Genomic DNA, 115,343 nt, shown 5'->3' with positions numbered 1-115,343 from the left:
TTTCTTTGATTACTGATAATGGCACGCCCACCTCTTGTTTTCATGCGTGTCAAAAAACCGGTTTTTTTGCGGTATTTGAGGCTTGATTTTCTAGTTTTTACTTTCATTGTTCGCCCTTTCTTGCATATAACGTAATATCAACTTTAGTTTTGATGTTGATAGGTCCTCTACGCCGTTTAACAGTGTGAGTGCTGGTGTAGCATATTGTTTAATTGTGTTTAGCGTATAATCAATAATTTTTCCATGATCAAAACTCAATGCTGGAAGTTTTTTGATTGAGAACCACTGTGCCTCTTTGGCATCTGTTCCTGCTTTTACATTGTTTTTTGATTTAACTATACTCCAGTATGCCATAGAAATGGTCCATCCTCTAGGATCGCGACCTGGCTCATCAAATAATGTCAATGGCACTAGTGAGGAGGCAACTAAGCTTGTCTCTTCCTGCAATTCGCGATAAGCTGCTTCTTCAGCTGTTTCGCCTTTCGCCACAAAACCACCTGGCAATGCCCAACAATCCTTGAACGGAGCCTGTTTTCTTTTGATCAGGAGAATTTCTACTTTAGAGCGATACCACCTAAATAGAACAAGGTCCACTGTTAACGATGGTTGGGGAAATTTTTTTTTACTCATGTTATATTTGTTACCCAATTTAAGATTATTTTGCTATACTAATTTCATCGAAATTATAATCTTAAAAATTGAGATTTGCATATGATTTCTTCAAATATAAAAATATTTTGTGCGTTATTTTGTACAACTATAATAATTGGTAGTTGGTTTTCCCCACAGCCCAATATAAGTAGTTATAAGATGTGGATAAATAAGTATGCTTGTGAATTTTCTATAGACGAAAATTTAGTTGCGGCGACGATTATGACAGAATCAGGTGGTGATGTCAAGGCTGTTTCTACAAAAGGCGCGCGAGGAGTGATGCAAATAACACCGGCAACAGCAAAAAGGTTATGCAAAAAACTACAACGGCCTTTTTCTGTGGCAATGCTGCTACAACCACAACACAATATTTTTCTCGGTTGCTATTATCTGCATAATTTATTAAATACCTTTGATGGCTGTGCTGTCCTGGCACTGGCAGCTTACAACTGTGGTCCTAATCGCGTCCAAAGTTGGCTGGAGAAAACACCGCATCTTACAACTTGGGAGATACTGGAAACCCACGCCTCTTTAGAAACAAAACATTTTGTGTGGAGTGTACTGTATCGCTATGGCAACAGAACTAGGTGAGAATTATGGAACGATTTTTACAAACAGTGGAGTTGGTAAAAGTATATAAAAAAAGACGTGTTGTGGATAAAGTTTCTTTGCGTATAGAGCCTGGGAAAGTCATTGGACTTCTCGGGGCAAATGGCGCAGGGAAATCGACAACTTTTCGCATGGTAGCAGGTCTAGTAAGACCAGACTACGGACGTATCGTGTTAGATGGTAAGGATATTTCGAATCTACCTATGTACATGCGGGCACGCATTGGTATTGGTTATCTTCCTCAAGAAGCAACGATTTTTCGACGTCTCACAGTACGGGATAATATAATGGTGGTACTGCAACACTTGAAGATGAGTGCCAAAGAGCGTAAGAAACTACTGGAGTCACTCCTTGATGAAATGAATCTAAAACATTTAGAAAAAACATATGCGGAGAGGCTTTCGGGAGGTGAGAGACGCCGATTAGAAGTAACAAGGTTGTTGTCCACATCTCCTTCTTTCATGATGTGGGACGAACCATTTGCCGCAGTGGACCCTATTATTGTCGAGTATCTGCAAAAAATTATTTTAGAGCTGAAGGAAAAAGGTATCGGAATTCTGATCACCGATCACAAACCAAAAGAAACTTTGGCAGTAAGTGATTATGTATATGTGATGCATCAGGGAAAAATTTTGGTAGAAGATGTTCCCAATGTTGTTGCCACAAATCGTACCGTACAAGAAGTATATCTTGGGGATTCTGTTGCGAGCGATTCCCCCAAAACCGACAAAGAAAAGATGGCGCACCACGCAAAAGTCTATTTTGAGCAGCAGGAGTACGAAAAGGCGGTAGAAGTTATCACCGAAACTTTTGCAAGTAATTTGGACTGTGACACTCGTATGTTACGTGGAAAGTGTTTTTTAGGTTTAGAAGAATACCCATCGGCGATATTTGACTTTCAAAAAGTATTGAAATCTTCTCCTGAAAACAAGGAGGCACAAGAGTGTTTACAACATGCGCAAAGTTTATTAAGTTCATCCTAGTACTACTCTGCGTTCAGATAGTGGCCGAGGAAGCTGTCAAAATTACTGTCGACGAAAAAGGGCCGTATGTAATTCACTATGATCAACTACCCTCTTTTATGCAAGGTTGTCTACATGACTATCTCGAACTACAGTACAATGGAAAAAAAGTACCTATTCATGTAAACGCACAAACAGAAAAATTGCGGCGCGGAGATTCCATTTTTTTCTACAATTATTATCGTGGCTCACATGCGTACATACTAAAGCGAAAATTCGTTGTTTCGCAGGCGCGTTGGCGAAAAAAATTTTTGCGCAACGCAAAACTACCGAAGATTTCCTCTTGCATAAACAAAAAAGAGTTGACGCAAAACAATATCAATGCTTCTTTACCAGGAGAGAAGTCAGGGATAACTCCCATTGCATTTGATTACAAAATGTGGAAAAGAGCTAGTCGTCGCGGTGTGTTAGAGATTCGTTTTTATTTGGAAAACATTCTTCCTGCCACAACTAGTACAGTATTTATCGATTTAGTACACAGTTATACGTGCGAAGCTGTCGGAACAACAAAGATATTTATCAACGGTGAACTAAATGGTTTGTATGCTCTTTCTTCCCTGAAGAAGTTACAAACAAAACGGCTGCGACGTGGGGGAAATCAACTGCGATTTGAACTGCAACCGGGAACATATTTACCTGTATATCTCAACAATATAACTGTGTTCTATCGCGGAGCAATTTTGGGTAGTGGACAGCTCACAGCGCAAAAACAAAAATATCACATAGCCATCGCCGAAAGAGAAACATACTGTTTTCTAAGTGAGGACTATGTTTATCAAGAGGTACGCAATGCCTTTTATTGCAATGAGCCACGTCGTATTTACTTTTGGCGTAAAACGAATTTCAAAACGGCGAAGGTTCGCAAAATTAAAATCTTTCGCAATAAGAACGCGGGGGCAAACTATATCGTCATTGCCCCAAAGAATTTACAAGGAATATTACAACGTCTTGTTCAATGGCGCAAAGGACAAGGTCATCGATTTTTATTTGCTACCCCACAAGAAATTTACGATACATTTGGTTATGGTATGGCCAATGCCGCAGCAATTAAACGTTTTATTAAGAGCATCGCAAAAAAACAACGTATTGAGTATTTACTTTTAGTTGGTGATGTGGGGAAAATAGAAATACCTACGAACTACGTGTACACTTATTTTGGTGGAGTTACAGCGAGCGACTTTCCGTATAGTTTAGATGGAAAAATTGCTGTGGGACGTATACCAACGCAAAACTACGAAAAACTAAATACAATTATTTCTAAAATAATCGCGTACGAAACACAAGGTGGTTTGTGGCAACATAAAGTACATTTTGTTGCTGGTCAAGGGGATTTTGGAGCGGCCATTGACAGTTTTTGCGAACTTGTTTTTAAAAAACTAGTGGCCAGTTACATGCCGACGTTGTATCAACTCAAAATGATGTATGCCAATCCCAATTCTCCTTTTTTTGAATTGCCAAAAAAGTTTATGCCTGGCGTTTTAAGACGTTTTGGCGAGGGAGGATTATTTTTTGTATACGTAGGTCATGGTAATTATGATCGCTTTGCAGATATCTCCCACAATAAACGCAGATACCCCATGTTGCGAAAACGCGATGTGCAAAAAATGTATCGTGGAAATACATTTCCTCCTGTGGTTTCCATTGCGTGTGACACCGCTTATTTTGATCATCACCGCGAATGTTTGGGGGAAAAAATGCTGTTTCATCCATTTGGTTGCTCATTGTTTATCGGTTCTTCACGTATATCGCATCCATATGCCAATGCTTTAGTGGGAAAAGCGTTGCTAAAAGGGCTGTTTGTTAAAAAGTCTGATACCGTAGGGAAATTGATGTGCAACGTGTATCACGAGTTAAAATTTCCTCCACGCTTTGATTTTCTACAAATTTTAATCGATGGTGGAGCAAAGATGTTTACTATTGGTACGCCTCTACGTGATTTAAATCGCATACGTCGAGAACATTGTTATTTGTACGGCATTTTAGGTGATCCAGCAACACGCATAAGATATCCTAAAAATGTACTTTCTATTAAAATGAAAAAAAAGTATGATGAGTTTTTAGTACTAGGTGTAACATCAAAAGTAAATATTCCGGTTAGTACAAAGATGCATGTTTCTGTAAGTTTCGACTTGTTGGGCGCTGAAACTAGTTCTCTTGCAGTGCATGATCAAGCTATTTTTGAAACGTCTAAATTTTACGAAAACGGGGAGTTACGAATTCCCATAAAAAATTTAAAACCAGGAAAGTATTACATAAGAGTGTGTATGGTAATACAAAACGATTGTTTGGTAGGAACGTATCTGTATTCAAAAGGAAAGACTAATGGCAATTAAATGTACTTGCTCTGGCTGTGGCCACGCATTTGAAGTTCCCGATGAATGTTTTGGTAAAAACGTGAATTGTCCGAGCTGTGGGAACGTTGTTTCCATCGAGTTGGGGTTTTCCGATGATGATTTTATGGACGATAACTCACAACAGGAAGAAGAGTATCATGACCCTACATTGGATGTCGGCGATGATATGGAGGTTGACTTAGATGCGGATATTACCATCCCTGACGATTTGGCAGAAGATAATTTAAAACCCGCTATTGAAGATTCTCCTCCCGCGCAAATGCGAAAAGTGGACAACGACACAGGCGTTTCTCTGGAACCGATCATTACGAGTACAGCTAAAAAAAGTAAATTACCGATGTTGTTAGGGGCTCTCGCCGTTTTAGCGGTGGTATACTGGTTTTTTATACGCGAATACGAAGCACCACCTATTACTGTTTCGCAAATAGTAGATCTCGCTCCGAATGACGTAAATGGCGCTTTTGTTGTCAACTATGAGGCGCTAGAAAAAATACTGACTCGTGACGATCAAAAAATGATTTCGGAGTTTACGCGCAATTTGCCGAAAGACTTTCCATTTCGTGAAAGCAACGTTCGCAAGTTATTTGTATACATGTCTGGTGACCCACAAAAGCCCGATGTCGAAGTTTTCGTGATGGGGCAATTTCATCCTGCTCGGTTCGAAAATATCGCGAATAGATATGGTAGTTACGGCATCGGTAGTGTTAAATTCGATGGGCCAAGTAAGCGAACGGGTTACTATTGTTTGCTGCAAAAAGATTTGCTGGTGCTCACAGACAGTGAGTTGCGTGTAAAGGGAATCGTGGATCGTTATTCCGACTCTAGTGTGACAACTGCCAATATGAACTTCCTGAAATTGGGAACAAACGATATTCCCTATATTTTCAAAATGCATGGCAAGGTATCACCAGAAGAGTTTCGCAAGATACCACAATTTAACGATATTCCCGAAGAGTACCGTTTATACACCTCGTTATACAAAATCTCATTGGAAATTGGTCACAACGGGGACGCTGGTTACATTTACTTCAATGGTGGATTTGAAGAATCGCGGGCAGCGAGCAAACTTTATACTTTATTGAAGAAACAAAAACAGAAGCTGCAAAACTATATTCTGTCTTTTGAGTCGAAAAGGGTAAAAGACTCTGCTGCTTTACTTAACAACATTGAATTCCATACCGAAGAGGATAGCCTAATTGTCAATTGGCAATTAAGTAAAAATTTCGTGGAACAAGTAAAGTGGTTGGGCGGAGAAGGACGTACAAAAATCACCGAAGAAGTGCAGTGGCAAGAATACAAAAACATGCCCTTTTCTACCCCGGAACAGGAGATAAGTTTCTTAAATAACTTTGTAAAACAGTTTCCAAGTGGGATCTATGGAGAAAGAGCACAAAAGCGCATTTTCGAAATTAGAGAAAAACTATTTGCCGACGAAACAAAAGAGCTCTACAAGCAGTATTTTGCACGTACTTCTCCAAAAACACCGCTGGAAAATTGGCGCATATGGAAAGAATTTCCTTTAGAAAAATACAAAGGCTTACCTATTGAAGAAAAAGTCAACAAGCACATCGCTGATGAGCGTATAGCGGTAGTAAAGACCCTAAAAGATTTACAAGTACGTATGAACCAAATGATGAAAAGCAAAGATTACAAAGACATGGGAGATTTTAAGAAAACATTCGGATCTTTCTTTTCTAAAGAAAACCAAAAAGACGTTACGGAAATTTTCTCCACAATAAAAGGACGTGATCGCAACATACCACGGACTTTAGAAGGGGTGTATCGACAATTGGAGAGAAACCATAGTGTTTACATGAGACAGCTCAAGAGTAAGAATGAACGCGAAGCAAAGCGTATTGCTGGATTGGCGGATAGTTTTTTAGAAAATGGTTACTACGAATATTTGTCAAAGGGTGCTTACAATAGTGCGAAAGAGAGAATTGCGGAATACCAAAAAAGCTTAACGAATTTAGGGGAAGATTCTCTCGACGAAAAGTTTGCAAAAGCACTGAATGACATAAAAGGTTTGGAAAAAATTTCTTATCTTCTATACAAAGAACTACGCTATCGGAAAAAAACTAAGAAGAAAGTGGTCCTGGCGTTAGTCTCTGGAAAACTACGCAGTGGGGTAGTCGTTTCTACAAAGAAAGATACCTTTCGACTAAAAACTTTTACTTCTGTTGAAAAATTTTCCTACACCGATATTAAAGCGCTTTATGTCTTTCAACTGTTGGAAAAAAGGCATCTGAATAATCCTCCGGTGGCCTATTCTTTAGGATTGCTACTTTTTAGTTCTTCCAAAGGTAACAATAGCCGTGCCGACTTGCGCTTAGCAAAACGCGCGTTATCGAAATCCGCAGAAAAAGGTTACGGCCCTGCAAAAGAGCTATTGGCTTTAATAACGAAAAAGTAGGGTTCTCTTGCCACACAACACCGTTTTTCTTTCCTTTGTAAATCCCGCATCCACTGCGGGATTTACAGTTTATCAGGCTACCACCAGCTGGTATACCCCAATCGACTAAAATTTTTTGACGAGAGAGCCATGAGTCTACCTAATATATTAGATAAACGTTTGACAATACCTGCTGTCGGCGCGCCGATGTTTATTATTTCAAACCCCGATTTAGTGATTGCCCAGTGTAAGGCAGGCATTGTAGGGTCGTTTCCCGCTTTAAATGCCAGAGAAGAAGGACAATTGGAAAAGTGGTTGATGAAAATCAGCGAAGAGCTAGATCGTTATAATCAAGAAAACGAAAAACCTGCGGCTCCGTTTGCGGTAAATCAAATTGTGCATCGTTCGAATAAAAGATTAGAGCAAGATTTAGAACTGTGCGTGAAATACAAAGTACCCATTATCATCACCTCCCTTGGGGCACGAGTAGAGCTAAATGAAATTGTGCACTCTTACGGTGGAATTACTTTACACGATGTCATCAATAATACTTTTGCAAAAAAAGCCATTGATAAAGGTGCAGATGGTCTGATTGCTGTAGCTGCTGGGGCGGGAGGACATGCGGGAACTACTTCACCATTTGCATTGATACAAGAAATTCGCGAATGGTTTGATGGTCCGCTGCTACTCTCTGGCTCGATTGCCACCGGACGGGCGATTTTGGCAGCGCAGGTCATGGGCGCTGATTTAGCATATATTGGATCTGCTTTTATTGCCACGAAAGAAGCAAACGCTGTAGAGGCATACAAAAAGATGATTGTCGATTGTAGTTCTCAAGATATTGTGTACAGTAACCTTTTCTCAGGGGTACATGGCAATTATCTCAAACCTTCTATTCGAAATACAGGGCTTGACCCGGAAAATCTGCAACAAAGTGATCCCTCCAAAATGAATTTTGGCACAGATCAAAGAGCATGGAAAGATATCTGGAGTGCTGGGCATGGTATTGGAGCCATTGACGATATCATTTCGGCGAAGGAACTTGTGGAGCGTTTAATCAACGAATATTCTACGGAAAAAGAGCGTATAGCTAATCAGTAATAATTATATCTTCATCCTGACCTTGTCCTCCTTTTTTACCATCGCGACCGTAGCATATGAGTTGGTATCCGGTAACAGTCGTTTTATACAAATATTTATTTCCCCATGGATCCATTAGTGGTATTTGTTCGTTATACAAAGGTTGATTTTTTTTTAGCAGTAGATCTAATCCCTGGTCTTCATTTGGATAGTTTCCATTTATGTGTTTGTAGTACTTTAAAGCGAAAGAAAATGTTTGTAACTGCGTTGTGACAAGACTGCGCTGAGCGGCTCTTCGCTGGTCATAAACACCTATGGCAACAAAAGCGAATAGGGTAACCACAAAAGCAATGAAAAAAATATACTTGCAAGCAATTCCTCCTCTAGAAGGACGGTCTTTCATTTTTTCTCCTTTGGAATATAGTTTTATGTGCAGTGGTTCGTTCATCGTAAGCGTTTTTTTTTACATTGGCAACAATTTTTTTGAAATCTTAGGTACTTTTAAAATTAAAAGTAAAATAGTCAATTTTATTGGCAAAACGAAAAAAATGACTATATAATTCTGTGTAACCCCATGGAAGACAATGACTTATACTTTCGGTGTATTTTCGGTTAACTAACGGTTTTTTCCTAGGAGCTAATGATGACCCACAAGACGATCTCAATAAAAGAAGCGGCTAAAATAAAGAAGACCTCTATTCCAACGATTATGAACTGGATTGGGAACAAAATTATTGCCGAGAAAAATCCGCGATGGATTGTATTAGTTGATGAGTGTTTCAAAGAAGCAAAAAAAGGTAAGTCATTGGGAAAAGATCTACAAAAAAAAGTCGCTTTTGTTTCTCAAAAAATTGCGGCAGGAACATCCATGAAGGAAGCCGTTGTCGCATATGAGGGAAAAGCAGACCAAGGTACAACGCAAATAGTTGTAAACACCGTTACAAAAAAAGACGAAAAAAACTGGGGCGTTGGACAAGATGTACTGTGGTGTGATACAAAAAACAAATCAAATCGCATGGGTGTCATTTGCAATATAAAAAAGCGTGTTCAAGTACAATTTCAAAATGGAGAGAAAAGCTGGGTAGCGAAATCAAATCTTCGTGTACTCAACGAACCCGCTAAATTTTACTCACCCCAAATCATGAAAAAAAGCACCACGGCGATTCCTAAACCTAATTTTTTAGAAAAAAAAGTATGCGAATTAGAACAACAAATACTCGCGCTTCAAGAGGAAGTACGACGTTCTATCGCTGAAAGAGATAAGGCGAGAGCCTACCGCATTGATTTAGAAAACGAAAAGAATGAAATGCGTACGCAAATTGTTGCTTTGCAAGAAGATGTGGAAGAGAAAAAGGAAGTTATTCAGACGCAAAAGTCGCAGATCGAAGAATTAAAAGAGCGTTTATATGAACAACACAGTCGTGCAAATCGCAGCGAGTTTGAAAACGAAAAATTAGCAAAAGCTCTGGCAGAATATCGCAATGATTTGAGTGACACCCGAGCCGAATTAGAACAAACAATGGCTCTCAAACACTACAATCAAGTCGAGAAATTATCTTTACAAGACCAAATTGCAGAAAGAGCAGAGCAAGTGGTGTATATTCCTTCCAATTCTAATATAGCAAAAAGACGTGAAGAGGATATTGCTGCAGGGAAGCCTGTATCGGACAATATACAGGTTATTGACGTGGAGGCTTTACAGCAACAACTATTTCGTCAGGCAAAGGAAAAATACAAGAACCATGCTTTTGTAAAAGTAATGAACGAAACTTTGCGTAAAAAGGCGGAAAATGAAAAAAAGGTAGAAAGTGAAATCTGATGTCTATTGTTTGCAAACATCATGATTGAGGTATCCTATTTACCCAAGCAATTGCATAAGCGGTCGATAGTATGCCGTTAAACTAAGAAGGCAAACCCACGTTGCTAAAACCACCGTCTACGCGTATATTTGCTCCGGTAACATACGAGGAGGCAGGCATGGCTAAAAACGCGATTACTCTGGCGACTTCCTGTGGCTCGGCGACTCTCCCCAAGGGAGTGTTGTGTAGTATTTTTTGCAATTTTTGTGGATCGTCAAGGACTGGTTTGGCCAGTGGCGTGTTTGTATACCACGGTAGAACTCCATTCACTCGAATTTTGTCTTGCGCCCATTCTACAGATAGATATCGCGTCAATTGATCTAAAGCGGCTTTGGTCATCGAATAGATTGCACCAGAACCGATGTACTTTAAACTAGCAACAGAACTCACATTTATTATGGATGCTGAAGAAGATTGTTGTAGAAGTGGATGTAGTAGGCGTAGCAAGTCCCAAGTAGAGGTAATATTTGTTGCGGTAATATGTTGGTATTCTTCGTCGGTGTAGTCTGTGGTATTTTTGCGTATATTGGTGGCAACATTATTCACCAATATATCGAGTTGCGACCACATCTCTTTAACATACTGATGAATTGCATCACGTCCAGATGTTGTGGAGACATCTGCGCAAATACCATGTACGCAGATACCTTTTTGTTTCCAAAAAGATATCTGTTGTTCAATACTGCTTTGATTTCGCGCGACAATACAAACATTTGCTTGAAGTTTTACAAATTCTTCGAGTGTTGCTAAACCAATTCCTTTGGTACCACCGGTAATCAACGCCGTTTTGTTTCGTAAATCCCAATGGCTATCCATTTTTTTTAACCTTCATCGAGAATTCTCAAACCTTCTAACAGTAATCGTTGTAGGTTTTCGCGCATTGTTTCTTGTGGGGGGACTTTTTGCTTATCAAATTGGAATTGTCCTTGTTCCCATTTCATGATGTCAAAAAAAGCTCTTTCCCCGGTGTTATCATCAGAAATTTGTGTGTATACAACACTACCATCTCTAAAATAAATATCACCCACTAAATCATTATTTTGTATAGTAAGACATCCGGTTTGGTTGTCTCCACTGAGCATTTGTAGAACGCTAAACAGTGGTATTGTTTCAATATTCCCCTGTAGACTTGAGCGTAAACTCTTAATCTCCTCTACCGATGGAACACGAAAAGCACCTTGTCCATCAGTTTTAAGCGTCTTATTATGTTGAAATTCACTCTTCTTTTCTGACTCTCGGTACGTGATTAATTGGTTACCAATTAATATCTTGTCACCTGTTTGTAATTTATGCTGCGCTTCAATAATTTCATCATTAACAAAGGTTCCATTACTACTTCCTAAATCTTCAATGATAAAACCACTATCTCCCCATTTTATCACTGCGTGATATCGCGAAACGTTATCTAATGAAAGAACCAAGCGATTATATACTCCACGACCAATTGTGAATTCTTCTTCTTTCTGCAATTGTGCTAGAGGATACGGCGGGCACTCAACATAGGCGACAATATTCTTGTTCTTATTTTCTTCAGTCATTTGTATTTCCAAATGAATAGGATCTTTATTACATATATGTTCACAGTTTTATTTTAATGCAAATCTCATCGCGAGTCAAGGTGCGAATTTAATTATCAGAAAGATATTCCAGAGCTTCCTGAACTTTGGCTTTAAGTTCCTCATCTTGAGAAGCCGCGATGACAGAAATTTCTGAAGTATAGTTGGCGCTGTTTCCTGCAGAGTTGATGATCAACGCATCTAAGGCTTCCAGGCGTAAAGCGGTACTATATTGCGAATCAATGGCTACACGTACGAAAAATTCACTTTGCGAATCTACACGCATGGTGCTAAGTGCATTGAGAATACGCCTCTTGATTTCATCGTTGTTGATCTCGTAAAATTTGGAAATCATCGCTTGCTGAACTTCGTAGTTCTTTGGAGCAATCTTTGCTAAAGAATACGCTGCTGCTTCTAAAATTTTCTTATCCTGTTCACGACTAAACGTGTCTAAAATAGAACTCTTCGCACGAGTATCGCCAATTTTTTCCAAAGCGTTTATCGATGCTTTGCGATTTTGTAAGTCTTGAGATGTCAGTAGTATATTTTCTAACCATTCTCGCGCCTCTGGTGCATGGATGCTTCCCATCGCCCAAATGCATAATTTTTGTACTTTTTTGTCCTGGAATTGATTGTAGAGTTCTTTTATGAAGCTAGCATCTTCTGCGGTTAGTGCACCTTTTTGCGACATTCTGCGCAATGCCCTCATCACTTTACTGGCATTACCCTCACTCCCCGACAAATACTCCCGTAAACTTTTGGTTTTTCTCTGCGTAGAGTTATTGTTTTTTGTTGTTTGCGGATTTTGTTGGTTCTGTTGTTTCGGTTTTTGCGTCTCTTGTTTTTTATTATCGTCTTGCGTAGGGTTTTTGGGATTTTCAATGAATTCGAAATCTTTTTCGGTAAATTCTTGGTCGATATTTGTCGTTTTGTTGTTGTTTTTCTTCGGTTTATTTACCGTTTCTTTATTTTGTGGCGTATCGTTGTCCTTGAAATATGGCTGCACAAACAGAAACACCAGTCCACCTGTAAAAATAATCAACAGCAAAGGAATGGCTATTTTGGAAACAAAAGAGCTTTCTTTTTCCTGGTAACCCTCAACATATTCTAACGCCGTTGGAATAGCACTGTGAAGTTTCGGCTGGCTAAGAGAAATAGTGCGTCGTAGTTGTGGATTACTCGGCTTTTTTTCTGGCGGTGTTATTTGTATTTTGTCAGACTTTTTTTCTTCATCGGGAATATTTTCTATTTCGAGTAGGGGATCATAATCATCATCCATATCACGACTGAATTTGTCATACAGTTTTTCAATATCTGTATTTTCGTCAATGTCGTCGAAAGATTGTAAAAAAGAGTCTACTTCGGTGCTAATGTCCATAATATCGGGTTCTAAGGGCTGGAATTCGCCTGAATCACCTATTTCATCGAGGTGATCGGGCATTTGCTCACCGCTATTGAAGTCGACATAGTATTCTTCAAAGTTCTGTTCTTTGAGTTCGTTTTTTATTTTCTCTTTTTGTTGAGCGCGTTTCTGTGCAAATTCTTGGTTTCCAGAACTTTGATCGGTTTCTATTTCTGTGAGAATTTCATCGTAAATATCCACCTGCGATTTTTTGGCTTTCGCTTCTTGAGGACGGTCTATGCGTTTGGCGATTTGTTCAAAAACGTTGGTTCTCTTTCCCACAATTTCGCGTTGTGTGGGCAAACCTTTTTCTTTGGCATCTATATTTGCCATAACATAACCATAAATGGTCTCTGAGTACTGTTGGTAATTGACAGGTGTGCGCGACGAAGGTACCGCTTGCTTTTGTTCTGTTTGCGGTTGCTCTTGTTGTGCTTGGGCTTTTCTCCGTGCGCGTTTCTGTAAACTCATGGTAATGGTTTTGCTAAATTTTTGCAGTATCGCTGTCGCCTTTTTGTTCCCGGAAATTTGTTGCTTATCCTTTTCCGAAATGGGAATCGCGGGTAAAGACATTGTTTGGCGTAAACGATTTTGCAGTGAATCTTTTGTATCCTGCGTTTTTCCCTGAATCGCTTCCATTTCGATGAGACTGTCGCCGATGAGAGGGACTGCGGAAACTACATTGCTTTGTTCACCAACGATATCGGCAACCGGAGTCAGTGTTTCGGAGGCACGTTGCGTTTGACTGTATTCTGCTTTTTGCGATATATTTTCTACGATATGCTGTGGTACCTCGGCGTTTAGATGTTTGTAGATACTGCTAATGGCTTCGGTCAGTTCTCGTTCTTGCAAATCAAAGGCCGGTGCGTAGTCGCCACGTTTTCTAAAAAACAAAAACGTATTGTGTTCCACTAACTCTTGAGGAATGGCTATCGGTTTAGCGGCGTCAATACGCAACGATTGCATGATCGTTTCGTATTTTAACTTTACTTGTTGCAGTGTGTCGCAATCCACTGTTTGTGGCGCACTGTTTGGCGATAACGTCACGAAGTGTTCTTGCTGATCACTTTGCAATACATAAATGCCTAAACCTTTGAGTATGTCGTAGACTTGTAGTTCGTTGAGCAAATACATGTGCAGCATAACTTCGGGAAGTTGTAGTTGCTTATTTTGTTGGAAAGCGCGGTGTTGAACCTTTAAGGCATCACTGATTTGTTGTGCGGTAATTTTATAGTATTTGCTTGCCAAGTCTTCAAACATTTTTTGTTGTAGAAGCCATAGTAACTCGCGCAGGTTTTTGTTGTAGCCAAGAAAAACTTGCTTAACCAACTCGAGATTTTTTTGTTTTTCTGCTTGCTGTTGCGATTTATCTAGAGTGCTTAGATAGGTTTCATTTGCCATAATTGGCGTGGCAATCCAATGCTTAAATGTCGCAATAACATTGTGAAACTCTGTGTCAAGCTCGCTTATTTTCATCAATGAATGTGTTTCCATGTTGAGAAAGACAAACAAGTCGTGACTTTCTTTGGTTTTTTCTGGAACACGTCGCGGCCACCAATAGTCAATGCGCAAGAAACGCAGTAGTTGTTCGCGTGTTATCTCCTCCGCTTTTTTTAGCTGGAGATTTTTGCCGTGACGTGTTCGTTCTTCTTCTGTGGAAAACAATGCTTTGTAATGAGTTTTTGTTTGTGAATCATACAACAACTCTTCTCCGAGAATACCGCAAATCGTGTATATCTTTTCCTCATCTAAGAGATACATCTGTAGTAAAATTTCTCCGATGTGGATTTGCTTTCCGGCGTTAAAAGCGCGTTTCTGAGTTGTTTTGGCTTGCTCTAATTGCACTTCTGTTAAGTATTCTAATTGCAGGCACATTTTGTAAAAAAGTTTTTGTTTGAGTAACCATATATATTCGTGGCAGTAGTGAGTATAACCAAAAAATAGTTGTGCCAGATTATTTTTTTCGTTTGATTTATCGTCAAAAAAATTATTTTTCATCAGTTTTTTTCCAAAGCATTCATCCAGATTTATACGTTTATCCCAATTATAAACACTTAACAGAAAGTTGCCCGTCAGTCGAAAACGGGCCCATATAAAATATACTACATATTACGTCGATACTGCCCACCAATGTTGTATAATGAGTTAGAAATTTGTCCTAATGAACAATGTTTCGCGGCTTCCATTAACGATGTAAATATATTTTGCTGTTGTAAGGCGCTACTACGTATTTGTTCTAGAGACTCTGTTGTTTGTTGTGGAGAACGTTTTTGTACGGCCGCAACGTTTTGTATTTGCATTTCTTTTTCCTCGGAGGTAGAACGAATAACTTCTTGAGGTATAATTGTGGGAGAGCCTTTGGCATCAAGAAAAGTGTTCACACCGATAATTGGATATTCCCCTGTGTGTTTTAGGTGCTCGTAATACATCGACTCTTCTTGTATTTTACTACGTTGGTACATTTTTTCCATAGCACCAAGAACACCACCACGCTCTGAAATTCTTCTAAACTCTGCGAGAACAGCCTCTTCGACTAGCTGTGTGAGCTCTTCAATGATAAAGGAACCTTGAAGGGGGTTTTCATTTTTTGCTAAACCCAATTCGCGATTTATAATAAGTTGTATGGCCATTGCACGACGCACAGATTCCTCTGTTGGTGTTGTGATCGCTTCGTCGTATGCATTTGTATGTAGTGAGTTACAGTTGTCGTAAATAGCATAGAGGGCTTGCAAGGTAGTTCTGATGTCATTGAAAGCTATTTCTTGTGCGTGCAAAGAACGTCCTGAAGTTTGAATATGATATTTGAGCATTTGTGATCTTTTATTACCATTATACTTCATTTTTATTGTTTTTGCCCAAATTCTTCGCGCAACGCGTCCAATCACAGAGTATTCTGGGTCAATTCCATTGCTGAAGAAGAAGGAAAAGTTAGGTGCAAAATCATCGATGTTCATTCCACGACTTAAATAGTATTCAACAAAAGTAAAACCATTGGCAAGTGTAAAAGCAAGTTGGGTAATCGGATTTGCTCCCGCTTCTGCGATGTGGTATCCCGAAATAGATACGGAATAAAAATTGCGTACCTTGTGGTCGATAAAGTATTGTTGAACGTCTCCCATAAGTCTTAGAGCAAACTCTGTGGAAAAAATACACGTGTTTTGTGCTTGGTCTTCTTTCAATATGTCGGCCTGTACTGTTCCGCGAACGCTGTTTAGCGCCTCTGCTTTGAGTTTTTGATATGTTTCTAAAGGCAGGACTTCATCTCCCGTGACCCCCAGTAGCATAAGACCCAGTCCGTCATTCCCTTCCGGCAATTCACCATGATATTTAGGTTGGGCAATACCTCTTTGCGCATAGATATCTTTGATTTTTTGTTGCACTTCTTCCTGTAGACCGTTTTGTAAAATGTACTTTTCACACATTTGATCAATCGCGGCATTTAAGAAGAATGATAGTAGAATAGGGGCTGGCCCATTGATGGTCATCGATACCGAAGTTTTTGGCGAACACAAATCAAAACCAGAGTATAGTTTTTTCGCATCGTCTAGTGTGGCGATACTAACACCGGAATTTCCAATCTTGCCATAAATATCTGGTCGGTGAGCTGGGTCTTCTCCATACAAAGTGACGGAGTCAAACGCGGTACTTAAACGTGCGGCAGGCATATCTTTACTTAAATAATGAAAACGGCGGTTGGTTCTCTCCGGTCCGCCTTCTCCGGCAAACATGCGTGTAGGGTCTTCTCCTTTACGCTTAAACGGAAAGACTCCCGCGGTAAATGGAAATTCGCCTGGGAAATTTTCTTGCGCTGTCCACTCGACAATGTCGTGCCAATCCTGAAAACGCGGTATGGCAATTTTGGGAATAGGTACGTTGCTGAGTGAGGTGGTGTAGTTTTCTACTTTGATTTCTTTATTGCGTACGGTGTAAGTAAAGTGTTGTTCACGGTATTTCTGTTTTGTGGTTTCCCAGTGATCGATTTTGTCTTTGACTTCTGGCAAGAGTTGCAATTCTTTTTTCTTGATTTCTTCGTCTAAAATAGTGGTGTCAACACCTTGGAGTATTTGCTTACTCCCCTTTAATTTATACAAATCTCCCGCGATTTGTGCTTGCTTACTCATGTCACCATTGTAACGATCGATTTCATCGCAGATTTCTGCGAGGTAGCGGGTTTTTTTGGGGGGTATGATGTATATTTTTTTGCTGGTGTCGGTGACGAGTTCTTGGGTGGACTTCCAGCGTACACCGGTGCTTTCGATGAGCAAATCGATAATGTTTTTGTATAGTTGATTCATTCCCGGATCATCGAATTGTGAGGCAATGGTACCAAAAACCGGCATGTTATCAGGAGATTCACTGAATAAGTTGTGTGCACGTTGGTATTGTTTTTTGACATCGCGTAGGGCATCTAAAGCACCGCGCTTATCGAATTTATTCAAGGCGATGATGTCGGCGTAGTCAATCATATCTATTTTTTCAAGTTGTGTCGCAGCACCGTATTCAGGGGTCATCACGTATAGAGACGTATCCACAAATTCGGTAATCGCTGAGTCACTTTGTCCAATACCTGCTGTTTCCAAAATGATAAGATCAAATTTGGCGGCTTTGTAGAGATCAATCACTGGTCCCACATTTTTATTCAAAGCAAGGTGGGCTTGGCGTGTGGCCATGGAACGCATGTATACCCGAGGGGTGTCGATCGCATTCATGCGGATTCTGTCCCCAAGTAGTGCTCCTCCTGTTTTGCGTTTGGAAGGGTCCACACATATGATGGCAATATTTTTATCCTGAAAATCATACAAAAAACGCCGCACAAATTCGTCAACCACCGACGATTTTCCCGCGCCACCGGTACCCGTAACTCCCAAGATAGGGACTTTGCTATGGCGGATACTTTCTTCTATTTCCTCAAATATTTTTTCAACCGTAGCGTTGTCGTTTTCCATAGCGCTTATGATATTTCCCAGAGCCAAATCTTCGCGCTTTAATAGACCACCTATTTCCCCTTGTAGTAAACGGCCAGCGGGGAAGTCACATTTTTCGAGCACATCGTTGATCATCCCTTGTAGACCCATGGCACGCCCATCATCTGGCGAGTATATACGTGTAATTCCGTAGTTGTGTAGCTCGTCTATTTCTGTTGGAAGAATAGTTCCACCGCCACCAGCAAATATTTTGATATGCTGTGCTTTATTCTTTTTTAAAAGGTCGTACATATACTTTAAGTATTCTACATGTCCACCTTGGTAGCTGGTGATGGCAATTCCTTGAACACCTTCTTGTATTGCACAATTGACAATTTCTCCTACACTACGGTTATGCCCTAGATGTATAATTTCTGCACCAGAAGCTTGTAGCATTCTGCGCATAATATTAATACTAACATCATGGCCGTCAAACAAAGATGCTGCCGTTACCATACGAATTTTGTTTTGCGGTTGGTATATTTTAGGCGTTTCAGGTATAACATTATCATGTGTTTTTTCGACCTGTGTTTGCATAATATACAGCCTTTCTATAAGATATAATTGAGTAATGGCAAAATATCATAATGGTTACATGACCACTTTGCATATTTGTCAGCCAACTGTAAGTTATGAATAGAAAAGGAATGCGGGGAGTTTACCGGCAATACTGTATCATTTTTAGTAAAAATTTTCTATTAAATTTTTAAAATGCTCGGAGCGAGATTTTGCCAAAAATAAATGAAATGATTTTTCCTATATTTGAAATATTTAGTTTCTTATTTTTAAGTGTGTTGCAGATCAGTATATTATTTTTGATTATGAAGCGTAAGAACCGCCAACACAACGAAACTATTTTTGCGTTTTTTACTTTTGCGGCATTTGTGTGGAATTTTAGTGTTTTTATTTCACATATATCTTTGTATTTGTACACTCAGGTCAATGTTGTGGAGCAAATCTTTAGTATAACGGCGACTGTGGGGTTTACCATGTTGCATCCACTCGCGGTGCATACATTGATAAACTTCATCGAAACGCGGTACTTGAAGTTGCGAATCTACACGCGCTATGCGGCTCTTAGCGCTTTATATATCCCCACGATATATTTCTTCCTCTATCCGTTGGTCCAAAAAATCATGATGTTAGAAAATAGCCCACGCGAAAATCTGCTCGCCCAATTTTCGGTGTGGTCGTCTATTCTTTTGGTCATTTCGTGGCTTATTGTGGTAAAACTATGCCGCTCACTAGAAGACGAAGAAGAAAAGAATTTTTTGAGCATTTTTGACTGGTTGGTAACATCCGTTCTCGTTATTTATTTGGCAACATTTATTTTGAATATTCGTTCAGTTCCACATGTCGGAGAGTATCTGAACTTATTGAGTCATATTCTCGTGTCGTTACTACCGACATTATTTTGTTACTATTTATACCGCTATAGTTATATCGAATATGTTTTTAAACGCGGTTTAATTTATACGGTCTTGGGGTCGTTTATTATCGTGTTTTATCTCTCGACAATTGCGCCGTTTGGGAAGGTGATGGAAAAGCATTTGAGTATTAACTTTCGCATTTTGCAAGGAATGCTGATTATGGTGATGGTTTTTTTCTTTGATACTTTGAAGAAAAAGCTACTCGAATTATTTAATCGAATATTTTTCCGCGAAAATTTGTATTTCCAAACAATTATCAGCAACTTGTCGAAAACAATAAATCAAGTACACATGGATATTGATGACTTACTGGATTATACAGCATTTAGCATTAGTCGTGCTCTAAAGATACGCGCGGTTTCGATCATTCTTTTTCATGAACAGCCGGATAAGAGTTTATCTATTACGGGGAGCACATTGGCGATTATGCCTGAGGACATCAAAGAAATTATCAACTACATCAAAGTGCACAAACCACGCGTTCTCAGCCGTTATCATTTGCGGGAAGAAGACGTCGAAATTTTTAGACAAATGAAAAACATAAAAGCTTTCAATGTCATTCCCATTTACCAAGAGAGCGAACTTGTTGGTTTGCTAAATATAGGAAAACGTCCGGTACGTAACCACTTAATTCCCGAAGAAGAAGAGATGTTTTTAATTTTGGTGAATCAAATTATCACCACCATAGAAAATACAAAACTCGCAAGGGAAAAATTTGCTCTGGGGCGTAAGATGTACGAATCGGAAAAATTATCTTCCCTAGGAAGATTGTCGGCGAGTATTGCTCACGAAGTAAAAAATCCGTTGTCTTCTATTAAACTCATCACCCAAGTGATGAAAGAAGACCTTGATTCTGATGATCCTAACCAAGAAGGACTGGGGATTATTATCCAGGAAATCGACCGTTTGTCGCGGGTAGTGAACCAACTTTTACACTTTGCAAGGCCGCGTTCGTACGCCGAAGAGCGCATCAATATTGCCGATGTGATTGCCAACGTAACCATGTTGATCAAACACAATGCCCGGCGTAATAATGTTGAAATTGTTGTTGAGGTAGATCCCATAGAACTGTACTGTGATCAAGATGCGTTGATGGAAATTTTTCTGAACCTGACAAGCAACGCGATTCAATCTATGCCCCAAGGTGGCAAATTAGAAATTTCGAGCTATAAGAAAAAAAGTAAACGCCATGTTCTGGAATATTGTGTTGTCGAAATTTGCGATAATGGTCCAGGAGTTCCCGTCGAAGAACGCGACAAAATTTTTGAACCTTTCTATACAACAAAGCAGACGGGAACAGGCCTCGGGTTGGCAATTGTAAAAAGACGTTTGGAGAGAATAAAAGGAGACATTCGTTTTGCCGATAATCATCCTGGGGCGAAATTCTCCGTGAGAATACCACTTATATCCCCAAATGAAGATGAGGTGAATGACTTGGGGGGCAATAAAAACGAAGAAGACAGCGCATAAGGCCGCTGGTGGTATTGTCAAGTTGCGAAAAATGCAGTATAGTAAAAAAATAATTCTGACGGATTTGGTGAACGATAAAAAATAACCACAGAGATTTCAGATACATAGAACAAGAATTTTTAAGGAACGCTTTGTGACTTTAGAACAATTTTCTTCGGATTTGCAGCAGCAAAAATATGGTAAAGCACTCGCATACTTTATTTATATCAAGAAAGAGCAAGAACTAGAGAAGGCCAGCGGTATTTTAGCAGAGGTAATCGCGGGAAGTGAACAGGTAACTTCAAGTTTATTGCAACAAGAACTTAGCGAAATTGAGTCGCAAATTTTGTGTGAGCGTTTACAAACTAAAGTGGACAAGTGCCTTGCCAGCTACGCCAATACAAAAGCAAGATGGAATGTTTTGTTGAAAACGCACTCTCTACTACAAGAGTTGTGCGAGAAGCGTCCTGAGTGTGTAGAGCGTATGAGAAATTTGGCGATGTCTCATGAAAAACAAGGAGATTTGCACCAGCATAGTGGAGACTTACAACAAGCAATGGATTGCTTTTTGGCGGCACTGAATGTTGGACAGTATCTCTATCAACAACATCCAGATATGGACATTATTTCTCGCGATCTTTCGGTAAATTTTGAACGTTTGGCGGGTATTTTTTTGTTAATGGGAGATGCGAAACGTGGACGTCGTTATTACCACAACTCTTTAGATATACGCGAAGAATTATGGGAAAATGATCCTCAACCACAATATGCACGAGATTTAGGGGTTGTGATGTATAAATTGGCAGACCTCTATAATAAAGATGGCCGTATGGAAGAAGCGCAACAATACTATTTAAATTCACTGTATATGAGTCAAAATTTACAATTACAATATCCCGATGACACAAAATGCACACGCGATGTGTCGGTAAATTACAATCGCTTGGGTGACTTTTATTTGCAAAACAATCAACTACAAGAAGCTAAGCATTTTTACGACGAAGCGCTTAAAATACGAAGATCGCTACAAGAGAGCCATCCAGATAACGACGATTGTTTACGCGATGTCTGTGTAAATCACAGCAAATTAGCGGTGGTTTATCAACGACAAAATGAGTGGGAGCAAGCACAAAAACTGTACATGGAAAATTTGGATATTGCACAACAACTACACAAAAAATATCCAGATAATGTGGAGTTCAAACGCGACACATTGGTTCTTTGTAAAAACTTAGGTGATTTACACAGTGCAAGAGACGCGTTCTCTGTCGCAGAAAAATACTTTTCTCAAGCGTTAGAAGTATGTGGTGATTTGATGGATATCGCGCCCAAAAATGCATATTACAAGGACGACTCTGCGAGATGTTATAGCAGCTTTGGCGATGTTTTACACAAACAAAATAAGATCGATAAAGCTAAAGAATACTATAAAAAATGTTTAGATTTACGAGTGGAATTGTGTGACAACAACGCTGACAATACGGGATTTTTAAAAGATTTAGCAGAAATTTATTGCAAACTAGCGACGTTGTACGAGAAAGAGGAACTCTATGCTCCGGCAATTGAGCATTACTTACAACAGTTACAATGTTACAAAGATTTGCGACGATTGTGTACGCATGACGATGAAATGGCGCGGAATGTTGTGTTGAGCCACTATATTGTGGGAAATTTATGTGAGATGGAACAACGCATTAATGAGTCTCTAGAGCACTGTCGTAGTTGTTACAAAGCTATTTTATACATGCAAGAACACGACATGCCGCTAGATGAGTTTTTGCAAGATTTGTTGCAGAAACTCACTTTGCTACACCAAACAACCTAGAACGATTTCTGTGACGGTGATTTTCAGGAGAGAGAGTCGTTTTGGAATTGGTGCCCTCACCATCGAATTTAAGGTTTTAGCTTCGCTAAAATCCTCAATTCTCATGCCTCTCCCACAGGAGAGGCGTAATGCTTCTCTTTTGTAAAAAACAAAATTCACTTGAGTTGCGAGACAGTAGTGTAGCGTTACTATCTTTATACAATTACGGTTGTGTATGCGTGGCACAAAACAACACAAATGGAAGAAATTAAGACGTGTTACGCCTCTCCCTGTGGGAGAGGCATGAGAATAGCAGGTTTTCAGCGAAGCTGTAACCTGCTAATTCGATGGTGAGGGCACCAATCTAAAAACGACGATCAACACTTAATGGTCATGGTCGTCATCGTGATCATGATCGTGGTCGTGATCATCATGATCGTGATCGTGGTCATGATCATCTTTGTGCTCAAATTTAAAGGTGATGTTTTCGAATTTTTGTCCTTTGATTGTGCAAGATGCTACGACAGCGGTAAACTCTTCCACGCCTTTGAGTTTCTCGTGTGTTGCGCTAAACTGAGAGGTATTTTTTGCCGTTTCACCGGTTAATTCATTCGCCACACCTTTTAAATCTAACTCTAGATTTTCTTCCTTTACTTTTACATTTACTCTAACACTTTCTTGTTCCAAGCGAACATTGTTTTCCGCTTCGCCGTCGAGAATATACAGAGTTAGTTTTCCGTCTTTCAAGGCCATTTCCGCATGAGCGAAATGGTCCCCTACTTCGATAAGCAAACCACCATATTGTGGATTGTGACTGTGATGATGGTGGTTGTCTCCTGTGTTAGAATCAGGTGTTTTTCCTTCATTGCAACCACAAAAACTGAGAACACAACATAAAGCAACGATAACGATTTTCATAATAACTTTCCTTTGTTGAATGTGAAACGAGGTAAAATTTTCTGAAGTTAATTTTATGTATAGCGCATCGAATTGCAAATATAAAATATCATTCTTGTAGTTGTGACCTAATATAGGCTAGACGTTCGCGGATTTTACCATCATTAGGAAACTGTGTGAGCGCTTGGCGATGAAAGTCAAATGCCTTGCGCCAAACTTTGCCGTTGATAAGTTGTGCCCCGCGGTTGTAACAAATTTTGCGCATGTAGTCGGTTATTTGAGGAGTTTGAGAAAATTCGCTGTATATTTTCCATAGGGCTTTGTCGTTTTTTTGGACATAGGAAAGTCGTAGTGATTCGTTGATAAGCGAGTCACTAATATTTTTTTGTGTGGGAAAATTACGTAGGCATTTTGCTATTTGGTACACGGCGTATGGTTCTTTGGTTTCTTGGGCGTTTTTAACCAACTGTGTGACGACGATTTGCATGATGCGTTCTTCTTGTGGTAATTTTTTACGTAGTATTGTGGTTAATTGATGGATGCTTGCGTATTTTTTTTGCGCGAGAAAGTGTTTTACTCCTTCTTGCAACAAATAATGAAAATTATTTTCAATCTGTTTGTCTTCCGGCAGATTTTGACGAAGGCCACTGTATATTGCCAAAGCATGAGAATATACATTTTTTTGGGCATAGTTCATGGCATATTCGTTGCTGACCGCCGTGTATATTCCGCGAATGCTGGTGTATTCTTGCGGAAATTTCGTGGTGACATCGCGAAAATTTTGGTGTGCATCGTTATATTTTTTATTTTTAATGAGATGTTTATGCCATTCTTGGTAAACATACCACAAATTGTTTTTTACCGCTTGTTCATTAGGAAACATCTCGTATAATCTCGTAATCCAGGCAAAAGCGCGCGCATGTTTTTGACGTTGAAGTTCTTTATTGTACATTTCTTGATAAAGGAGCATTACTCTGGATTGAAAGTGTGCTTTTTGTGGAGAACTCTCCAACGCTTTTTCGTATATGGCGATAGCTTGGAGCTTATCGCTATTTTGTATCGATTCGGCCCAGTCTATGTATGTCTTAATCCAGTTGTTGCGCAGCGTTTCTCCTTCTTTAAGGGCCAATCCCCATTCGTAAATAGCAATGGCCTTTTGCCACTGGTTTTTACGTGTTTGATATCGAGCATGCTCATCAATTACATACCAACGCGCTTGGCGAATTTCGCTCTGTATTTCTTTGTCTGCGCTGTCGATGGCTCGTTGTAAAATTTGCATCGCATGTAGGAAATTTTGTTTGTGTCCTAGAGCTTTCTGTAGTTGAGCACTACAAATTAAAAACGCCAAATCGCGATCGCGCGGAAAATACTTTTGCGCTTTTTGCAGAACTTGTGTTGCACGATCGAATTTTTTATTTTGAATTAAATCTATGGACCAATTACGCATCATTACATAGAGATCATTGCGCAAATTCTTGTCGTTCGGGGCTAATTCTAGACCTAACTTTAGTATTTGCAAAGCCTTATTGGTTTTCCCTTTTGCACTGAGTTGTCGCGCATAGTAAGCGAAATTGACAATGGTGTTTTGACAGGCCGTATGGAAGTCATTGTCGATGAGGAGTGCTTTAAAATATTCCACGGTAGAAGCAATGTACTGCTTTTTTTTACCAAGGTCCACACCGCGATTATAGTAAATCATAGCCACCTGACGATCCACACTCATTTCGCGGCGTAAACTTTTTTTCATAACATAGCCATCAGTGTGGACGGTGATTTTAGTGGTGTCTTTTGCATGTGCGGCGTCAAATCCGGCAGGTGATGTTGTTTCTATATCCCATGCATTGCCATTGTGATACACAATAGAAAAACAATGCTCTGGTGCTTCCACTCCGCGTACATCGAGACCGAGTTTTTGTGCTAGTATGTTATACAGAAGTGATGAAGACACACAGTTATAAATACCATCGTCTAATAGCTTAGGTAGACTGGAAGAACGAATGTCATAGTGTTGTAGATGGTTTTTATGTAAGTACAATAACAGGTAAAATGCTATTTTTTTTTGTGAGGTTTTCGCGGGCAAATCACGGCGAATGGTTTGAAAAATGCTATGTATTTTTTTTTGGTACACAGTGCGAAGATTTTTATCGGTAATACCTGAAGCAATTAGGGCCGCTTCGGAAATGGAAAAAGAGTCAAAGCGCCCATCCAGTGCATCTTTTAGAAGTGGTTTTTCTATCGTCGAGATCGTTAGAGGTACTTGAGTAGTTTTTTTCAGTTTACTAATAACTGTTTGTGCTGAAGTGGGAGAAAAACGAAAAGGGTATTTGGCAAGTGTTTCATTGTAATTTTCTGTATGTGGAGTTTGTAATAAGGCAGACTGTCCATGTGCAAAAAGAAAACTAATGACAATAATCAGTATGGTGGTGTATTTCACAGCAAGCCCTTTCCTGATGATCTAGATAATATTTTTATGTCGCTTGTAGTTCACGTGTGGTTTCACCGCTGCCAATAATAATTCTTGTGGCCATACCTATAAACATTCCATGCTCTACAACACCAGGTATCTGCGAAATGTCAGAGGCTAGTTTTTGTGGATTTGCAATGGTGTTAAAATTACAATCTAAAATATAATTTCCTTCATCTGTAACGAACGGCTTGTCGTTGTTGCGGCGCAACTTAGGTGTGGAGCCTAGCTGGCAAAGAGTTTGTTCGACAATAACATGGGCATAGGGAATAACTTCTACGGGTAAGTGGAAACTACTACCTAGCGGTCGCGCCGTTTTACGTGAATCGACAATGATAATTAGTTCACGGCTGGCACTTGCCACTATTTTTTCGTGAAGGAGGGCGCCACCGCCTCCTTTTATTAAATTTAGATTTTCATCAAATTCATCGGCTCCATCTATGGTGATGTCTATTTTTGCAGGAACGGCATCGGTGATGAGTGGGATGTCAAAAGTTTGTGCGAGTTTTTTTGTGGTGACAGAACTAGGAACACCTGTTATTTGCATACCATTTTTTACTTTTTCACCAAGTAACTGTACCGCAATTTCTGCCGTAGAGCCACTACCTAAACCCACAATCATGTTCGGTTTTATTCGTGAAACAGCGGCAGTCGCCGCCAACGTTTTTTCGCGGGTGATGTTGTCCATGATCGTTTTCCTAATTTATTTTTAGATCCCCATGAAAATGGGGACCTAAGTTTATTATCAAGTTCTAAAAACTAGTGAGTTGCGTTGACTTTTCTCCAAATTTGAGGGATGAGATAGTTTTCTAATGTCACCACATCTACTTTTCTTTCGGGAATTTGTCGCATCGTATCAATTGCTCCGTCTAAGGCACGACGCAGCGTTTGTTTTTCTTGCGATGTCAGGTTTTTCCAAACGCGGTTGTAAAGTGAGCCGTTATAACCGAAAGCTGCTTGGGGTTCGTATGTCTCTCCTGGTGTTTTTTGTGCAAATGATTCCGCGTCAATATTGATATCTGCAGAATATCCGAGAAACAAACCGACAATTTGTGCAACTTCAATGGCTTTTTCCATACGTACATCTTGCGCATAGTTCATATTATTTTTATTGAAGAGAGCTACAGCGCTGTGAGCGCGCACAAATTGTTGTTGTGTAAAAAGTTCTTGCGGGCTTACGGCACGATACATGGAGTTGGAATCGCACAAACTTGGAAAAAGCTCCAGTGCCAAAATTTGTTTGTCAATGAGCAATTGATCGTTTTCTAGAGCTGTATTTATTCTTTGCTTGGTAAACGTAGCGGGGTTACCATCGAAAAAATTAAAGTACTCTAGTAGTAAAATTTTGGCAGATTCAGTGTCATTTTCACGCAAAAAAGCATGTAAATCGTCCATAACACTACGATACCCTAGTGCTTGAGATTCATACTTGCCGTATGACGAAGCACGACGTGTGTTTCCATAGTAAATTTCACCCGTCAATGTATCTAACTCGTTAATGACGTCTATAATGGAGGTTCCGTAGAGAAGAGGATGAGAAAATGTATAGCATCCTTTATCTGTGTTGTTTTGGCTAAGAGCAAATCCTTCCCACTCTTTAACAGCAACAGCTAGCCTTTGTAATTCTTCGTTGGAAAAATTTGTTTTGAAATAAACTTTTTTTCCCGACTTTGTCAGAAAAACGAGCGAAGAATTTTCTATCGACATTTTTATAAGCTGTGGATGACGAATTTGCGTATCGAATACCACACCGCCAGGACGAAATGATTTTGCCGACCCAGGGCGAAACGACTTGGCTGATCCAGGGCGAAACGACTTTACCGATCCAGGACGAAATGACTTCGACGACCCAGGACGAAATGACTTCGACGATCCAGGACGAAATGACTTCGACGACCCAGGACGAAACTTTTGACTACCAGGGCGAAATGTTGACGAACTGCCCGGACGAAAAGAGCCGTTATGTTCTGTACGGCTTCCAGGGCGAAAATAGGAGGTTTCTTCGGTTCGACTACCTGGGCGAAACGATGTGTCATCAGTGTTACGACTGCCAGGGCGAAATGAGGAGTCATCAGCATTGCGACTGCCAGGACGAAAGGCATTTTCTGCAAGACGCTGTTGTTTTCGCTCTTGCAAGTACATTTTGAGTTTATCTTCTATGAACAACTGCGTTGAATTATCTGTGGTATAGTTTACCTCTGAGCTAACAGATTCCGCAGAAAAAAAGTCATCGTATTGTTCTTCAAAGTCTTCATAATCAAAGTCATTCTCATTGTCACTTTGCGAGTCGATTTCCGCTATTTGTTGTGGCTGATCATCGTCAATATTTGTCTCTTGGGGAGAGTGTTTCTCTTCTTCCACAAGTAGCAAGTCCCACTCAGGTATTTTTTCATCCATAGTTTCGGTGAAAACTTCTGTTTGGTTTATGTGGAGATCATCTGGTGAATTTGTTTTAACCACTACAAATAGCATTGCCGATGCAATTGTCAGAATATAAAATGCACGTACCATACTTATCCTCCTTAGAGTTGTTTGTGTACCTTGTTTAAATTTGTACATCTTTTAGACGTAACATAAGAATGAAGTGTTTGTACGTTTACAAAGCCTCAATTAGTTTGTGTCTGATGAGCTTGTCGCGTAAAGTAGTACGTGGTAGATTGAGTACCTTTGCCATTTTGGTTTGATGTCCATCGGCTTTGTCCGCGGCCCAAATGAGCAACTTCTTTTCAAAGCCATTTACCATTTCGTTAAAATCTACTTCTTCACTGTTACCAATGTCTAGAGTGATGGTGTCTGGCTTTGCTACTTTTTGAATTTCTTCAGGGAAGTGGATGATATTAAGCAGTCCCTGTTTACAGAATGCCACAGCATGTTCAACGGCATTTTCCAGTTCACGTACATTACCAGGCCATTGATAATTGCGCACTAACTTTGCGACTTCTGGGGACAAATCCGTTGAAATTTTCTTTTTTCGTTGATATTTCTTTATGAAAAAAGAAACCAATAATGGAATATCTTCCTTCCTCTCGGCAAGAGGGGGTAGCACAATTGGAATAACATTCAGGCGATAGTAAAGGTCTTCGCGAAACTTACCTTCGGCGACTAATAGTTTTAAATCTTTTTTTGTCGCGGCAATTACACGTACGTCGACTTTTAGTGTTTTTTCTCCACCAACTCTCTCAAACTCGCGTTCTTGCAAAACCCGCAAAAGTTTCACTTGGGTGGCGAGGGGGATGTCATCGACATCATCTAGAAAAATGGTTCCGTGGTTTGCTAGTTCAAATCGTCCAATTTTTTGACGCAACGCTCCCGTAAAAGCACCTTTTTCGTGACCAAATAGTTCGCTTTCAAGAATTTCGGTGTTGAAAATACCACAGCTGACTTTTATGAAAGCTTTGTCACGACGATCACTATTGTAATGAAGAGCATGGGCGATCAGCTCTTTTCCCGTGCCACTCGGTCCTTGGACAATAATCGTGCTGGCACTGTTTGCAACCATCTGTATTTTTTCAAATACGACTTGCATTGGTTTGCTTTTTCCAATGATGTTGCCAAAACGGTATTGCGATTCTAGTTGCAAACGCAGGGCATTTGTTTCTTGCGCTTGTTTTTTGAGCGTATACAAATATTCGATGCGCAATGTGAGTAACTCAGGAGAAATGGGCTTTAACAAATAATCGTAAGCGCCTTCTTCCATAGCTGTTAGTGAATGACCAACATCGTTGGATGCTGTCATGACAATGACATTTGTTTTTGACGACACTTGTTTTATTTCTTTGAGAATTTCCAAACCAGAAATTTGCGGCATGTATAAGTCAGTAATCACAACATCAAAAAAACTTTTTTTTACAAGTGACAGAGCTTCATGTTCGTCCGTAGTAACTTCTAAATCGTAACCTTGCTTGAGTAACTGTACTTGAATGTACTTTATAATAGCCTCATCATCATCGACGGCTAATATTTTGAAATTCTTTTTCGACATTCGCTTTCCGTTCCAGAAAAACTAATTTTTTAGTTTTTTGTGTATAAAATAATCATTTGACAGGATTAACAGGATGAACAGGAGAAAGAGGCAAATTTATCCTAGTAATCCTGTTAATCCTGTCAATTTTTGCGATCTCCACGAAAATGGAGAAAAGTAGTTTATCTTTTGTAGTCCATATTTTATGATATACAGAAATATTTGGCAAATTGATTTTTGTAGATATCCTCGCGTTCAAAATTAGAAAGAAGCTTTATGTTCGATGCTATTATCGAGAAATATATACCTGCTGAAAAGTATTTGTCGTTGCAGAAGCAACTGCAACAACTTGAAAATTCATACACGACGAACAAGTTTATTGAAATATTTTCAAAGGTATATATGTTCAATTGTGATATAAAAATTACCGGGGAAGATAGAGAAAAGTTAAAAAATGTTATGGCAAATATCGAGTTTGATTATTGGTCGCTCGAAGACATGATTCGTGCTGCAATTGTAAAAAGAATTCAATTTTTGCCAGAGAAAGACTATGTGGAAGCCATAGAAAAAAGTTATCGTATTGCTGATACCAAGGAGCAGTGTTCGCTTCTTAAAATACTCGCTATTTCTCAATATAGAGAAAAACTTGCGCACATTGCTCATTCGTGTGTCCGTACAAATATCCCCGATGTTCTTGCAGCACTATGTTGTGGGAATCCATATCCATACGATTATTTTTCCACACAAGAATTTAACAATATGGTTTTAAAAGCCGTGTTCATGAATATTTCTATTGCCAAAATATATGGCCTTGTGCAAAAAACGAATGAGGCACTGAGTCGTATGGCAAATCAATATATCGACGAACGTGAGGCGGCGAATAGAGATTTTCCTTGCGATTTGTGGTTGATCGCCTGTCCGTTTTCCCATGGAAAGGATAGGGAGCGTGTATACCGATATTTGCATCACAAATCTGTTCTTCATCGCTACTGGGTAGCGTGTTCGCTGCTACACGAAGAAGATGTACAAGATTCATTCGTTGAAAAACAAATTGAGATAGAAGACCATATACCCACAAAGGAAATTTTGCAGCAAATTATTGACCGAAGGAGAAATAAATGAAGTTTTTTGATCCACATATTCATATGACAGCACGTACTACCGACGATTACCAAAGAATGGTGGAGATGGGAATTCGTGCCGTATGTGAACCGGCTTTTTGGTTAGGACAGCCGCGTACTCACGCAGGTACATACGAAGATTATTTGAAAACAATTATTGGTTGGGAAAGATTTAGAGCTTCACAGTTTGGTATACATCACTTTTGCACCATCGCTCTCAATCCTAGAGAAGCCAATTCACACATCGCTCCAGAGGTTATGGAACTATTACCACTATACATACACAAAGAAAGCGTTCTTGGTATAGGTGAAATAGGTCTCGATGATATGACAAGCGTCGAAGAAAAGTATTTTCTTGCACAGTTGCAATTGGCAAAGGAGCATAATTTACCCGTGATTATTCATACGCCACACCGTAATAAAAAAGAAGGTACTCAACGTTCCATTGATATCGTTAAGGAAGTGGGAATAAATCAAAAGCAGGTAGTGATAGACCACAACATGGAGGAAACACTACCTCTCGTTTTAGAGCAGACAGATTGTTGGGCAGGGCACACTATTTATCCCCAAACGAAAATGAGCAAAGACCGCATGGTGAAGTTAGTGCAGCAATACGGTGTGGAAAGAATTTTAGTAAATAGTTCCGCGGATTGGGGGATGAGTGATCCACTAAATATACCGAAAACAGCTGGTTTGATGAAGGAGGCAAATTTCTCCGACGCCGATATCGAAAAACTATTCTGGAAAAACCCCATTGCGTTTTACGCAAGTAGCGGCAAAATTTCGGAAGAAATGATCGCAGAACCGATTAAAATAGACCAAACACAATTTTGGGAAGACAATAGCATCCTACGTGGACAATCTCCTGTCGTGGAGTAAAGATTTGACAGGTTAATTTTAACCTGTCAAATTTTTAAGCAGCTTTAAGCATGCGGTAAACTTGTCTCCAGATGCGCTTTCCCAAAGTGTAGCGTGCTTGCCTTTTATGGTGTTTTTTTATAGGTCGAAAGCGCGCAACAACGCCTGCGGCGTTGGTGACATGAATAAAACCGACGATGTACTTTGGCTCAATAGAACACATGAGTATTTGGCTATTGTGTTTGGCGGTGTCTTGCATTTTGTTCTTTAACCATTGAGGTGAAAACCAGTGGGCAAAATGTGTGTGTTCTTGGGGATAACGATGATAAAATCGCTGCCAAAAAAGTGCATTACATCGTGGAGAGTGTTGCGTAAATTTGTGGAAAGAAACGTCGTCTACGTTGGAAAAATGCAAATCTAAAAAATCGTAAAAAAATTTCCACCCTCCCATAAACTTAACAAGTTGGTATAGATGCTCCGTAAAATGAATATTCTCAAGTTGGTGAGATACGGGAAGATCGCGGTACGAAAGTTGTTTGTAGTATGTGTTTTGATCTTGGGAGCTAATGATAAGTTGTTGAGCTTTTTTTCGTGTTGGGATGTTTTCCAAAGAAGAATTTTTTGCTTTTATTTTGTGTAAAATTTTGTATAGTTCAAAACCCTTTTGCCGAAATTCTTCGCGTAGGAAAAAGTGATATTGAGCATAGTCATCTATGGTTTTATTATCAAAAATAGCAATGAGTTTTTCGTGGTAAACTTCTACTGGAAGAGAAACGACAACAAGATAACCGTTTTGATTGTTGCTCCGGGAGTGTCGCCCGGCGAAGTATATTGGACTTCCTCCTTCGCCTGAGGTGGGCTCACTGGCAACACAACAAACATTTTTGTTGGTAACTTCCATAATCCATTGATCCTGGGTTGATGCGAGTAAACCATTTCGTTTTATATTTTTTATATTATCTTCGGTAGTGCCATGAAATAATATCATATAAACCTTCACTTGTTAAAGTAAGGAAAATTTTAGCTCTAAAAGAATTGGGCATCCATTCATGATGACCCACAACGCATTCTATATCATATACAACCTACAAATTTGGATACGGTTGTTTTTATTTATTTTTTTCAGGGAAAAATATTGGAAAATTTTCAGATACATGCAACCACGTTGAGTGGTTTAGAAGAATTGTTAGCCGAAGAATTGCGCGGTCTCGGAGCGAAAAAAATTGTCTCGCAAAAACGTTTGGTAACTTTTGAAGGAAACAAGGAACTTTTGTATCGAGCAAATTTGTGGTGCCGTACAGCCATTCGCATATTAAAGCCCATTGATTCATTTTCTGCGTATAGCGAAAAGGAATTATATCAAGAGGTGCAAAAAACAAACTGGCTGCGATTCATCGAGGTGCATAATTCGATTGCTGTAGATGTTATTCTTACCAACTCTACTTTTCAACACTCGCTTTATATTGCACAACTCACAAAAGACGCGATTGTTGACCAATTCCGCAATCATACGGGAGAACGACCTTCTGTGGATTTAAAATCACCCGATTTACGCATAGTGCTCTATATAAACAAAAATAAAGTGAGTGTCTCTCTTGATGCATCAGGACAATCTCTACATAAGCGAGGGTATCGTGCACAAACACATACCGTACCGTTAAATGAAGTTTTAGCTGCCGGTATTGTTCTTCTGGGTAAATGGGATCGCAGTAGTGCTTTCATTGACGGGATGTGCGGCAGTGGAACCATTTTAATCGAGGCAGCAATGATCGCTTTGGATATTGCTCCGGGGTTTTTTCGCAAAAAGTTCGGGTTTATGAATTGGAAAGATTACGATAAGGAATTATTTGCCAAACTGTTGGGAGAGGCAAAGCGCAGGCGTCGATCGACAAAGTCGCTGTCATTGATGGGGTGTGAGGTAAACAAAAAAACGTGTGGGATTGCACGTGACAATATTGAAAATGCGGGCCTAAGCAAGTTTATTCGCGTTTTTAATAAGCCTTTTGAATTTTTCGAACCGCGCTGTTCGAGTGGAACATTGGTAATGAACCCACCATACAACGCCAGGCAAAAAACCTCTCAAGATCTTGGAGAAAAATACAAGATGATTGGGGACACGCTTAAAAAGAACTATGCTGGTTTTCACGCATACATTTTTACGGGAAATTTAGATGCGGCGAAAAAAATAGGTTTGCGAGCCTCACGGCGTATTCCCTTGCACAATGGATCTATTGATTGTCGCTTATTGTATTTTGAGATGTACTCAGGTAGTAAAGATAAATAAAGTCCGATAAAAAACCGTAGTTTAGTTGTATTTTATTGGTATATATTTTATAATGAGAGTAAAGGAAAAACGATGTTGAAAATATGGTTGTTATTGCCAATAATTGCAATATTTACACTTGAGCTACAAAAAGAGTGGCTGATTATATCTACAAAAGATGGTGTGGAGAAGTTCGATCCCTCTGGTCTTACATTGTGGAAAGATAAGTTGATCACTGTTAGTGATAAATCCGAGAACAGCGATAAAATTTATGAACTTGTCACCAAGAATGATGGTTATGCCGATGCGAAACCACTTATCTTTTTAAACAAAGAGCAGATTTCGCAATACAGTGGCGCTCAGAAATACCGCGTTGATTTTGAAGGTGTCACAAATAACAATCGTTTTTTTTACATTTGCGATGAGCGCAATCGCAATATTCTGCAAGTTTCCGAAAATGGTGATATGCAAAAAATGCCCATAGACTTTTATTCATACACCACTACACAACATTGGAATCCTTTCTCCGGGGTCACAAATGCGGGATTTGAAGGAATTGCGTATGACAAACACGCACAAAAAATGTATGTGCTTAACGAAAGAATGTATCGGCATATATACGAAGTCCACGACCACAAAATTACAAGTGACTTTGATGTTCCTTCGGGAAATGCTCTACCACGTTATGAAGGTAAGTATGCCATATATCCTGATTTTTCAGGAGCATACTTTGATAAATACCTGTACGTCATTTACCGCAATGAATATAAAATATTGTGTATCGATCCTCAAAAAAAGAGTATTGTTTCTAGCGCGTATTATGGGCATATTACAAAAAAACTCTATCATCGCGAAGATCCCTTTGGTTTGGTAGAAGGTATCGCAATGACCGCGGATAAAATTTTTCTTATTATAGACAATAATGGTATTGCCCTACACAAAAACGCGGCCAAGACAAACTCTATCCTTTTGCAATTTAAAAGACCAAAAGGTTTTTAGGCCAAATGAGATACTTTATTGTTGTTACTTTTTCGTGGATCGCTTTTTGTGGATATAGCATTTATTTTGCCAATGATTTGTCCACGCGCAGTACAATTGTGTTTATGCGTTCTTTTTCACTAAGTACTTTATTTGTCGTTATCACTACACCCATTCTCATCTTTGCAAAACTCAATGATAAAAAGACATATTTACTTGGTTTGGGATTTTCCTTGCTGTGGTGTACAGTGTTGTTGGTGACACTGTATGCTTTGAAGTGGGACCTTTCTCCGGCGCTACAAAAAAAATTTAGCCCAGATTATACATCGCTTTTTTTGGTTTACGCTAGTTTGTTTTTCATGGTGTTTTCCTTGGGATATCTACTACATAGAGCAGGGATTATTTGTAGTATTTTTTTATTCATGGCAACAACAAATGTACTGTGGACAAATTTTTTTGTAAAAAATTGGGCAATGGGCAAAGGTTTTATAATAAACTGTATTCTGTATAGTAATCCAATGATCGGTATAAGTAGGTGTTATGTCAATTCAGATATCCTTAGAACACAGAATTTATACGAGTTGTGTGTTATTGGAGCGAGTTACCCTTTTCGCTACCCTGAAGTTTACGAATACATTTGCCTGTATACTGGAATCGGATTGCTTTGTCTGGCGATAAAAATATACTTTTTTGTCGCAAGACAAGGTAAACTAAGGGGGGTGTCATTAAATAAAGTTTAATTGGTGACACCCCCTACATCATGAATCATAAAAGTTGGTTTTATTCAGTTATTTTGATTGGAAGAAAATATGGCTCATTTAAATGAAGTTCGTTTAATTGGTAGGCTAACGAGAGATCCTGAGATTCGACAAATACCCTCAGGGCAAAATGTAACAAATTTTTCGTTGGCCACAAGTCGTAAATACAAAGACAGCAGTGGTATGCTACGCGAAGAAACTGCATTTGTTGACATTAGCTGTTGGGCACGTTTGGCGGAGATTGTATATAACAATTTACGCAAAGGGCGTCAGGTTTTTGTCGGCGGGAGACTGCGTTTTGAAAGTTGGGATGATCGCGATACTGGTAAAAAACGTTCTAAGTTGACCGTTGTTGCCGACAACGTACAGTTTCTAGATCCCAAAGATCACCAAGGTGGCGGTAGTGGCGGTGGCGGCAACTACGGCGGGCAATCAAGCTACGGCGGTGGTAATGACTACCAAAGTGGTGGTGGAGGAGGAGAATGGAGTCCTCCGATGCCAGAAGATTCTGGAGGAGCGCCCGATTGGAACCAGCCTCCTATGGATGAACCGCCATTCTAAAGTTGTCATTTAAATAAAGCTCAGTTATACTGGGCTTTATTTATTTTAAGGATCCTTATATGAAAGCTCTTATTCTTGCCGCCGGACGTGGTAGTCGTTTAAAGGAATACACGGAAGATAAACCAAAAAGTTTGTTGGAAATCAACGGACGTACATTGATTGAGCGCAGTATTCTCAATTTACAAAAAGCAGGTTTTTCTGAAGTGATTATTGTGACAGGTTACTTGCATAAGCTTTTAGAAGACTTTATCGTAGAGAAGTATTCTTCCTTTTGCAAGGTGGTTTACAATACCGATTACACCCGCGGCAGTGGTTCTTCTTTTATTTGCTCAACTCCTTATCTTGAAGGAGAAATGGTGATTATTGAGTCGGATTTACTATACGACTACCGTATTTTAGAGCGCTTAGCAGCACAAATCGGAAAAAATAGTATGACATTGGGACACTTTAATCACGGTCGCGACGAAGTAAAAATTGTTTTGCAAGATGGCAAAATTCAAAAAGCTTTTTGGGGAAATCCTGACACCAAAGCCGATGGCGATTGGGTCGGATTTACTAAATTGAGTAGTGAAACGACAAAAGAGTTACGCAACAACTTGGAGAATACAGATCCCGATCAAGGAAAAGAAATTAATTACGAAGATTTTCTATTTGCTCTAATTGGCAAATACGATTTTGAGGCGATTGATGTTAGTGATTTACCGTGGTTGGAAATTGACAATGAGCAAGATTATTTAAATGCAAAACAAGTAGCGGAAAAAATAGATCAAAATTTTTCCTGAGGTAAATTGTGAACAAAGATAGTCTGACATCACTAAAAATGTTCCACCATTACTATATTGAAGAAGAACTAGGTCGTGGTGGAATGGGGATTGTGTATAAAGCGCGTGATACAAAGCTTAATCGTTATGTGGCGATCAAAGTAATTACTGACACTAAACACATTGAGAAAAAAACGCTGCTACGGTTTATACGCGAAATAAAAAGTATGGCACAAATTAACCACGAAAATGTGGTGCGACTTTTAGAGGTAGGTGAAGAGCCTTTTCCATACTTTACCATGGAATATATTCGCGGATGTTCTTTGTTAGACTATATAAAGCAGCATCGACCCAATGCGCGGCAAATTGCGAAAATTATGTGTCAAATTTCTGCGGCAATTGGTGTAGCACACCACCTGGATATATTACATCGCGACTTAAAACCCGACAACATTATGGTGGATGATAACAATATACCCAAGGTGATGGATTTTGGTCTAGCAAAAACGCAGGCGTCTGATGTTTCGATGACCAACGAGGTTGTGGGAACACCTTTTTATATGTCCCCCGAACAAGCCAATGGCGCTCTTGTTGACAAACAATCGGATATATATTCTTTGGGAGCCACTTTATATGAAATTTTATGTGGACGTCCCCCTTTCCAAGGAACAACGTTTTTAAATGTGGCACAGCAAATCTTTAACGACGATCCGATTCCCCCTTCAAAATTAACCCCAGATGTTTCTCGGTCGTTAGAGTCTATTTGCCTGAAGTGTTTGCAAAAAGATAAAAATAAAAGATACACCTCTGTAGAGTCTCTTGCGAAAGATTTTAGGAATTTCCTTGAGCATAAACCCCTTATAGCAAAGCCTCCTGGATTGCTAGAACGCACCTACAAATGGTCATATCGCAATCGTATAAAAACAGCTATGTTGTGTGCCGTAGTGTTGGTATTAACTACCATAGTGCTCTTTACTCATCAAAAGTGGGTGGCAAGTCTTGCCATTGAAAAAATGAATAGATCATTGCAGGAAGCCTACGAAAATTTGAACAAAGCCAAGTTGGAAAAAGAGCAGGCCTTGGTCATTTCACAAAAAAAACTTGCGCAATCTCATATCAACATGGCGCGCTACCAAGTGGCGATCAAAAATTTCATCTCCGCCAAAAAAGAATTTCATCTTGCCAACAAAATACTCGATTCTCTACCAGATCAAGATAGCAAGATGCTGCGAGAAAAAATATATCTTGATATGCTGTGGCTAAAAAGTAATGAAGTGCATCGTGTAAAAAATTATACTTTTGAAAGCGAAAAAAGCATCGCTTTAAATCGTTATGGAAGTATGTTTGTTGCCTACAACAATAACTTTGCGTGTCTTTATGAAGCTTTAGACTACTCCTTTCATGATAAAAACCTACGTTATGAAAGGGCGATCGTTGCTTCGCGACAGGCAGATAAATTTATCGTGTCTCCCACAAAAACACAAATGGTCTCCTATGATAAAAACAATATTTTCCTATACGAGGCGAAACGAAAAATTCCCATTCATTTCAAGCGTGGCACGCAGACAGTGATAGGTCTCGCGATGGATGATAACGGAGAGTGGTGTGCCATTAAACGCGATTTTGATATCGAACTTGTGCATATAAAATCGCAAAAAACACAATATCTAAAAGGCACACATCGCAATTCAAATAATTCACCGATGATATTTTCGCAAGATGGAAAGCTTTTGATTAGTATTTTGGGGGGAATGTTGACGATTTGGCAACGACAAGGGGATAAATTCGTTGAAAAAAGCTCCTTTCTCACCATGGGATATACAGCAATACATAGTCTGGCATGTAGTCCTGATAACAGATTCATCGTTTATGGAGACAAAGGTGGCAGTGTTTACTTAACAGATATAAATATCGGTAGTACGAAAATAGCTAAATTTCATACCCATAATGTTACGGATATCTATTTCCATCCGTCAGGACGTACATTTGCAACAACAAGCCGTGATGGCAAGATATGTTTATGGGACGCAAAAACTTTGGATGTTATTTTACAAATAGTTACGGAGAAACATAACTATCGCGTGCGTTTTTCACAAGACGGAAGACGGCTTATTTCAGTATCAAAAACAATGAATACCAATAACTATGTGGTTTGGGAAATCGAATCGTTTCTCACTCACCATCTCGTTGTTGAAAAACGACATCGTCGTTTACTCGATATATTGCAAAAAAGTCTACCAAGTTTAGAGTCGTTGTTTTCATTGCCCGTGTGTTTAAGTGAAAATGATCGTTTTTGTGCTGCCATTCTCTCGAGCGGAGTTTCTTTGTGGGATACAAAAACAAAACGCAATCGCGTTTTTTTTGTCAATGACAGTATCATCCAGCAAAGAATGGTACAGCAAGCGGTATTTAGTCCACAAAATAAATGGTTAGGTATCTCATATCAAAAGTCGCAAGCAGAATTTGTGGATTTAAATTCTTTCGATGTGTACTATAAAATAGCCGATCGCAGGATTGAACATATTGCTTTTGTCAAACAAAACATTGTTGTTGTTCATAGTAGCCGCAAATTGTCGCTGTGGAATATTTCACAGAAAAGACATTTGAGCACATCCCCTATACCACACTACGATATCACAGAACTCATCGCACATCCACGAACTTCACAGCTTGTCTTTGGGACACATAGTGGCCAAATTGTTATGTGGAAAGTCGATGGAGATCATATTGAGTTTGTCGAGGAATTACAAACAAAGCATACGGAATATATTGAGTTTTTGAATTTTTCACGACGCGCAACATATATTTCTTTTTGGAGTAAAAATGAGGGGTGCGTTGTTCTTTATAAAAAAGATCCGTTGTGGGAAGTGACGAAGAAAATACCCGTTTCTGAAAAAATATACTCTATTAGTATTTCCCCTGACGAACGCTACATGGCCATCGTACTATTTTCAAAGATACTGATTTATGATCTAGAGCTCGATCACTTTGCCGAAACAATGAGAGGTTATTATAAAAATGGTGCGGCAACGATAGGTCCGTCTTGGGATCGTATTGCTTTACCGACGATTCACGCTGGTGTTGCCGTGTTCAAAAGTTCTATCGCAAAGTAGTGCATTGTCATGAAGGCCTTGCTAAAAGTGCTACGAATTATCGTTGTCAATGGCAGCGAGTGATTGCTCAGCGGCTGATTGTATACGCCTTAGTTGATCGCAGTTCAGCTTATCTTCATAGGCATTTTTCCTCACCAAAAGAGAGGTGTCTTCTACAATGGATTCAATAGCCGGTCGTAGGTTTTGTAAAAGTTGATTTTTGGCCTGTAGTCTTTTTTCTGCGGTATCTTTCTCCAATTGTAAACTTTTTTGAATTCGCGAGCTACTTGTGATTTGGTCTTGCAGAGCTCGTTGACTGCTCACAATCTTATCTTGTAAGGTGCGGTTTGATATTTTGAGTTGTTGTGTTCGCTGCTGGACCTTTTGCTCCAAATCTTTATTCATTTCTACAAGTTGTTCGAGTTGCCGCCAACGATCAATAGCCAAAGCCATATGTACGGTAAAGGTAACCGCCATTTCTATATCGACAATTTCAAACGAATCTTGTTTTTTGTCGGTAAAAACAATCGTGCCAATCGTATCCCCACCAACCTGCAACGGCAGAGCAAGAATAGATTGTTTCTCTTTGTTTGGAGCAATGACTTCGCTTTCTTGCGGTAGCCATTCCCCCGATAAATGCATTTGTTGATTTTCAATAACCCAGCCGCAAACGCCAACATTTAGCAATATACAATCTTGGTTTGCCACCAAGTTGTCATCGACATTAAATATGTGTTTCACACTATAACTAATGGAGTCCCTGTTGAGAAGAGCTAACCAACAATTGTCGAATCTAAAAATCGAATAGATTTTTTTTACAGATTCAAATAAAAGTGTTTCTAAATCTTTCGCACTAGACACTGCTAAAATAATTTCAGACAGTCGTGCATAACGATTTACTTCATCTTGTAGGGATTGTTCTTTCATGTGGCCAGCCTTTACGCTAAATAGAGGTTAGGGGGTGCTTTAAAAGTCGTTCATATTATACTGTAGTATATGTAATCATTCAAGATTTCTTTGGTGGTCTTCGCTACTGGAATTTGTGTGGCTTTTGTAGAAGTTTTGTACTCTGTGTCTTTGGATAGACGTGAATGGTAGGCTACAGGCGTTTGACGGCAGCCTACCATATTTGGTGGGAAATATTTCCGAAGAAATATGTATTGGTAAAGATATTTCGCTACGTTAGTCTAGTGGTATCTCAATAATAGTACCTTGTTCGCCAACAGCGAATAATATTTCGTCGTTTCCTGAAACAGCGTAAAGAGTTTCCTCACTGTTGTTTTTTAATTTGTGCCAGTGGTCACCGTGGCGTTCGAGAATTACTCCGCCTTTTCCTACCGCGACCATATGCTCACCTTTTGCCCACAGACCGTAAAGATCATTTTCTGTCTTGCTTTCGATCTTATGGAAGTGTTCATCATGACGTTGAAGGACTACACCATTTGCGCCAGCAATCAGCATTTCGTTATCGTTTTCTGCGACAGCATAGAGGTTTTCTTCTGTCTCTTTTTCTAAAATGTGCCAATGACCGTTATGATGCTCAAGTACTGTACCATTTGCACCAACAACAAAAATCTCATCATTACCACCAACACCATAAAGATCTGCATCAACACCGCTTTTGACATTGAACCAACGTCCATCATGGTATTCGAGAATTGTTCCCTTTTCGCCAACGGCAAAAACTTTATCTCCTGCGCCACCTATGGCATAGAGATTGTTGGACGTACCAACATTCACAATGTTCCACGTACCTTTTTGGTAGTGAACTATTGTCCCTTTTTCACCAACAGCAAAAATTTCTTCCCCATGTTTGTAAACACCACGTAGGGTGTAGGTATTTTTGGTGGTTTTTATTGGTTGCCATGTTGATTTGTATTGTAAAACAACTCCTTCAGCACCAACAGCAAGCCCGTCGTTACTCGTTAGAAAAACACTGCGTAGGGCTTTATTGTTGGAAGCCTTTTCCGTTTCTTGAGCAAAAACTAAACTACTCAATAAAATAAACGCAAATAAATAAAGCTTCATTATTTGCTCCTTTTCTGGTTTCGTTTCTTTTAAAGCTGCTCATTACAAAGTGCTAGATTCATTTATAAACATCAAACTTATCAAACATTACAGAAAAGTTTTGGTGAGTATCGTCCTAACCTCCACTTTGATGTATTTCTATTGTAAGAGCATTTATCACATAAGTTTAAAATATAACTTTCGTGTAAATGTATCAAGGAGAAAATGCAATTTGATTGCATTTTTTGTAAGGGCAAATGATTCGGTAGTGGGAAAGTCTGCAAATTGAAACGTTAAAAAAATGGAATGTCTATTTCATAAACACTTATGTAAATTGTTTTTGCGCTTTTTTTGCAATTCAATTGCAATTTTCTGGGATATTGATTAATATTGTCGATTACTGTAAGCACTAGAGCGAAAGGGGTACAAAGTCACCACTTCTTTCTGGTGCACCTCTTTTCATAAACTAGGGTGTGTCATTACATGCTCTACCTGCTACGATAATGATCATTTTTTTGGATATATCTTATGCTTGAAGCAGCGCAGCTATCTAAAGACTACGGCTCTTTTAGAGCTTTGAATCAGCTCGATTTAAAAATCCTCAAAGGAGAAGTCTTTTGCCTTTTAGGAGCAAATGGAGCGGGTAAAAGTACAACAATTAACCTTTTTCTTAATTTTATTCAACCTAGCGAAGGCACGGTTAAAATCAACGACGTAGATGTTACGCAACATCCCCTTGAAACGAAAAAATATATTGCCTACATTCCCGAAAATCTCATGCTCTATCCCAATTTAAGCGGTGTCGAAAATTTGCAGTATTTCTGTGGTTTATCTGGAAAAAAATACCCAACCGCAGAGTTGCATAATTTTTTGCAAAAAGCAGGTCTAAAAGAAGATTTGCACAAACGTCGTGTGGGAAAATATTCCAAAGGTATGCGTCAGAAAGTGGGAATCGCCATCGCCATTGCCAAACAAGCGTCGGCCTTGTTGTTAGATGAGCCGACTTCAGGGCTAGATCCCAAGGCAAGTAATGAATTTGCGCAGTTATTGCAGGAGCTTAAACAAACAGATGTCGCTATTTTGATGGCCACGCACGATCTTTTTCGCGCCAAAGAAACCGGAACTCACATTGGCATTATGAAGCATGGAAAACTCGTCGAGAAAATGACCACCGAAGAGATTTCTCATCGAGATTTAGAAAAAATTTATTTAGAACATATGCATGACTAAGGAACAAATATGATATTGCAAATTGCGCGCAAAGAATTTAGAGAAATTCGCCGCGAGGGGAAATTTCTCGCCACATTTACTATACTACTCATTCTATTGGTGATTGCTGTGGTTAAGGGTAGAAATTATTATGTATCTGTGCAAAAGCAACATCAAGAAGCACAGCAAACATCACGTAACCATTGGGACTGCCAAAAAAAGAAAAATCCTCATAGTGCCGCTCATTATGGAATGTACGTGTTTAAACCTAAATATCCTTTATCATTGGTAGATCAAGGTGTGGACAAATACACCGGCGTGTCGGTATTTTTAGAAGCACACAAACGCCACGAAAGTACATTTAAAGCTATCAGTGATCAGTCAGCGCTAGCTCGTTTTGGTGATCTTACCGCAGATTTTGTCCTACTGTATTTGGTACCTTTATTTATTATACTCATCGGTTTCAACTGCTTTACACGCGAAAAAGAAAACGGTACCTGGAAAATGTTATTAGCCCAGGGGGTTCATCCACGAAAACTCGTTTGGGGTAAATGGCTAGGGGTGTTATTGCCACTGGCAAGCCTTCTTGTGCCTGTTCTGTTACTCGGAATGTTGTTATTGGCCACATTGAAAAATTTCGGTGAAATAGACTACCTGGCGATTGGGACGGTGGGTACTGTGTATTTTCTGTATTACGCCATTGTGGTCCAACTGACACTATCCGTATCTCTATGGGTAAAAAAGTCACATACGGCATTTCTTGTTCTTTTAGCAGGATGGATTTTCTGTTGTCTTATCGTACCTAAATTTGCAACCACCTTTGTTGAAATGCGCGAACCATTACCGAGTATGTTTGAGTTTCAAAAACGCATTGCTATGGAAAAAAAACAAGGAATTGATGGACACAATCCATACAGCCGCGAGACGGAAAAATTGTTGCGTGATACTTTGAAAGAGCATAATGTGAAAGATATCTCTGAGTTACCTTTCAATTTTGCTGGTTTACGCATGCAAAAGGGCGAGGAAGTGACCAATAAAATTTATGATCGTAACTACCAAAAATTGCAGGAACAATACAAAAAGCAAGAAAAAATCTACGATACTTTTGCATTTTTATCTCCTTTTTTACCGGTGCGTTTTCTGTCTATGGCATTTTCTGGGACAGATATGCATCATCATTGGACTTTTACAAATGCAGCGGAACAATACAGACGCCTCATGGTAAAAACTCTCAATGAAGACCTGCAATACAACAGTAAACACGGTCAAAAATATGAAGCGGGAAGTGATTTGTGGAAAAAAATACCTCCATTTTCTCCCCCGACGACCTCCGTACATATCACTGGAAAAGCACATTTTCCCAAATTTATTGTTTTACTAGTTTGGTTTTGCTTGTCGCTAACCCTGATGCTTTTTCTTTCACGAAGAAATCAAACCTCCTAATCGTTTAAGGATTTATCATGATACGCAACATTATGCACCTCGAATTTAAAAATTTTGTCGCCGATCCAGGGATGTTGGTCTCTTCGATATTGCTCCTACTATTGATCAGTTTTGGAGCATACAATGGAAAGATCAGGGTAGATAATCAACAAGAAAAACAAAAGATGGTGTTAGAAGAACATAAAAAAAATGTGGACCACTATACCCAAGTATTGCAAAAAGTAGAAAGCGGTGAACCGCAAGACCTAAAACCGTGGGCAAATCCTCAAAACCCTGTAACCACAGGGCGTAAAATTCCTTTGATTACCACGTTTCCTCACACACCTTTGTCGTGGATTGCAACGGGGCAAAGTGACATTTATGTCGCGATAAATAGTATTTCTTTTGAGCAAGACCCTCGTTTTGCACATGATAAATTTAGCAATCCTGTTCAGCAATTATTTGGTAATTTTGATCTGGCCTTTGTACTTGTATACTTGATACCACTTATTGTAATCGCTCTTAGTTACAATATTATCTCTGCGGAAAGAGAGCAAGGCACCTTAAAACTCGTACTATCTCAGCCCGTCACTTTGACAAAGTGGTTATTTGTAAAACTTGTCTTTCGTTTTAGCGTCATTTTTTCCATGATTGTATTTTGTATTTTGATCATTTTGCCCATACTAGATTTGTCATTTAGCTACATGGATACTTTGTTGTTGTTATTGTTGACAGGTATATACATCAGCTTATATTTTTTCATCTCACTTCTGGTAAATCTCTTTAGTCGCCATTCGGGAACAAATGCGGTAATTTTAGTATCTATTTGGGTATTTTTTGTTATGATTTTTCCGGCGACGATTGGTTTGTTTGCGACGACTCTGTATCCTGTACCTTCACGTGTGAAACAACTGTCGGAAATGCGCAGCGCAGAAAAAGAGGCCAAAGAAGAAGGAAGTAAACTGCTCGCCAGTTTCTACGAAGACCACCCAGAATTAGCAGTATTAGAGGCTCCTAATGAAGATGAAGCTTTGAAAAGATATAATACATTTTGGAAAACCAAGTATGTCGTTTCTAAAGATATTGAAGAGCATACACAACCGATCATCAAACATCATGCGCAGCAAATACAATTGCGTCGCGATCTCTCTGGAATTTTGCGCTTTTTTTCTCCTGCAATTCTTTACCAGGAAAGTCTAAATGAAATTGCTGGTACATCGAGCCGACATTATCTTGCTTATCAGCAGCAAGTGCAAAATTTTTACGATACATGGCGTAAAACAATATCAGAAAAGACATTTCGTAACCAAAAAATGACCAAAAAGGATTTATCCAATTTACCACAGTTTACATTGCAAACCAATTTGGTGAAGAAAAATCTTTATGTAAATACGGTAATGATTACCATATATGCCGTTATTCTTTTGCTACTAGGGATTTTGTTACGCAAGCCCGTAGATAAAATGATATAACAGCCGTTGGAGTGTTTACCAACAACTCATGTTTCTTGAAAATGGCGCATTGGCTTAGAATCAAATACGTAAAAGCTATGCGCCATCTGATATCTTATAATGTTTGGCATCCAGAGATCAGAAAATGAAAACGAATAAACTCGAAGCCTCTTTGTGTGAATGGAATCGCACACAAAAAAAGTTAAACTACAAGCAGTGCCTGCATCAAATAGTGGAAAGATCACCTGCTCCTGCGCAAAAAAAAGCGGTGGTTTCTGCCCGGGGAGATTTGACCTACCAAGAATTGTATACTCTTTCGAATAAAATAGGACACAAACTACGCGAGTGTCAAGTCAAGCCCAATCAACTAGTTGCGGTGGTGATGGAAAAAGGCTGGGAACAAGTTGCCGCTGTGGTGGGCATTCTCAAAGCAGGGGCTGCGTATTTACCTGTGTCTGTTTTCGAACCACAACAGCGCATGCATAAAATATTGGAGCACGGTCAGGTAAAAATTGTTCTGACGCAAAGTGATCACAAACAAACGTGCAAGTGGCCAGAAAATATAAAGGTTTTCGCCGTTGATGATAATTCAGAGTGGCAGAATAGTGGCACGGAAAATTTACAAACGGTGCAAAGTCACGAAGATCTTGCTTATGTGATTTTTACCTCGGGTTCTACCGGAATGCCCAAAGGGGTAATGATTGACCACCAGGGAGCGCTCAATACCATTTTAGATATCAATCAAAGGTTTGACGTTAACGAGCAAGACAGCGTACTGTCTCTGTCCGCACTAAGTTTTGATCTTTCGGTGTATGATATCTTTGGCGTTTTGGGGGCAGGAGGTACTGTTGTACTACCCGGTGAACAGGAAGTTAGAGAGCCAACAAAATGGTTAGAGTGGATGGAAAAATGTGACGTGAGTCTATGGAACACCGTGCCGGCTTTGATGCATTTACTCGTAGATTTTTTAGAAACAAATAAAGCAAAACAAACATTTCAGCTACGCTTGATCCTGATGAGCGGCGACTGGATTCCACTAGAATTACCCGCCAAAATTCGCAAACACTGTGGCGAGAATGCGCAACAAATCAGTTTGGGAGGGGCCACAGAGGGCTCTATTTGGTCGATTCTTTATCCGATAGAAAAAATTGATCCTTCGTGGAAAAGCATCCCTTACGGCAAACCAATGTGGAACCAAAGCTTCCACATTCTCGACAAATTTTTACAACCGGTACCTGTGGGAGTTGTTGGAGAGCTGCATATAGGTGGTGTGGGAGTGGCCAAAGGTTATTGGCGAGACACATCGCGAACCGCCGCTAGCTTTATAGAATATCCGCAAACAGGAGAAATACTTTATAAAACAGGTGACATGGGGCGTTATTTTGCCGATGGTAATATAGAATTTTTGGGGCGTGTTGACGACCAGGTAAAAATAAGAGGATTTCGCATTGAATTAGGCGAAATAGAGGCCGCACTGGGAAGCCATCCGCATATTGAGCAGCCAGTGGTTACAGTGCGTGAAGTACAAGGACAAAAGCACCTCGCAGCGTATTATATCTCCTCGCGAAGTCTGGATAGAGAAGATTTACATTCCTATATGTCTGAGCGACTTCCTTTTTATATGGTGCCTAGCGCTTTTATGGCGGTAGAAAAAATGCCTCTGAGTGCCAATGGCAAAGTAGACGTACAAGCGCTGCCCAAAATCCAGTTACAAACGGCATATCTAGCTCCTGGCAATCAGATGGAGTCAAAGTTGGCGGCTATTTGGTGCGAAGTTTTAAAACTAATGCAAGTAGGAGTCAACGACAACTTTTTTCAAATAGGTGGCAATTCCTTGAGGGCCATGCAAGTGGCGGCAAGAATTCGTTCGCAGTTAAAATTAGAATGTCCTGTCGTACACTTGTTTGAACACACAACCGTTAAAAAGCTTGCGCAATTTTTGCAGACGCAAAAAGACAACCTCACCACCGCAATTTCTATTGAAAGAGATGTAGAAGCACCTCTATTACTTTCATTTGCCCAACAAAGACTGTGGTTTATTGACCAATATGAAGAGCAAAGTGCACTGTACAATATTCCCATAGCTTTTAAAATAGAGGGCAATCTCGATATACAAGTTTTGCAATCGGCACTACAAACCTTGGTGCAACGCCATGCCAGTTTGCGTACAACTTTTTTCAGCGAAGGCGGAGTTCCCGCCATTGCCATTGCAGAGTCTGTAAAATTTTCTCTTGCGGTACATAAAGTTCGAAAGGCGGATTTAACACAAAACATTTACAAAGAAATACATACCCCTTTTGATCTAAGAACAGGACCACTATTTCGTGCAACATTATTACAAATTGTTGATACAACCTCTCCTGAGTTTGTTTTGTGTATCGTAAAGCACCATATTATAAGCGATGGCCTCTCCGTGGTTATTTTTGTGCACGAATTACAAGATTTGTATGCAAATGGAATCAAACATCAAGTTACGCAGTTAGGTGATTTGCCCGTAGAATATTCTGACTATGCCAGATGGCAACGCGAATATTTACATGGTGGGATACTGGATCAACAAATTCAATATTGGCGCCAAAAGTTACAAGGCTACGAAAATTTGCAATTGCCAACCGATTTTATGCGACCTAAAGTTCTCGGGCACAAAGGATTGATACATACATTTGAGATAGGAAATCATTCCCGTGCTCTACAAAGAATAACGAACGAAATAGGCGGTACTTTTTTTACTATCTTGCTAAGTGCGCTTAAAGTTGTACTACACCGTTACAGTGGGCAAAGTGATATTGTTGTCGGAACACCTGTGGCGGGCCGTACTCACGATTCGATTGAAAATGTCATCGGTTTATTTGTAAATACCCTCGTACTGCGCAGCGATTTATCCGGCAATCCTAACTTTATTGACGTAATTAAAAAAGTTTCTGCCAATGCAGTGGAGGCATATACTCACCAGGATATACCATTTGAAAAGATTGTAGACGCTTTAAATGTACAACGCGATACAAGTCGTGCGCCAGTTGTACAATTGATGTTCCAGTTGGAAAGTGTCGCAGAAAACATTTCACTGTCTTTGCCAAATTTAGAAGTTTATAATCTCCCTATTTTTTGCGATGTTTCAAAGTTTGATCTAAGTTTTTTCATTAAGCACACGGGACAAAAACTACAAGGAACCATTCAGTATAACACCGATTTATTCAAACCAGAGACGATCGAAAATTTAGCGCAGCGTTTTACAATGGTGGTTGCGCATGTTGCCGAAAATCCAAATACTTCTATTGCGCAAATAGGCTTAATTCCCACATCACAACGTCAGCGCATTTTAAAGGAGTTCAATCAAAGTAAACCATTAGCGATAACCCAAACTTGCCTGCATTGTTTGTTTGAAGAACAAGTCAAAAAAACACCAAAGCACAACGCTGTCATATTCCAAAAAAAACACTGGAGTTACCAACAACTCAACCAGCAAGCAAATAAATTAGCGAATGCGCTCAGAACTACTTACCAATGTCGATACGAACAACCATTGCCAATCGATACTCTAGTTGGCTTATGTTTAGATCGTGGTACACAAATGATAGTGGGAATTTTGGGTATCCTAAAAGCAGGAGCCGCTTACGTGCCCATTGATCCAGAATACCCGTTGCCACGAATACGTTATCTTCTGGAAGATAGTGGCGTTAATCTACTCGTAATAGATCGTCATACTTGTGCCAATCATCCATGGCTAAAACAACAAAACATTTGTATAGATATCGATAAAGATATAGACCAGTTCAACAACGAAAATCCAAATGTTGTATGTGAAAATTCAAATTTAGCGTATATGATTTACACTTCTGGTTCAACCGGTAAGCCCAAAGGCGTTTTATTAGAGCACAAGGGAGTCATTAATCGCCTTTTGTGGATGCAAGATGTATATCAACTTACGTCCGCCGATCGCGTTTTACAAAAAACAACTTATAGCTTTGATGTCTCGGTATGGGAATTTCTATGGCCACTGATTTCTGGTGCTACTGTTGTAATTGCCGGTACAGAGTATCGCAATCCACATACACTCATACAACTAATAGAGGAGGAGCAAGTTACTGTTGCACACTTTGTCCCCTCTCTATTTCGTCTATTATTAAATGTGCGTGCTTGGAAACAATTGAATTCCTTGCGTTTGACTATTTGCGGCGGAGAACCTTTACCTACGGCATGGTCTAAAGAGTATTTAGATAAAACCACAGGGGAGTTGTACAATTCCTATGGACCGACGGAAGCCTCTATTGCTGTAAGTCATTTTCCATGTAGTAAACAAGACCATTTACACTACGATATTACTCCTCTCGGTTCGCCGATTAGTAATGTAAAATTTTATGTTCTAGACTCTGAATTACGTCCAGTGGCCACTCGTATTCCAGGAGAACTACACATTGCTGGTGTCGCCTTAGCGCGTGGTTACCACAATCGCGAAGAACTCAACCACCAAAAGTTTATTTGGGGTTTTATCGACGGACATAAACAACGTCTTTATAAAACAGGTGATATAGTGCGTTGGCTGGAAAATGGCAACTTAGAATTTCTTGGCCGTATGGATCACCAAGTAAAAATTCGTGGATTTCGCATTGAAATAGAGGAAATAGAAGCGGTTATTTTACGCCATCCAGAAATATCTCAGTGCGCCGTTGCTGTGCGCGAACGCGATCGACACAAGCAACTATTGGCTTTTTATACGACAACGCGACAACTTTCTCCGGAAGATTTACAAGCAAAATTACACGAGCAATTACCTGCGTATATGTTACCAAGTATTTTTATAAGACTAGAACGCATGCCTTTAAACACCTCTGGTAAAATAGACCGTGGAAAGTTACCCCTAGAGGTAAACACAACGCAAGATGACTTTATCGCCCCAACTAGCGAATTGGAAAAAACGTTAGCAGAGATTTGGCAGCAAGTTTTGCATGTTGAGCATGTGGGGATAGACGACAATTTCTTTAGCCTTGGTGGGGATTCGATTTTAAGTATTCAGGTAATTTCTAAAGCGAGAGAAGCGGGCTGGAAAATTTCTCCTAAACAACTATTTGCAAATCCCACCGTTCGACTGTTAGCGCTGGTGGCACAAAAACAAGGATCGATAAAAATTTCTCAAAAATCTGCTGTAGGAGAAGTACCTCTTACCCCTATTCAGCAGCGCTTTTTTGCTCAAAATTTTATACAGTTGCACCATTGGAACCAAGCATTTTTACTTGTATGTAATGAATCATTGCACATTCCCTTTTTGCAAAAAGCTCTGGGTGTTCTTATAGAGCTCCACGATGCGCTTAGATTGCGCTTTTCAAAAAATTCTAGCGGTTGGCGACAGTTTTACGATGACCACGCGGAGGCATTTACTATTGATATAGAACAATGCTCATTACCCTTAGAAAAACAAGAGCAAGCGGTGAGAGATATCTGTACAAACTGGCAACAGCAGCTAAACATAGAGCATGGACCTATTTGGAAGGTGGGTATTTTACGTGGCCACAGTGATGGCAAAGAACGTTTATGTATCGCAATCCACCATCTGGTGATTGATGGAGTTTCGTGGCGTATTTTACTAGAAGATTTACAAGTTATTTACCAACAATTGAGGCAGCGAAAAAAATTCGACTTACCTAAAAAAACCAGTAGTTTCCAAGACTGGAGTCATGCGTTGTTACAGTATACTGATAACCCGTCTTTAGCAAGCCACATAGAATATTGGCTCCATACAACGAGCAAAACGGTTCCGCTGTTACCTTCTAGGGAAAAAAAATACACAAATACTCAAAAGTATAGTGCTCGTCAACGCATTGCACTCTCTAAAGAACTTACCACAGCATTGCTCCAAGAAATTCCGGAGGTGTATCACACTCAGATCAATGATTTATTGTTGGCAGCGTTGACGGTTGCGTTTTATCGCTGGCGAAAGCAAACTAGCGTGCGACTAGATTTAGAGGGGCACGGACGCGAGCAAGAAACCGTTGGACAAGTAGAACTTTCACGTACAGTTGGTTGGTTTACCAGTGTCTTTCCTGTTCATCTGGAAATGGAACCACGGGAGTTTAATTGGCGTCAAATCATTTGTTCGATCAAAGAGCAATTACGCGCTATTCCCGATAAAGGTTTTGGTTTTGGTGTTTTGCAATACTTGCATCGAGACTCCCATATGCGCAAGCAACTTTCGCAAACAAAATCGCAAATTAGTTTTAACTATTTAGGTCAGTTTAACGAAAAGACTTCGCTGTGGAATTTCTCTACACAGGCTCCAGGAGAAAGTATCGGAGACGATAACCACAGGCATTATTTACTTGATGTAATTGGTATTGTACGTAACCAACAATTGAGTATTGATTTTATCCATGGGCCAACACTTGATGAAGAAAGTATCCATGAATTAGCGCATTTGTATAAGCAGTCGTTAGAGCAAATGATTGCTCACTGCCGACAACCAAAAGCGGGTGGCTTTACTCCTTCTGATTTTCCATGGCTTGCTTGTAGCCAGCAGCAACTAGATGAGATATTGGCAAAGAATTACTCAAGTGTAGAGGCCGTATATCCCCTGACAAATGTGCAGCAGGGATTATTATTTCATACTTTGTATGCACCTGAGTCGGGCCAGTATTGTGTACAACTTGAAATGGAGTACAACGGGAATTTGTCAAAAGAGGTATTGCGTTGCGCATGGCAAGCTGTCGTCGACAAATATGCAACTCTACGAGCGAAGTTTGTGTGGGAAGACGAGGTATTTTGGCAAATAGTTCACAAACAGGTAAAAATTGAGTGGTGCGAATTAGATTGGCGCGAACATAACCAGAGAGAGCAAAAGCAACTATTGCAAGAATATCTTCGACAAGACCGTAATGAAGGCTTTGATTTTAAAACGCTAGGGTTTATGCGTTTTTGTTTAATACAAATGTCTGATGAATGTCATGTATTATTGTGGACCCATCATCACTTACTTCTTGATGGTTGGTGTCTGCCTATTCTACTCGAAGAGGTGGCTAAATTTTATGAAGGGCATTCTTTGGGGAGGGAAGGTAACACCCATCGCAATTATTTTACTTGGTTGGAACAACAAGACAAAAAAATTGCTTTGGACTTTTGGAAGCAACAGATGGCACAGGTGGAAGCAGTAACCCCTTTAAATATTCAAAAGCCTGGCACGACGTTGGATGTCTACCAGACAGATGCTCAGATACAAGGTTATAAACACCAGTTTTCGCAAAAAAATACCCAAAGGATGCAACAATTTTCCAAAGAGTATCGCGTTACCCTAAATACTTTGGCACAATTTGCATGGGCCAAAGTTCTCTCATGTTATAGCGGACAGCAGAGCGTAGTGTATGGCACCGTTACTTCTGGGCGTTCACATCCTGTCGCAGGTTTAGATAAACACATTGGGCTACTGATCAATACGGTGCCAGTACATTTTGATTTTAAAGAACAGCAAACCATAGAATCGCTAAATCGTCTTCAGCAGACCATACAGAAAATAAGCGATTACGACTACGTAGGGCTTCCTGAGATACAATTACAAAGCCATATACCAGCGGGAACACCTTTGTTTTATAGCCTTTTTGTATATCAAAATTATCCGACCAACGTTCAAAAGTCACAGGGGCTTCTGCTGGCTCAAGTCAAAGGGCACGAAAGAACAAATTACCCCTTGACGTTAAGTGCTACACCAGGGGAAACTTTTCAATTCGATGTCATGTACAATACCAATTGCTTTAGCTTAGACAGCATAAAACGTTTGTTGCATCACCTGGAACAAACAATCTTGAATGTTTTGGAAAGTCCAAAAAAACCGGTGCAAAAAATCAACATTTTGAGTAATTTAGAAAAAAAAGAGTTACTCGAAAAGTGGAACCAAACACAAGTCTGTTACAAACCAAAGCAAGTTTTGAGCGAATATTTGGAGGTACAAGCAGAGAAAAACCCTACGCAGATTGCTGTGCAATTTGCCGAAAAAAACTTAAGTTACCATGAATTTAACACGCAGGTAAACCAGGTAGCTCACGCAATACGCAAACGCTACATGGATTGTTATGGTCAAAACATGCCTGCCGGTACTCTGATTGGTATATGCGCTAGACGTAACTTACAAATGGTTGTTGCAATTTGGGGGATTTTAAAAGCGGGAGCGGCTTACGTACCACTAGAGCCAGAGTATCCGCAACAACGTCTGGATTATATGGTCGAAGATAGCGAAATAGAACTATTGTTAACACAACAGGACATTTTACAAACACATACATTATGTGTTGATAAAGATAAAATTATTGCATTGGAAGAGGATTTTTCGCAATACTCTTCGCAAAACCCCATACAGATAAATAATGCGCACGATTTAGCGTATATTATATATACTTCAGGCTCTACAGGCAAACCCAAGGGGGTTATGCTTGAGCACGCAGGGGTAATCAACCAAACTTTGTGGATGCAAGAAACATATAAACTACAGCCGCAAGAGAGTGTATTGCACAAAACGCCATTTAGTTTTGACTTCTCGGTAACAGAGCTATTATGGCCTTTCTTTGTAGGAGCAAAGCTTGTTATTGCAGAAGCGGAAGGACACAAGGATACACAGTATTTATACGATACCATCAAAAAGTACAACATCACTACGGTGCACTTTGTGCCTTCGATGTTTCAGATTTTTTTAGAAACAACATCGTTTGAAAAGTTGACTTCGTTGCGGCGAACTTTTTGCGGGGGAGAGGCTTTATCGTCCAGCTTGAGTCTAAAATTTTTAACACGTCACACCACATGCGCTCTTTACAATTTGTATGGACCGACGGAAACTTCGATTACTGTTAGTCATTGGCCATGCAATGCCAAAGATCATCTTCTTTACAACACCACACCCATTGGCAAGCCCATAGGCAACATACGTTTGTATATTTTAGATCGCCATCTTTGCCAAGTTCCAATGGGTGTACCTGGCGAGTTGTATATCAGCGGTGTGGGCTTGGCACGTGGCTATAAAAATCGCGCACAGCTAAACGATGAGAAGTTCATTGTCAATCCATTTGTTCGCGAAGAAGACTTGGCACAAGATCAACATTCACGCATGTATCGCACAGGTGACTTAGTCAAACGAATGGCCGATGGCAATATCAACTTTCTAGGTCGTATAGATTTTCAGATAAAACTACGCGGATTTCGCATTGAGCTAGGTGAAATCGAAGCAGTAGTTACCAACTATCCTTCTATATCTCAATGTGTTGTTGTGGTAAACAAAAAACACCAACAATTGTTGGCTTTTTACACGGCAAACGAAGAGGTTTCCTCAGCAGCTTTACAGGCAAAATTGCAAGATCAACTACCCCCATACATGATACCCAACATTTTTACACAGTTAGAGAAAATGCCTGTGAACACTTCAGGGAAAGTGGATCGTTCACGGTTAACGTTGGAAATTATGGCGAAAGACAGCTCTATTCCCATTGACGACCCGCCCAAGACGCAGATGCAAAAGTGGCTCGCTGCTATTTGGTGCCAAGTTCTAAAAATCGACAAGGTCAGCATCAACGACGATTTCTTTTATATAGGTGGACATTCGCTGTCGGTGATGCAGGTAGTTGCCAAAATTCGTTCACAGTTACACATTGAATGCCCCGTTAAATCTCTATTTAAACATACCCGGCTGGCATCTCTCGCTACTTACTTGGAGCAAAAAAAGCACTCTTTTGCTCCAGCAATAAACATTAGTAAAGCACCACTGGGTACTCCTGTAACGTTATCTTTTGCCCAGCAGCGCTTGTGGTTTATTGATCGCTATGAAGAAAAAAGTGCGATGTATAACATGCCACTGGCATTCAAAATTTGTGGTGATTTACAAATACAAATTCTCAACGAGGCATTAAACGCCCTAATACAAAGGCACTGTAGTTTACGTATGAGTTTTGCTGAACAAAATGGTCTTGCGCTAGTCGACATAGCGGGTACCATGCAAATATCTATTGCGCTAAAAAAGACCAATCAAAAAGAACTAACACAAGCTTTAGAACGTGAAATACACACACCTTTCGACTTAACAACTGCGCCATTACTTCGCGCTACAATATTTGAAACGGAACCTTTAAACTTTATATTGTGTATTGTGAAACACCATATTATTAGCGATGGCCTCTCAACAAAAATCTTTTTGCAAGAATTACAGGAGTTTTATAGCAGTTATCTCGAACACCGAGAGCCTAATGTAAAAAAGTTAAATGTCGAATACAATGACTACGCTCATTGGCAACAACAGTACTTAAGCGGTGATTTGTTAAAGGAGAAAATTCGTTACTGGTACGAAAGGCTACAAGGGTACCAAGACTTACAATTACCCACCGACTACCCAAGGCCGAAAACACTGGACTATCAAGGAGACACATATACCTTTAACATTGGACAATCACTAGTACCAGACTTACAAGCAATAGCACGAAAAGCTGGTGGTACGATGTTCACTATTTTGTTGAGTGCTTTCAAAATTGTGTTAAGTCGTTACAGTGGGCAAAGCGATCTTATCGTTGGTACTCCTGTTGCCAACCGTGCTCATGAAGACCTAGAGGGAATGATTGGTCTGTTTGTCAATACTGTGGCACTGCGCAGCGATTTATCTAAAGACCAAAGTTTTATGGAATTGTTGGAAGAAATTTCGGCACAAACGATTGAAGCATATGCTCACCAAGATATGCCATTCGAAAAGCTCATTGATGTTTTAAAAGTCGAACGCGATACTAGTCGCGCTGCTATTGTGCAAGCGATGTTTCAAGTGCAAAATGTGGAAGAAAACTTATCTCTAAATTTGCCGGGAGTAAAAATTAGCAACTATCCGATTCCGTACCATTTTTCTAAATTCGATTTTAGTTTTTCTATAAGACAAACAAAAGAGAGTTTACAGGGAACGATCCAATACAACACTACGTTGTTCAAAGAACAAACGATGGCGCGTCTGGCGGAACAATTCCAACTTGTGGTAAAGACAGTTCTACAAACGCCAGAAATAGCTATTTCACAAATAGACTTGATGACAGTAGAACAACGTAAGCAAGTGTTAGAGACTTTTAATCAAAGCAGGTCGTTGGAGTTAGTCGAAGAACCGATACACAAATTATTTGAACAACAAGTGAAAAAAACGCCACAGCACACGGCGATGATGTTCGAAGATCAATCATTGTCCTATCGAGAGCTCAATGAACGAGCGAATCAGTTTGCGTATACACTGCAAGAGCGCTATCAACAAGTTTATGATAAATCTTTACCGGTGGACACTCTTGTGGGGTTATGTCTGGAGAGAGACTTGCAGGCGGCCATTGCCATTTTGGGAATTTGGAAAGCTGGTGGGGCTTATGTTCCGATGGACCCGACATATCCGCAACAACGGTTGTCGTATTTAGTGGATGATAGTGATGTAGCACTACTGGTAACGGATGGTGAAATTTTAAAAGAAAAGCCGTGGCTGGAGGATTGCGCTCCGGTGCTGTGTGCAAATAAAATAGGCAATCACAATCAAGATAATCTAGGTGCGACGAGCGGTGTAGAAAATTTGGCGTATATGATTTATACCTCTGGCTCGACAGGTAATCCCAAAGGGGCATTGCTAGAGCATGGAGGAGTAGCGAATCGTTTAAGGTGGATGCAAAGCGAATACGAATTGACAGCAGAAGACCGCGTGTTGCAAAAAACACACCTGAGTTTTGACGTGTCGGTGTGGGAGTTGTTTTGGCCTTTGATTTGCGGAGCAACGGTTGTCATCGCATCGGAAGAACAACGCAAAAGTCCAGATTTGCTTTGGGAGCTAATCGACAAGGAAAACATAAGTGTTGCGCACTTTGTACCAGCGATGTTTCGTTTACTTTTAGACGTTCCGAATTGGGAAGAACGAAATGGATTGCGTTTGACGATTTGTGGCGGTGAGGCACTACCAACGGCTTGGTGCCAGGAGTATTTAGAAAAAACGAAAAGCGAGCTTTACAATTCCTATGGTCCCACGGAGGCATCGATTGCTGTAAGTCATTTTAAATGCAATTTGGGTGATGAATTGCACTACCAAATAGCTCCGATTGGAACGCCGATTAGCAATGTGCGATTGTACGTGTTAGATTCGCATCTTAGACCGGTGGCAATAGGATCTCCAGGAGAATTGTACATAGCGGGTGTTGCCTTGGCGCGTGGCTATCACAGACGTGCACCGCTGAATAAGGAAAGATTCTGTGTGGCAACCATCGCAGGACAACAACAGCGTTTGTATAAAACGGGTGATATTGTACGTCATTTAGACAATGGTGCGTTGCAATTCCTCGGACGTGCGGACTACCAAGTAAAAATTCGCGGTTTCCGTATTGAAATAGAAGAAATAGAGGCTGTGATCTTGCAGCACCCACATGTCACGCAATGTGCTATAGGCATTCGTAAGCAGAAAGAGCACAAACAACTGTTGGCTTTTTACACAACTACGGAATCATTGGAGCCTCAAACCTTACAACAGTATTTGCAACAACAACTACCTAGTTACATGATTCCTGCGGCTTTTGTGCCGCTGGAGCATATGCCGCTAAATGACTCAGGGAAAATAGATCGTGCGAGGTTGCCACTCAACGCTATACAAAGTCAAGATCGCACACTTGCGACAACGGAGGTAGAAAAGACTTTAGCGAATGTTTGGCAACAAGTGTTGGGTATTGAAGAAATTGGTATCCATGAGAACTTTTTTTCTATGGGGGGGACTCTATTCTAAGTATCCAGGTTGTAGCGAAAGCCCGAGATTTTGGTTTAAGAATTTCTCCAAAACAGTTGTTTGAAAATCCGGACATACATTCTTTGGCGTTGGTGGCGGAAAAGCTAGCGTCGATAGAAATCTCGCAAAAACCCGCACAGGGAGAGGTACCGCTGACCCCTATCCAACATCGCTTTTTTGAACAAAATTTTGCACAATTGCATCACTGGAATCAGGCATTTTTATTGGAGAGTAGTGAACCCTTAGACGTTGAGGCTTTGCAGCAAACATTGAGACATATAGTGATGAACCACGACGCGCTGAGATTGCGTTTTCAAAAAAGTGCCGGTGGCTGGCAACAATTTTATGATGACAACGCGAACGTATTTGCCATTGACATAGAACAATACTCATTGCCAGAAGAAGAGCAAGACAAAGCAATAAAAGAGATATGCAGCAAATGGCAACAACAACTGAATATAGAGAATGGTCCTATTTGTAAGGTAGGTATTTTGCGCGGGTATAGTGATGGCAATGAACGTTTATTTATCACTATCCATCATTTGGTTGTCGACGGAGTTTCGTGGCGTATTTTATTGGCAGATTTACAAAGTGTTTATCAACAATCGATCGAAGGACAAAAGCTAAGTTTACCTAAAAAGACAAGCAGCTTCAAAGACTGGAGCCATGCGTTGTTGCGGTATGCCGAAGACGAGACGTTGGCCACCCATGTAGAATATTGGCTTAGCGTGAACAGTAAATCAGTTCCTCGTTTGCCTTGCAATGGAGATAACAACAATCTTCAGCGACACAGCAAGCGTAAGGGCATTGTACTTTCGAAAGAACTCACAAATACGTTACTTCAAGAAATTCCACATGTATACCACACACAAATCAACGATCTATTGCTATCAGCACTTATTGTAGCGTTTTATCGCTGGCAGGAACAAACCAGTTTACGATTGGATTTAGAAGGCCATGGGCGTGAACAAGAAGCCGTTGGCCAAGTCGAACTTTCGCGTACCATGGGTTGGTTCACAAGTGTCTTTCCCGTCTACTTGGAAATCGATCCGCAAGCTGCGAATTATGAATCACAAGCCATCAATTGGCGCGAAATTATTTGTTCTGTGAAAGAGCAACTGCGCTCTATTCCTGATAAAGGTGTTGGTTTTGGTGTTTTGCAATACTTGTATCCAAATTCCAATATACGTGAACAACTTTCGCAAGACAAATCGCAAATTAGTTTTAACTATTTAGGTCAGTTTAGCAAAGAAACTTCTTCGCCGTGGAATTTGTCTTCACTGACACCAGGCGCAAGTATAGGCAACAATAACCAAAGACACTATTTGCTTGATATCGTTGGTATTGTACGCGAACAAAAATTGAGAGTTGATTTTATTTATGGCCTAACACTTGACGATGAAAATATCAATGAATTAGCGCATTTATATCAGCAGTCTTTAGAGCAAATGATTACACACTGTCAGCAACCACAGGTGGGCGGTTTTACGCCCTCTGATTTTCCGTGGCTTGGTTGTAACCAACAACAACTGGATCGTATGTTGGCAAAAGATTACTCCCATATCGAGGCTGTATACCCGCTGACAACTGTACAGCAGGGACTATTATTTCATACTTTATATGCCCCGGAATCGGGTCAATACTGTGTACAACTTGAGCTGGAGTATACGGGACATTTGCCAAAAGGAACATTGCTTCATGGATGGCAAGCTGTTGTAGATAAATACGCAACTCTACGAACTAAATTTGTATGGGAAGATGGGCTATTTTGGCAAATAGTCTATAAACAACTAAAAATTGAGTGGTGCGAATTGGACTGGCGCGAGCATACTCAGGAAAAACAACAACAATTGTTGCAAGAATATGTTGAGCAAGATCGCAAACAAGGTTTTGATTTTTCAAAGCCAGGCCTTATGCGTTTTTGTTTGATACAAATGTCTGATGAGCATCATGTTTTACTGTGGACCCATCATCATTTACTTCTTGATGGATGGTGTCTACCTATTTTGCTCGAAGAAGTTGCCAAATATTGCGGTGGACAGCCTCTGGGAAGAGAAGGCAACACGCATCGTAATTATTTTACTTGGTTACAGCAACAAAACAAAAAAGTCGCTTTGGACTTTTGGAAACAGCAAATGGCGCAGGTAGAAGCCGTGACATCTTTACATATCCAAAAGCCGGGCTCCACTTTGGATGTTTACCAAACAGATGCCCAGATAAAGAGTTGTAAATATCAGCTTTCACAAAAAACTACCCAAGAAATGCAACAGTTTTCGAAAGAGCACCGCATTACCTTAAACACCATGGCGCAATTCGCATGGGCCAAAGTTCTTTCTTGCTACAGTGGACAAGAAAGTGTGGTGTATGGTACTGTTACTTCAGGACGTTCACATCCTATCGCAGGTTTAGACAAACACATAGGCCTGCTCATCAATACTGTGCCAGTGCATGTTCAATTTAAAGAACAGCAAACTATCGAAGCACTAAATAGTCTTCAACAAACCATACAAAAAATGAGTGACTATGACCATGTAGGTCTTTCGCAAATACAAGCACAAAGTCAGGTCCCGACAGGAACGCCGTTGTTTTATAGCCTTTTTGTGTACCAAAATTATCCGACAAACCTTCAAAAGTCGCGCGAATCTTTGCAATTAAAGCAAATCAAAGGACATGAAAGAACAAATTACCCTTTGACTTTACTTGCTGTGCCTGGAGAAACTTTTCAGCTCAAAGTGATGTACAACACCAATTGTTTTGGTTTAGAAAGTATTGAACACTTGCTACATCACCTGGAGCAGACAATACAACACATTTTAGAAAACCCGCAACAATCGACACGACAAATCCAAGTTGTAAGTGCTTTAGAAAAACAACAGTTGGTACAAAAATGGAATTGCACACAAGTTGACTATAACCCCAAACAAGTTCTGAGCGAATATTTGGAATCACAGGCAGAGAAGACTCCGACTCAAATTGCCGTACAATTTGCAGAGAAAACATTGAACTATGAAGAATTCAACTCTCTGGTAAACCAGGTGGCCCATGCTATACGCGAGCGTTACATGGATTGTTATGGCCAAAGCATGCCGGCGGGCACCTTAATCGGCATATGTGCCCGGCGTAGCTTGCAAATGGTAGTAGGAATTTGGGGAATCTTGAAAGCGGGAGCTGCTTACGTACCACTAGAGCCAGAGTATCCACAACAACGCCTCGATTATATGATGGAAGATAGTGAAATTGAACTATTGCTAACACAACAGGATATTTTACAATCACACACTTTGTGTATTGACAAAGACAAAACGATTGTTCTAGAAGAAAATTTTTCGCAATACTCTTCCCAAAACCCAACGCAGATTAATAGCCAACACGACTTGGCTTATATGATTTATACTTCTGGGTCTACAGGTAAACCCAAAGGGACTATGATAGAACATGCAGGGGTAATCAATCGCATTTGTTGGATGCAAGAAACATATGCACTGCAACCACGAGAAAATGTATTACATAAGACGCCTTTTAGCTTTGATGTCTCTGTGTGGGAGCTATTGTGGCCCTTCTTTGTAGGAGCAAAACTTGTCATTGCTGAACCACAAGGGCACAAGGACACTCAGTATTTATATACCACCATCGAAAAATACAAAATCACTACCATTCATTTTGTGCCTTCGATGTTTCAGGTTTTTCTAGAAACAATACCATTTGAAAATTTAACCTCTCTTCGACAAATTTTTTGTAGTGGAGAAGCTCTACCGTCCCATTTGAGTCAGGCATTTTTAACACGCCACTCTGAATGTGCCCTTTATAATTTATATGGTCCCACGGAAGCTTCCATCGATGTGAGTCACTGGACGTGCGGTGTTGAAGACCATGTTTTCTATAAGACCACACCTATTGGTAAACCCATTGCTAATATGCGTCTTTATGTTTTGGACCGTCATCTTTGCCAAGTCCCCATTGGTGTTCCAGGGGAGTTGTACATTAGTGGTGTGGGATTAGCACGCGGTTATAAGAGTCGTCCAAAGTTAAACGATGAGAAGTTTATCACCAATCCATTTGCTAGCGAAGAAGATTTGGCAAAAAAACAATATTTACGAATGTATCGCACTGGTGACTTAGTCAAGCGAATGGCCGATGGCAATATCGACTTTTTGGGGCGTATGGATTTTCAGATAAAACTTCGTGGGTTTCGCATTGAGCTAGGTGAAATTGAAGCAGTACTCGCCAACCATCCTTCGGTATCTCAATGTGCTGTCATTGTGTACAACAATATTCGTCCGCAACTAGTTGGTTATTGTGTAAGCAAATCAGGCAATAAAATCGACGAATCGGTGTTGCGTGGGTATTTGTACGACCAATTACCGGAGTATATGGTACCTTCTATTTTTGTTTACTTGGATTCTTTACCTTTAAACGTCAATGGCAAAATAGATCGCAAAGCTCTTCCCAAACCGGAAGAAAAAGCCGTGGCTTTTGTGGCCCCACAAACGCAAGAAGAAGTATTACTCTCTTCTATTTGGCAGGAGGTTTTGCAAAAAGAAAAAATTAGTGTACACGACAATTTTTTTAGCTTGGGAGGCGATTCTTTAGCTATCATTCAAATTGTAGCAAAAATCACCGTAGCTTTTAATATAACCATTCCCATTGCTCTTTTTTTTCAAATGGCTACTATTTCGGAATTAGCCGCTTACATAACCTTGAAAAATCAAGAGGAAGATGACGTAGAATTTGAGGAGTTTTAAGATGAAAATAGCTAAGCTCATCGCTTCTTTTCAAAAGGAAGGTTTTGTGGTGGAATGCAAAAACGACAAATTGCGTTTTACACACATTGCCAATAAAAAATTAAACGACGACCAGCGCCTACAAATTCGAACACACAAAGATGCTATCATTGCGTTTTTAAAGAGTCAGACTAAAGAGCAACAGCTAAAAAGTTCTATCTGTAAAATAGATCGCCAACACCCAATTCCTCTGTCTTTTGCACAGCAAAGGCTGTGGTTTCTTAATCAATACGAGGAACAAGAAAACGCAACCTATAATATTTTTCTTGCATTTGAAATTATGGGGAATTTAGATACCAACGCTTTGGAAAAAAGCTTCCAGCAGCTTGTGACGCGCCATGAAATTTTACGCACAAGTTTTGAGGTTCTCGATGGGCAACCAACACAAAAAATTGCCAGCGACTGTAAATTTTCGCTAAGTAAACAAAAGATAAGTGAAGAAGATGTGGACAAAGTTCTCACCACAGAACGCAGCAGTGGTTTTGACTTAACTAATGCTTCTTTGTTGCGAGCAAAATTATTTGAGATAGAGCCACTCAGACATGTTCTTGCAATTAATCAACACCATATCATTAGTGATGCGTGGTCTGTAAATATTTTACTCACAGAACTATCGCAATTTTATAACGCACAGCTATCGGGGCAAAACGCAAATTTTGAAGATATTGCCGCGCAATATGCCGATTTTTCTCAATGGCAGCGTAGTTACTTGCAAGGTGACATTCTCAAATACAAGTTAGAATATTGGCGTGATCAATTGGCAGATTACCCTACTATACAACTGCCAACGGATTATTTGCGTCCTTCTTCTCTTAGCCATAACGGAGATACATACCCTTTTACTTTACCAGTACCTCTCAGCGAAAAGATTATGCAATGGGCAAAAAGTGCGCAGACAACGTTGTTTACAGTAATGTTGACCGCATTTAAAATCCTTTTAAACCGTTATTGTGGTCAAGAAGACATTGTAATTGGTACTCCCATCGCCAACCGTGGACACCAAGATATCGCGAATACGTTGGGCTTTTTTCTCAACACCTTGGTGCTACGTAGCGATTTATCGGGCAATCCAAGTTGTGAAGAGCTATTGGCGCGCATACAACAAACAACACTCGAGGCTTATACTTATCAAGATCTTCCTTTTGAAAAATTAATAGAAGTGCTCAATGTTGAACGAGATGCGAGTCGCTCGCCGTTGTTTCAAGTTATGTTGGTGGTACAATCTGCAAAAGAACAAACAACTTTTTCTCTTTCTGGCACAGAAATAAAGCACATAAAAAGTCGTCACAATACCGCGAAGTTTGATCTGACATTGTTTGTACGTGAAACAAATCACAACTGGAATTTATCAATCGAGTATAACACGGACTTATTTACCGAAAAAACCATTGCCCGTTTAAGTTCTCATTTGCAGATTCTATTGGAAAGTATTGTCGAAAATCCGCAAAAAAAACTTAGCCAGTTGGAGTATTTAACGCCACAGGAAAAGCAGGCTCTTTATGATGGTAATCAGACGCAAATGCCTTTAGATTTTAAGCAATGCTTACACCAAGTCGTCGAAAAATCACCTGCGTTAGCGGCAAAGTTAGCGGTGGCATCTAGTCGCGGAAATTTGACCTACCACGAGCTAGGTATTCTTTCTAATAAAATTGGACATAAACTACGAACATGTGGAGCCAAACCCAACAAACTGGTTGCTGTGGTCATGGAGAAAGGTTGGGAACAAGTCGCAGCTGTTATTGGTATTCTAAAAGCAGGAGCTGCTTATTTACCTGTCGCTGCATCGGAGCCACAAGCGCGAATGTGCAAAATTTTGCAACACGGACAAGTAGATATTATTTTAACGCAAAGCAAATATAAAGATTCGTTGACTTGGCCGGAAGGGATGCTGGCAATGGCCGTGGACGAAGATATCTCGTGGCAGGAATGTAGTAGTGAAAATTTGAATACCGTACAAAGTCATTTAGACCTCGCATATGTCATTTTTACTTCGGGTTCTACGGGCATGCCTAAAGGGGTGATGATTGACCACCAAAGTGCACTCAATACTATTTTAGATATTAATAAAAGATTTAACGTTAACGCGACAGACTGTGTGCTATCTCTCTCATCTTTAAATTTTGACCTCTCTGTTTATGACATCTTTGGTGTGTTGGGGGCAGGAGGCACCGTGGTGTTACCTGATGAGCAGGAGATTAGAGAGCCTTTAAAGTGGCTAGGATGGATGGAAAAATACCGCGTTAGCGTTTGGAATACGGTTCCGGCTTTGATGCAATTATTAGTCGACTATTTAGTTGGAGGAAAGACCGATAAAGACGTCTCTGCACTGCGTTTAGTTATGATGAGTGGAGACTGGATTCCATTGGAGTTACCCGATCAAATTCGCGACTATTTTGGTGATGATGTACAAACTATTAGTTTGGGAGGTGCTACGGAAGGTTCTATTTGGTCCATTCTTTACCCCATAGAAAAAATAGATCCTTTGTGGAAAAGCATTCCTTACGGTAAACCAATGTGGAATCAAAGTTTTCATATCCTTGACAAATATTTGCAACCTGTACCGCTTGGCATTACCGGAGAGCTACATATTGGTGGGCAAGGTGTTGCCAAAGGCTATTGGCGTGATCCCGTAAGGACCGCTGCTAGCTTTATTGAAGATCCACAAACTGGTGAACGACTCTATAAAACGGGCGATATGGGACGTTATTTTGCCGATGGAAATATCGAGTTCTTAGGACGCGTTGATCACCAAGTAAAAATCAGAGGTTTCCGTATTGAACTTGGCGAAATAGAAGCAGCTCTCAGCTCTGCCACGGAAATAGAACAAGCCGTAGTTGCGGTCCGTAAACATGAAGGACAGCACTATTTAATTGCCTACTGTATGGGCACAAACGAAGAAAGTCAGGAACTCCGAAATTATTTAGAACAAAGACTACCCGCGTATATGATACCAATGGCCTTCGTTTTTGTAGAAAAATTTCCACTCACTGCCAATGGCAAAGTGGACACCAAAGCACTAGTGTCTTCTCATTTGGATTTGGGTTCTAACGAGTATGTACCACCTAAAACGCAAATGGAGAAATGGCTCGCGACTACTTGGTGTGCGATATTAAATTTAGAAAAGGTAAGCGCAAACGATGATTTTTTCTACATAGGTGGACATTCACTATCGGTGATGCAGGTTGTTGCCAAAATTCGTTCACAGTTGGACGTTGAATGCCCGGTGAAATCTTTATTTGAGCATACACAATTGTCAGCACTTGCCGGGTATTTAGAGCAAACAAAGCATCGTCCGGCAATTAGTATTCGCAAAGTAGAACCGGGTACTCCTATAACTCTGTCATTTGCTCAGCAACGTTTGTGGTTTCTCGATCGCTATGAAGAAAAAAATGCAGTGTATAACATACCATTGACATTTAAAATTTGTGGGGATTTGCAAATACAACCTCTTACAGACGCCATAAATGCCGTGATACAACGGCACTCTAGTCTGCGTATGAGTTTCGGTGAACAAAACGGTCATCCGCTAGTGGACATTGCAAAAACTATACGAGTATCTGTCTCGCGAAAAAAGACCAATCAACAAGAACTAACACAAGCTTTAGAACGCGAAATACATACACCTTTCGACTTGAAGACGCCGCCACTACTTCGTGTCACGCTATTTGAAATAGAACCTTTGTACTTTGTATTGTGTATTGTGAAACACCATATTATCAGTGATGGCCTATCAATAAACATTTTTTTAGAAGAATTGCAGGAATTTTACAGCAGTTATCTCCAACACAAGGAGCCTAATGTAAAAAAACTAAACGTCGAATACAATGACTATGCTCATTGGCAACAACAGTACTTAAACGGTGATTTACTACAGGAGAAAATCAGTTACTGGCTCGATAGACTAGAAGGGTATCAAGACCTGCAATTGCCCACCGACTTTCCTCGCGCGAAAACACTGGGTTATCAAGGAGGCTCGTATACTTTTAACATTGAGCAGTCGCTGATGCCAGATCTACAAACAATCGCGCGAAAAGCTAGCGGTACAATGTTTACTGTTTTGTTAAGTGCCTTTAAAATTCTGTTAAGTCGTTATAGTGGACAAAGTGATCTTATCGTTGGTACTCCTGTTGCCAATCGTACTCATGAAGACCTAGAGGGAATGATTGGCTTATTTGTCAATACTGTGGCACTGCGTAGCGATTTATCTAAAGACCAAAGTTTTATGGAATTGATCAAAGAGATTTCCGCGCAAACGATCGAAGCATATGCCCACCAAGATGTGCCATTTGAAAAACTGATTGAGGCTTTAAATGTCGAACGTAATACGAGTCGTTCGCCTTTATTGCAAGTTACGTTCCAAACCCAAAATGATGAACAAGGTGTATCTCTAAATTTACCAGAGCTAGAGATTAGCAATTACCAAGCGCCTTATCGCATTTCGAAATTTGATCTTTCTCTTTCTGTAAAGCAAAGCAAAAATAGTTTGCATGCAAGTATTCAATACAATGCCGATTTATTCAAACAACAGACGATTGCACGTTTTGCACAACATTTCATACAAATTTTGCGTAGTATTGTGCAAAACCCGCAAAAGAAGCTAAGCGATTTAAACTATCTGACGCAAGAAGAAAAGCAAATGTTACTTAGTTGGAACCAAACGCAAGTGCCTTTGGATTCTAAGCAATGCTTGCACCATATAATCGAACAATCACCTGCGCCAGCAACGAAGTTAGCGGTAGCCTCTAGTCGCGGAAATTTAACCTACCACGAGTTGAGTATTATTTCTAATAAAATTGGTCATCAACTGCGAACATGCGGAGCCACGCGCAACAAACTTGTGGCGGTGGTAATGGAAAAAGGCTGGGAGCAAGTGGCCGCTGTTGTTGGCATTTTAAAAGCGGGGTCAGCGTATTTGCCAGTAGCTGCTTCTGAGCCACAAGCACGTATGCACAAAATTTTAGAGCATGGTCAAGTTGAAATTATTCTAACGCAGAGCAAATATAAAAATTCGCTAAATTGGCCGAAAGATATGCGAGTAATGGCTGTAGATGAAAATGATTTGTGGCAGGAGTGTAGTGACGAAGGTTTGGATACTTTGCAAAGTCACACAGACCTTGCATATGTCATTTTTACTTCTGGTTCCACAGGCACGCCGAAAGGGGTGATGATTGACCATCAAAGTGCACTCAATACCATTTGGGATATCAATAAAAGATTTATGGTTGTCGCGACGGACTGTGTACTATCTCTATCGTCTTTGAATTTTGACCTTTCTGTTTATGATATCTTTGGTGTATTGGCAGCAGGAGGTACCGTGATATTACCTGATGAGCAGGAAATTAGAGAGCCTTTAAAATGGTTAGAGTGGATGGAGAAGTACCAAGTCAGTCTTTGGAACACGGTACCAGCTTTGATGCAGTTATTAGTAGATTATTTAGCAGGTGGAAACACAAAAAACAATATATCTGCACTGCGTTTAGTCATGATGAGCGGGGATTGGATTCCTCTGGAGTTACCTGAGAAAATTCACCAATATTTTGGTGAAGACACACAAATTATTAGCTTAGGAGGGGCAACGGAAGGCTCTATTTGGTCTATTCTTTACCCTATAAAAAAAATAGATGCTTCATGGAAAAGCATTCCTTATGGCAAACCAATGTGGAATCAAAGTTTTTATATCCTTGACCAATATTTACAACCCGTCCCACCGGGCATCACCGGAGAGTTACACATAGGTGGTCAAGGCGTTGCCAAAGGCTATTGGCGTGATCCGGAAAAGACAGCGGCTAGCTTTATTGAGCATCCACAAACGGGCGAAAAACTTTATAAAACCGGCGATATGGGACGCTATTTTGCCGATGGCAATATTGAATTCTTAGGACGGGTTGATCACCAAGTAAAAATCAGAGGGTTTCGCATTGAACTTGGTGAAATAGAAGCAACTCTCATTACTCGTCCTGAAATAGAGCAAGTTGTCGTTGTGGTTCACAAGCAAGAAAGACAGCACCATTTAATTGCTTATTGTATAGGCGCAAACGAAGAAACACAGGTACTGAGAAATTACTTAGAGCAAAGACTACCTGCGTATATGATACCAACAGCCTTCGTTTTCGTGGAAAAATTTCCACTTACGGCCAATGGAAAAGTCGATACCAAAGCACTGGTTTCTTCTAGTTTGGACTTCGGTTCTAACGAGTATGTGCCTCCAAAAACGTCAATGGAGAAATGGCTTGCAACTACTTGGGGTCAGATACTAAAATTAGAAAAAATAAGCGCAAATGACGATTTTTTTTATATAGGTGGTCATTCACTGTCGGTGATGCAGGTGGTCGCACAAATTCGTTTGCAGTTGCACATTGAATGCCCGGTAAAATCTCTATTTGAGCATACCGAGTTGGCGTCTCTGGCAAATTACCTGGAGAAAACAAAGCACGCTCTTAGCCCAGCCATCAGCATAAGTAAAGCGCAACCAGGCACTCCTTTAACACTGTCATTTGCCCAGCAGCGCTTGTGGTTTATTGACCGCTATGAAGAAAAAAGTGCGATGTACAACATGCCACTGGTATTCAAAATTTGTGGCGATTTACAAATACAAGTTCTCAACGAAGCATTAAACACCCTAATACAAAGGCACTCTAGCTTGCGTATGAGTTTTGGTGAGAAAAATGGTCACCCGAGTGTCAATATAGCAAGAGCTACACAAATATCCATTTCGCAAAAAAAGGCTACAAGCGAAGAACTAACACAAGTTTTAGAGCGTGAAATACACGCACCTTTTGACTTAACAACTGCGCCATTACTTCGCGCTACAATATTTGAAACGGAACCTTTTAACTTTATATTGTGTATTGTAAAACACCATATTATTAGCGACGGTTTGTCAATAAATATCTTTTTAAAAGAATTGCAGGAACTTTATCGCAGTTATCTCCATAAAGAAGAGCCAAACGTAAAAGAACTCAACCTAGAGTACCACGACTATGCGCAGTGGCAGCGAAAATACTTAAGTGGAGAGGTGCTAAAAAAGAAAATCAATTACTGGCACAAAAGACTGCAAGGATACCAAGACTTACGATTACCCACTGACTATCCACGGCCAAAAACTCTTGCTTATCAAGGAGACACTTATTCTTTTGAGATAGGAGAAGGTCTCTTACCTGACCTACAAGAAATGGCTCGCACAGCAAACGGCACTCTGTTCACATTGTTGTTAAGCGTATTAAAAATTGTTTTAAGTCGTTGTAGTGGACAAAGTGACATCGTGATTGGTACACCAGTTGCGAATCGTACCCACGATGCTGTGCAACAAATGATCGGTCTATTTGTGAATACACTGGTACTGCGTAGCGATTTGTCGAAAGATCAAAGTTTTATGAGTCTGCTCAAACAAATTTCGACAAACACCATTGACGACTATGCCCACCAAGATATACCATTCGAAAAGCTCATCGATGTTTTAAAAGTCGAACGCGATACTAGCCGCGCTTCTATTGTGCAAACAATGTTTCAAGTACAAAATGTAGAAGAACACTTGTCTCTAAATTTGCCTGGAGTGGAGATTAGTAACCATCCGGTGCCATACCATTTTTCCAAATTCGATTTCAGTTTTTTTATCAGGCAAACAAAAGAGAGTTTACAGGGAACGATCCAATACAACACTACTTTGTTCAAAGAGCAAACAATTGCGCGTTTGGCGGAACAATTTAAACTTGTGGTAAAGACAGTTTTACAAACGCCAGAAATAGCTATTTCACAAATAGACTTGATGACGGCAGAGGAACGCAAACAAGTATTAGAGACTTTTAATCAAAGTAGTCGGTTGGACTTAGTGGATGCACCGATTCACGAATTATTTGAACAACAAGTGAAAAAAACACCACAGTACACGGCGATGATGTTCGAAGATCAATCATTGTCGTATCAAGAGGTCAATGAGCGAGCGAATGAATTTGCGTATGCACTGCGAGAGCACTATCAAGACGTTTATGGTAAACCTTTGGCGGTGGACACTCTTGTGGGGTTATGTCTGGAGAGAGACTTGCAGGCGATCATTGCCATTTTGGGAATTTGGAAAGCAGGTGGTGCTTATGTACCAATGGACCCAAAATATCCGCGACAACGGTTATCGTATTTGGTGGATGATAGTGATGTAGCACTATTGGTAACGGAAGGTAGAATTTTAGAAGAAAAGCCGTGGCTAAAGGACAGCGTTGCGGTGCTATGTATAGAACAAATAGGAACTCATAATCAGAATAATCTAGGTGCGACGAGCGGTGCGAAAAATTTGGCGTATATGATTTACACGTCCGGCTCGACAGGTAATCCGAAAGGGGCATTGCTAGAGCATGGAGGAGTGGCGAATCGTTTACGGTGGATGCAGTGCGAATACCAATTGATGGCGGAAGAACGCGTGTTGCAAAAAACACATTTGAGTTTTGACGTGTCGGTGTGGGAGTTGTTTTGGCCTTTGATTTGCGGGGCAACGGTAGTCATCGCATCAGAAGAACAACGCAAAAGTCCAGATTTGCTTTGGGAGCTAATCGACAAGGAAAACATAAGTGTTGCGCACTTTGTGCCGGCGATGTTTCGTTTACTTTTAGACGTTCCGAATTGGGAAGAACGAAATGGATTGCGTTTGACGATTTGTGGCGGTGAGGCACTACCAACGGCTTGGTGCCAGGAGTATTTAGAAAAAACGAAAAGCGAGCTTTACAATTCCTATGGTCCGACGGAGGCGTCTATTGCCGTAAGCCATTTTAAATGCAATTTGGGTGATGAATTGCGCCACCAAATAGCTCCGATTGGAACTCCGATTAGCAATGTGCGATTGTATGTGTTAGATTCGCATCTTAGACCCGTGGCAATAGGATCTCCAGGAGAATTGTATATAGCAGGTATTGCTCTAGCGCGCGGTTACCACAAACGGCCACAGCTGAATAAGGAAAGATTCTGTGTGGCAACCATCGCAGGACAACAACAGCGTTTGTATAAAACGGGTGATATTGTACGTCATTTAGACAATGGTGCGTTGCAGTTTCTGGGGCGTGTGGACTACCAAGTAAAAGTTCGCGGTTTCCGCATTGAAATAGAAGAAATAGAGGCTGTGATCTTGCAGCACCCACATGTCACGCAATGTGCTATAGGCATTCGTAAGCAGAAAGAGCACAAACAATTGTTGGCTTTTTACACAACTACGGAATCATTGGAGCCACAGGCCTTACAACAGTATTTGCAACAACAACTACCTGACTACATGATTCCGGCGGCTTTTGTGCCGTTGGAGCATATGCCGTTAAATGACTCAGGGAAAATAGATCGTGCGAGGTTGCCACTGAGTTCTATACAAAGTCGAGACCGCACACTTGCGACAACGGAGATAGAAAAGACTTTGGCAAATGTTTGGCAACAAGTGTTGGGTATTGAAGAAATTGGTATCCATGAGAACTTTTTTTCTATGGGGGGAGATTCTATTCTAAGTATCCAGGTTGTGGCGAAAGCCCGAGATTTTGGTTTAAGAATTTCTCCAAAACAGTTGTTTGAGAATCCAGATATACATTCTTTAGCGTTGGTGGCGGAAAAGTTGTCGTCGATAGAAATCTCGCAAAAACCTGCACAGGGAGAGGTACCGCTGACCCCCATCCAACATCGCTTTCTTGAACAAAATTTTGTACAACTGCATCACTGGAATCAGGCATTTTTATTGGAGAGTAGTGAAAATTTCGACGTTGAGGCATTGCAACAAACATTGAGACATATAGTTGGGCATCACGACACGTTGAGATTGCGTTTTCAAAAAAGTGCGAGTGGTTGGAAACAATTTTATGAGGACAACGCGAATGTATTTGCCATTGACATAGAACAATATTCATTGCCAGAAGAAGAGCAAGACAAAGCAATAAAAGAGATATGCAGCAAATGGCAACAGCAACTAAATATAGAGCGTGGTCCTATTTGCAAGGTGGGGATTTTGCGTGGGCATAGCGATGGCAATGAACGTTTATTTATCGCGATCCATCATTTGGTTGTCGACGGAGTTTCGTGGCGTATTTTATTGGCAGATTTACAAAGTGTTTACCAACAATCGATCGAAGGACAAAAGCTAAGTTTACCTGAAAAAACAAGTAGCTTTAAAGACTGGAGCCATGCGTTGTTGCAGTATGCCGAAGACGAGACGTTGGCGACCCATATAGAATATTGGCTTAGCATGAGTCGTAAATCCGTTTACCGTTTACCTTACAGTGGAGATAAAAGTAACAATATTCAGCGACACAGCAAGCGTAAAGGTATCGTCCTTTCCAAAGAACTCACACATACATTACTTCAAGAAATACCACATGTATACCATACACAAATTAATGATTTATTGTTATCAGCACTTATCGTAGCGTTTTATCGCTGGCAGAAACAAACAAGTTTGCGATTGGATTTAGAAGGCCATGGGCGTGAACAAGAAGCCGTTGGCCAAGTCGAACTTTCGCGTACCATGGGTTGGTTCACAAGTGTCTTTCCCGTCTACTTGGAAATCGATCCGCAAGCTGCGAATTATGAATCACAAGCCATCAATTGGCGCGAAATTATTTGTTCGGTGAAAGAGCAACTGCGCTCTATTCCTGATAAAGGTGTTGGTTTTGGTGTTTTGCAATACTTACACCTTGATCCTGATATACGTCAACAACTTTCGCAAACGAAATCGCAAATTAGTTTTAACTATTTAGGCCAGTTTAGCAAAAAATCTTCTTCGCTGTGGAATATTGCAGCTGAGACAACCGGTGAGAGTATTGGAGGGGATAATCACCGGCGTTATTTGCTCGATATTCTCGGCGTTGTACGCGATCAACAATTACGGATTAATTTTGTTTATAGCCCAGTACTTAACGAACAAAACATTCAACAATTGGTGCAATTATACAAACAATCTCTGGAGCAGATGATCGATCATTGCCAGCAGCCAAATGTTGGTAGTTTTACTCCTTCTGATTTTCCGTGGTTGAATTGTAGCCAAAAACAGCTAGACCAAATCGTGGAAAAAAATTATTCCAATATAGAAACGGTATATCCATCAACAACTACACAACAAGGGTTATTATTCCACGCTTTGTATGCTCCCAAATCAGATCAATACTGTGTGCAACTTGAGTTAGAATACACGGGACGTTTGTCAAAAGAAGAATTGCATCATGCGTGGCAAGCTGTTGTCGACAAGTATGCTACCCTGCGTACTAAATTTGCGTGGGAAGATGGGCGATTTTGGCAAATAGTCCACAAACAAGTAAAAATTGAGTGGTGCGAATTGGACTGGCGCGAGCATACTGAGGAAAAACAACAACAATTATTGCAAGAATACATGCAACAAGATCGTGGGAAGGGCTTCGATTTTGAAAAGCCAGGTCTTACACGTTTCTGTCTGATACAAATGTGCGACGCACGTCACGTATTACTTTGGACTCATCACCATCTACTTCTTGACGGTTGGTGTGTACCTATTTTGCTAGAAGAGGTTGCAAAACATTGTGAAGGACACTCTTTGGGAAGAGAAGGCAACACTCATCGTCATTATTTTACTTGGTTACAGCAACAAAACAAAAATGCCGCTTTGGACTTTTGGAAACAGCAAATGGCGCAAGTAGAAGCCGTAACACCTTTACATATTCAAAAGACGGGAACAATTTTAGATGTTTACCAAGCAGATGCACAAGTGCAAGGTTACCAACACCAAATTTCACAAGAAGTCACTCAAAAAATGCAGCGGTTTTCCAAAGAGTGTCGCATTACACTAAACACTTTGGTGCAGTTTGCATGGGCCAAGGTTCTTTCTTGCTACAGTGGACAAGACAGTGTGGTATACGGTACGGTAACTTCTGGACGTTCACATCCTGTGGCAGGTTTGGACAAGCACATCAGTTTACTGATTAATACTGTGCCTGTGCACGCGCACTTTAAAGAAGAGCAAACCATAGACATGCTCAATAAATTTCAACAAACGATACAACAAATTAGCGACTACGACTACGTGGGACTCTCTGAAATACAGGCTCAAAGTCAGGTACCAACGGGAACACCTTTATTCTATAGCCTCTTTGTGTATCAAAACTATCCGACAAATCACAAAGAATCGCAGGAGGAGTTGCAGTTGACACAGTTTAAAGGACACGAGAAAACAAACTATCCTTTGACTCTGCTTGCTGTGCCTGGGAGAACTTTTCAACTCAAAGCTATGTACAATAGCAATTGCTTTAGCCTAGAAAGTATAAAACGTTTGTTACATCACCTGGAACAAACAATCTTGAATGTTTTGGAAAGTCCACAACAACCAGTACAAAAAATCAACATTGTGGGTAATTTAGAAAAAAAAGAGTTGCTGCGCAAATGGAACCAGACACAAGTTTGCTATAACCCAAAACAAGTATTAAGTCAATATTTAGAATCGCAAGTAGAGAAGACACCTGCAAATATTGCTTTACAATTTGCAGAGGAAACTTTGAGTTATCAAGAGTTCAATGCCCAAGTAAACCAGATGGCTCACGCCATACGCAAACGTTATATGGATTGCTATGGACAAAATATGCCTGCGGGGGCCTTAATTGGTATATGTACGCGACGTAACTTGCAAATGGTTGTTGCTATTTGGGGAATTTTGAAAGCGGGAGCTGCTTACGTGCCCCTAGAACCAGATTATCCGCAACAACGCTTGGATTACATGATTGAAGATAGCCAAGTCGATTTACTACTAACACAAAAAGATATTCTACAAATTCATACTTTGTCTATTGATGAAGAGAAAACCATTCTTTTGGAAGATGATTTTTCTACATACTCTTCTCAAAATCCGACGCAAATTAATAACCGTGAAGACTTAGTTTACATGATCTACACCTCTGGTTCTACAGGTAAGCCCAAAGGGGTTATGCTTGAGCATCGAGGAGTCATCAATCTTATTTTGTGGATGCAAGAAACATGTAAATTGCAATCACAAGAAAGTCTATTGCACAAAACTCCATTCAGCTTTGATGCTTCGGTGTGGGAACTACTGTGGCCTTTTTTTGTAGGAGCAAGGCTTGTTATTGCAAATGCTGAAGGGCACAAAGATCCTCAGTACTTATACGACACCATTAAAAAATACCAAATTACAACGATCCACTTTGTACCTTCGATGTTTCAGGCTTTCTTAGAAACAACGCAGTTTGAAGATTTAACTTCTCTTCAACGAATTTTTTGTGGTGGAGAAGCTTTACCATCACGTTTGAGCGAGGAGTTTTTGACACGCCACAAGACATGTACTCTTTTCAATTCGTACGGGCCAACAGAAACTTCGATTGCTGTGAGTCATTGGACATGTGATGTTAAAGATCACCTTATTCATAACACTACGCCTATTGGCAAGCCCATTGGCAATATACGTCTGTACGTTTTAGATCGTTCTCTCTGTCCTGTTCCCATTGGTGTTCCTGGTGAATTGTATATTAGTGGTGTGGGGTTGGCACGTGGTTATAAAAATCGTCCACAGTTAAACCAAGAAAAGTTTATTGCCAATCCATTTGTTAGCGAAGAAGATCAGACGCAAAAACAATATTTGCATATGTATCGTACAGGCGATTTGGTTAAACGAATGCCCGACGGAAATATTGATTTTTTAGGGCGTATTGATTTTCAGATAAAACTACGTGGTTTTCGCATTGAGCTAGGCGAAATCGAAACTGTGTTGGCCAACCATCCTTCGATATCGCAGTGTGCTGTCGTTCTACAAAACAACTTGCGTAAACAGCTAGTTGGTTATTGCGTAAATAAATCAAGCGAGAGAATAGATGAATCTGATCTACGTGCATATTTGCAAAATGAATTACCTGAGTATATGATACCTTCTATTTTTGTTTATTTAGACTCTTTGCCTCTAAATGCCAATGGCAAGTTAGATCGTTCACGGTTACCACAAAATGTTATGGCACCAAAAAATGACTATATTGCTCCGGCTAGCGAGTTAGAAAAAACTTTAGCGGTGATTTGGCAACAAGTTTTAAATATGGATAGAATAGGAGTGGATGATAATTTTTTTCGTCTCGGTGGCGATTCCATTTTGAGCCTTCAGTTAATTTACAAAGCGAGAGAGGCTGGCTGGAAGATTTCTCCCAAGGAATTGTTTGAAAATCCCAACATACGCTCGTTGGCAATGGTGACCAAGAAGTTAGTAGCTACAACAATTTCTGAGCGACCTGTATACGGGGAAGTACCCCTTACTCCGATTCAACATCAATTCTTTGAGCAAAACTTAGCACAAAGACACCATTGGAACATGGCATTTTTACTAGAATGGAACCAGCCATTAAACATTGAGTTATTACAAAAAGCTCTTAACTGTGTTTTAAAACACCACGATTCATTTAGGTTGCGTTTTACCCAAACCGCCGCGAATAAGTGGCGGCAGTTTTACCAAGAGGAAATAGCCATGGTCGAAATTGTCACTCACAAACTATCTTCAAAAACCTCTGAAGAACTACGCGAAGAAATAAATCAAGTGAGTGTGTATTGGCAGCAGCAGTTTAATATTGAACAGGGACCTATTTTTAAAGCTGTTCTTTTTGATGGTCATAACGACGGTAAAGAGCGTTTGTTGATTGTCGTTCACCATCTGGTTATGGATGGTGTTTCACGCCGCATTTTATTAGAAGATTTACATCGAGCATACCAGCAGCTTGAAGCAGGCCAAAAAGTAAAGCTTCCGCGAAAAAGCAGTAGTTTTCAAGAATGGGCGGATACACTTGTGCAGTACGCAGAGAACCTTTCTTCGCAAATTTCCTATTGGTTGGCGATAAAACAAAAAACAGTACCGCGTTTTCCCGATGGCAATGCACAACAACATCTACAAGAAAATCGTTGTTCCACGAGTTTTACACTTAGCGTAGACTTAACCAAAGCCCTTTTACAAGATGCACATGTATATCACACGCAAATCAATGAGCTATTGTTGTCGGCTCTCTGCGTTACTTTTTATCATTGGAGAAAACAATCTCTTTTACTGTTGGATTTAGCGGGGCACGGGCGTGAGGAAAGTGTATTGCAAGATGACCGGCCTATAGACCTTACCCGTACTATTGGCTGGTTCACTAGTTTTTTTCCTATATGCCTAGAAATTCCCGACGAAGAGCCACAGTGGTCAGAGATAATATGTAGCATTAAGGAACAACTACGCACAGTGCCTAGCAAAGGCTTGGGGTTCGGTATTCTTAGATACTTACATCCACAACAAGACGTGCGTACGCAACTAGCGCAAAATCCAGCACAAATTAGATTTAATTACATTGGACAGTTCAGTACTTCAGGTAAGGACGCACTGTGGAAAGCAACAACGGCAACAAGCAACAACTTGGGAGCTAAAAATCACCGAAGATATTTACTCGACATCGTTGGCGTGGTGCGCGATGCACAACTGAGTATAATTTTTAGCCATAGCGCAGCCCTGGAAGAACAGCAAGTTTCAAACCTAGCCGAGTTATACCAAAAGGCTCTAGAGCAAATGATTTCTCACTGTCAGCAAACAGAGATATAGACCAATTTCAAGACAAACATCATTACCCACAAGCAAATTTAAGTGATTTTTTTGAAAGGAAAGCTCTTATGAAAGAGTTAGGACGTGATTTTTTATTATTCCGCATTGGCCAAGCGCTGTCCATGTTAGGGGGACGTTGCTCTCATATAGCTTTAGCGTGGTGGGTCATTGAGGAAACAAAATCTCCTACTTTGCTAGCTGCGATCTTAGCTCCTTCGATGTTTGTCAATATAATACTCACACCTCTCATGGGTCCTGCGGGCGATATTTTCCCAAGAAAATATTGTGCTGTACTTGCAGACATTTGGTGTTTTGTTTTTTCTTTTGTTTTGGCGTTACTTGCATTGCTCGGAATATTTGATCCTATCTGGATTGTGATATTGTCAGTTCTTTCTTCTATAGGTACAGCTTTACTAAGCCCCGTTATGTATTCTATTGTAACTACCTTGGTGCCAAAAGAACACACTCAAAAAGCTATGGCCACGGGTTCACTTATCAATTCTATAGGATTTATTCTTGGGGCAATTCTCGGAGGTATTTTAGTCGCTTTTGTAGGTATTCCTGTAACATTACTGCTTAACGCTTTGAGTTTTTTAATTGCAGCGATTTTAACATCTATTATTCGACAAACTTCTCAATCTTTTGTCAATAAAGACAAAGAATATAAGAAACTTGTCGCAAAATGGTTTCGCAATGTCGGCGATGGTGTTCGTGCTATGTGGAAAATTCCGCTAGAGATGTATTCTGGAGTGCTTGTGATGATCGTAAACTTTTTTTTAACATCTTTTCTAGTGGTGATTTTGCCTTCCTATGTAGAACGAGGACTTGGTATGCCCGCATGGTATTTTGGTGCTTTACAAGCTAGCTTTGGGTTGGGAATATTTCTAACTTCTTCTTGGTTACTTGAAAAATTTAACGAACGTATACCCAAAGACATCGTGTGTATTGTTGGTACTTTTACTTTTGGGATGTGTATCGCTCTTGTGGGATGGACACAGGAACTTAAATTACTTCCCGTTTTATTAATAGGAGTTGGAATTGGACTTACTGCAATTAACGTGAATATGAGAACACAACGAATTTTAGCGATACCAGATGAGTATAGAACACGTTTATCAGCATGCCGCCAGTTTTTGATTCAAATTACTATTCCATTGGGGGTTGCATATGCGGGGGTGTCTCTAAAATATTTAGATTTTTCTACTAGTATTCGCATACATGGCTTGGGGATTATGGTTGTATCACTATTGTATTTTTTCGTTCCAAAATACTCAAAGTTTATGCGTAGTAATACAAAACAGGTTGAAAATTTTTATGTAGAACATTACCCGCAGGCTTTTCGCTAGAATGAAAATAGCCCTCATTTTTAATGAGGGTTTTGTTTGGTTAAAAAAACTATTTGTCTTCAAGTATTTAGGTATAAGATATCAATTCTTGTCACTTGTCGCAATTAAAAAATGCAATTTGATTGCATTTTTTTTCGAATACTGAAGATTTTTGGCGTTTTTAGCGCAATTGAATTGCATTAATTGCTGCGCGCTTGGGATTTTTCATGTTAGCATGTGCACTCTTCATCACAACAAGATAAATCTTCTAAATAAAAATTACCGTCCTGGTACTCGTGGAGAATTTCTTTAATGAGCTTTCGAGAAATTTTGTTTCTCTTTGCAATTGTCTCCGCTACGATTGCAAACCGTTGCCGATATTTATAAATAAAACAGAATAAAGCATTGCGGTGTTTAACTTGGGGTCCTACCAAAAACAAATTATTTGTCCTCGTAGACTCATCATAATTATTCAATATAGGATAGCCGTCTTTAAAATTAAATAATTCCTGTACGTGGAAGAGGCTACTCATGAACCCTGTACAATTAATGGGTTTGTTTTTTGTGGTAAACGTTTTTTTTGTGGTCTTTACAACGTATACTTCCTTGTCAAATTTGACCTCTTGCACTTTGGTGTTCTTGTGGTAGGTATAATTATTTGCAACTTCTCTTACTCTGTCTCTTGTAAATGGCGAAAGTGAGTAACTTGAATCGCTGTTCACCACATTTAAGTAATTCGATGCATCAATCAGCGTGACTTTTTTCCCCGATTTTACTAAATGAACTGTTGCATCAAAACCAGATTCATATCCTCCAATGACAATACAATCTTCTCCTTTTATATCAGAAAAAGAGGAAATTTCAGAATAATGTGTGCAGTGATGGTCGCCTTGGAAGGACATTTTTCTGGGATATTGGTATTCTCCTGCGGCCCATATGACAAATTTACTTTTGTATTCTCCATTGCTGGTATTTATAGAAAAGAAATCTTGTTTGTCTTGTACAGTTTTTACTTCTATATTCGTTTCTACGGGCAATTTATAAAACTTTGCAATACCTTCAAGATACCTTGCAAACTCTTTTCCTGAGGGATGTTCGGTTAAAAGATTAAATGCGGGGGATGTTTTAGGAGATATTGCATTTAAGTCGGGCATTTTGAAGAAGTTCCCGGTAAAAGAAGGAGATATGAATCGGGTTTCTTTCGGCCATTTTTTAAATGAAGATCCAACAGAATGTTTTTCTAATATCACATGATTTATACCAAGTTTTTTTAAGACAATTGCCACTCCTAAACCCGCAGCTCCTGCTCCGACGATGATAACATCGAATTCTTTGTTTTTTTTACGCATAGCAAACCTTTATATTTTGTTCTTTTGAGAAGAAGAATGAAGCAAACGCTTTCTTTGAATTTATTTGGAAGAATAATTCAGTGTCTAACAGTTTTTCTATTCGAGGTTTAAAACTCTCAAATTGGTTCGTCAAAATATCATTTTCCTACGAATGTATCAAGGTAAAAAATGCAATTTGATTGCATTTTTCACGCCTTGGCTAGTGCGCCAATTGTGATTCCTTGTGAAAATGTGGTATACTGTGTTGCCAAATTATGAAGGAAGTATTTGAATTTTTTTGTTGTGGTTTGGCGGCCTGAAAATGATACATAAGTCACGAACTTTTATTCGAGATCTAAAATTTAACTATTGACTTTATGCAATTGAATTGCAAAATATGTACAGTTGAAGTGTCCGTCGAGGTATAAAAGTATGAGTAACTTTTGAAGAGAACAATAGTACATTTTGTTGAATAAATGAGGTTATAGTATGTTAGATTGGCTTGTAATTGGTGGTGGTCCTCAAGGGGTCCATTTGGCGAACCATTTGCGATATAATGGTGTATGTTCTAGCCGTTTAGTGATTTTAGACCCGCATAGCACACCTTTAGCGCGGTGGAATCACCATACTACAAATACAGGTATGACCCACATGCGATCTCCCCTAGTACATAGTCTTGGCATAAAACCATTTGAGCTGGAAAGTTATGTTGATGAGCCGCAGTTTAAAAATGATAAGTTAAATTTAGCGGAAGGTTGTGATGAACATGATTTTATTCCACCGTATGATCGTCCCTCACTGAGGTTATTTATGCATCACGCCCAATTTGTGGTAAACAAGGCTGGATTGATGGATAGTTGGTACCAGGGGAAGGCAGAAGTGATCGAGTCAACGAATAATGGATACCAAGTAAAAACGGAAAAAGGTGTCGTGTTTGAAGCGAAGAATGTGGTATTGGCTTTGGGAATAGGAGACCAGCCGAACTGGCCGGAGTGGGCCAAGGTTCTTAAGCAGTCTAGCGATTCTAACGGTGTACATCACATTTTTGACCCAGATTTTCGACGCGACCAAATTGCGACTAGTGACAACGTTACTATTGTTGGTGGTGGTATTTCCGCTGTGCAGCTAGCATTGACTCTCTTAGAAATCAATCCAAATCGGCAAATCATCATCGTTTCCCATCACCGTTTACGAGAGTCAGATTTTGATAGTGACCCTGGCTGGTTAGGCCCAAAATATTTGGAAAAATTTAACGCGGAACAGGATTACGCGCAACGTCGTACTATGATTCAAGAGGCCCGAAACGTTGGTTCTTTAGCATCAGAAGTGATGTACAGTTTGCAAATTGCCATGCATAACCAAAAAATAGACTGGAAACTGGTTAAAATCGACAATGTAGTTTACAATCCTACATCTCGAAAAGTCGTGATTCGCGCACACTGTGAGTTAGATAACCTTGAAACATGGGAAGCCGACACTATGGTACTCGCTACCGGGTTTGAACGTAAACGGCCTGGTGGATCTTTTATTGACAATGCGATTAAAAACCTTAATTTACCAACAGCCGCGGACGGGTTTCCTATTGTAGATTGTTTTCTAAGATGGCAAAAAGGTTTGTTTGTGATGGGGCCGTTAGCAGAACTAGAAATCGGACCAGCCTCTAGAAATATCAGCGGTGCTCGTATGGCGGCAAAGAAAATTATGCAAAGTCCAGAAGCAAAACAGTTTTTTAAGATACCTGACTATTTTCGAGAACATCATATAGTTCAGGTGACACCAAATCTTTCAAAGTCGGATCTCAATTCTCAGAGTTAGTATTTGAATTTTGACAATCCTGACAAATACCAAAGAATTCTAATTTGTGGGACACCTCTTTATAGCCTTGTTGTATCAAAACTTTTTCCATCTCTTTAACAAAACAATACTTCACTGTGTCGATTCTATTGCAATTGCGACACATAATATGGTGGTGGTGTTCTGAACATTTATATTCGTAACGTGAAATGTTATCGCCGAAGTCACATCTTTCCACAATTTTACATTTTTCGAATTTTTTTATGCATCGATACACTGTTGTACTATCGCAAGTGGAAATTTTTTCGTGTATTTCATCAATCGAAAACGGACCGTGATTTTTCATTAAAAATTCTAAAATAGATTTGCGGACTTTTGTATTGCTGATTTTTGCTTGTCTTAATATATGAGTGCTACAGAGATTATTATTGCCCATGATTTTCACCTGCGTATCCTGAAAAAAGTTTTTTGCCGTAGTGAAACACGAAAAATGCAATTGAATTGCTATTGTGGGAATTTATATTACCTTATTTGTCTAAAAAATGCAATTAAATTGCATTTTTTCGTTTGACACTCCTGTGATAACGTGATAATTTAGAGAGCGTATACTTTAAAGACCTCCAATCTTTAACGAAAAACCCTCATTATGTAATGAGGGCTATTTTATTATACTGTTAGTTAGTAGTCAGCTATTATGTTTACGTATAGATAAACTCCCCCCTGTTGACTACTAACTAGTAGTTTAATAGCAATAACATTTGTTATTGTGTTTTCGAATACAGACATCTTTACGACCAAACACCTCATCTCACAACACTCCATCAACTTTTCTCTGTGAATCAATACCACATTCATTAAAAGTCTTTTCTGTTGAAGCTATGTTAGAGGTCAAATAATCCGTGAGCATAACAATGATAAATCGATTGAGTTACGGAATCAAACGAAGGTAGAGGATTAAGCCTATTCTCAAAGTTAACAAACATTAGAGAGAGATTATGAAGTATCAGGAAGAGTTGATTAAAAGAGCGACTTTAGCACGGGAAAAAGCATATGCACCCTATTCTCAATTTAAGGTAGGAGCTGCTCTATTATGCGAAGATGGCTCAATATACACAGGATGTAATATAGAGAATGCTTCTTTTGGTCTTACTTGTTGCGCAGAAAGAGTGGCTATTTTTAATGCCATTGCGGAAGGCAAAAAGAAGTTTAAGGCAATTTGTATCGCTCTATCTTGTGAAGAAGGTTCTCCTAGCCCTTGTGGAGCTTGCCGCCAAGTGATTTTTGAATTCGGAATGGATATAGAGGTGATTACAATCAATGTGTTTTCTCAAAAAATAACCGTAGAAAGTATCTCAGAGTTAATGCCGCGTGGTTTTAAGTTGAGTGCCGTTGAGAAAACAAAACGCGAATAGTTAGACCTATTCGCGTTGGATACGTCGGACAAAGTTATTTCTTCTTTGTGGTTTCCACTGCTTGCATCACTTCATGAATAACATATGGTTTTTCGTCAGGTATCACTTCAATGTTCTTTTTGATCGGTTGATAACCCTCAATAGAAGCGTAAAATTCGTATTTTCCTGGTTTGATGTGTTGCGCGTAGCGAATATCTTGTTTTCCTAGTTTTAGTTGTTGTGGAGTAAGGCTTTTTCCACTACTAGATACAATGTTTACTTGGAATTTACGCGGTTTACTCACTAGATTTCGAACAATAACGTTTTTTTCTCCGCGGTGAACACGTAAATATTCGATGATGGAGTAGTAACCGCGCTTTTTGATTTCAAGTGTTGGATTGGTGTTTTTTGTGCGAATTTCCGCGTTTTCTTTTTTCTTGACAAATGGTTTGCCGTCTAAAGTACTACTGTCTGGTGTTATCGGCTTTCGGTTGAAATCACTAACTAGTTTTAGCACCACATGTGCATGCGAAAGATCTTTGGGCTTTTCGGTGGATGGACCATATGCCTTTAGTTTTTGTTCGAGAACAAATTCTTTGTCAGAGGCAAGTATGGTGATGATTTTGCGCATGGGCATGTAGCCTTTTTTGGTAATAGCGAAGTCGTACTGGCCGGGTAGTAATTCTAGATCTTTCGTTAAAGGTTTATCATTGACGGTAATTGTGTCAGGAGTGATGACTTTTCCAGTTACCGAAGAGATGATTTTATTAGAAATTTTGCGTTTTACGGCAATAAATTGATAAGCAAATACAAACTTGTGGTTGTCTTTTGTGATGGAGATTTCGTCACTGTGATTTTGGTATCCTTTGGATTCTAATGAAATAATATATTTACCTGCGTTGACCATGTCCCCATCTTTTACTTGAACAGTTTGTGTTTGGTTTTTCAACGAGACTTTACAGTTAGGAGTTCCGTATTCTGCGGGACTATTATAGGTGATTTGTAGTTCGATTTGGACTTGGTCTTGGTCCGCAATTAGCATTGCGGCAATGATAAATACACTCAAAAAACATCTTTTAAACATGTGTTTTCCTCTCTTGTTTGTGTGATTAATGAGTCGAAGTTAGAGGAGATTCATCAATTAATGAAAAATCGCTAATGATCGATGGTTGCGACGGATCGGCAATCGGCTCCACGGTAAATTTTTGTTGGATAGCTTCGGGTAATTGTCTCCAGGAAGTATATACATTTTTTTTGGTGTCGCATGCATATAATAAATATGCATCCTGTTGAACTCTACAGCAAATAAATAGCCAATTTTGTTTGTCACTGTCAGTGATAATAATGGCAGAAAATGCTCGTTTTTCACTGGTGGCAAGTAGTTTTTCGATATGTTTTCGGTACTTTTTTGACCAGCGTAAGTCGGTAAATATCATGTCCGCGGCATTTATTTGCGGAAATTCTTTTTTAGAAAACTCTGTGGTTTGTTCTGTCAAATCGCGGCGGAAAGCCGATTTTTCCATACGCATTTTTAATGTTTGCTCTGCCAAAAAAGAGGCATGATATTCATCATTCGACAAGTCAATGCACACCACAGAAAAAAGGAGTAACAATAGTAAAAGTAGTCCATTGATAAATTTTAAGATGGTACGATGCCCTGTAAAATGGAGAACGAAAGAAGTCGAGATCACCGGAGAAACAAACGCCAAGGTGATGATGGTTGTCATGACAATTTGCACAAAAAGGTATACAAACGCGTCTTCTACGGAGAGATATGGAGGGAAAATACTAAAGTAGTAAATGGCTACTTTGGCGATAAACAAAAGCGTTATCCCGTAAACTATTTGGCAATAAAGTTTTAATTCTTCGCGTACGCGGAAGGAGAAAAGGGCTGTGATAAAAGCCAACGGAAAATAAAAAGTGTAGTATATAAATGCCGGAGGTTTGTGGGTAAAGTAAAAGATATATAGTTTGCGAAAAATCCTCAATGTATGTCCTACGAGAGGAATGGAATCGAGAACCGTGTGGTTTCCTACTAAATAGGAAAGAAGTTTCATATTTGCGGTAACGATAAAAGTGAAGGCGATAATAAATATTAGCTCGTAACAGTCCAGGAAAAAAGCCATTACCGTAACAAAACAAATATAGAAGGCTAGATATATAATTCGTAGTAAAAGAAGCTCTGTATAGAACCACCATTTGTTTTTTATTTGCCATTGCGCCTTACCGTGTTCTACGATCTGTTGTAGCTCGGTCTTGGCGAGAGGTTGTGCTGGTGAGCTTTTATTTTGCTGTGCACTCTGTTTTGGATCTTGTTGCGTATTTTGTTTAAATTCCTGTGTGTAGTCAACCATTACACGTCCTTTAGAACAACACCTTCGCAGGATTCTACTAGGCTACTTCCATAAACGAGAGAAGGAGTTTGGAAACCAGCTTTGATTTCTCCCTCCAGAACTTTTTGTACGATTTTGAGCGCCGCGATTGCCGTAAAGGTGTATCCTTCTGGTCCTTCAAGTATTGAAGTTAATGTTTTTTCTCCGTCTTTTACTTCGCCCCATACCAAACATCTTCCGCGCATGCGCTCTTGATCACTTGGTCCTGCTGGTTGCGCTTTGATACGTTTTTTCAGGTAATTTTGTACAGGAGAGCTACTCAATAAAAAACCTAAACGTCTCGTGGCTTTGGCACCAAAACGCATGGCAAAAGGAGCCGCCATGTATACTTCGATGTTGGGTATATTCGTACTGTAGTAAGCAGTAAAAACATCGCCCCATGGTATAGTGATTGCTTTTGTTTTGCCATAGCCAAAATCGATACTGCGTGTTTTCCACGCCGACTTTACTTTTACGAGTTTACCGTCGCGGCGAACACAGCCACCGTTACCAGCATTTTCGGCCATGGTGGTTGCTGTACCATGTGAAATTCCCCCCGATCCCTGAAAAGCTAGAGCAAGGTGTGTGGCTGTTGGTAGGCGTTTTTTGAGATGTGCAGCCATACAGTCCGTGGGAACAACATCAAAGCCTACCCCAGGCATTAACATAATTTGTTGCTGTTTTGCCGCGTCATCTTGTTGTTGTACGCTGGCGAATACTCCCATTTCACCGGTAATGTCTAAATAGTGCGTTTTACTTTTTAGACAAGCTTCTACCATGGGCGAAGCGGTACGTGAAAATGGGCCAGCACAATGCAGGACCACATCGATATCTTGTATATTTTCCACGATTTTATCGACATCATCTAGCGAGAATATACGCTTTTCCAGTGATAGTTCTGTGGAAATTTTTGTCAACTGTTCAACATTGCGCCCGGCAATGATGGGTTTCATTCCTTGGTCTACTGCCATACGAGCGATGAGATGTCCTGAGTAACCATTTGCGCCATAAATCATCCACATGTTTGTTTTCCTATACAAGGTCTTTTAATAAATCTTTGTGAAAAGGACGGAGTTGTTGCCACTCACCGCGTTTTACTATTTGTACCCAGTTGGGGTTCGCAATAAGGGCGCGTCCTACAGCAATGAGGTCTGCTTCGTTATTTTCTACTAAATCGAAGGCGGGTTGCGGAGAAGCGACTTGATCTTGTTCTTCCCCGTATGCATTATTGAAAGTAAGACTTACGGTTACTTTTCCTACCGCAATACATGGTAAACCCGATAATTCTCGTGCCCAACCGCACAACGTTTTATGGGAATCTACTTCTGGAAAACCAGGAACGGTGGCGTCGTATGTGCTGACATGTAGAATATCTACTCCTGCATTCTTGAGCGCAGTGACCCACAGCTCTAGTTGTTGTGGATTGGAGAATTTGATTTGGTTGTAGTCCGCGAGTTGCCATTGGCTAAAGCGGTAAATAATGGGAAAGTCTTCAGAGACGGCTCCACGCACTGCAGTGGCTACTTCGATGGGAAAGCGTATACGATTCTCCAGACTACCGCCATATTGATCTTGACGCTTGTTGGTCACAGGACTCACAAAAGAATCTAGGAGGTAGCCGTGGGCACCGTGAATTTCAATGGCATCGCAACCAATGGCTTCTGCATTTTTTGCCGCTTCAATGTAAGCGTTGATAACTTGCGCAAAATGGTGTTCATTCATTTCCTGTACAGAAGGACGCGAAGTTCCATCGGCTTTGGGAGGCATTTCGCATGCACTAGGTCCGATAGGATTGTGCGCGTAACGGCCGGTATGCCAAAGTTGTGGAGCAAAAGCGCTACCTTCTTCGTGGATTGCATCAACTACTTTTTTCCAGCCTTCGAGTTGCTCATCGCTTTCGAAACGTGGAACGGTGAGAGTATCATAAGCATGAAAGCTATCAATTCCTGTACCTTCACTAATAATCAACCCCACTTCACCTTGCGCACGACGACGATAATACTCAATGATTTCAGGGGTAGGAATACCATCTTTTTTGGCTTTGCGCCTGGTCATCGGGGCCATGGCGATGCGGTTGCGCAATTTTAGGCGTCCGAAAGATACGGGAGAAAATATTTGTTGCATGGATTTATCCTTATCGCAGTTTTGTGAGAGCCGCAGCAAGTTGTGTGGGATTTTGATAACGGCCATCAGGGTCTTTTTTTACCATTTTCATAATAATATTGCATAAAGAATCTGAAAGCTCAGGAACAAGGTCTTTCGGATGGCGTACTTTTTGTGTTAGATGTTTTGACATAACAACAGTAGGGGTACCACCAAAAGGTACTTTTCCCGTAGCGAAATGGTAAGCGGTAATCCCAAGAGAATAGATATCGCTGCGTATATCTATATCGGCCTCACCTCGTGCTTGTTCCGGAGATATGTAGTAAGGTGTTCCTGTAATTTTTGAACCGTCAAGTTGCGCTGCCGCTAAACCAAGATCACATAGTTTGGCACAACCTGTTTTCGTAACCATGATATTCTCTGGCTTGATGTCTTTGTGTAACATTTTGTGTTTGTGGGCGTGCTCTAAGGCAAGAGCCATTTGCTTTGTAATGGAAATAACTTGTTTTTCTGGTAATTTTTTGTTTTTGCGGATGAGTTGTAATCCCGTATCACCATCGACATATTCCATGACAAAATAAATGAGGTTATTGGCGGTACGTCCGACATTTATTCCTTTGATAATATTGCGATGAGAAAGTTTTGCTACCGCCTTGGCTTCTGATACAAATCGTTGTTGTATTTCAAAATTTTTTGCCAATTCAGGACGGAGTATTTTTACCGCTACATTTCTTCCCATACTTGTTTGAACGGCTTTAAAAACAATACTTGTCGCACCTTCTCCAATTTTTTGTAGTAGTTGAAATCCTTTGACGTTTTGCATAAATTACCTAATTATTAAAAATCCATTTTTTGAGTTCTTGCTGTAAATAGGGAGATAAAAATATATAAATAGCGGCAACAATGACAATACCTAAAAATGCTAATAACAACAATTTTATTGTTTGTTTAAAAATGCTTTTTACGGGAGATGATGGTTCTAATGTGGGTGGTTTAAACGTTTCTGTGGGTGGTTTAAACGTTTCTGTGGGTTTCGTGACCATTTTTTGCATCGGTGGTAGAACCGGAGTAAACGCTTTTTGTGGTTGCATATTGCGTATAGGAGTTTGATGACCTTGTGCCTGACGTATGGGGGTTTGGGTCTTCCGCGACTGCTTGAATGTTTCAAAATCAATGTTGCGTGTCAGATTTGTTTTCGTCTTCTTCAGCTCTGGTTTTTTATTCGAATTTATATTGGCCATCATATTCATGTATTCGCTGGTGTTACCTGATTTTATGATACGTGTTCTTTGAGTTTGCGATGGCTCTGAAACTGCCGCGTTTGACTCTGGCATTGGTGTTGGCGCTGGCGCTGATTTTGGTGATTTTGGTAGAACTTTTGTGGGGGCCGATGTCATATTTTCCGGTGTTGAATTTGTTTCGGGTACTGGGGTGCGTTTTTTGATCCATTCCCGAGGGTTGTCGATGATCTTTGGGCTATTCTTTATCGCTTCGATTACTTTGGTATTGCAATTTAATTTTTCCGATAGTTCCTGAATAGCAATGCGTTCCATTAAAGTTCTTGCTTGGGTCTTTACATTTCTTTGATGTGATATCGTTTCTAAAATATTGACGATTTGTTCATCGGGTATTTGACTTCGATTTACATAGGCAAGAAATACATCTTCGACATTTTTGTTTCCTGTCTTCCTGTTTCCCGAAGAAATACTTTGTATCTCTTTTAAGAAGTCTGTCACCGAGGCAAAACGATCTTGTGGCTTTTTCTCCATCAATTTTTTGATTAGGTCGTTCATTGAAGAGGAAATATTCGGACGATGCTTTTGTATTTCTGGGGTTGCGGAAAATGCAATTTGTTTAAAAATAGCTTCTGTTGTTTCGCCTTCAAATGGCATTAGGCCACTTAGCAAGTGAAAAAGAGATGTTCCAAGCGAATATAAATCACTGGCAGGAGAAACTTTGTTTTCCATGACAAGCTCAGGAGCACTGTAAAAAGGGCAATCAATAATATCGCTGTTGATCCAAAAATCAACATCTGGTATAAAACCGAAGCCCATCACCTTAACATTTTCATTGTTTTCGGTGAATACGGAAAAAGGACTTATGTTTATATGTAGAACGTTCTTTTCGTGTGCGTAGAGCAAAGCTTGTCCAATTTGTTTTGCGATTTCAAGAGCTTTTATTGTTGTAATCACACCAGATTTTTGGCAAGCATCAGCTAGAGATTGTTCATACATGGGAAAGCCAGCATAAAAAGTATTCTTTTCATAGCTCACCTCTTCAGGCGTTATAATATTGGGGTGCGACCATTTTGTTGTGCTCAGAAGAACTTTGTACAGCGCCTGTTTTTGTTTTTCGGTTTTGACATAACCTTCTTTGAAAACAATGACCATCTTTTTGGTATCGTTTTCTGTATCAAAAGCATGAAAAGTAATGCTGGAATTATTGGCTTCAATCAGTGAAATGATTTTATACTTCCCCAAGTATGAACCAATTAATTCATGACTCATCTGCAAATTCCATAAAATAGGTTGAAACAAAATTGAGTGCAATGGCTACCACTGATGCATAGCCTTTTTTACAATAGTTTAGCACAGCACATAACATGAACGTAAACGTGAACGCTATTGTAACAACAACGTCCACGTTTACATTTTTTAGTAGCGATATGTTCGTAATTTTCTGATTAATATGTTAATTCAAGATTATCGTCTACTGGTAGGCCTTTTTTGTGTCGGTTGAGTAAGTAGAATATTCCTGCAAGACCTAAGAAGGAAAGACCCACAATTAAACCGAGATTAAATACTCCGTTGGTTTGCTGGGCAAATTCATCTAGTTTTTGTAAGGCAAAACCCATCACCTTTGGTGATTTTTCGATGATTTGTTGACCAAAAACTGTGTGAATTAAAGATAGTATTGGAAAAATGAAAGCACAGGCCATCGAAAACTTCGCTGAAGTCTGTTTGACCACCTGGAAGTCCAAATCTATATGACATACACGTTTGCCATCATGCCAAAATTGTAGATGCGCATCTTGTATTTTTCCTACGGAGACAGGGGTTATCCATATTTGGGCTTTTACGTCTCCACTTAAGTCAACATAAACCTCTTGTGAAGAAACAATGCATCCTGGTACATGAGGAACAATTTTTACGGTAGGATTGTCTGCCGACACACTTATTCTTCCTCTTACTTGGGTGACATTGTCTGCTGATTGTATCTTTATTTTCTTTTTGGAAAAAACTACGTTGATGGGATATGTTTTCCATAAAGATATTTTGTTGTAGTGCTTCACATGAATGTTACGTCGCAGCGAGGTGAGCTTTTTCTTCGGCTGTGCAACTGGTTGAGCTGGTTGTGCTTGCGCAACAGGCTGCGGTTGTGCTTGTTTTTTTTCTTGTGGTGGTGCAGGCTCTTCTGCTGGCTGTGTAGGTTCTTCTTGCTCTGGGGTTTCTTGTTGTGTTTCAGATTCTTCCGCATCTTGTTCCAGAGACGAGGAACTTTCCGTATCAGCCTCTTGTTCATGTCGCGATTCTAAAAACTCGTCGCGTATACTTTGTTCCAACAACTCTTCTTCGTCGGTAAGATTCATTTCTGGATCGTCTGCTTTTGTCTTTTTTTGCTCTTCCTCGGCAGGTGTATCGATATTTGCCTCTGATTTGATGGCAATTTCATCTTTCGAATCTTGTTCTAGCTCTTCAGGATTAATGCCACCGTAAAGTGGGATTTCTTCCCCAATGGCGAGTTCACCTTGTGGTGCTTCCGCAGAACTTTCTTGTGGACTGTCAGCTTCTGCTTTGTCTTCCGCTTCGGCTTCATCATCCATGCTTACTTGACTTTCGCTTGATTCAATCAAACTGTCAGAAGCGGTATCTTCTTGTGATGTCTCTGGTGTTTCTTCGTCTTGGGGTTCACCAGTTTCAGCCAAAGGTGATTCTTGATCTATGTCGAAACCACCACTTTCTGTATCGCTAGCGCTTGCATCTGTGGCAATATTTTCATCCATGGCATTCGTACCATCGTCACTGTCGATATCAAAGCCATCGGCATCGGCCATCGGTGCAGCAGCACTTGCACTATCATCGCTATCAAGAGAAAAACCATCTTCCATTGCACTGTTGGCATCACCGTCTATCGAAAATCCGTCGCTCATCGAATCAGGACTATCACCTCCGTCGATGGCAAATCCGTCGTCCATAGGATTCGCGGCGGTATCGTCACCGTCTATCGAAAATCCATCGCTCATCGAATCGGGACTATCACCTCCGATGGCAAATCCGTCGTCCATAGGATTCGCGGCGGTATCGTCACCACCTATGGCAAAACCATCACTCATAGGATCGGCTGCGGCATCATCACCACCTATGGCAAAACCATCGTTCATAGGATCAACTGCGGCATCATCATCACCACCTATGGCAAAACCATCGCTCATAGGATCAGCTGCGGCATCGTCACCACCATCTATAGCAAAGCCATCACTCATAGGATCTGTGGCATCGCCACCACCTATTTCAAAGCCATCTCCCATTTCTGCACCAGCATCGGCGTCGATAGAAAAGCCATCTCCCATGGGGTTTCCACCATCAATGGAAAATCCATCACTGCTACCTGCTTGTAGTCCCTCTTCTTGGTTAGCAGATTGGATGAGTTCGTCCATACCACCAAAGGCAGCTTCTTCATGCAGATCAAAAGGTTGTTGTTCATCCATAATTTCAGGCGTGCCATCTTCGCCAGAGCGAGTGACTAGAGTAGGGGCATCCCATATTTGTCCTTCTGGTTTTTGAGGCTCATCGTCGGCAAAAAAATCGTCTTTATCTTGCCAAACAGTAGGTGCATCACATTTGTCCATTGATAACTCATCACTGGAGAGTCTTCTTCCGTTTTCAATGATAAGTTTTTCTTCTTTTTTGGCATAGAGTTGTTGTATACGTTGCTGTATACTGTTTTCTGGTGCGAGAACAGTTTCTATTTGTTGCTTTGCTAAAGATCTAATTTCCTGTAGCTTTTGTACATCAAAAGGATTAGGAACGGCAACAAATAGTACTCCACCCTCTTCTTTTATAGGGAGTGCACTGCAATGTTCGGCAACATCTTTGTTTATTTTGCCCAAAACTTCACTGGGAACTTCTAAATGATTTACATTAATAGTTGGTATATCTAGTTTACTGTTGATGGTAGTTAAGTAATCTTGCTCAGATACATATCTTCCTTCGATGAGTACTTGTGATATTGGTTGATTGAGTTGCTGAGCTTTTACCAAAATATCGTTGGTGTCACCGCTGATCATTCCACAAGAGGCAAAAAGTTCAAGAATTGCTTGCTGGAAACTTGTTTTTCCTTGGCTCATCATCGCGATGTAGTCTGCTTGTTGCTTTTGAGGTGCAGCAGGTGGTACTTCTTCCGCTGCAAAAGTATTTACTTCAACAGCCGGTGTAACTTGGCGTATTTCAATACGTTTTTTTTCGGTATAATTGTAGTCTGCGATAAATTGTTGAACGTTCATATTGAGATCAAGCTCTTCATTTTTGTAGTATAAGGCTAGATCTAAATCTTTTAGATGTTCGTATTTCTTTTTGAGAACAAGAATCGCACGACCTATTCTGTTTTGCTCTTTTAACTTTAAGGCGACTAATTTATTTGCAATTTTATCTTTTAAAATTACTTTGACTACCTCAGACATGTCGAATCCTTTTAGATAATTATTATTAAATGATTTGAGATAGGGTGTTACCAATTGTTTTGTAAGTTCAAAGCTCGTTTTTTAAGTGCTACTTAGTATTTGAGCTTTTGTTTGTGTTTTCGAAGTTGATAACTTACCCATATTTTTGTCAATTCTCAAAGGCTTTATCTTTACTTAAATGTAACAGAAAAAAAACAAAATGTCAAAAAGAGACTTACGAGGCTATATGTTAAATTTTGAGCTTAATGACAAATTTTATTTTAATTTTATGGAGTTTCAGCTAGTCGTCTATTGAAAATCCATACAAGATTTTAACTGTCGTATTTTGGTACTTCATCTTCCTTGTATAGTGTCTGACGAATATCCGCTGTTTTCTTCTCCCAAATATTGCGATCTTCTTTTAATAATCTTCTCATAAAGTCGGTGATAAGACGAATGCCGATTCCTGTAGCTCCATGAGGCATTAATGAAGTTTCAGAGTTAAACCAACTTACCCCAGCAATATCAAGATGAATCCACGGTGTGTCACCAACGAAATGGCTTAAAAACGCACCTGCGGTGATGGCTCCTGCTTCTTTACCTCCGAAGTTTTTAATGTCGGCAAAATAGCTTTTTAGCATGAGCTTATATTCTTCCATTAGTGGTAGTTCCCATACTCTTTCATACATATAGTCACCACTAGCGCGCATAATATCCATAACCGGGTCGTGGTTACTCATTCCACCAATGACGTAACGCCCTAGTGCAACTGTACACGCTCCTGTCAGTGTCGCAATATCTATAATAACATTTGGCTTTTGGGTAACCGCGTATCCTAACGCATCCATTAGAATTAAACGCCCCTCAGCATCGGTATCAATAATCTCCACAGAAGAACCGTCATAAGCAGTAATAATATCTCCAGGTTTAATAGAGTTACCACCGGGCATATTTTCACAAGTGGGAACAAGGCCGAATACTTTTACAGGCAACTTGAGACGCGAGATGACTTTCATTAATATAAGAACTAACGCCGCACCCGCCATGTCAATCTTCATAAGGTACATGTTACTGGATGGCTTGAGTGATATTCCTCCGGCATCGAAAGTAATCCCTTTACCGACTAAAGCTATGGAGTATTCTGGTTCGACCTCTGGCGTGTAGGTCATCATCACGAGTTTGGGTTCTTCTTCTGACCCTTGGCCAACACTCAAAATACCGTTCATACCCATTTGCCGCAGTTGATCTTGGTGAAATATTTTACTTTGAATATTGTCATTTTTTGCCGCAAGATCCAGAGCATAATTCGCTAAATAACTTGGTGTAACGTCATTACTCGGCTTATTAATTAGATCGCGTACCTCGTTAATTCCTTGCCCTATAATGGTTCCTTGGTTTATGGCGTCTTCTATGTCTTTTTCATCGATATTGTCTGGTATGATGAGATGAAGGTGCTCGATGGGAGTAAATTGTTTTTCATCTTTCTTATAGGTTTTTGCATGATACTGGCTCATGTAGGCAGCTTCGACGAGAAATGTTGCAATTTCTTTTACTTTTTCAGCGCTATACTCTTTATCGATAAAAGCCGACACTGTTTTGATCTCGTGATAAGAGTTCATTTTTTTTAATGCATGGGCCAAAGACACCTTAATTTTGAAAGGGTATACGTCTTTTTGTTCTCCTAGGCCGACGAGCATAACTCTTTTTTCTAATAGTCTACCAGATGAGTATAGTAGGACGGTTTGTTTCCATTTTCCTGCAAAATCTTCGCTATCAAAGGCAGGTTTTACAATGTCGAAATATGGATCGTTGTCCGGAAATCGTTCTCCGTAATCAACAGGTTCTTCTTCGAAATAGTCAACAATGATTACATCCGTTTCGATACGTTCTTTTCCATATGTAATTTCTATAGTGTGCAAGTTAATTTCTCCTCTGTAGGTACTCTTCCACTTTGCTTCGACAAGGAGCAATAGGTTGTGGACGTTTTACGATGGATAACGCAGATGATATATCTTTTAATCCGTTTCCCGTTATAATACAAACACTTACTTCTTCTTCTTTTACAACGTTTTGCGCAACGAGCTTATTGAAACCGGCCACACTCGTGGCTCCCGCTGGTTCCGCAAAAACAGCAAAATCGCGAGCGATATTGCGGATTTCGCATAAAATTTCACTGTCATCTACCTCGACACTAAGACCTTTTGATGCGATGATGGAGTTGAGCGCTGCAAGTCCATCTCGTGGAATATCCACGGAAATACTATCGGCAATTGTTGTCGCTGCTGTCTGCTTGATTGTTTTTTCACCGGTATTGTTGAAATGAACAAACGCCTGGTGTATCGCATTGCTTTTCGAACTTTGTACTGCCACAAGCCGTGGCAATTTGTCAATAAATTTGCAGTGGTATAAATCGTAAAAGCCCTTCCAAATACCACTGATAATATTACCATCGCCAACGGAAACAAAAACCCAGTCGGGAGCTTGCCAGTTTAATTGTTCACATATTTCAAAGGCACAGGATTTTTTTCCTTCACGAGTGTAAGGGTTGTATCCTGTATTACGATTGTACCAATTGTTATGTAGTGCAATTTCTTGGCATAGATCAAAAGCTTGGTCGTAGTTGCCGTCGATGGGAACTACTGTCGCTCCAAAAATGAGCAGTTGTGCTAACTTCGCCTGAGGTGCGCTATTGGGAACGAGAATGGTAATGGGTACATCGGCACTCGCTCCTAAACAAGCAATGGATGATCCGGCATTGCCGGTGGAGGCTCCCATGATACGCGGAGACTTTTTGCTTATGGCGTCTAAAAGAGCGATAGCGCTGGCCCGATCTTTGAAAGATGCGCTGGGATTACGACCATCGTCTTTTATGTACAAGTTTTGTTTCTTACTTTTGTACAAGGGGGTCCAACCAATCTGGAGGGACGGAATATTTTCAAAATTATCCACAGGGTAAAATGATCGATAACGCCAAATGCTGTAGTCTCGATTTTCCTGTAAACTTTTTTTGGAAATTCGTTGGGCAATTTTTGCATAGTCGTATACGACGTCTAAATTGTTCTGACAAGAGGGGCATGTGTATTGTATTTGTTCTACTGACCACTCTTTTTCACATCGTACACAACGAAGTCCAAGTACTGTGTCCATCTTTATTCTTTTTCTAGAGTTTTGTAAACAAAAGCAGGTATGGAACATTTGGAAAATTTATTTCCATTGATCGATACCTGCTTTTGTCGGAATGACAATTTAGGTGCTAACCTTTAGTCTTCCATATATTCTTCCATACCAGGACAAGTACAAATCAGATTGCGGTCTCCTTGCACATTGTCAATACGTGAAACGTACGCCCAAAATTTGTTATTCTTAATGTAGTCCAAAGGGAAACAAGCCTTCTTTGTACTGTAAGGATGAGGCCATTCACCAGCGATGGCTTCCCACGCGGTATGAGGGGCATTTTTCAATACATTATTTTTGTCATCGACTTTTTGCTCGGCAATTTCTCTTATTTCTTGACGTATACTCAACAATGCCGCTACAAATTGATCCAACTCATCTTTATTTTCACTTTCTGTGGGCTCAATCATCATTGTTTCGGGTACAGGAAAAGAAACTGTCGGGGCATGGTAGTTGTAGTCCATGAGTCGCTTTGCGATGTCTTCTACGGTGACATGAGCTGTGTTTTTAAACTCTCTCACATCAATGATCATTTCGTGAGCAACACGACCATTCTTGCCGCTATAAAGAAGTTTAAAATCATTTTCTAATTTTTTCTTTAGGTAATTGGCATTGAGTATCGCATATTCCGATGCCAATTTTAGGCCATCGCGTCCCATCATTTTGATATAAGCATACGAAATGAGTAGAATACTGGAGCTTCCCCAAGGAGCCGCTGAAATAGCTGAAATGGGGTTTTCTCCTCCTACCTTAGTTAAAACGTGCCCGGGTAAATAAGGAGCCAAATGTTTTTGGACACATATTGGTCCCATTCCAGGTCCACCACCTCCGTGAGGGATGCTAAAAGTCTTATGTAGATTCAAGTGACAGACATCCGCACCGATGATGCCGGGGCTTGTTAGGCCAACTTGGGCATTCATATTGGCACCGTCCATATACACCTGTCCACCGTTGTCATGAATAATCTGACAGATTTTTTGAATTTCTTCTTCAAAAACCCCGTGAGTAGAAGGATAAGTGATCATCAAACTGGAGAGATGGTCTTTGTGTTCTATCGCTTTCTTTTCTAGATCATCCACATCAATGTTACCTAGATCGTCACATTTTACCACAACTACTTTCATTCCTGCCATGACAGCACTAGCGGGATTTGTACCGTGTGCCGATGATGGTATGAGTGCTATATTGCGTTGTGTGTCTCCGTTGGCAATGTGGTATGCTCTTATGACCATGAGCCCTGCGTATTCACCTTGAGCGCCCGAGTTGGGCTGCAAAGAGGTTGCATAGAAACCAGTGATTTCAGAAAGATCTTTCTCTAATTCTTCAAATAGAGCACGGTACCCGAGGGTTTGCTCTTCTGGTGCAAATGGGTGAATCTGAGCAAATTCTGGCCACGAAACGGGAATCATTTCCATGGCGGCATTTAGCTTCATCGTGCAAGAGCCCAAAGCAATCATTGATGTTGTTAAAGAAAGGTCTCTGTTTTCTAAAGATTTTAGATAGCGCATCATTGCCGTTTCCGATTTGTATTTATGGAAAGCCTCGTGTTGCATAAACGATGTCTTTCTATGGAAATCTTGAAGGACATTTGTGCTTTGGTAGCTATCAAAATCTATTGTTGGTGCATTGTCAGAGAAGACCTGACAAATGGTTTGTATGTGTTCACAAGTTGTGGTTTCGTCAATGGCAATTGTAACGAGTTTTTCTGTATGTCTGAAATTCATTTGTTGTGCCAAAGAAGCTTTTTTGATGGCATCGTTTTGTTCGGGAGTTACCTCTATTGCCAGAGTATTAAAGTAATGGGTATTTAATTGACGAAAACCTAACTTTTGCAATTGCGCCGCGAGTATTTGTGTTAAAGTGTGGATTTTTGTGGCAATTCTTTTTAGTCCATCAGGGCCGTGATACACGGCATACATACTAGCAATGACAGCAAGCAAGACTTGCGCAGTACAAATGTTGGAAGTTGCTTTTTCACGACGAATGTGCTGCTCTCTAGTTTGTAGAGCAAGGCGGTAGGCATTGTTTCCTAGCCTGTCTTTGGAAACACCCACAATTCTTCCAGGGATGCTACGCTTAAATTTTTCGTGTGTGGCAAAAAACGCCGCGTGCGGTCCGCCATACCCCATGGGCACACCAAAAACTTGTGAATTACCCACAACGGCATCGGCTCCTATTTCGCCTGGAGGAGTAAGTAGAACCAAGCTAAGTAGATCCACTGCCACAGCAACTAAACTTCCGTTTTCATGGGCTTTTTCTATAAATGGTTGATAGTTATGTATTTGACCATCACATGTTGTGTACTGCACCAAGGCGCCAAAACACTTTTCGTCAAAGTTAAAGTTTTGAAAATTACCAATTTGCAGTTCTATCCCCAGCGGAGTGGCTCTGGTTTTTAAGACATCTATGGTTTGTGGGAAACACTCATCCGAGACAAAAAATACGTTTGCATCACTTTTTTTCATCTTTTTACTGCGTTGACGATAAAACATCGTCATTGCTTCCGCAGCTGCTGTCGCTTCATCCAGTAATGAAGAGTTCGCTATATCCATTCCCGTTAAATCGCAAACCATTGTTTGAAAGTTGAGTAGAGCTTCTAATCTCCCCTGAGCTATTTCTGCTTGGTAGGGAGTATATTGAGTGTACCAATTGGGATTTTCAAATACATTGCGACTAATAACCGCGGGAGTGATACATTGGTGATAGCCAAGTCCAATAAACGATTTATACACTTTGTTTTGTTTGGCTAGTGTCTGTAAATTTTCCGCCAATTCATATTCGCTAAGAGCTTGTGAAATGTCTAATTCTTTGTTACTGCGAATTTGTTCTGGTATTGTTTCCGCAATAAGCTGCTCTAGATTTTCTGCTCCTACTGTTTCAAGCATCTGTTTTGTGTCCGATTCGTTTGGTCCAATATGGCGATCGGCAAACACATCTGTGTGATAAATATTTTTGTTCACTTGTGACTTCCTTTATTGACTAGGAGAGAGTTTTGTATTAAACTCTAAAGATACTAAACTATGTAAATCACGGGGGGAATATGAAATATATATGGTATTCGATTATCGCAACTTTAATTTTAGGATTTAGTTTTTTGTTTGTATCCGGTTACATTAATAAAGACGAAACTGTAACATTTTTTCCCACATATGGCTATTATGAAGACGACGAACTAGTCGTTGATATCCACGGATGGATATATGAACTAGAGGAAAGGTCTATCTTTCGTAATATGTTTATAAAAACTATTCAACTTTCCGATAAAGAAACACGTAACAATCCACTTTTTAAAAAGCGCATGCGCTATTTTCTAGCTGATAATGAAGGCGGTAAAAAAATACCGATTCAAATAGCTGGTTCAGTTCTCACATTACCCAAGTCGCATGCCAATGGGCACTTTTCACTGTCGACAAAGTTCAAAAAAAATCAGGTACAGGAGTACATTAAGAGCGGTATTCTACCATATCATGTCTCAGAACAAAAGAGTGATGATAGAAAATTTTCCGGGGAAATACACATTGTCGACAAAGAAGGTGTCTCGGTGATTTCTGATATTGATGATACGATTAAAATTAGCAATGTGTTGAATAAAAAAGAATTAGTGCGCAATACTTTATTACGCCCCTTTAAAGCGGTAAAAAACATGCCGGAAGTATATCAAAAATGGAAAAAATTGGGAGCGAATTTTCACTATGTTTCTGGAAGTCCTTGGCAGCTATATCCAGATTTACAGCAGTTCTTTATTGATTCCAAATATCCTTTTGGTAGTTTTCACTTGAAAAAATTTCGTATCAAAGATTCTTCTATTGTTAAATTTTTGAAGTCAGACCAATTCAAATATAAATCGGCCATTATCGAAAAAATTATTGATAGATTTCCAAAAAGAAGGTATGTCCTTGTAGGTGACACAGGAGAAATGGATGCAACTGTGTACGCGCATATCGCCAAGAAATATCCCAAACAAATTATTGCTATATGCGTACGCGACGTCCAAAAGGCCGATGACTCTCTAGAGAATTATAAAAAGCTTTTTGCAAAAATAGACAGTACCATTAAATGGATGGTGTTCTCTGATGCAAAAGAACTCGAAAGCATTCAATTAAAGTAGTCAACTCAACACGGTAGACTCATGCTCTTGTAGGAATGACATTCAAGTGTTGTATTGATCCCTGGTACAAACCAGGGATCAGCCAAACCTACTGCAAAAACTTCTCGGACCATTTAATAATTTCGCAAGCAGGTGAGCTTCCATCTAATTCAGCAATTTCTTCTAAACAAGTGGGGCTTGTTACGTTGATTTCCGTTAACTTATCCCCAATCGTGTCGATTCCAACAATGTGCATACCAAGTTCTAAAAGTCTTGGTTTTATTATTGCACAAATCTGCTGTTCTTTTTCTGTTAATCCTGTTTTCGCAATAGTACCTCCGGCGGCCATGTTTGCACGATGGTCGTGATCTTGAGGTAACCTAAGCACAGCACCTAGGGGTTCACCATCTAGTAAGAATATACGTTTATCCCCCTCTTTGATCTGTGGAAGATATTCTTGGAGGATGATAGAATTTTTGCCATTTTGTGTCATCATTTCGATGAGAGAACTTAGATTTTTGTCTGCTGCGGATAAGAGAAATATGCCTTCACCACCTTTTGCCCCTATGGGTTTGGCGATTAATTTGTTTTGTTGTTGAACCAATTTTGTTATTTGCTTTTTGTGTTGAGCAATATACGTTTTTGGTGTTAACTGTGGAAATTCAAGAGCAAACAACTTTTCGTCACATGTAATGAGCGTATTGGGATTATTGAGTACAGGGCAGGTGGCTAGACGAAGTAGTTGACATGTTCTGGTGTAAGCACTGTCTACTGGAGGATCTTTTCTCATCCACACCACAGGCAAATTAGAGGAATTCAAATTAAACTCTTGCTGCTTTTTTTCGACCAAAATACCCTTTTCATTTTCGATGGACGTTCCTTGGGCAATGACGTGGTTACCATCCCAGTATATGTCGCTCATTTCACATTGGAAAACACGATGGTGGTGTCTCAGCGCACTTTTCATTAGCGCTAAAGTGGAATCATGGCCTGGAACAAGAATTTGGAAGGGGTCTGTAATAAATAAGTGCTGCATTTTTTATCCTAGCGAAATAGGTGGGTTTACAAGCGCAAAGGTAAAAAAGTGGACGTGCCTTTACGGGAGACACGTCTAAATTTTGGGAATTTGTTAAATACGCGGCGTGATGTTGTGAAAACATCCGAAGTTGTTTTAGCCAAATAAGCCAAAACCACCACCACCAGTTGCTTTCTTGCGATCAGCAACAATATCAAATACTTTGTGGAGTTTGGTGACTTTGAATATTTGCATTAAATTGGTACGTAGGCCACAAAGTTTTAGTTTGCCGCCTTGTTTTTTGACTATTTTTCTAATTTTTACTAGCTTGCCCAGTACGGCACTTGAAAGAAACTCAATATTGGCAAAATCGATAACTAGGTTAATTTTTTGTCGACTTTTTATAACGGATACCAGTTCTTCGGCGAATGTGGTTATATTAGTTTCATCTAAAATAACAGTGTCGAAAAAGCTCACGATAGTAAAGTTTTTTTCTTCTTCTATTTTCAGTGTCCCTTGAGACATTTTTAGCTCCTATTTAATTTTTAAAAAAACTAATATTTTCTCTAGTAGTTTTCTGAACTTGCTTCTTTTGTATCTCATCAGCTGTACGCTGGCTCCATTGTTGAAATACCAGATTTCGTCCATGTAGTTTTTCATTAACAAAATTCCACGTCCATGATCGTAGCCTAAAGTTTCTTCATCTTCGACATCAGGAACATCATCGGGAGAGAACCCCTCTCCTTCATCTTCTACACGTACTGCCCATTGTTTTTCAGTAACATACAATCCTGTGCGAAACTGTTTGTCCTTGCATTCTTTGTTACCGTGTTTGATCGCATTGACAATAACTTCATCAAGACACAATCTCGCCCAAATCTTGTCGTCTTCGTCCAGAAAACCTTGGTCGTCGAGAACTGAAATGATATCGTTTATCAATGGATTTTTTAAGGCAAGATTACTTTCTAGTTCTTTATATAAAACTCTCTCGCCATATTCGGGTGGCTCTTGTTTACGTATTTCCATGACAATTCCAAATCAAGTAAAACTCTAGTGATCTATATAACATTTAACTTTTTGCCTATTTTGCTAAAAGCATCTATTGCTTTGTCTAATTCTTCTTTTGTATGCGCAGCGGATATTTGTACACGAATGCGAGCTTCATTTTTCGGAACTACAGGGTATGAAAAACCAATAACATAAATACCAACTTGTAAAAGTTCATCTGCCATTTGATTTGCCAAACGCGCATCTCCAAGCATAATGGGTATGATAGGATGTTCACCTGGCTTTACATCAAAACCGGCATCGACTATTTTTGTACGAAAGTATTTTGTGTTATCTTCTAAACGGTCGCGCAATTCTGTTGAAGATGATATAAGGTCCAATACTTTGATAGCAGAATAAACAATCGGTGGAGGAACTGAATTACTAAAAAGGTAAGGTCGGGATCTTTGACGCAGCATACTTACTACCTCTTGACGTGCTGCTGTAAATCCTCCTGAAGCACCACCTAGTGCTTTTCCTAACGTACCTGTAATAATGTCTACTCGCCCTTCGACATTCTTGTATTCGTGGGTTCCCTTGCCTTTTTTACCGAGAAACCCTGTCGAATGACAGTCGTCTATCATGACAAGTGCATCATATTTTTGTGCTAAATCACATATTTGATCAAGTTTGGCAATATCTCCATCCATGGAAAATACGCCGTCGGTTACAATAAGTCGAAATCTTTGTTGTTGTGCTTGTTGTAATTGTTGCTCTAAGTCTTGCATGTCGGCATGTTTGTATACGTAGCGCTGTGCTTTGCATAAACGAATTCCATCAATAATGGAGGCATGGTTAAGCGAATCGCTGATAACAGCGTCCTCTTTGGTTAATATCGTTTCAAATAAACCACCATTTGCATCAAAGCACGATGCGTACAGGATACAATCATCCATTCCCAGAAACGAAGCGATTTTACCTTCGAGCTCTTTATGAATCAATTGGGTACCACAGATGAAGCGAACAGATGATAAACCATAACCCCATGAATCTAAACCATCTTTGGCAGCCTCTATGAGCCTTGAATCGTCGCCAAGCCCTAGATAATTGTTTGCACAAAAATTGATGACGTAGTTTCCTTGATCAACTTTTAGATTGGTTCGCTTTAATTCCGTGATGACTCTTTCTTCTTTCCATACACCAGAATCTTTTATATTTTGAAGTTCTTGTTGTAGGTGCTCTTTCATATTTCCAAACATACAACTTTACCTTTGATAGTTTTGATTCTTGTAAAACTTAAGGGATGCGACCAAAAATCTATAACCATTTTCGACCACATCCCTAAAGGATGTTGAAACATCACAATACTTCTAAGCAATAGTGTTGCTACGCATTTATACGACTGATACAAAATAGACGAACGGAGCTAATAGATAAAGTGAATTTATCTACCTAAAGTCTGTGTGTAGAACACTTCGCATATGATTATTCTAATAAGAATTGACTTTGTTGTAAAGAGTAATGTTCCTAAATATCTTCTTCGTCAACTTCTATTGTGTTTTCCTCTATTAGAGTAGATTCAGTCACTCCTTTTACTGCATGAAGTGCTACGTCTGGTCCAATATTTTCCGCTATATTTCCAACGAAATGACAACCAGTAATGTAAGATTTATTAGGAACACGTCGTAAACCACGAATAAATACCCCACCACCATTTTCGTCGGCAATGTTTCTCTTGAAAAAGCAATCTTCGAAATGGGTAATTGTGTATACATGGGCGTTTACTCCACCACCTGAACCTGCGGAGTAGTTGTTGACAAACTGTACTTTACTAAATTTGGCATCACTTGGTTCTTGACTGTTATCTCCTAAAATGAGAACAGCCCCACCGTTTTTGCCCATGGCGCGGTTACGTTCAAAAATACAGTTGACAAATAGGCTACGTGTAAAATCGTTGGAGTTAACCGCACCACCAGAAACACCACAGTAATTTTTCACAAAATGTACTTTGCGAAAAGATGCTTCGGTGTAACAACTGCTGTCCTTACCAAGAAGGACAACAGCTCCTCCGTTTTTCTCGCGAGCAAAGTTTTCTTCAAACAGGCAATTTTCAAACGTATTTCGACTGTAAATATTTGCGTTAATCGCTCCTCCGTCAATAGCACAGTGGTTTTTTACAAACTTTACTTCGCGAAAGTTGCAGATGGTCGGAAATAGAGGGTGTGCTCCAAGAACAAGGATGGCACCTCCTGTTTTGGTTTCTGCGTAATTTTTAAAGAACGAAGTTTCTGTACACTTTATGCGACTAAATTTTCCTACGACCATCGCTCCGCCGTCAATGTTGGCGTGATTGTCTACAAATTCAACGTCTTTAAACGTGGCGTCGCTTAGGTTTTTATTGTCTTTGCCAGCAATGCCTATTGCACCGCAAGATCCATCGGCGGCGTTGCCTTCAAAATTGCAGCTCTGGAAAATAAGTCGACTGCGTATACCGGCGGCAATCGCACCTCCATCTCCCTGACAATGATTTTCAATGAAGGTTACTTTTTCAAATTTGGCTTTGCTTGGTTCGCTGTCTATTTTGCCGATAATGCCAATAGCACCACAGTTGCCTTTGGCAGCGTTGGCACGGAAACTACAATCACTCACAACCATTTGCGTGTGTGCGTTTGCTGCGATGGCTCCACCGTCACTATTACAGGAGTTTTCGGCAAGTATACCTTTTTTCAATGTTAGTTTTGTAGGACCATTGTCGTCTTTTCCGATAATTTCTAATGCTCCACCACTTCCTTCGCTGATGTTGCGCTCAAAACGCATGTCATTTAGTATACACAGCGAGTAAAATCCAATGTGGATGGCACCGCCATTGGCCTTGCACTGATTTTCGATAAAGTGCACTTTGTGGCAACTTACCTCTGTACAATTTTTGGCGCGCTTTCCTGTTATCAATAAGGCACCACCGTGTTTATTGTCGGCACAGTTGGAGCTGAATAGGCACTCTTCAAATTTAGAACGCGTCAGAACATTCAGGTAAACAGCGCCTGCGGAAAATTTACTGCGATTTTCGACAAATTGAGTTTTGCGGAAGGTGATTTCGCTGTATTTCCCCCCGTCAGCGCCACGAACATAGACAGCACCTGCATCTTCGTCTGCACGGTTATTCTCAAATTGACATCCTTCGAAATGTATGCGGGTGTAGTCTACCGCATTTACGGCCCCTCCTGTTATGCGACAGCGATTGTTGAGGAACATGACTTCTTTGAATAGAGCTTCCGAAAAATTATCTCCCTCTTCACCTACGATTTCTACAGCACCACCACTATCATCACAACTATTATTTTTGAATCGGCAAGATTCAAATAGTGTTTTTGTGTACAAGTTGGCATTAATGGCTCCACCATCTTGTTTGCAACGATTGCGAATGAATACGGTATTGTGGAACTCGCCTTCGCTAAATAGCTCGCCGCTATTTCCCACAATAACGATTGCTCCGCCACTGTTATTTTCTGTGTAGTTGCCTTCGAAGCGACAATCATGACAAATAATTTTGGACAGTAGGTTCGCGTTAATGGCTCCGCCATCAATGTGACATCTGTTTTCAACAAAAGTTACTTTTGTCAATTCCGCCACACTGTAATTTTCACTTCCCTTACCGTCAATGGCGATAGCACCTGCACTGTCGCGCATCGAGGTATTGCCATCAAAGCGACTGTCTTTTATCGTCAATTTGCTATTTTTCTTTGCAACAATTGCCCCTCCGCGATTTTGACAGCGATTACTTACAAACTTAGTCTTGTCTATAACAACATCACTGATACTTTTTTTACCAATTACCGCAATGGAACCGCCGCAATCTTCGCTGGTATTGCTATCAAAGTACGCATTTTTCACCAAAGTGTAGGTGAAAAAGCCACAGTAAACAGCGCCACCGGACATATTAGAGCGATTTTCAATGAAGCGCGTTGCGACAACGGAGGTTTTTAGTTGATTGTTGCTATCAACTCCGCGAACGTAAATAGATCCGCCTTCTTCGAGGGCACGATTGTTTTCAAAATGACAATCGACGATATTCATTTTTCCAAAGGCGTAGTTGCTGATGGCACCACCATGTAATGCCGCTTTGTTGTTGTTAAAGATGCACTCTTTTATTTCTAAATTTGCTTTCTTGTTGTTTTCATTTGAAACGTGTACAACACCACCACTACCATCTACTTTATTATCTGAAAAACGACATTGTTGGATGCGGAAGTTTCCTCCTTGTATGTGGATAGCTCCTCCACATACAAAACTTTTTTCTTCCAAAATTCCTTGGGCACCTTCGATGTTGCAACCCTTGATAATATTAACATTGTCATGGTTTGGTATTATCTGTATGCCTTGCCATCCCTCACGAGATGAAACGGGTTTTAGGTGAATGCTGCCGTTGCCTGAGTCAGGATTCCATTCTCCTTGTATATCGAGTTGGCCGTGGCAAAAAATTCCCGTGTCTTTTGTGAAATATAATGTGGTATCATTTCGCAGTTCGAGGCGACCTTTTGCTTCTATTTTTAGAGACTTTTGCAAAGTATACTCGCCAGGAGGAAACGAGAACGGTCTATCGAGAACACCTTTTTCAATAATTTTTAATGTTTCTAATTTTTTCTCCATCGCATCTAGCAATTGCTGTGGTGTTTTGATGGTGTTGCTTGTGAATGTTTCTTTGAATTCCCCGCGGAAAATCTCTGGTATTTTTTGCCAGTTGGGCATATCGGGGTCAAAAGGTGTTTTTAATAAAATATGATAAATAAGAGCCATTAAATCACAGGCATTAACGCCTTTTTTGTTTTTGTCCCATAGCCATTCCATCGCCATGATTTGTAGCGGGTCTACAAAAATTTGATTTGGGCTAGGAAGAGATGGGCGCAAGTCCATGTTTATTACATAGGTAAGGACTGTGATGATATCACGTGTCAGTTTTGTCACTGACTCTGGCGTAGGCTCGTTGTTTAAGATATTCTTTCCCTTAGTGTGTTCGTAAACAAGAACCACTTGGTGAGGAACAATTGCGTTTTTCCCAGCACCCAAAACCATGTCTCTTATCGGTACAATAAAGCTGTGTTCCAGAAGCATTATTTTTTCTAGCCGTTGTTGCAATTGTTCCCAAGAGTTCTCGTCGAGATTTTGTAGCGGCATTTCCACAATAGATATCTGTGGAGAATATAGGAATGAGTAACAACGTTTAATGAGGTCCTTTATTGATGGTGTTAGGACATCATAAGATAGAGCGACGTGTATTTGGTCCAGGGTCTTTTTGACTAGGTTGTCACGCATTTTGCGCGGCATGAGTTTCGCACTTAAAAATATTTTTTGGGCTTTTTTAAATTCTCGATCCCTGTTTTCGCGACCCCACTGCTTCAGTCTTGTGGCAACTTCATCAGCACTTTGATAGCGAGACTCAGGTGCTTTCGCCATTGTTTTCATACAAATTTCATCCAGGATAGGATCTATATCTAAATTGATTTTTGAAGGCTTTTGGAGTTTGTGATTGATTACTCTATCTTGTACAGCAAAAATTTGCACACGTGAATCAGATAGCTCCTCGAAATTTTCCACTAAAAAGGGTAATCTTGCGGTGAGAAGCTCATAGAGAATGACTCCCATTGTCCATATGTCGGTACGCTCGTCGCAGCCTTCGCCGGAAAATTGTTCGGGGGCCGCGTAGTTGGGAGAACCTTCAAATATTTTAGAGTTTGTCGAAAATTGATCCATGAGCTTTGCGATTCCAAAATCGAGAATTTTGGGGTTGCCGTGGATGTCGACAATTATGTTGGAAGGTTTTAAATCTTTGTGAATAACTCTTTTCTTGTGTGCAGAAGCGATACATTCTGCTACTTTTGACATCAGGATAACCGCATCGCGCATCGGTAAACTTTTGATGGCAGAAAGTGGTGTACCTTCGACATATTCCATTGCAAGATAAGGAATCATCTGCTGATCGTTTATTTTATAGACACCTGCATTTAACGGTTTGGCAATGTAAGGATGCTCAAGGCGAGTTATCGCAGATATTTCATTTTTGAAGCTTTCAATAAGATGTGTGTCATAGGCAATGTTGTTGCTGATTGGAAATTTTAGCGCAACAAAATTTTCTTCACTTTTTGCTTTATAAACAACCCCATTACCACCACTACCTATTTTCTCGACAATTACATAATTATCTATTGTCTGCCCAATTTTTATGGCCATAAAAGACCCCCTTAGCACTGCACATCATAATAGCCCAAAAATATTTTTGAGTTATTGTATCAGTTGTAAATATCCAGTTCAAGCATCAACCTGTATTTTAAGTCAAAATTTAGTTTGCAAACGCGTTTTTAGATGTTAATTATATATATATAATAAAGTATTTGAAAATCGTCTTACTTTTGTAGGTGACATGCCTTAAATAGAATACCGCAAAATTTGACAGTGAAAAATACTTCAGCTATAGATTTTATCGAAAGGAATTCAAGAAGATGAATGAAGCGAGTCGAAGTTGGTCAGGACCATTTGCTGGGCAACGCGTACCGATAAACTTAAATGCCATCATAATAGGCTTTTTAGCTGTGTTAATGTTAATAGCAGGTGTGTATGTAATTGAGTTATTTAGTGATGAAGAAAATTTAATAGCTAGAAGTACTTACTTCTTTTTTTCGTGTTTGGGAGATAATGGTGTAAATACATTTCAAGGAATTTATGCCATTTTACCTGGAAGTAAATTAGCTTTTGAAAGAGTCGTACAAACACCTTCTTATGAAGCTATGGCCATTTTGTTTTCATGGTTTTTATTTGTATGGGCTTTTTTTGGTGGGGCAATCAACCGCATTATAGCTTACCACATAGCGAAACAAGAATCTATGTCGATTTCTGCGGCGTTTAAATTTTCGTGGAAGCACAAGCTGTCTTTGTTTTTTACCCCGATTATGTTAGCGCTGGTGATTGCCTTCTTTTGTAGTTGCAATTATATCGCCGGGTGGTTGACTTTTAAATTTCCGCTCATTGGTCCCATTCTTTTTGTAGCATTATTTTTCTTAGTAATACTTTCTTCTATATTTATCGTTGTTTTGGGAATAGGTTTAGTTTTTGGCTTTAACCTTATCTCTTCTTCTATATGTACGGAAGGATGCGAAGGAATCGAAGGGGTCATTACGTCTCTTCAATATATATATTCTCGACCGTGGTCTTATATGATTTATCACGGTTTTGTTATTGTATCTTGTGTTTTCTTGTTGTGGATCGGCGGAATTTTTGTTCACGTAACTTTTAACACATCTCTAGTGGGAAATAGTGAAAAAATTTCAACATATATCTTCGATGAAAATTGGAAAACAGTTGAGGTTGTTAAAAGAAAAAGTGTAAACAACACTGTACAAGAAGTTAGCAAAGCTTATTATCTAAGCAAAGAGGCTTATAATAAGACGTATAACACTTTAGCAACGGAACTACAAAATCAAAAGGACGAAGAAGCCAAAGCACTGTTGCAAGAACAACTGAATGGTGTGCAGATGTATACCGCAAGTATTAGCGACATATGGGCATATATACAAGGAGTTCCTACGGAGTCGTATCTATGGGAAAAAACAAGCAATGAAGTTGAACCACGTGTGCGTAAAATGCGTTTGATTAACTTTTGGCACCTTGATAAATTTTGGACGTGCATTGGTGTTTTCCTAATGATCTTTTACTATGGTACACAATATTTTGTCTATGGCTACCTTGTGGCATATATATTTGCTTCGAGTACTTTAATCTACTTTCTCATGCGCAAAGAAATTGACGCGACAGATTTTGACGAAGTTTGGGAAGACGATATTGAAGATATTGATGATGAAGTTGAAGATATTGATGATGAAGTGGAAGATGTAGACGAAATTGAAGATGAAATTGAAGAGGACGAATCTTCTACTGGCACGGCAGCGATGACTTCCCAAAAAGATGAGAAAAAGGATGAGTCTAAGCCAGAGAACAAAGACAGTAAAGAGGTAGCGAAAAAGGACGAAAAAGACTCTGCGAACAAAGAAGAGAAAACCCCTGCAAAAGGTGAAGACAAAAAAGACGATAAGAAAACAACACTTGGCAAAGATTCGGCAAAAGACGAGTCGAAAAAAGATGTGGCAAAAGGCGACACTAAAAAAGATGAACCTAAGCCAGACAATAAAACCGCGAATAAAGGTGAGTCTAAACTAGAGAAAAAAGACGCGTCTAAAAAGGATGAGTCCAAAAAAGATGAGTCCAAAAAAGACGAGTCCAAAAAAGATGAATCCAAAAAGGATGAGTCTAAAAAGGATGAGTCTAAAAAGGATGAGTCCAAAAAAGATGAGTCCAAAAAAGATGAATCTAAAAAAGATGAGTCCAAAAAAGATGAGTCCAAAAAAGACGATTCCAAAAAGGATGATTCTAAAAAAGACGAGTCCAAAAAAGATGAGTCCAAAAAAGATGAGTCCAAAAAAGATGAGTCCAAAAAGGATGAGTCCAAAAAAGATGAGTCTAAAAAAGATGAATCTAAAAAAGACGAGTCCAAAAAAGATGAGTCTAAGTTAGAAAAGAAAGACACACCATCAAAAGATGACTCCGCTAAAAGTGAGTCTAAAAAAGATGAAGTGAAGAAGGACGAAAAGGATAACGCAAAAGACGAAACCAAAAAAGATGAGCCTAAAAAAGAGGAAAAAGAATCTACATCACGAAAAGTAGACCGAAAAGAGGCGGATTCTAGTACGATGGCAATACCTCTTATCAAGAGGAAGCCTCGAAAAACAAGCCAAAAGATCGATAAAAATAAGTTTATGGATTAAGTGATTACTTGTGAATAAAGCTTGTTTTGCGTAACCACTGTTATGAGTGAATATTTCAACGAAGGGATTTGGTAAGAACAGTGGCTACGGGTTTCAAAAAAAAAACCACAGGAAACTCTCCTGTGGTTTTTTTATGAAGTAAACGTTTTGTTGAACAGCCCGATCTCTTCACTTTGAAGAGATCGACACTAGGTGTAGCGCGTCCTAGTCAATGGCAATGAGTTCCGGGTAGGCGGCGCGTATATTTGACCATATTTGTTGACCTCTTTTTTTACCATTTTGAGAAATAAGAGTCTTTTTTATTGATTTTTGTGCTGTTTTTACAAAATAAACATAAGGTTTTGCCATGTGTTTTAGCTCACCATGACGTTTCACGTATTGAACATGTACAAGCTTTGCGAATTGGTGAAATTCGATGGCACGCTTTTTTCCTTCTTCATCAACATAATTGCGAAATAGATCAAGGTAACCACGCTTTAAAAAACCAATGATGTACGCTTCGATTTCGTGAGCACGACCCCAGTAATCAATTTTTCTCGCTATTTCTAAAATGACGTACTGTTCCAAGTCCTGGTTGTATTTAGGGTTCTTGAACAATTTTTTCATTTTTTTATAGTATTTCATCGCCAGATCTTTGCGCCCATATACATAGGTCGTTTTGACAACATCTCGCAAAAATTCCTCATGACTTACGATACCTCTCTCTCCCCATACATCTTGTAATTCCATAAATACTTTGTTGAGAGGTTTGATTACGTTGAAGTTAGGGATGCATATAAGTTGATTATCTTCGAAATCAACAGGAAAGCCGTATTCAAAAATTTCTCGTAAAGCGTTAAAGCGTAGTCGGTTCATGTTTTGTACATTTACGCGGTTTTGCTCATTTTCAAGCCACGATTCGGGTTTTTGATTTTGGATATCAACCCCTTCTTGTGCCCAATACAGGCTGTGCGCTGCTGCGAGACGCCAATCAATGGCAATGTACTTTTTCTCAATGGCATACATTTTTTGTGGGGTCATGCGTAGCTTTTCCCATAAGTTTTTCACGACCCAATGTTTTTGTAGCAGTGAATAACCTTTGAGTAATTTTTGTTTTTCCTCGTCGCTGGCCGGAGGGGGCTGATTTTGCAATTCTGATTTTAGAAGTTCTCCGACAGATAGAAGGGTTGTTTTTTGAGAAATTTTATCATCCATGTCCCTTACATAATCCACACCCTTTGTTTGGATTAAAAACTGTATATTTGGATGTTTTAGTAGTTGCAGATAAGAGCGTGGGACATCTACTAAAAATTTGAGATTTGGGCGCGATCCGAGAATGTCATTTGACATTTTGATGATTTGTTGTTGGAAGTAGCTGCCGTGTTTTTCTTGGTTGTTGACTCCTGCTTTGTGAAAAAAAATAAACGCCAACTGCCAATAAAGTTTATATGCTCCTGGATTGTAACGTATACCGTAGTTACGTAGCTGCTCTACGCCCTTCCAAATCCAACGCCATTTTTCCTCTCTTTTGGGAGTGCTCGCTGCGATGTTATAAGACATTTCCCATGCGGTAAACTCCCATATGGATGGAAGTCGTGGCTCTAGTTTTCCAATAAGGTCATATAGTTGAATAATTTCGTAGTGTTTACCCTCATCGCGCAATTTGGTTGCGCGTAACCATAGCATATCTATGATAAAACCGCGTAATCCTCCGAGAGCTGTGGTTGTCATCACCAGTTCAGGAGGGGCTGTTTTTAGGAATTCTTCCTTGTTTGGGTTGAGCTCTTTGCGATGCTTGTTGATTTCAGGAATAAAGTATGTGGTATAGAATATGAAGGATAAAAACAACGCAATCAGCGTTGTTCTTGGAGCGACCTGGAATAAAA

The 115,343-nt window shown here is 39.9% G+C and carries 59 protein-coding genes (1 of these 59 only partly in view); 27 read left to right on the top strand and 32 right to left on the bottom strand.

The window, feature by feature from the left end; all coding sequences use genetic code 11:
* Positions 1-90 precede the first annotated feature (90 nt).
* Positions 91-630 (bottom strand): NUDIX domain-containing protein, encoded by a 540-nt coding sequence (locus UABAM_RS07470; protein ID WP_151967373.1) that lies wholly within the window; start codon positions 628-630, stop codon positions 91-93.
* A 180-nt stretch (positions 631-810) separates the two neighbouring features.
* Between UABAM_RS07470 and UABAM_RS07465 the strand changes: the two genes are divergently transcribed.
* From UABAM_RS07465 to UABAM_RS07445, 5 genes are all read left to right on the top strand, one after another.
* Complete coding sequence (locus UABAM_RS07465; RefSeq protein WP_173013180.1) at positions 811-1,242, top strand: lytic transglycosylase domain-containing protein; 432 nt, start codon at positions 811-813, stop codon at positions 1,240-1,242.
* Between the two features lie 5 nt (positions 1,243-1,247).
* Positions 1,248-2,243 carry an LPS export ABC transporter ATP-binding protein gene (lptB, locus tag UABAM_RS07460; RefSeq protein WP_151967371.1) on the top strand — a complete coding sequence of 332 codons (996 nt, stop codon included), beginning with the start codon at positions 1,248-1,250 and terminating at the stop codon, positions 2,241-2,243.
* Entirely contained in the window at positions 2,204-4,615 is a 2,412-nt protein-coding gene (locus UABAM_RS07455) for a C25 family cysteine peptidase (protein ID WP_151967370.1), read from the top strand. The genes lptB and UABAM_RS07455 overlap by 40 nt, the downstream gene beginning before the upstream one ends.
* Positions 4,605-7,049: a hypothetical protein gene (locus UABAM_RS07450; protein ID WP_151967369.1), complete on the top strand. Its 2,445-nt coding sequence runs from the start codon at positions 4,605-4,607 to the stop codon at positions 7,047-7,049. Before UABAM_RS07455 ends, UABAM_RS07450 begins: the two co-directional genes overlap by 11 nt.
* Positions 7,050-7,178: 129 nt before the next feature.
* On the top strand, positions 7,179-8,129 hold the full coding sequence (locus UABAM_RS07445; RefSeq protein ID WP_151967368.1) for an NAD(P)H-dependent flavin oxidoreductase: 951 nt from the start codon (positions 7,179-7,181) through the stop codon (positions 8,127-8,129).
* Here UABAM_RS07445 and UABAM_RS07440 read toward each other — a convergent pair.
* Positions 8,119-8,511 carry a type II secretion system protein GspG gene (locus UABAM_RS07440; RefSeq protein ID WP_173013179.1) on the bottom strand — a complete coding sequence of 131 codons (393 nt, stop codon included), beginning with the start codon at positions 8,509-8,511 and terminating at the stop codon, positions 8,119-8,121. The genes UABAM_RS07445 and UABAM_RS07440 overlap by 11 nt on opposite strands.
* A gap of 237 nt (positions 8,512-8,748) precedes the next feature.
* Between UABAM_RS07440 and UABAM_RS07435 the strand changes: the two genes are divergently transcribed.
* Positions 8,749-9,927, top strand: coding sequence for a hypothetical protein (locus tag UABAM_RS07435; RefSeq protein WP_151967366.1), 1,179 nt, complete (start codon positions 8,749-8,751; stop codon positions 9,925-9,927).
* 82 nt (positions 9,928-10,009) lie between these two features.
* On the opposite strand, the gene UABAM_RS07430 is transcribed toward UABAM_RS07435, so the two are convergent.
* The 4 genes from UABAM_RS07430 to UABAM_RS07415 form a co-directional block, all read right to left on the bottom strand.
* The gene (locus UABAM_RS07430; RefSeq protein WP_151967365.1) at positions 10,010-10,783 is read right to left on the bottom strand and encodes an SDR family oxidoreductase; all 774 of its coding nucleotides are present in this window, start codon (positions 10,781-10,783) and stop codon (positions 10,010-10,012) included.
* A gap of 5 nt (positions 10,784-10,788) precedes the next feature.
* Positions 10,789-11,505 carry a DUF4388 domain-containing protein gene (locus tag UABAM_RS07425; RefSeq protein ID WP_151967364.1) on the bottom strand — a complete coding sequence of 239 codons (717 nt, stop codon included), beginning with the start codon at positions 11,503-11,505 and terminating at the stop codon, positions 10,789-10,791.
* Positions 11,506-11,593: 88 nt separating this feature from the next.
* Positions 11,594-14,923: a HEAT repeat domain-containing protein gene (locus tag UABAM_RS07420; protein WP_151967363.1), complete on the bottom strand. Its 3,330-nt coding sequence runs from the start codon at positions 14,921-14,923 to the stop codon at positions 11,594-11,596.
* Positions 14,924-15,027: 104 nt separating this feature from the next.
* Positions 15,028-18,426 (bottom strand): methylmalonyl-CoA mutase family protein, encoded by a 3,399-nt coding sequence (locus tag UABAM_RS07415; RefSeq protein WP_151967362.1) that lies wholly within the window; start codon positions 18,424-18,426, stop codon positions 15,028-15,030.
* A 191-nt stretch (positions 18,427-18,617) separates the two neighbouring features.
* On the opposite strand from UABAM_RS07415, the gene UABAM_RS07410 reads away from it, so the two are divergent.
* A complete protein-coding gene (locus UABAM_RS07410; RefSeq protein WP_151967361.1) occupies positions 18,618-20,789 on the top strand; it encodes a GAF domain-containing sensor histidine kinase in 2,172 nt (723 codons plus the stop codon).
* Positions 20,790-20,922: 133 nt separating this feature from the next.
* Entirely contained in the window at positions 20,923-22,593 is a 1,671-nt protein-coding gene (locus UABAM_RS07405; protein ID WP_151967360.1) for a tetratricopeptide repeat protein, read from the top strand.
* A gap of 363 nt (positions 22,594-22,956) precedes the next feature.
* On the opposite strand, the gene UABAM_RS07400 is transcribed toward UABAM_RS07405, so the two are convergent.
* The 5 genes from UABAM_RS07400 to UABAM_RS07380 all read right to left on the bottom strand — a co-directional run bounded on the left by UABAM_RS07400 (position 22,957) and on the right by UABAM_RS07380 (position 29,915).
* The gene (locus UABAM_RS07400; RefSeq protein WP_151967359.1) at positions 22,957-23,490 is read right to left on the bottom strand and encodes a ZrgA family zinc uptake protein; all 534 of its coding nucleotides are present in this window, start codon (positions 23,488-23,490) and stop codon (positions 22,957-22,959) included.
* A gap of 88 nt (positions 23,491-23,578) precedes the next feature.
* The gene (locus tag UABAM_RS07395) at positions 23,579-25,903 is read right to left on the bottom strand and encodes a transglutaminase family protein (RefSeq protein WP_173013178.1); all 2,325 of its coding nucleotides are present in this window, start codon (positions 25,901-25,903) and stop codon (positions 23,579-23,581) included.
* 34 nt (positions 25,904-25,937) lie between these two features.
* Positions 25,938-26,621 (bottom strand): ribose-5-phosphate isomerase RpiA, encoded by a 684-nt coding sequence (gene rpiA / locus UABAM_RS07390; protein ID WP_173013177.1) that lies wholly within the window; start codon positions 26,619-26,621, stop codon positions 25,938-25,940.
* Positions 26,622-26,692: 71 nt separating this feature from the next.
* Positions 26,693-28,444, bottom strand: coding sequence for a hypothetical protein (locus UABAM_RS07385; protein ID WP_151967357.1), 1,752 nt, complete (start codon positions 28,442-28,444; stop codon positions 26,693-26,695).
* An 85-nt stretch (positions 28,445-28,529) separates the two neighbouring features.
* The gene (locus UABAM_RS07380) at positions 28,530-29,915 is read right to left on the bottom strand and encodes a sigma-54-dependent transcriptional regulator (protein WP_151967356.1); all 1,386 of its coding nucleotides are present in this window, start codon (positions 29,913-29,915) and stop codon (positions 28,530-28,532) included.
* Positions 29,916-30,170: 255 nt separating this feature from the next.
* On the opposite strand from UABAM_RS07380, the gene UABAM_RS07375 reads away from it, so the two are divergent.
* Together UABAM_RS07375 and UABAM_RS07370 are read left to right on the top strand one after the other, a co-directional pair.
* Entirely contained in the window at positions 30,171-31,016 is an 846-nt protein-coding gene (locus UABAM_RS07375; RefSeq protein ID WP_151967355.1) for an EboA domain-containing protein, read from the top strand.
* On the top strand, positions 31,013-31,894 hold the full coding sequence (locus UABAM_RS07370; protein WP_151967354.1) for a TatD family hydrolase: 882 nt from the start codon (positions 31,013-31,015) through the stop codon (positions 31,892-31,894). The genes UABAM_RS07375 and UABAM_RS07370 overlap by 4 nt, the downstream gene beginning before the upstream one ends.
* Before the next feature lie 34 nt (positions 31,895-31,928).
* Here the strand turns inward: UABAM_RS07370 and UABAM_RS07365 are convergent, their stop codons facing one another.
* Entirely contained in the window at positions 31,929-32,861 is a 933-nt protein-coding gene (locus UABAM_RS07365; RefSeq protein WP_151967353.1) for a hypothetical protein, read from the bottom strand.
* Between the two features lie 147 nt (positions 32,862-33,008).
* On the opposite strand from UABAM_RS07365, the gene UABAM_RS07360 reads away from it, so the two are divergent.
* The 6 genes from UABAM_RS07360 to UABAM_RS07335 all read left to right on the top strand — a co-directional run bounded on the left by UABAM_RS07360 (position 33,009) and on the right by UABAM_RS07335 (position 40,307).
* On the top strand, positions 33,009-34,157 hold the full coding sequence (locus tag UABAM_RS07360) for a THUMP domain-containing class I SAM-dependent RNA methyltransferase (protein ID WP_229759362.1): 1,149 nt from the start codon (positions 33,009-33,011) through the stop codon (positions 34,155-34,157).
* Between the two features lie 72 nt (positions 34,158-34,229).
* Positions 34,230-35,135, top strand: a complete 906-nt coding sequence (locus UABAM_RS07355; RefSeq protein ID WP_151967352.1) for an SdiA-regulated domain-containing protein — start codon at positions 34,230-34,232, stop codon at positions 35,133-35,135.
* Positions 35,136-35,140: 5 nt separating this feature from the next.
* Positions 35,141-35,854 carry a hypothetical protein gene (locus tag UABAM_RS07350; RefSeq protein WP_151967351.1) on the top strand — a complete coding sequence of 238 codons (714 nt, stop codon included), beginning with the start codon at positions 35,141-35,143 and terminating at the stop codon, positions 35,852-35,854.
* A 69-nt stretch (positions 35,855-35,923) separates the two neighbouring features.
* Complete coding sequence (locus tag UABAM_RS07345) at positions 35,924-36,433, top strand: single-stranded DNA-binding protein (RefSeq protein WP_151967350.1); 510 nt, start codon at positions 35,924-35,926, stop codon at positions 36,431-36,433.
* Positions 36,434-36,492: 59 nt separating this feature from the next.
* Positions 36,493-37,215, top strand: coding sequence for a phosphocholine cytidylyltransferase family protein (locus tag UABAM_RS07340; protein ID WP_151967349.1), 723 nt, complete (start codon positions 36,493-36,495; stop codon positions 37,213-37,215).
* An 8-nt stretch (positions 37,216-37,223) separates the two neighbouring features.
* The gene (locus UABAM_RS07335; RefSeq protein ID WP_151967348.1) at positions 37,224-40,307 is read left to right on the top strand and encodes a WD40 repeat domain-containing serine/threonine protein kinase; all 3,084 of its coding nucleotides are present in this window, start codon (positions 37,224-37,226) and stop codon (positions 40,305-40,307) included.
* Between the two features lie 30 nt (positions 40,308-40,337).
* Here the strand turns inward: UABAM_RS07335 and UABAM_RS07330 are convergent, their stop codons facing one another.
* Together UABAM_RS07330 and UABAM_RS07325 are read right to left on the bottom strand one after the other, a co-directional pair.
* On the bottom strand, positions 40,338-41,213 hold the full coding sequence (locus UABAM_RS07330) for a GAF domain-containing protein (RefSeq protein WP_151967347.1): 876 nt from the start codon (positions 41,211-41,213) through the stop codon (positions 40,338-40,340).
* Between the two features lie 255 nt (positions 41,214-41,468).
* The gene (locus UABAM_RS07325) at positions 41,469-42,314 is read right to left on the bottom strand and encodes a WD40/YVTN/BNR-like repeat-containing protein (protein ID WP_151967346.1); all 846 of its coding nucleotides are present in this window, start codon (positions 42,312-42,314) and stop codon (positions 41,469-41,471) included.
* A 507-nt stretch (positions 42,315-42,821) separates the two neighbouring features.
* Here UABAM_RS07325 and UABAM_RS07320 point away from each other — a divergent pair.
* The 7 genes from UABAM_RS07320 to UABAM_RS07290 all read left to right on the top strand — a co-directional run bounded on the left by UABAM_RS07320 (position 42,822) and on the right by UABAM_RS07290 (position 80,779).
* Complete coding sequence (locus UABAM_RS07320; RefSeq protein WP_151967345.1) at positions 42,822-43,523, top strand: ABC transporter ATP-binding protein; 702 nt, start codon at positions 42,822-42,824, stop codon at positions 43,521-43,523.
* Positions 43,524-43,532: 9 nt separating this feature from the next.
* Positions 43,533-44,945, top strand: coding sequence for a DUF3526 domain-containing protein (locus UABAM_RS07315; RefSeq protein WP_151967344.1), 1,413 nt, complete (start codon positions 43,533-43,535; stop codon positions 44,943-44,945).
* 17 nt (positions 44,946-44,962) lie between these two features.
* Positions 44,963-46,396 (top strand): DUF3526 domain-containing protein, encoded by a 1,434-nt coding sequence (locus UABAM_RS07310; protein WP_151967343.1) that lies wholly within the window; start codon positions 44,963-44,965, stop codon positions 46,394-46,396.
* Positions 46,397-46,520: 124 nt separating this feature from the next.
* Positions 46,521-59,111 carry a non-ribosomal peptide synthetase gene (locus tag UABAM_RS07305; RefSeq protein WP_151967342.1) on the top strand — a complete coding sequence of 4,197 codons (12,591 nt, stop codon included), beginning with the start codon at positions 46,521-46,523 and terminating at the stop codon, positions 59,109-59,111.
* Positions 59,112-59,167: 56 nt separating this feature from the next.
* Complete coding sequence (locus UABAM_RS07300; RefSeq protein WP_151967341.1) at positions 59,168-63,853, top strand: non-ribosomal peptide synthetase; 4,686 nt, start codon at positions 59,168-59,170, stop codon at positions 63,851-63,853.
* 1 nt (position 63,854) lies between these two features.
* On the top strand, positions 63,855-79,433 hold the full coding sequence (locus tag UABAM_RS07295) for a non-ribosomal peptide synthase/polyketide synthase (protein ID WP_151967340.1): 15,579 nt from the start codon (positions 63,855-63,857) through the stop codon (positions 79,431-79,433).
* A gap of 68 nt (positions 79,434-79,501) precedes the next feature.
* The gene (locus tag UABAM_RS07290; RefSeq protein WP_151967339.1) at positions 79,502-80,779 is read left to right on the top strand and encodes an MFS transporter; all 1,278 of its coding nucleotides are present in this window, start codon (positions 79,502-79,504) and stop codon (positions 80,777-80,779) included.
* A 209-nt stretch (positions 80,780-80,988) separates the two neighbouring features.
* Here the strand turns inward: UABAM_RS07290 and UABAM_RS07285 are convergent, their stop codons facing one another.
* Positions 80,989-82,107 carry an NAD(P)/FAD-dependent oxidoreductase gene (locus UABAM_RS07285; protein WP_151967338.1) on the bottom strand — a complete coding sequence of 373 codons (1,119 nt, stop codon included), beginning with the start codon at positions 82,105-82,107 and terminating at the stop codon, positions 80,989-80,991.
* Positions 82,108-82,575: 468 nt separating this feature from the next.
* Between UABAM_RS07285 and UABAM_RS07280 the strand changes: the two genes are divergently transcribed.
* Positions 82,576-83,901, top strand: a complete 1,326-nt coding sequence (locus UABAM_RS07280; protein WP_151967337.1) for an NAD(P)-binding domain-containing protein — start codon at positions 82,576-82,578, stop codon at positions 83,899-83,901.
* Here the strand turns inward: UABAM_RS07280 and UABAM_RS34125 are convergent.
* Positions 83,885-84,316, bottom strand: a complete 432-nt coding sequence (locus UABAM_RS34125) for a Fur family transcriptional regulator (protein WP_151967336.1) — start codon at positions 84,314-84,316, stop codon at positions 83,885-83,887. The genes UABAM_RS07280 and UABAM_RS34125 overlap by 17 nt on opposite strands.
* Positions 84,317-84,875: 559 nt before the next feature.
* Here UABAM_RS34125 and cdd point away from each other — a divergent pair.
* Positions 84,876-85,292 carry a cytidine deaminase gene (gene cdd, locus UABAM_RS07270; RefSeq protein ID WP_151967335.1) on the top strand — a complete coding sequence of 139 codons (417 nt, stop codon included), beginning with the start codon at positions 84,876-84,878 and terminating at the stop codon, positions 85,290-85,292.
* Positions 85,293-85,326: 34 nt separating this feature from the next.
* Here the strand turns inward: cdd and UABAM_RS07265 are convergent, their stop codons facing one another.
* The 10 genes from UABAM_RS07265 to gcvP all read right to left on the bottom strand — a co-directional run bounded on the left by UABAM_RS07265 (position 85,327) and on the right by gcvP (position 101,539).
* Complete coding sequence (locus UABAM_RS07265) at positions 85,327-86,355, bottom strand: hypothetical protein (protein WP_151967334.1); 1,029 nt, start codon at positions 86,353-86,355, stop codon at positions 85,327-85,329.
* 25 nt (positions 86,356-86,380) lie between these two features.
* Positions 86,381-87,625 (bottom strand): hypothetical protein, encoded by a 1,245-nt coding sequence (locus tag UABAM_RS07260; RefSeq protein ID WP_151967333.1) that lies wholly within the window; start codon positions 87,623-87,625, stop codon positions 86,381-86,383.
* The gene (locus UABAM_RS07255) at positions 87,625-88,665 is read right to left on the bottom strand and encodes a saccharopine dehydrogenase family protein (protein ID WP_151967332.1); all 1,041 of its coding nucleotides are present in this window, start codon (positions 88,663-88,665) and stop codon (positions 87,625-87,627) included. Before UABAM_RS07255 ends, UABAM_RS07260 begins: the two co-directional genes overlap by 1 nt.
* Before the next feature lie 10 nt (positions 88,666-88,675).
* The gene (locus tag UABAM_RS07250) at positions 88,676-89,767 is read right to left on the bottom strand and encodes an oxidoreductase (RefSeq protein ID WP_173013176.1); all 1,092 of its coding nucleotides are present in this window, start codon (positions 89,765-89,767) and stop codon (positions 88,676-88,678) included.
* Positions 89,768-89,777: 10 nt separating this feature from the next.
* Complete coding sequence (locus tag UABAM_RS07245; RefSeq protein WP_151967330.1) at positions 89,778-90,569, bottom strand: serine/threonine-protein kinase; 792 nt, start codon at positions 90,567-90,569, stop codon at positions 89,778-89,780.
* A gap of 7 nt (positions 90,570-90,576) precedes the next feature.
* Positions 90,577-92,253 carry a serine/threonine-protein kinase gene (locus UABAM_RS07240; RefSeq protein ID WP_151967329.1) on the bottom strand — a complete coding sequence of 559 codons (1,677 nt, stop codon included), beginning with the start codon at positions 92,251-92,253 and terminating at the stop codon, positions 90,577-90,579.
* Positions 92,254-92,429: 176 nt separating this feature from the next.
* Positions 92,430-95,426: a GspE/PulE/PilB domain-containing protein gene (locus tag UABAM_RS07235; protein WP_151967328.1), complete on the bottom strand. Its 2,997-nt coding sequence runs from the start codon at positions 95,424-95,426 to the stop codon at positions 92,430-92,432.
* 311 nt (positions 95,427-95,737) lie between these two features.
* On the bottom strand, positions 95,738-97,324 hold the full coding sequence (locus tag UABAM_RS07230) for a leucyl aminopeptidase (RefSeq protein ID WP_173013175.1): 1,587 nt from the start codon (positions 97,322-97,324) through the stop codon (positions 95,738-95,740).
* Between the two features lies 1 nt (position 97,325).
* Complete coding sequence (thrC, locus tag UABAM_RS07225) at positions 97,326-98,552, bottom strand: threonine synthase (RefSeq protein WP_173013174.1); 1,227 nt, start codon at positions 98,550-98,552, stop codon at positions 97,326-97,328.
* Positions 98,553-98,665: 113 nt separating this feature from the next.
* Entirely contained in the window at positions 98,666-101,539 is a 2,874-nt protein-coding gene (gene gcvP, locus UABAM_RS07220; RefSeq protein ID WP_151967325.1) for an aminomethyl-transferring glycine dehydrogenase, read from the bottom strand.
* Between the two features lie 80 nt (positions 101,540-101,619).
* On the opposite strand from gcvP, the gene UABAM_RS07215 reads away from it, so the two are divergent.
* Positions 101,620-102,687 (top strand): phosphatidate phosphatase App1 family protein, encoded by a 1,068-nt coding sequence (locus tag UABAM_RS07215; protein WP_151967324.1) that lies wholly within the window; start codon positions 101,620-101,622, stop codon positions 102,685-102,687.
* Positions 102,688-102,775: 88 nt separating this feature from the next.
* Here the strand turns inward: UABAM_RS07215 and gshB are convergent, their stop codons facing one another.
* The 5 genes from gshB to UABAM_RS07190 all read right to left on the bottom strand — a co-directional run bounded on the left by gshB (position 102,776) and on the right by UABAM_RS07190 (position 110,893).
* Positions 102,776-103,702, bottom strand: coding sequence for a glutathione synthase (gene gshB, locus UABAM_RS07210; protein ID WP_151967323.1), 927 nt, complete (start codon positions 103,700-103,702; stop codon positions 102,776-102,778).
* 135 nt (positions 103,703-103,837) lie between these two features.
* A complete protein-coding gene (locus UABAM_RS07205; RefSeq protein WP_151967322.1) occupies positions 103,838-104,206 on the bottom strand; it encodes an STAS domain-containing protein in 369 nt (122 codons plus the stop codon).
* A gap of 9 nt (positions 104,207-104,215) precedes the next feature.
* Complete coding sequence (locus UABAM_RS07200; RefSeq protein WP_151967321.1) at positions 104,216-104,707, bottom strand: ATP-binding protein; 492 nt, start codon at positions 104,705-104,707, stop codon at positions 104,216-104,218.
* Positions 104,708-104,739: 32 nt separating this feature from the next.
* A complete protein-coding gene (gene kbl, locus UABAM_RS07195) occupies positions 104,740-105,927 on the bottom strand; it encodes a glycine C-acetyltransferase (protein ID WP_151967320.1) in 1,188 nt (395 codons plus the stop codon).
* A 268-nt stretch (positions 105,928-106,195) separates the two neighbouring features.
* Positions 106,196-110,893 (bottom strand): serine/threonine protein kinase, encoded by a 4,698-nt coding sequence (locus tag UABAM_RS07190; protein ID WP_151967319.1) that lies wholly within the window; start codon positions 110,891-110,893, stop codon positions 106,196-106,198.
* 269 nt (positions 110,894-111,162) lie between these two features.
* Here UABAM_RS07190 and UABAM_RS07185 point away from each other — a divergent pair, with 269 nt between their 5' ends.
* Positions 111,163-113,478, top strand: coding sequence for a hypothetical protein (locus UABAM_RS07185; RefSeq protein WP_151967318.1), 2,316 nt, complete (start codon positions 111,163-111,165; stop codon positions 113,476-113,478).
* Positions 113,479-113,682: 204 nt separating this feature from the next.
* On the opposite strand, the gene UABAM_RS07180 is transcribed toward UABAM_RS07185, so the two are convergent.
* Positions 113,683-115,343 carry the 3' portion of a hypothetical protein gene (locus UABAM_RS07180; RefSeq protein ID WP_151967317.1) on the bottom strand. 151 nt of this gene lie beyond the right edge of the window, so the window shows 1,661 of its 1,812 coding nt (coding positions 152-1,812); its start codon lies off the right edge, out of view — the gene reads right to left on this strand; the stop codon is at positions 113,683-113,685.

This window comes from Candidatus Uabimicrobium amorphum (genome assembly GCF_009002475.1).
Classification (GTDB): domain Bacteria; phylum Planctomycetota; class Uabimicrobiia; order Uabimicrobiales; family Uabimicrobiaceae; genus Uabimicrobium; species Uabimicrobium amorphum.
This window is presented reverse-complemented; position numbering and strand designations above follow the sequence as displayed.

Coding starts and splice junctions, on each gene's coding strand:
- UABAM_RS07370 (WP_151967354.1), top strand. CDS start 31,013: ATGAAGTTTTTTGATCCACATATTCATATGACAGCACGTACTACCGAC.
- UABAM_RS07380 (WP_151967356.1), bottom strand. CDS start 29,915: ATGTCGAAAAAGAATTTCAAAATATTAGCCGTCGATGATGATGAGGCT.
- UABAM_RS07265 (WP_151967334.1), bottom strand. CDS start 86,355: ATGTTTAAAAGATGTTTTTTGAGTGTATTTATCATTGCCGCAATGCTA.
- UABAM_RS07400 (WP_151967359.1), bottom strand. CDS start 23,490: ATGAAAATCGTTATCGTTGCTTTATGTTGTGTTCTCAGTTTTTGTGGT.
- UABAM_RS07190 (WP_151967319.1), bottom strand. CDS start 110,893: ATGGCCATAAAAATTGGGCAGACAATAGATAATTATGTAATTGTCGAG.
- gshB (WP_151967323.1), bottom strand. CDS start 103,702: ATGCAGCACTTATTTATTACAGACCCCTTCCAAATTCTTGTTCCAGGC.
- UABAM_RS07430 (WP_151967365.1), bottom strand. CDS start 10,783: ATGGATAGCCATTGGGATTTACGAAACAAAACGGCGTTGATTACCGGT.
- UABAM_RS07330 (WP_151967347.1), bottom strand. CDS start 41,213: ATGAAAGAACAATCCCTACAAGATGAAGTAAATCGTTATGCACGACTG.
- UABAM_RS07205 (WP_151967322.1), bottom strand. CDS start 104,206: ATGTCTCAAGGGACACTGAAAATAGAAGAAGAAAAAAACTTTACTATC.
- UABAM_RS07310 (WP_151967343.1), top strand. CDS start 44,963: ATGATACGCAACATTATGCACCTCGAATTTAAAAATTTTGTCGCCGAT.
- UABAM_RS07240 (WP_151967329.1), bottom strand. CDS start 92,253: ATGAGTCATGAATTAATTGGTTCATACTTGGGGAAGTATAAAATCATT.
- kbl (WP_151967320.1), bottom strand. CDS start 105,927: ATGTTTGGAAATATGAAAGAGCACCTACAACAAGAACTTCAAAATATA.
- UABAM_RS07365 (WP_151967353.1), bottom strand. CDS start 32,861: ATGATATTATTTCATGGCACTACCGAAGATAATATAAAAAATATAAAA.
- UABAM_RS07440 (WP_173013179.1), bottom strand. CDS start 8,511: ATGAAAGACCGTCCTTCTAGAGGAGGAATTGCTTGCAAGTATATTTTT.
- UABAM_RS07245 (WP_151967330.1), bottom strand. CDS start 90,569: ATGCAAAACGTCAAAGGATTTCAACTACTACAAAAAATTGGAGAAGGT.
- UABAM_RS07465 (WP_173013180.1), top strand. CDS start 811: ATGTGGATAAATAAGTATGCTTGTGAATTTTCTATAGACGAAAATTTA.
- UABAM_RS07255 (WP_151967332.1), bottom strand. CDS start 88,665: ATGTGGATGATTTATGGCGCAAATGGTTACTCAGGACATCTCATCGCT.
- UABAM_RS07185 (WP_151967318.1), top strand. CDS start 111,163: ATGAATGAAGCGAGTCGAAGTTGGTCAGGACCATTTGCTGGGCAACGC.
- UABAM_RS07450 (WP_151967369.1), top strand. CDS start 4,605: ATGGCAATTAAATGTACTTGCTCTGGCTGTGGCCACGCATTTGAAGTT.
- UABAM_RS07420 (WP_151967363.1), bottom strand. CDS start 14,923: ATGAAAAATAATTTTTTTGACGATAAATCAAACGAAAAAAATAATCTG.
- UABAM_RS07470 (WP_151967373.1), bottom strand. CDS start 630: ATGAGTAAAAAAAAATTTCCCCAACCATCGTTAACAGTGGACCTTGTT.
- UABAM_RS07200 (WP_151967321.1), bottom strand. CDS start 104,707: ATGGAAATACGTAAACAAGAGCCACCCGAATATGGCGAGAGAGTTTTA.
- thrC (WP_173013174.1), bottom strand. CDS start 98,552: ATGGACACAGTACTTGGACTTCGTTGTGTACGATGTGAAAAAGAGTGG.
- lptB (WP_151967371.1), top strand. CDS start 1,248: ATGGAACGATTTTTACAAACAGTGGAGTTGGTAAAAGTATATAAAAAA.
- UABAM_RS07435 (WP_151967366.1), top strand. CDS start 8,749: ATGATGACCCACAAGACGATCTCAATAAAAGAAGCGGCTAAAATAAAG.
- UABAM_RS07285 (WP_151967338.1), bottom strand. CDS start 82,107: ATGCGTAAAAAAAACAAAGAATTCGATGTTATCATCGTCGGAGCAGGA.
- UABAM_RS07350 (WP_151967351.1), top strand. CDS start 35,141: ATGAGATACTTTATTGTTGTTACTTTTTCGTGGATCGCTTTTTGTGGA.
- UABAM_RS07325 (WP_151967346.1), bottom strand. CDS start 42,314: ATGAAGCTTTATTTATTTGCGTTTATTTTATTGAGTAGTTTAGTTTTT.
- cdd (WP_151967335.1), top strand. CDS start 84,876: ATGAAGTATCAGGAAGAGTTGATTAAAAGAGCGACTTTAGCACGGGAA.
- UABAM_RS34125 (WP_151967336.1), bottom strand. CDS start 84,316: ATGGGCAATAATAATCTCTGTAGCACTCATATATTAAGACAAGCAAAA.
- UABAM_RS07385 (WP_151967357.1), bottom strand. CDS start 28,444: ATGGTACGTGCATTTTATATTCTGACAATTGCATCGGCAATGCTATTT.
- UABAM_RS07425 (WP_151967364.1), bottom strand. CDS start 11,505: ATGACTGAAGAAAATAAGAACAAGAATATTGTCGCCTATGTTGAGTGC.
- UABAM_RS07445 (WP_151967368.1), top strand. CDS start 7,179: ATGAGTCTACCTAATATATTAGATAAACGTTTGACAATACCTGCTGTC.
- UABAM_RS07355 (WP_151967352.1), top strand. CDS start 34,230: ATGTTGAAAATATGGTTGTTATTGCCAATAATTGCAATATTTACACTT.
- UABAM_RS07415 (WP_151967362.1), bottom strand. CDS start 18,426: ATGCAAACACAGGTCGAAAAAACACATGATAATGTTATACCTGAAACG.
- UABAM_RS07235 (WP_151967328.1), bottom strand. CDS start 95,426: ATGTCTGAGGTAGTCAAAGTAATTTTAAAAGATAAAATTGCAAATAAA.
- UABAM_RS07345 (WP_151967350.1), top strand. CDS start 35,924: ATGGCTCATTTAAATGAAGTTCGTTTAATTGGTAGGCTAACGAGAGAT.
- UABAM_RS07340 (WP_151967349.1), top strand. CDS start 36,493: ATGAAAGCTCTTATTCTTGCCGCCGGACGTGGTAGTCGTTTAAAGGAA.
- rpiA (WP_173013177.1), bottom strand. CDS start 26,621: ATGGACAACATCACCCGCGAAAAAACGTTGGCGGCGACTGCCGCTGTT.
- UABAM_RS07315 (WP_151967344.1), top strand. CDS start 43,533: ATGATATTGCAAATTGCGCGCAAAGAATTTAGAGAAATTCGCCGCGAG.
- UABAM_RS07260 (WP_151967333.1), bottom strand. CDS start 87,625: ATGGTTGACTACACACAGGAATTTAAACAAAATACGCAACAAGATCCA.
- UABAM_RS07320 (WP_151967345.1), top strand. CDS start 42,822: ATGCTTGAAGCAGCGCAGCTATCTAAAGACTACGGCTCTTTTAGAGCT.
- UABAM_RS07250 (WP_173013176.1), bottom strand. CDS start 89,767: ATGCAACAAATATTTTCTCCCGTATCTTTCGGACGCCTAAAATTGCGC.
- UABAM_RS07295 (WP_151967340.1), top strand. CDS start 63,855: ATGAAAATAGCTAAGCTCATCGCTTCTTTTCAAAAGGAAGGTTTTGTG.
- UABAM_RS07280 (WP_151967337.1), top strand. CDS start 82,576: ATGTTAGATTGGCTTGTAATTGGTGGTGGTCCTCAAGGGGTCCATTTG.
- UABAM_RS07290 (WP_151967339.1), top strand. CDS start 79,502: ATGAAAGAGTTAGGACGTGATTTTTTATTATTCCGCATTGGCCAAGCG.
- UABAM_RS07215 (WP_151967324.1), top strand. CDS start 101,620: ATGAAATATATATGGTATTCGATTATCGCAACTTTAATTTTAGGATTT.
- UABAM_RS07305 (WP_151967342.1), top strand. CDS start 46,521: ATGAAAACGAATAAACTCGAAGCCTCTTTGTGTGAATGGAATCGCACA.
- UABAM_RS07375 (WP_151967355.1), top strand. CDS start 30,171: ATGTTCGATGCTATTATCGAGAAATATATACCTGCTGAAAAGTATTTG.